The organism is Cutibacterium modestum (genome assembly GCF_008326345.1).
In the GTDB taxonomy this organism is placed as follows: Bacteria; Actinomycetota; Actinomycetes; order Propionibacteriales; family Propionibacteriaceae; genus Cutibacterium; species Cutibacterium modestum.
Genome location: NZ_BJEN01000003.1, coordinates 519043 through 634385, shown reverse-complemented (window position 1 = coordinate 634385; position 115343 = coordinate 519043). Strand labels below are relative to the sequence as shown.

Here is a 115343-nt window from a genome sequence, read left to right as displayed (position 1 = left end):
TCACAACCGCCAAGCCTCCCGTCGTCCACCTCACCATCGAATTCCTTATCACCATTAATACGTCACCTTTCCTCACGCGTGGCCGACTTCAAACACACATGCACCCACCGGGCGCATCACTCAAAAAGATCCGTACCAACCTCATCATCATCGTCGCCTTCTTGGCCGCGGCGCCTACCGCGGATCAGCCACCACACCAGCGCAGCGGCAGCAACCACCGCAACACCGCCAGCGCCCCAGGCCCAGCCAGGCACTCGACGGTGATCATCCAGGACAGCAGCGCTCTTCCGCTCACCACCCCACACCCGGCCACCACTGGCAGACGATGGAACCCGGCCAGCCGCCATACCCCGACCAGACGACAGCGGCGAGGCCGACTGGGACGAGGAAGCAGACGGGTGGGGCGTGCGCGGAGCCTTGCCCACCTTCGAGTTCACCCGGCCACCCGCATGAACATCCCGGCGAGCATCATTCCCACGCCGGACAGCATCCCGGCGAGCACCACCATGACCAGCACCGGTCGAACCACCATGATGCGAACCAGAACCACCACGCCCGGTCGAACCATTATGGTGCGGGTCAGGATGCGGCCTGACATGAGGAGTCGGCCTGCGATGATGCCGCGGCCTGTGCGGATGCGGCCTGTTCCCCGACGGGTCCCGTGTGGGACCACCCGTGGGAGCAGAAGGCCGCGGCCGAGGACCCCCACTCGGCGTGGGAACAGGCTTGGGCTTGTCATCAGCATACCGAGGAGTCAGTGTTCGTTCCGGATGTCTCGGATACATCCTCGGATACCGCGCCGCCTCACCCAGACACACAGAAGTGAGATGCCAAGCCTCTCGGGAAAAGCAGCTCTTGTGGACACCTTCCTTACTATCGTATTCGTCCTTCCCATATGCGATGTAGAGGACGGTGCCATCCACGACATCACTCTTCTCGACATCACCATTGGCATCCTGGAAAAGGATTCTGTTACCTGCACCAGCCGAGGGCCACGGGTCATTCGCCGAGGAACCATGCAGCGGCCACCCACCCGACAAGCCACCAGAGGCATCCGGACGAATCCACACGCCAGGGTTGAAGACATATTCTTCGATATATCCAGGAACACTGATGGGTTCTTCCACACCTCGCACATGCAAAAGCTCTTTCACCGCGGAATCGGAAACAGCCTCATTGGTATTCTCCGGGTCCGGGCGCTTGTAGTCCTGAGTCTTCTTGGTGAAGAGCCCCACCGAACTGAGCGCATCAGACCAATCCACTGCCGTGGACGACGACGTCACATTCGCCCCGTACGGACCCTCATGACAGCGCACGATCCAGCCATCGGCCACCGTGGGACCAAACTGGCGAATATGCGCAGAGGTAGGCGTCAAATCACCACGATAACCCTCCGGGGCATCGGAGAAATCGACGACCACCGCATACCCCTCACCCCTGCGGCACCAGCCATCACGCCATCGACCACCCTTGTCGAAGAACGTCTGCCGCGAGGGACCATAATCCGGATACACCCCCAACTCCCCATTCGAAGGCGGAAAATCCTCATCATCACCGGACGCCACCGCACCCGGCACACCAAGCCCACACAACGCGCCCATCACCGTGACAACAATTGTCGCCACCACTGCCCACCGCCGACTTAACAAATTCCACATAGCAAGAACAAAAGCCGAAAACTTCACCGGTGGTGGGGCAGCCAAAAAGCTTCCCCACCACCATCACTGAGAATGACTAAAACGTCACCTTGTCAGTCAACGGGCTCTTCCTGGGCCTGATGAGCACCTACATTGTCATAAGACTGCAAGCCCCGCAGCGCCGGAACTGCCTGCGTCGTCGCCATCATGGCTCCAACGGACGTCTTCACTGACCCCGGGAACGAGCCGTCAGACTGCTGCTGACCGGCAAGCCACGCCTGCCCCTTGACAGCCTGATCCTTGTGGTCCGCGTCACCAGCCCGGTACAAGCCTGGAGCCACCCACGCAGTCGTGTTCACGTTCCCCTCGCTACCTGAGGGAGTCCAAGCGTCACCCTGCTTGGCGGCATTCAACCGCCCCTCCAGGTTTGAGACAGCTTTGGACTTTTCCGCATCTGAACCCTTCACATGCGACAGAGCCGTAAGCATAAGACCATCAGTGTCCGGATCAGCCCACTTGGGAGTCTCCGAGGCATAGCCGGTGGCCGCTTTGAACAGCTTCTGCGGGATCGGTTTGCCCAACCGCTCCAACGCGATCATGTCTAAGGCCTGATTCGTTGCATACTCGGTGAAATCCGTGGCCGATGTTACGGGCTTGGCGTAATCGTGCCCGTCATAGGTGGTTGACTCGCCGGCCGCCAGCAAGGTGATTGTCACCTTCGCACACCCACCCACATTCTTCGGCTTGCAATAGGATGGCCCCTTGGCCTTGATGTCATTCTTGATCGCGGTGAACGTCGCCGCATCGGTCTTACCGGCAGAAATCAAAGCAGCGCCCCATCCAACTCCGGACCCAAATCACCCTTCGTCAGATCGCCACTGTGCCCGTTGATGTAGTCGGCTGCCTTACCGGCCTGGGCAGTGTAATCGGAAGGCCCAGCCGCCTGGGCTGCCTGAGCCGGGACCGCCATCACCCCCACCGTGCCGGCGGTCACCGCGGCCGCCACCAGCGAGCCCAACACTCGGCTACGCTTCGTTGCCAGTTTTACTGCCATGACTTCTCCATCTACTCGGAGCGTTCCGGGGGGAACCGCGGGCAGCACTGGCGTTGACGCGTCGGTGTCGACTCCGTAATCCACGACGGAACCTTAAACCTGCCCTGACGCTCCTGGTACTCCGGCTCCCACGCCTTGCAGCGTGGACACGGTTGCGGGTCAGTGCCGGATTCTCACCGGCTTCCCCAGGCCACTCGGGTATCAACCATTCCTTTGGGCTGACAGCGAGCACTATACACCTACTCCACCGGAAACTGTTAGCTTTTGCCCCCACCAACACACCCCAAAAAGACCCTCCTTGTCAGGTGGCCACACCACCCCGAAATGTAAAATTACTGACACAAACAGCTAATTATCAACGGGGGCATACAGTGGTGCTCGGGTCGTTGGACAACCAGATCACCCGCCACGGCTACGTTACGGAGGAGATGAACCGCATCTGGTCGGAGTGATTGACGGTTCAGAGCTGGTATGACGTCGAGGCTGCCCTGGTGTGGGTTCAGACCGCCCCGGAATGATCCCGGCCAGAACCGGTGCCGAATCACCACGCAGACCAAGGCCACCGACACCGTCATGGCGCAGGTCTTTAGCGGTGGAAGCGGCAATCCCTTCGCCGGGGCGTTGACGCTCTACGGTCGGCCCTCAACGGCACCCGCCCGTAAGCGTCCTCCTTGTCAGCGAGGGCATCGACGGAGTAATAAAAATCCCGAGCTCGTCGCACAGCCCCTGCATCGCCTCAACCCGGCAGCGTTCGACCTCGTGATCCTCCGGGGCCAGGGCAGCCACCAGCGATTCCAGCAGGATAAGGTAGCAGGCCCTGGACCGAAACGCCGTCGAGGATTCCGAGGCCACCAGCAGGACGTGGTCGGCATATCTGCGCATTGGGGTGGAGGAACGGTTCGTCAACAGCACCGTCGTCATGTTGCGCTCGTGAAAGAGCCGCAAGACCGATTCAACCATTCGGGAATGCCGGTCGAACACGGATGCCAACAAGACGGCGTCGTCAGGAAGGTCAATGAGCTGATGGGCCATCCGGTCGGTTGATTCCAGCAGGATGACGTCACGTCGGTAGTAGCGCGCTAACAACCCGAAATAGTCGAGCAGGGTGTGCCCGGGCGCGGCCGCGGCGAGGCACAGCGGACGGGAATCGTCGCGTAGCACCTCAACGACTCGATCAAATGCTTCTCCATCCAAGGAATTCAGGCCAATATCAATACTGCGTCGGGCAGCTTCCATTTTGGAACGCCACATAGCTCCCGGCCCATCAGTCGTAGGGCCGTTGGTGGTGCGATCATTAGAAAGGTCGAAGTTGGCGGCGACCTCCTCGCGAAGACTCCGCGAGAAGTCACGGAAGCTGGCATAGCCCAGCTTGCGCACGAAACGCGTCACCGACGCCGTGGAGGTACCCGTCGCGACACTAATCTCGTCCAAGTTCTCCAGAGCCAAGTGAGGAAAGGAATCCTCAAAGTACTGGGCGATGACCGCATCGGTCCGCGTCATCGTCTGTAACTCTCCCAACCGGGCGTACAGCCCCTCACACGCCGAGCCCATCGACTCAGCCATCGTCATCTCCTCCAAGATCAAGATGTGTGCCCGCCGCAACCATGCCGGCGGAGGGCACATATTTTACTCCCGCCTCAGATGAGGATCAGGCTCGAGGCGATCATGACGATGAATCCGACGAGCATTGGAAGCGAGGAGTTGACCGATGATATCGAACCGGACGCTGCCGGAACTTTCCGTGCCTTTCAGTATCGCCACCGACGGCCTGAGGATCATTTTGATGAGCACCTGATGGTATTGGGTGGATCAGTGGCGTATATCCCGATGTTCTGATCGGGGAGGATAACTCGCCTAGCCGGGTCATGGCCGGAGGCGCACGTCACGTGGACGGGACGTCCTCGGCAGGAGGATGCCATGCCAGCGGAAGAGGATGAGCCGGGTGAAGCGCCTCATCATCCTGACGAACCGACTTCACCCTTCCGATCTCACTTCCCCGGTACTCAAACCGACAGGTGACGATGCCGTGACCCGATCCCCACACCCAGCCACGTCCGTAGTCGTCATGGATGAGATCGGCCCCGGGAGGCCAATTCTGCTCGTCGAAGGCTCGGCGTCGTCCGAAGGGTCCAGGCTGGATGGGGGTGATCTCCTCAGTCGCCTCGGGTTCGTCGAGTAGCTTCCCCTCGTTGTCAATGACGAAAAGTTCTTCCTGAGCGGACGTGGCGAAATTCGACACCCCAACACCCAGCAGTCGCACTCCTTCGCGCAGGTCAAGGGAGTCCAGCATCCGCACCGCCAGCTGGGAGATCCTCTCCGGCGAGTCAGTGGCTCCACTCAGGGTCAGCGACCGCGACCACACGGTGAAGTCGGCCATTTTCGCTTTGAGGGTGACAGTGCGGGCGAACTGCCCGGACTTCGTCAACCGTCTACACACCAGACCCGCATGGCGTTCCACGATCTGGCGGCACTCCTCACGATCAGTGAGGTCGTGTTCGAAGGTATCTTCCACTGAGATCGATTTGGCGATTCGGCTGGCCACTACCGGTCGGTCATCCCACGCCCGTGATAAAGCGACGAGGCTCGCCCCAGCAGCATGGCCCACTTCGTGGACCAATTCGGACTCCCTCGCGGCTCGAACGTCGGCGATGGTGCGAAGCCCCAACTTCTCTAACCGTTCCGCCGTGACCGGCCCTACTCCTGGGATAGCCCGGGCAGGAAGAGGCGCGATCGTGTCAGCCTCAGTGCCGGGGGCGATGAGGGCGATCTGGTCGGTATGGCCACGCTGCGGCTTGGCCATCTCGGAGGCGACCTTGGCCATGAACTTGCTCGACCCGATACCCACCGAGCAGCTCAAGCCCTCGGTGCGCTCCGCCACCCGGGCGCGCAATTCAGCGGCAACCTGATGCACAGCGTCAGGGTCCTCGACGTCGATTCCTCCAGCTTCCAGATCAACGAAAGCCTCGTCGAGACTCAGCGGCTCAACGAGCGGCGACATCTCCCGCAGGGTCGCCATGACGGCCTTCGAGGACTCCCGATAGGCCTCAAACCGTCCAGACAAAAAAGCAGCATGTGGCGCCAATCGACGGGCCTGAGACCCGGCCATCGCCGAATGCACCCCGAATGTGCGGGCCTCGTAGGAGGCCGTCGCAACTACTCCCCTACCACCGACCCCGCCGACAATGACGGCTTTGCCAACTAGGGAGGGCTTATCCCGTTGCTCCACCGAGGCGAAGAAAGCGTCCATGTCCAGGTGGAGGATCGACGCCGTCGATCTCATGCCCGACGCCGGTACCCGACGAAATCGAAGCCGCCACGAGGTTCACGACGGGTCTCCACCCACACCGCAGGGTCGAGAGCGGGGAAACGCACCGCACCATTCGGACTCTGATGGACCTCAGTAATGTCGAGCTCGTCGCACAGTTCGAAAGCATCAGCGTAGATCTGTCCACCTCCGGCAATGAAACAAATCTCCTCGCCGGCCTCCCGCGCCATCTCGACGGCCTCGCGCGGGCTAGTTGCGACGTCCACCCCTTCCGCCGACCATTGCCGGTCGCGGGTACAGATGATGTGACGACGTCCAGAAAGTTTGCCGATCTGTTCAAAGGTACGACGCCCGAAAACCAACGTGTGGCCCATTGTCACGGTCTTAAAGCGACGGAAATCCTCACTAATGTGCCAGAGCATCTCCTGCCCTGACCCGATGACGCCGTTATCGGCGACGGCGGCGATCGCAACAACCTTCATCGATCCTCCTGCGGCTCCTAAGAAACCCGGCCCCGGCACCCGATCAGACCGCAATCGGGGCGGGCAGCGCCGGATACGGGTCATAGCCAGTCAGGGTGAGATCGGACAGCTCGAACCCGTCAATGTCACGGACATTCGGATTGACGGTGAGCGTTGGCAGATGCCGCGGCTCACGCTTCAACTGCTCATGGGCCTGGTCAAGGTGGTTGAGATACAGGTGGGCGTCGCCCAACGTGTGAACGAACCGCAACGGTTTGAGCCCGGTCACCGACGCCACCAGATAGGTGAGCAAGGCATACGAGGCGATATTGAACGGCACTCCAAGGAAGGTGTCACCGGAACGCTGGTACAACTGGCAGCTCAACCAAGTCGGCTCTCCCCGATCATCTGGGGTGACGTAAAACTGGAACAGGGTGTGGCACGGCGGCAGAGCCATCTCGTCGACCTCGGCCACATTCCACGCCGAGACGATGTGACGACGCGACCACGGATTGGTACGAATCTGCTCAATGACCTTGGCGATCTGATCAATCGTGCCACCGTCCCCATCGGGCCACGAACGCCACTGACGCCCGTAGATCGGCCCTAAATCACCATTCTCGTCAGCCCACTCGTCCCAAATATGGATGGCGTTGTCATGCAACCAGCCGACAGTGGTGTCCCCACGCAGAAACCACAACAACTCCCCGAACACGCTGCGGGTGTAGATCTTCTTCGTGGTCACCAGCGGAAATCCCTCGCGCAGATCGAAGATCATCTGGTGGCCGAAAACGCTGAGCGTCCCGGTCCCGGTGCGGTCCTCGCGGCGTACACCCTCGTCAAGAATCCGTTGCAGCAAGTCGAGGTAGATCTGCATTCAGCGGCCCTCCAGATGCGCGACGACCGCCGGGACAATCGCGCGAACAGCTTGTCCCCGATGGCTGATGGCGTCCTTAGCCTCTGGAGTCATCTCAGCACTCGTGAGGTCGCCGGGCTGGGCATCGGGGACGAACATCGGGTCATAGCCAAACCCGTTCTCTCCGCGGGCCTGCGAAATGATCCGCCCCTCCATCGTCGCCACCTTGGTGATCTCGGTGCCGTCTGAATCGACGAAAGCCATCGCGCATACAAACCTGCCATGACGGCGGTCGTGCGGAAGGTCGAAGGTCTGATCAAGCAGCAACTGAAGGTTGCGCGCGTCGGTGGCCTTAGGCCCCGACCAGCGTGCCGAACGGATGCCGGGCATCCGGTTGAGGGCGTCAACCTCTAATCCGGAATCGTCGGCCAAAGCAGGCAACCCGGTGTCGCAGGCTGCGGCACGCGCCTTAATGAGAGCATTCTCGACAAAGGTTCTACCGGTCTCTTCCGGGGCCGGGGCATCGCTGACCTCCGCCAGACTGACAATCTCGACGTCAGTGCCCGCTGCCTCGAAAGTACGACGCAACTCAACCAGTTTCTTCACATTATTCGACGCCAACACGATCCGGCTCACAGCGCCACCCCCAAAACTTCGGACTGGGCCTGCTTGAGGGTTACGCAGCCACCGGCAGCGAGGTCAAGCAACTCGTTAAGCAGGTCACGGTTGAAGGGGGCACCCTCCGCCGTTCCCTGGATCTCAACAAAGTCCCCACTGCCACTCATGACAACGTTCATGTCCGTGTCGGCACGCGAATCCTCCTCATAGGCCAGATCAAGCATCGGGACGCCGCCGACCACACCCACCGAGATAGCCTGCACCGACCCGGTGATGGGCTCGCCAACCAGTCCACCACGTTTACGCAGCCAGTTAACGGCGTCGACGAGAGCGACATAAGCACCAGTAATCGAGGCGGTACGAGTCCCGCCATCGGCCTGAAGCACGTCACAGTCAAGGATGATGGTGTTCTCGCCCAGCGCCTTGTCGTCAATAACGGCTCGCAGGGAGCGCCCTACCAGACGAGAAATCTCATGAGTACGACCTCCGATCTTGCCCCTGCGAGACTCGCGGCCGGACCGCTCATTGGTAGCGCGCGGAAGCATCTCGTATTCAGCGGTGACCCACCCCAGCCCGGACCCCTTGCGCCAACGCGGCACTCCCTCCGTAACCGAGGCATTACACAGCACAGTGGTGCGCCCAAAACTCACCAACACCGAACCCTCAGCCTGGGACAACCAGCCGCGTTCGATCCTGACGTCTCGCAACTGGTCCAGGCGGCGTCCGTCAATTCGAGAAGTCTCACTCACCCTGCCAAGGGTAGTGGGCTGCACTGACACCCAGCGGATGCAAAGACCCCGCGCCGGAGTCAGTCTCGAACAACCGCGCGATCACCGAAAGAGTGCGCCTCGGCATGCACCGACTTCACATCGTGAACAAATCCCTCCATAAGGCGTCGTCCCAGTCTCTCGAAACGCTCAGCATTCCCCGTGGTAAGAAAATAGCGGCTCGACTCACGAGGCCGGGAATGCAACAGCCCAGATTCAGCCGTCAAAGAGTACGAGGCGCGGGCACACTGATGAGACGAAGAAATAAGGGTGACGTCATCGCCCAAGACGTACGCAATAAGCCCAGCCAGAAGCGGGTAATGAGTACACCCCAGAATGAGGGTGTCGCAACCAGCCTCCTGGATAGGCGCCAGATATTGCCGAGCGATAGCCTCAAGCTCCGGTCCGCTCGTGATCCCCTCCTCGACAAAAGGAACAAACTTCGGGCACGCCTGAGTCGTCAAAGTGATGCCGGGCACCGCAGCTAAAGCGTCCTCATAGGACAGGGAACGAGCCGTCGCCTCAGTACAAATAACGCCGATTCGCCCGTTGCGGGTAGCAGAACTAGCCCGACGCGCGGCTGGCATGATGACGTCAATAACCGGCACCCCGTAACGCTCCCGGGCATCCCTCAACACCGCCGAGGATGCGGTATTACAGGCGATCAGCAAAGCTTTAACGCCATGAGCAACAAGCCGATCGAGGCACTGTAGGGCATAGTGCCGTACGTCCGCGATGGTCTTTTCACCATAGGGAGCGCGATCCGTGTCCCCCAGATAGACGATGTCTTCGTTCGGCATAAGGTCAACAACAGATCGAGCCACCGTCAGCCCCCCGAATCCGGAGTCGAAGATGCCGATCGGTGAGTCGACAACGTCGAAATCAGGTTCGGTCACGGCTCGACAGACTACCGCGCGAGTTCTCCAAGCGACCACTCGCGGGAAGTCACGACACCCCCATCTGGACGATACACTCCCATAGGGTCATTAAGGTAAGGCTTTGCTATCATCTAGTGATACGCCGGGTCCCGACGGCAGCATGGAATCACTTCATTGGGGGAGACAACATGACGAGGCATATACATCGCAACACCGCAGACAACCAAGGCGTCGTGCCACTCAGTTCACTGACGGCAGGGCAGAACGCGACCATTGAAGACATCACCATTGACTGTGCCGATTACATCCGTCGCCGTCTTCACATGCTCGGTTTCGGGCACGGTCGCGCCGTCACCAAGATTCGCCAGGCCCCCTTCGGCGGCCCCATGGTGTTTCACGTCTGCGACGTCCAGATGTGCCTTCGCCGCGCCCAGGCAGACATGATCATGGTCCGCCCGGCACCCCAGACCGCGCCGCAGCCGGTCGTCGAGCCGTGTGCCACCACTGCTCTCGCCTAATCAACCACCTTTCATCCTGCACAATCCACGTAGAACCCACACCCATTCGAGGTTTATTGATGCCCATACCCACCGCAGCGCCCTGTCACACCGTTCCTACGACGGAACCGAGGACGGATTCACCCAAACTGGCCCTGGTGGGCTCCCCTAACGGCGGTAAGACGTCGATCTTCAATCAACTCACCGGCTTGCACGCCAAGACCGGAAACTATCCCGGCGTCACCGTCTCCCGTAGTACCGGCGTCTGCCGGATCGGCAAAAATGAATACGGCATCGAAGACCTTCCCGGTACCTACTCCCTGACCCCCATCTCCCCCGATGAGGAAGTCGTCGTCCATGCCCTCGAAGGCACGATGAAGGGCATCCCTGCCCCCGACGGCGTCCTCGTCGTCGCCGACTCGACGGCACTACGTCGATCCCTTCTGCTGCTTGCAGAAACATTGGCACTCGGCCTGCCCACTGCCGTCATCGTCACCATGACCGACGAGCTACGCCGCCGCGGAGGCAGCCTCGACACCACCGCACTGTCCCAGGCCTTGGGCGTACCCGTGGTCTCGGTAGTCGCAAACCGTGGCATCGGCATCGGCGAGCTGCGTCACCTCATCACGGACTGGCAAACCTGGGACCGCCCCCCGGTGCCGCCGCCCACTGCCACCGAAGAACTTGCCGGGTGGGTGGATTCCGTGCTCGCCAGCGCTGGCTACCAGGACCCCCACCTCGACTCACGCACAGAACGAATCGACAAAGTGCTACTCCACCCAGTGTGGGGAACCATCGTCTTCTTCGTCGTAATGTTCCTGTTCTTCCAGGCGCTGTTCACATGGGCGGCACCGGCCCAAGACGCCATCGACAACTTCTTCGGCTGGTTAGGAAGCTGGGTCGACGACAACGTCTCCAACCAGATTCTGGCCGGTCTGCTGGGCGACGGAATCATCGGCGGTGTCGGCTCCGTGCTGACCTTCGTCCCACAGATCCTGCTGATGTACCTGCTGTTGGCTCTGCTAGACGCAGTGGGTTACATGTCACGTGCGGCATTCCTCATGGACAAAGTCATGAGCCGTGCCGGGTTGGAAGGGCGAGCCTTCGTCGCCATGCTCTCGTCCTTCGCCTGCGCCATCCCCGGCGTGATGGCCACCCGCACCATCCCCTCGGCCAAAGACCGCATCGCGACGATGCTTGGCGTTCCGCTAGCCACCTGTTCGGCGAGACTGCCCGTCTACGTATTGCTGGTGGGAATGCTCATACCCAACACCACGCAGATTGGGCCGTTCTCAGGCCGAGGCGTGGCAATGTTCCTGCTCTACCTGCTTGGTGCCGTCTCGGCGATGACCGCGGCATGGGTCGTCAAGAAGATCACCGACCGTTCCGGCATCCTGCTGCCCTTCTACATGGAAATGCCGCCGTATCGCATCCCCACCTTGCGTTCAGTGGGCATCGCGATGTGGGAGCCCACCAAGGCCTTCCTACACAAGGCCGGCACCATCATCATGCTGACAACCATCGTCATCTGGGCACTCACGACCTTCCCGATGCGTTCCAACGCCGAACTCACGAAGGCCGGCATCGACCCCAGCAATGACGTGGCCGTGGCGGCCTACACCATGGACCACTCCATCGCTGGAAGCATCGGCAAGGCCGTCGAGCCCGTCTTCGAGCCTCTCGGATTCGACTGGCGGATCGACGTTTCCCTCATCGGCTCCCTGGCCGCCCGCGAGGTCTCGGTGTCGACCTTGGGACAGATGGCCTCGGCTACCGATCCGGAAGATGACGTGGACGTCTCCCATCAACTTGACCATTGGACCTGGACCCATGGACCCGACAAAGGCAACAAGGTCTTCACCCCGGCCACCATCGTGGCACTCATCCTCTTCTTCGCCTACGCCTTGCAATGCATGTCGACCGTGGCGATCATGAAACGGGAGACCGGTGGATGGAAGTGGCCTGCCGTGGCCTTCGGATACATGTTCGTGCTGGCTTGGGCCATGGCCTTCATCGGACGTCTCGTGACAAACCTACTGATGTGATAAAGCTCGCCTGTCATCCATCCACCGCCGTTCATCCGGAAACAACCGCCGACCCTGCCACTCTGCGCTGGGTGGTCTCCGGGATCACACTGCCCTTCGCCGGGCTCTTGGTAAGCGCCCCCGGCCTCGACGAGTTCCTCAACCAGGTGCGCGTCGAAGCGACGGTCGGCGCCGTCATGGCGACTGTCCTCGAGGGCACATGGGGACGCATCGGTGCCGGATTCCGGACTGCCTTAACGACGGCCTTGGAGCGCACCGATGAATGGGTGGGCGGCCCTGACAGTCAGCCCCTTAATGAGGTCGAGACCTTGCGCCGCTGTACCGATGAACTTATCGCCGGGCCCGTCGGCGCGGTTGCCGCGATGCACGGTGGATCCATCGAATTAGTCGACGTGTCGGTCGACGGTCAGGAGCGCAGGGTTGACGTCGCTATGAAAGGAGCTTGCCGGGGATGCCCGGCAGCCGTCATGACCCTGCATCAGCGCCTGGAACGTCAGCTAAGTTTGCGATTACACGAACAGGTCACCGTTCATGAAGTCTGACACCTACTCCGACAGCTCCACCTCCACGAGCACCTCCACGACGAGACCGAGCCACTCGTAGACGCACTCCTCCTCGGCCTCTAATTCTTCTTGGGCCACCCGAGCGACTTCGTCGGCGGTGACCTGGTCGATAATCCCCAGTCTTGCGGCCATCATGCCTCGCAGCGCGTTGACGGTGCGAAGCCATCGTTGCGTCATCTCAGGGTTCATGGAGATACGGCCAGTTCGGCGCAACGTCTCCACGTCAATGCGCAAGGCCTGAGCGTCTTCCCATCGCGCCGCGACGTCCTCAGCGTCATGATCGGCATGGAAGTGGGCATCCGCTGAGTCGTCGTCACGGTAGGCGCTCGGTAGGATGGACCGGCGTACCCTGTCGTCCTCCTGGAGCCCAGAAAACTGGCTCTCCCAAAAAGCGAACGGGTCCCCGCCCAAACTGGGAGCAGTACGCAGACGCGACAAGGCCTCCACGTAGTGTCCTAGAGCATTCTCAATGCCAATGATTTCGACGTGTTCCAGGTACCAGACCCAGCGGGTTCGGGTGCCCTCAATCCTCATCCTTGACCGCCCTTTTCGACTGAGGCCTGCAGACCGTAGCCGTGCATGGCGTGCACAGCGATCTCCATCTCTTCCTTGCTGCCCTCTGCGACCGTCGCTCGTCCCTCGTTATGAACCTGGATCATGAGTTGGGTCGCGCGTTCGCGCGGATAACCGAAATACCTCATAAACACCATCGTCACGTAATCCATAAGGTTCACCGGGTCGTCCCAGACGACCGTCGTCCGCGTCGACTCCTGGTCGGCAAGACGGTGTGCAAGGGGTTCTGCGGTGGCTACAGGCATGGCCTTATTCTGTCACTCGGCTGGGACACTCAAACCTCACGCGCACAGAACGCATCCCTCAAACTATGGCCCATTAAACTATGGCCCATGTCGACCGCACTGTTCACCGACCACTACGAGTTTACCATGGTCGAAGCGGCCATGGCATCGGGGACCGCCGACCGGCGCTGCGTTTTTGAGTTGTTTCCCCGCCGTCTGCCTGAAGGGCGCCGCTACGGTGTCGTGGCCGGTACCGGACGCATCCTCGACGCCATTGAGAACTTCCGATTCACCGACGAGGACGTCTCCTTCTTAGAACGCACCAAGGTGGTCGGCCCGCAGATGGCCGAGTGGCTATCACGCTACCGATTCACCGGATCCATCCACGGTTACGCTGAAGGCGATCTTTACTTTCCTGGCTCCCCGCTGCTCACCGTTGAAGGCACCTTCGCAGAGGCCTGTGTGCTCGAAACGGTGCTGCTCAGCATCTACAACCATGACTCTGCTATCGCCTCCGCTGCATCCCGCATGGTCATGATGGCTGAAGGCCGCTCGATCATCGAAATGGGCTCGCGACGCACCCACGAAGAATCCGCAGTCGCTGCCGCCCGCGCCGCCTGGATCGCCGGTTTCGGCCCCACCTCTAACCTGGCTGCCGGGATTCGCTATGGCGTCCCCACCTCTGGTACCGCTGCCCATGCCTTCACCCTCCTCCATGACACCGAGGAAGACGCCTTCCGTGCCCAGCTGGCCGCCTACGGCGAAGAAACGACCTTACTCGTCGACACCTATGACATCGACAATGCGGTACGCACAGCCGTCCGCCTTACCGACGGACGTCTCGGTGCGGTTCGCATCGACTCTGGCGACCTATCTATCGTCGCCCGCCAAGTCCGCGACTTACTTGATGACCTCGGCGCCTCAAACACCCGCATCATCGTCACCAGCGACCTTGACGAGTGGCAAATCGCCGCCCTGCGTGGCGCGCCCGTCGATGGATTCGGCGTCGGAACCTCCCTGGTGACCGGCTCGGGAGCTCCGACCTGCTCCTTCGTCTACAAGCTGGTCGCCCGCGCCACCACAAACGGCCGTGACGCCGAGTTGCTGCCGGTGGCTAAGAAGTCGTCCCACAAAAACACCGTAGGCGGACGCAAGTATGCGGTGCGCCGCATTGGCTCAGGTGGGATCGCCACCGCAGAGGTCGTCGGGGTTGGTCAGCGACCAGCCGCCGATGCTGACGACCGCAGTCTCATCGTTCCACTCATCGTCGACGGCGAGGTTGTAGGCCGTGAACCGCTGGAGGCGGCGCGTAAACGTCACCGGGCTGCCATCGCCGAGCTGCCCATTTCCGGACGACGCATCTCGCGCGGCGACCAGGCCATCCCGACAGTCATGGTGAAGCAGGGCGACGATGGCGCTGACGCCGTTCTTGGAACAACCCTCTCCTGAGCCCCCACCACCAGGAAAGCCCCAGACACGTTGAAATATGTGACAAGCGGGTTATTCGTGCCCGAAACCTGCCCAAAAGCCTCGTCTTCTGCCTAAAAGCCCCCTAATGACGCGGTTTTCGGCTTGACTGAGAACCGACAGCCGCTAGTGTCATATTAGGGAACGGCAACAAGCCAAAACCGAACATAGTCCATTTGAGGAGACCCCCATGACCAAGTCCGAGCTCATCAAGGCCGTCGCCAAGCAGGCCTCGCTCACTGAGGCCCAAACCAACGAAGCCGTCAAGGCTCTCACCGACGTCATCACCGCCGCTCTAGCCGAGGGCGAGAAGGTGCAGCTTCCCGGTCTGTTCACCGCCGAGGCTGTTGAGCGTCCCGCTCGCAATGGCCGCAACCCCCGCACTGGCGAGTCCATGACCATCCCGGCTCACAAGGCCGTCAAGATCTCGGCTTCCAGCACCCTCAAGAAGGCCGTCGCTGACTGAGCGACAGTTCAGGGGCGTTGACCCAAACGCTTGGGGTCCGGTGCTACGAAGCACCGGACCCCAGTTTTTCGTGATTGTGCTCGCGCCAGCCGGTCACCTCTCGCAGATGACGGTCACTTTCGATTTATGACAGTCATTCAGTCATTCTTCGTTCATGACTTGGGACAGCCGCGCAGCCCGTTCGTCAATGAAGACCTCCTCCAGCCACATCGGGGAACCATCCGGATGGCTGAGAGGAACCCGCCAGTTCGGGTATTCATTCGCCGTACCCGGCAAGTTTTGGGTGCGACGATCTCCCACCGCGTCAGTCAGGGTGGCGCTGAGCACCTTTGACGGGGGGCAAGCGAGCATGCGGTGCATCGCTAACACGATGTCCTCCTCGCAGGGGCTATCCCCCACCAGGACGCCCCACTCGCGCAAGATGGCGATCCAGGTGGCAGTCTGACGGGCAGCCTTACCGCGCTCGTGGTCGAGAGATTCGGTGAGCAGCCCCAGTTCATTGCGGACTTCGACGTGATCACCAGCCAGATACCCAGTAGTGGGTGGCAAATCGTGAGTGGTGACCGAACTCATGGCGTACTCGCGCCACTGTTCAGGAGCCAGCGGATTGCCATCCTCCCCGTTCTCGAACCACAGTACCGAAGTGCCCATGATGCCGCGCTCACGCAAGTAGGCGCGCACCCATGGCTCTACCGTTCCAAGGTCCTCGCCCACAACGAGAGCACCCGCCCGGTAAGCTTCCAGCGCCACAATGCCGACCATGGCCTCGTGGTCGTAGCGGACGTAGGTGCCCATGCGCGGACCGAGACCGGCGGGAACCCACCACAGCCGGAACAAGCCAAGAATGTGGTCGATGCGGATACCCCCAGCGTGGCGCAAAGCAGCCCGTACCATGTCGCGGAAAGGCTGATATGCCAAATCGGCGAGAATCGGAGGCTGCCCCCACTCCTGTCCAGCCTGGTTGAAAGCGTCAGGAGGCGACCCGACGGAAACGCCGTCAGCAAAGAGTTCCCCGAGCATCAACGCATCTGCCCCGGCACCGGAAACGCCCACGGCCATATCGCAAACGAGCCCCAAAGACATCCCGGCGTCGCGACCGGCAGATTGGGCTGCCGAAAGCTGCTGGTCAGCGATCCACTGCAACCACATGAAAAAGTCGACGCGTTCCTCGTAGGCTCGCACGAACTCTGAAACGGCACGGCTACTGGGCGCTGGTACTCCTCGGGCCAGGTGTGCCAGTCGTTGCCGTAGACCTCCGTCAGCACACACCATGTCGCAAAATCGACGAGCCGAGTACCGCACAGCCTGCGGAATGCCTGATAGGACAATTCCCTCGATCCCTCCAGGCCAAGGGCATGAACGGCTTCTAACACTGGCAGCTTGGCGTTCCAGGAACGATCTCAATCGATGGCCTCGATATCGGCCGCTGCCTGGGCACGAGCCGACCGCGCCTCGGAACGCTCATAGGCGTCAAGATCGGCGAACTCCGGGATGATCTCGGGGCGCACATACAACAGGTTAAGGAAGAGGCGGCTGCAAGGCAAATACGGAGAGGGCTCAATCGGGGAGACAACCTGGCTGGCATGCAGCGGATTCACGAGCACGTAGCCGGCGCCCTGGGTGGCCGCCCAGGTAGACAGGTCTGCCAGATCGGCAAAGTCACCCATGCCCCAAGATGCACGGGAGCGAGTTGAATACAACTGCACGGCATGGCCCCAGACTCGAGACGAGCCCATCGAACGGGGAAGACCGAGCCAATTCGGGGACACAACAAGCGTGGCGGTTGCGCGATGGTCCGTGGTCGTCGCAACAATAGTGTGATAGCCCAACGACAGGTCACCGGGGATACCGAAGGTGGCCTCGCCGATCCAACGATCGTCCACCTGGCGATCAGGGTTCTAATTGTCGACCTGCCAACACTCGCGGCGTTGACCGTCCTCGCAGACGACGTGAACCTTCACCTGCTCCCCTGCGTTGACGTGGACGTCAACGCGACCCTCCTGGCCCTCGCGTAAGACGACGATTCCGGGCAGCATCCGACGCCACCCACGCCCGGTTAGCTACCTTGTGGCACGCGCGCTCGGCACGTTCCGGGGTTGAGGCGTCGATTCCCAAACCGTCAAGGACAGCGATGACAGTCACCTCCCCGACCTCGATGTACTGGCCCTTCCAGTCGTGATAATCACGAGCGATGCCGAAATAATCAGCCAGGGTCGCCAGGTGGGGATTCGTCAAGGACATGACGGCCTTTCGCTGCCCCAATCGCCGGAGCAGAAGTCGGGATCGGCAGATTACGCCAAGACGACAAATCGCCTCGGCACAATCGAAATTTACTCGACGTCAGACTCGCGGACCGGGCGAACCACCTGGGTGCCTGCCACTGCGTCGTGAATGGTTTGACGAGAACGCTGCCACAACGGCATGAGGTAGCTAAAGGGTGTCAGCAGCACGATGACTTGATTGCCCATCTCGACGCAGGCCCACGCGGCGGCGCGTATGAGAGCACGCCACCACACCAGGCGGCGATGCTCCTTGCCCTTGTTGACGGCGACGACTCGTAGCCCGCATACCAATTGGCCGACCGAACCCGCGCAAGCTGCCAACATAATGAATTGGTAAATCGCCTGCGAAATGATCACCGCACCGACGAGATTCGACAGGTCGTTGACGAATCCGGCTTCCATCAGGGCTCGCGTCGTAATGACGTCAGAAGGGCTAGCCCCAGCGCTGACCGCACGCATCGACTCGGCAAGGAACCTCTGGTAACTGTCGACGATGCTCGCGACCTTCTCGTGCATCGTCAGACCGACGACGACCCACACCAGGGTGGCGTCGATGATGGTGGACAAGGCTCGCCACCACCAGCCTGCCAGGGGAATTCCGTCAGCCGTCGATCCCCACCGGCTCTGCGACGTACTCTTCGATATATCGGCAGTGCCGCGACGCGAAACAGCTGCGCTAGGTCGTGGCGATGACGGAACCCGTGATACGGGCGCGAGTGTCTCGGGCACATGGTTCGCGCCATGCCGCGGCTGAGGGTCCGGCTGATTGCGCAGGTTCCGAGTCCAACGCTCGCCGTCCCAATACCGCTCCTGATCGCTTCCAGCAGGGTCGGGGTACCAGCCCATGGGGGGTGGAGTCGCATTTGTCACCGGTCTATTGTTCCACGAAGCCCCAACGATGCCAGCCACGTCCGCTGCCAGCAGGACCAGGGGCTGTCCGTGGCAACGCGGGATCGGCCACGTAGACTGGTGGACTATGAGCACACAGGTGGCACCAGGTTCCAACACAGCGGTCGAAGAAAAAACTCGTCCATCCTTCGATGACGGTGACGCCGAGCGTTTCTCGCACTACGTCCCCAAGGCGAAGCTCACCGACGCGATGGTCAACGGGACCCCCGTCGTCGCCCTGTGCGGAAAGGTATGGGTGCCCTCCCGCAATCCCGAGAAATTCCCTGTCTGCCCAGAGTGCAAAGAAATCTTCGAGTCGATGAACCGGTAGGCACACTCCTAGGTTCAGCCCGTGGCCAGCCACGACAGGGCCAGCTCGTACCCTTTCAATCCCAGCCCGGCGATCGTCCCGGTGACGTGCGCGGACACCACGCTGCGATGACGGAACTCCTCCCGGGTAGCGATATTGGTGATATGCACCTCGATGCAGGGTGCCTCTAACTGAGCGAGGGCATCTGCAATAGCAATGTTGTAGTGGCTCCAGGCCGCCGGATTAATGACGACCGGGGTACGGTCATCGGCGGCCTGGTGGATCCACCCAATCATCCGCTCCTCAGAGTCGGTCTGGCGCACCTCAACGTCCAGCCCCAGTTCACGACCGTATTCGACCAACCGGGCCGCCAGATCGTTATGGGTGGCCGTCCCATAAATCTGTGGCTCGCGTCGACCAAGCCGACCCAAATTCGGGCCGTTAAGGACCAGTACCTGTTCGCTCACGGCTGATCCTCCGATCTTTCCTCCCCATCAGTGATGCGATTGTCCCCATAACGGATATCGGGCTCAAGGAAGAGTGGACCAACTAGCGGCTCAGCGGCCCGCACTGACACCTCGGCGTTATCGATAATGCGTGCGACCTCAAGGGCGGAATCCGTCGGATCAACAGCGATCTTGGCAGCCAACAGGATCGTCTCAGGGCCCAAATGAACCGTCTTCATGTAGATCACCGAGTCAACGCCATCAGAATTCACCAAGGCATCGTGGATGGCCTTACGCGACTCTGGGGTTGCCGACTCCCCCTCCAAGAGGGATTTCATCTCGCGCGAGAGCACTCCGGCAACGACGACCAGCAAGATACCAATACAGGCCGAGCCGATGCCGTCAAAGATTGGGTTATGAGTGAGCAGGGTTAGGCCCACACCCACGAAAGCAAAAATCAGACCGAGAACGGCAGCAGAATCCTCCAGCATGACGACCGGCAGCTCCGGGGCCTTAGCCTTCCGGATGTATTGCAAGATCGTCATGCCTTCGCGGTCCTGGGTACTCTCCTTGAGGGCAATGCGCAGGCTAGCTCCCTCCGCGCAGATAGAGATCACGAGGACTGCCAGCGGCACCCACCACCACTGGGAATCGAGGAGCTCGTCGGGATGACCAACAAGTGTCGACTCGATCTTGCCGTAGGCCTCGTACAGGGCAAACAAACCACCGAGGGTGAAGATGACAATGGCGACAACGAAACCAGACAGGTACCGCGCCGTCTCGTAGCCGAAGGGGTGGTCCTCGTCCGCTTCCTGGTGGGACTTCTTACCACCCATTATGAGAATGACCTGGTTAGCGGTATCAGCCACCGAGTGGATGGCCTCTGCCAGCATCGACGAAGCCCCAGTGAGTGCCCATGCAATCGCCTTTGTCACCGCGATCGCGAGGTTGGCGAAGACAGCTGCAATGATCGCCTTGCGGCCACCCTGCTGTGCATCGGCTGGTTCCTTAACCTCGTCCGACCGCTGGACTGCATGTGCCTGGCTCATGTCATCTCCTCCAGACGATCCAGCCCGAGGGCCAAGTAGACGGCGGCGAAACTCCCCTGGAGCAGCAAGGCGACGTAACGGTCCATCGACGAGGACCGCTCATCAATGCCGAGCGGCAACGTAACGCTGCGCACCGTCACGTCATGGCTGGCACACAGGTGCTCTAGCTCGCGGTGGACAGCGGCATGCTCGGTCTCGGCATCATCCATGACGACAAGGACAGGGCGACGCGTCTCGCCGTCAAGATCGGGATCGGCAAAAGGATCCCGTCTAGGAGCAGATTCAATGATGGGACGCAGTGATGCTGAGTCGGCAGACAAGGCGATGCGACCCGTGGCTCGCCTCATCCACTGTGCGAGGCGTCGCGACGCCCGCGCTGCAAGCACCGACCCTCCCCACAAGAGGGGCTCCGCATCGGCTAACGCACACGCGAGGTCCTTAGCCTCATTGACGGCGAGGTTTCGGTGCGGTGAAGCCGACTCGGCCACCATATCCGCAACCCGAGCAACCTGTCCGGGGTCGACGACCGGCCCAAGACCCAAGTCACTCAGCACTGACAACGCCGCGACGGCGGCCGACATGGCACCCCCGGAGGCCATCAGGATGCGAGCAGTGCCGTGACTACCGGCAGCTTGCCAGGACTCGGTTTTCTCAGGGGCAGTTACGATGATGGCGCTGCCTCGACGTCGGGCCTCAGCCACCTGGGCCGCACAACATCCATCAGTATCGAGGGCGACGACAAGATCAAGGGGTCCGACCCACGCTGGCAGCCGCAGGAAAGGCCAGGCGACGAGCGGGACGGGACATATCGGCTCAAGGACAGACCGCACCAACCGGGCTTCGGGGCCGACAACGAGAACTCCTCTGGGCTGTCCCCACTCACCGACCGTTCGACGTACGTTGTCAAGATCAGCAGAGTCGCGACGGATGCGCGTGCCGGTGCTGGCCAAGTGACGCAACACCTCCTCGGCGAGTGGATTAAGAGGCGCGTCGAGGCGTGAGTCGTCGAAGGTCACTGCGGCCTCGTCTCATGACGATGAGTGGGCTCAAAAGCCTCAGTGTCCTCAGTATTGACCGCCTGGCAAGATTCTCGCTTACGTGCCGCGTCGAGGCGAAGATCGGGAACGCCGTCGCGCACAAGGAAAGCCAGCCCACATGATGGAGAAGAGCACACCAATTCCCCACTGTCGAAATCGAGGGCAAACCGGGAGTGACACGCCGGGCAAGCTGCCACCTCGAGGAACGCCGGAGACAGGTCGAGTGCCTCAAGGGCCAGCGGTAAATCAGGCATGACCGTCATCCTAGTGGCTTGGGGCGTCACGGCTGGCGTCCGTAATGACGGATAAATGGCCACGCCGGCCTAAGACGTGTACCGAGGCGGGGTCAGGCTCAGGTACGGCCTCGTCCGCGAGCATTCCCACCTCTCGTACCGCTGCCGCGAGTGCCATCAGGTCATCGGCTGGCGGGTCTGGAGTTGGATTGTCGATACCGGGCAGGCGGATGACTTCCCATCCCATCGGCGCCGAGAGCGTTTCGGCGTGTTCGGCGCACATGTCGTAGGCGCCGGGTTCACGGCTAGGCCCCAAAGGCCCGAGAACTGCAGTGCGCTCGGCATAGACGTAGGTCAGCGTCGCGACCGCTGGCCGGGAACATCCGGGGCGAATGCACTCTCTCACCCAGGGCACGGTACGCCACACACTGGTACTCACACAGTTGCCACGCGGACGCCACAAAGACACATGTTCCTGCGGTACACCGCAGAACCGCTCTTGATCGCACTCTGTTGCCAACCGCAATACAGTGGCGGCATGTCCAAGCGTCGTAACCGTCATGGCCGTGGCCAGCGTGGGCCAGTTGTCTTGCCTCGCTCCTACGGCGGACGCATCGACCGCATTGACCCCACCCACGCCGAATTCTTCACAGCCTGTCTGGCGCAGGCTGTTCAGCAAGTACAGATGTCATGGATGTCATGCCCAGGAATCCTCGATAACGTCGTCGTTGGGGCCGAAGACGTCCCGACCATGCCGGACTGGACGGAAGGGCGGGTACCGCTATCCTCTGCCGTCGATAGGAGCGACCAATCCCCCGCCAAGGTTGTTATCTATCGACGACCCCTCGAGTTGCGGACAGCCAGCAGGCGCGGGTTAGCCATCCTTGTTCATCGCACCCTGGTCGAACAGCTCTCAGCACTGACTGGCACCCCGGTAGAAACAATCGATCCCAGCATCGACGACTAAAACCGTCACCGCAGTTGAGGATCAACGTCAGCGCTGCGACCGTTCGTCGTAGTCGTCGCGACCTCCAATGGAAGGACAGCCAAACCGCTGGCAGATACTACCCCGCCAATAAGCGGAGCCGACCCAACAATGTGCAGGTGGCCAGCTGCTGGGACCTTCCCCGACCAGGTGGACCCAGCTGGAACCGTGCCCTCGATCACCGTCTTCTTCCCGCTAGTGCCTGTCAACTCGCCAGAAAAGGTGGCAGCCTCCCGTCCCGGGTTGGACAGTTCAAGGGTTCCAGCCGCCCCTACGGTTTGCTCCAGCACCTTGCTCGACCCTCCCGGGCTGACCATGGCGTAATCGGTGGTGCCAGGCTTGCCCTGAGCAAACAACCTGGCAATAACCGGGTCATCGGCAGACAAACGTAGCCCGACGCCTTCCCCTGCTAAGGCCTTCGACAGGTCCACCTGGATGGTGGATCGGGGATCGATATCGATCTCGTCGGCTCCGTCAGGGGTAAAGGACCCACGTCCGGCCAGCGCCGTCACTGACACACTCAACCGTTTTGTGCCGGGATTCGAAATGATGAGGGTTGCAGTCGATACCTTGGCGGGGACGGCTGGCAAAAAGAGGGTCTTAGCTGCTGGAGCCATCGCGATCGTCTCGCGGCCCTTATCGGCCCAGGTACGGGCGCCAACGACAACTCGTCCTTCGCGGGCGTTAACAAGGGCGGTCACCGGGGTAGTGTCGTTGTCCCATACCGACATCGGCAGCACCTTGGTCTGTCCCGGGGACACACGAATCCCTCGCATCCCGGCGGTGTCAATTTCTCCCTTTGAACCCAACATCGTGACGTCGACGGTGGCTGCCCGGGTGTCCGGGTTAACCACCACCAGGTCGGAGGTCGAAGGGTTCGTGACGCTGACTACTCCTCCCGTAGCCGCACCCACGCACGGCACCCACGTCGTCATGCCCGCTTCTGAAGATAGCGCCGAGCCAGAGGGCCGACGTTGCCCGGCTGTAGACCGGATATAACCCGCTGAGGTGTCGATCTTTGTGACTACCGGCACTGCGGTATCAAAGAGCTCTTCGATCGAGGTGCCAACTTGTAACTTTCCCGCCAAGGACCCCGCGGCAAGGCTGGCCTTCCCCTGGGAGGGAGGGCAGACGAGGGTGCGTCCCGAGGAGATGAGTTGGGCCTTCGGGGCAGAGCGCTGGGTATAAGGAATCGCTGAGGTGGCCAGGGAGATCGCGACCGCCGCGACGGCCAAGGCTAGTGCCCATACCGGACCCTTCCAGTGGTGCCCGGCCTTCTTATCGGACTTCGCCTCGGGTGTCGCATCGTGGTCGTCGGATTCAGGGCCCTGAGTCATGGCGCGGGCAACATGAACCGGCTGCTGGTCGCTGACATCATCGGAATCGACCGCGCGACGCGCTGGGATTGCGCTATCGCCGACGGGTCGAATCTCGGGAATCTCCTTGGGCTCCTCGTCATCTGCGAGGGCGCGGCGGGGGCGATCGCTCATGACTCCTCCTGACGACGGCGAGGCTTACGGTCAAGCACGGATCGGCGGGGAGCAGCGGTGCGGTTGTGCGGAGCGGCCTGAGGTCCGGCCAGCATCATCAAAAGGAGGAGGGCAACCAGTTCAATGGCACAGGCCCATCCCTGGGTCGGCATCGACCATGTCAGATCACCGCGGGCCGAGCCAACTTGGTAGGACTCCCCGATTCCGTGGCGCGACACCGGACTCAGTCGCGTGCCCCCTACCTCGATCTTCCACCGATCATCACGGGGCTCAAGGATTGTCACGGTTCCTGATTTAGACACCTTCTTGGCCACAGGAACTTGATCGCCACCACGGCTTCTAAACAGAGCCCGCGAGGGAGATCCATCGACGGTCCACACCGTCGTGGTGGAATCCGTATTCACGGCAGACAAACCTGCAGCATTACCCACCTGGGACACGACGTCGGCACCCGCACCACGAAGCCACAGATGACCGATTCCCAGACCGGACAGGCGATCAGCCAGATCGTCTGGGACAGCTCCGGTCGCCACGGCAAGGGCAAGGTCCGCAGCCGAATCAGCGATGCGGCTGTCCGCAGAGATTTCTGGACGCTCCCCGCTGCCCCAGCTCGGGTTATCGAAGTCAACGAGGTTCCACTGGGCGCCGTCACCATGCACATTCACCATGAGGGTGCGGGTGTGGCGAGCAGAGCTCTCGACTGCTGTGACATAGGCCGGGCGCATGGCATCAGTTGTGGACATCGGGCCACGAGCGCCCCCCACAAGCCACCAGACGCCGCTGGCAGCCACAGACACCGTTAACACCCATGGCAACCATCGGTTGCCCACCCCAACAAGCAGCTCGCCCAGTGTCGGGGATGCGTCGTCGGGCAGATGGTCCGCCTCGGCACGCTTCAACATGGCCGACTGGCGGGCAGCTGCGACAAGGATCAGGAGCACTCCGACGCCCACCAACTGCCACGGTTCGATAGCGGGATGCACCTGCGCATTCCAGACGGTGACTAAGGTGCGCGACGCCACACCAGCGAGAACCAGGCACAGCAGGTAGACGATGATGAGGGCCAGCACGCGGCCACGACGATGACCAGTCAAAGACCCGATGGACGCGGAGCGATCGATGACGAGGCGCCAGATCGCCCACAGCGCAGCAATCCACAACGGGACCATCGCTATCACGGTGAACGCGGTCGGAGCAGTCCCAGGAACAATCGCGCGACCCACCAATAGCCACAGCCCGGCACGGGTTTCAACAGCCGGGCTAAGCAGGGGCTCTGCCCCGGTCGCCATGCGGCCAGGATCGGCCACGAGCCGAGGAATCCACGGGAAGATGACCAGCAGCGGCCCCAGTACAACAATGGCACCGAGCAGCAGACGCCGAGGGCGGCCCAAAAGGACGCCGATGGCCACCACAACCGGGTATACCCACAAAGCCGGAACAAGACTAATAGCCAGGGCTGACCAGAGAGCCAGACCACCCGCCGAGGAGACTCCCCCGCCCTGGCGGTTGCCAATACTGGCACCATGCAACTCGGCAACGTCTACGGTGTCGGGATTGACCAACCGCCAGGTGTGCAGGGCCATATGAGGAAGGATCACCCCGAGTGCCAGCGCTGTCACCGAGCCTCGGGCCAGGCCACCAGTGAGGACAGGCAGCAAGCCCCAGAAGGTCGCGAGCAATACCGTCGTCGCACCAAGGCCGAGTACCCGACGAAACAGTCGATGTGCCGACATCGCCGCGAGCAACGGAGCCGCGACGAGCAGAATCCGGACCAGAACTTCCGGCTTTCCAATCGTCAACACTGAGCCGAAAGCTGGCCACGCCAGCCACAGTGCGTTTCCCCCAGACATGCCGGGAACAGCGGTCAACCAGCGATGCCATGCTCCAGCCAGCCCGTCTGGCGCTGGCGCGAGCCAGGTCGAGGTCGCTTTGCCTGACCCGTAAAGACCGCGGCAGGCAATGAGCCCGAACACCACCATGAGGCTGACCATCACGGTGTGCGGGTTAACGACAGAATGGTGGTCACGGACGGTGAAGTCGTCGCCAGTGAGATCATCGATCGTCGTCCCATCCTCATGGCGCCACGGGTGGATCCGGTCAGACAAGTCCCCGGCGTAACGGTCGACTGCCCGAGCCCAGACACTGCGTCGGCTTGGAATGAGACGGTTGGTGTTCTCGAGATCATCAGGATCGCATTGCGCATGGAAATCTTGCAGGCGCCTCGACATCTCGCGTGCAACCGAGCGTGACCGCCACAGCTGCCACCCGGCCCGCCACTCGTCGGCAGCACGCGCGGGGGCCTTGCCCACCATGAGGACGAGAAAACGCCACACGCTAACCAACAAGAGGGCCAGACTCGTGCGAGTGGGGTGACCGGTCCGGGCTGCAACCATTCGCATCCCTGCGAGACGGTCGGTGACGTCCGGACGGGGGGCTATATGCGACTCTCGCTGCCACCCTCGACCCGCTTGGCGGTGATGAATGGTGCAGCTCGGCGCAGTGCGGACGACCAGACCCGCCTCATTGGCGCGCCAGCCGAAGTCCACGCCGTCACGGAAAAGGGGAAGTGCTGGGTCGAAACCACTAAGGCGGCGCCACACGTCCAACCGGATGAACATGCCAGCCGTCGAGCCGCCCAGGATCGGGCCCGGATCAGCCTGTTTCTGGTCAATATCTCCGCGGTCGACGACCGGCAGAACACGAGTACCGCCGGTGCTGACACTTTGCCCCTGCTCATCAATGAACTCCGGGTAATTATGCCGAGCCGGTTTGAGCAATGTGGGGTACAAGACGTCAGGGTGAGGCTTGCGCGAAGCCTCCCGCAACATGCAAGTCAACGAATCACGACGCACCTCGACGTCGTCGTGCAGGATCCAGATATGGGTGACATCGTCAGGGAGTCGGTCGATCGCCAGGCTAATGCCATCACCGGGGGGGGTATCCGCGCTAGCCGTCACGCACTCTTCCAGCAACCCCTCGCCCACAGCTTCCAGGAGCAACTCGGAGGAACCATCCGTAGAGCCAAGATCGACGGCAATCTGTACTTCGGCGCGCTCACCACTACGTCGCAATGCGTTGAGGGTCCGCGGCAACCAACCCGCCGCTTGATGCACGAGAAGGATAGCCGCGACCTGGTCGGCCGTGATGTCAGGGTCTGCTGGTTTACGTCGCTCGTGAGCCCACGCCCAATCCTCCGGATCAGCGCGCACCGACGAGATGACAGGAATAGTCCAGTCAGTCAGTCCCTCCGCGGTGCGGGGAGCACCACCGCGGTCAGACTGGCGGCCCACGTCGGGCCCGGTCTCCGCAGAGTACGTCTCGTCACTCACCTAGCAGGCCACCTGTTCGTCGACGTCATGGAGCACGGGATGCACGCCACGTCTGCGATCATCGCATGCCGCATCATGCAGACAGATATCCCGGACAGACAGGGCATTCTACCGGGTTCTAATTCTACCGGGTCCTGCCGAAATAACCGCGGCCCGACACCAGGTCACGCCCGCTTGCGCAGTCGGCGCCTCTCCATCTCAGACAGTCCACCCCAGATTCCGAACCTCTCGTCATTCTCGAGGGCGTACTCCAAACACTCCTGGCGGACCTCACAGGACTCACAGATGCGCTTGGCCTCACGAGTGGACCCACCCTTTTCAGGGAAGAACGCCTCCGGATCGGTCTGGGCACATAATGCCTTGTCATGCCACTCCGGCTCATCGTCACCGCCTCCGGCAAGCAAGGTCAAAATCTCGTCCATGGGGGAAGCTCCTCGAGATCAGACGCGGCGGGTTCCGCGCCGATGCACAAACTACACGCGTGAGATTCACCGCGCGACTTTTTCTCGCAAAAACCCCGTAACGAGCGGCGTGTCGCGCCGCCAAATGTGATCGATTTATGGCCTCAGAGTGGACCGCACTCAAGCCAACCACAACTATGTCTGGTCACCCGTCGTCTCATGTGAGTCACTTCCCGACGCGTCATTGCTTGATGCCTCCGCCCTCCAGCTGCGGCCAGCGTCGTCCTGATCCCATGACGACGCCCCGACACCACTCGCAGCGTCCCCAGCCCTCGTCCACACCGCACCAACCCCCTCAGGCCAGCTGAATGCGTCGTCGCGAACCGGAACCTCAGAATCACCGGCGGAGACGAGTTGGCCAGCGGAGTCATCCTGCGCAACCTTCGGTTCTTCCCCGGGATCTTCGCCATCCTTAGCCGAGACGGCCTCGGGCCTCGTCAACACCAATAAGACCCAGGCAATGAGGACCTTGATCGCAATCGCCAAAAGATCCCCAAATAGCTCCAAGACAGCCCCAAATGTCCCACCGGGTCCATGGATTGGTGACAGCAAAGCGAGAACGAGGTCAAATCCAGCTGCCGTGGCGATAACAAGGGCAGATATCTTGCCGAGCAATTCAGCACGCGGCGTCGCCGGACGGATAAACCTGCACACCAAAACTGTCGCCAGCAGCAACAGAATCATGCCGATTCCCAGTGAGCTCCCAGACAAGCTCCGAGCCATACCGAAGAGCCCACTGTGATCGTGAGCCAGCATCATGACCACGCGCACAACAAAGGAAATGAGGAACCCAACACTGACGACAATGACTGTCCACGCGAGGGGTTCGCGAATTTCTCGGGCGTTCCTCACGCGTATCGCCCTCCTGCCCGGGTAGCAACCTCGGCTACCACATCCTTGACCTGCTGCGATTGAGATAACGGCACCACTAGGGTGGCACGATCGGTACTCACGACGGCCATGTCGTGCAAGCCTGCAACGACCAGGACGGCGTCAGAACGGTCGTTGATCAGCAGGTTTCTGGCTGAGTCAACTGATACCGTTAGTCCAGTCACATTGTTGCCCTTCCCATCGTCAGGTAGGTGCGGGGCCAGCGCCTCGTAAGAACCGACGTCGTACCACTGGATCTCCAACGGAATCGCTGCAACATGAACACCACATCCACCATGGGATGCCGGTTCCATGACCGCGATATCGACCGAGACCTTTTCCATAAGCGGGTAAACCTCAGCCAATCGGGACGGATCAGCGACCAACTTATCAACCTGCCGACGGGTCTGTGGTTTGAGTTGAGACAAGCAGTCCAACAAGGTCGCAGCTCGCCACACGAACATGCCGGAATTCCACCAATACTCGCCGGAATCTAGGTACTGGCGGGCCACCTCGATGCTGGGTTTCTCGACGAATTCGAGTACCTGGTAGGCACGCGGGTCCAGCCCCAGCGAATCACCTCGATGGAGGTAACCGAATCCGGTATTGGGCTCGGTGGGGACAACACCGAAAGTCACTAAAGCGGTGGGGTCAGCGTTGGCGAGGTTAAAACCGTGCTGCAAGGCCGCCCGGAAATCGTCGACAGGACGAATGACGTGGTCAGCAGTGACGACGGCCATGACGCCCTCGGGGTCACGGTCAGCGATGATGCCAGCCGACCACGCCACGGCATTGAGGGAGTCACGCCCCACCGGCTCGCCCAGAATGTTCTCAACGGGAACCTCCGGCAATAGCTTGGCGACGGCGTCGGCATACGAGGCGCCCGTGCATACCAAGATGTTGGCATCGGGCACCAACCCAGCAACCCGCTCATAAGCCATCCGAAGCAGGCTGACCCCGTTAATAAGTTCCAATAACTGCTTAGGCTCCCCCTGGCGAGACAACGGCCATAGGCGAGTACCGGATCCTCCGGCCAGGATGAGGACGTGTTGCATGTCGACAGAGTATCCATCCCCGACGACGTAACCGCGATAGACCCACCACAGCGTCTCATCCTTCACAATGGGTACCATGGTAACCCTTGCTCGACCGACCCCAACCCGCAGCCCTGACCCTCTAACCGGCCTATGGCGGCGCAGTCAGAACGCAGGAGCACTGCCACTACTGACGTGGTACCACGGCACAGACCGCGGTGAACTGTCAGCACGCACCCTGCTGACGTGGGTCACAAAATCGGTTCACCTACTCGATACCGAGGAAGTCGAGCCCGGTGATGTCGCCCGTCTTTCAGTATGTGATACCCGCCCCGGCCACTGGACAAGTTGCGTATGGCTTCTGGCCTCGTGGTGGGCCGGACTCCAAGTAGATCTGACTGGACAAAACGAGGCAGCAGTAGAGGTCATTGGCCCCGACGCCAACCCCGTCAACTCCCCCGATATCCTCATCCAGTGCAGTCTGGCACCCCTCGCTACCGCCTGCAGGACCCTGCTGCCAGGGGCCATCGACAATGCCGAGGTTCTCGCCGGCCCTGACAACTTTATTGCAGCGCGTCCTGCCGCTGCCGACGCTGTATGGCTCACGGGGCGCCAGAAATGGACCGGGGAACAGCTCTTCGGCCTGGTGCCACTGAGCCAGCCAGTTTTGCTCTCCCCTGACCGAATTCGTTTCGGTGGCGGCGAGCTCGTGGCCACGACCCTTACCAGTTGCCTCCTGGGTGGTGGGTCGTTAGTCCTCGTCGAGTCCGCCGACGATCTGACTACCATCGCAGCCCAGGAGGACGCTACCGAGGTATGAGGTCAGTCGTGTGAGCGATCGCCCAAACCGACGAGAAATCCAGCCCCCCAGCTCATGTGCATGATCGCCAATACGATAGGCAGACGGGCCCGGACCTCGGGATCCAACTCACGTTTCATGGCGGCTGACCCGACTCCGATGATGCTGGCATAGCCCAGGGGGGCTGCCCAGCCGACCAGCGGCCAGCGCTTCAGCGTTTTTCCCTTGGCCGCCTGAACGGCCCCAACGAGACCAAAGACGGTTCCCACCGTGATTCCCGTGACGGCGATAGGAGCAGCCAAATACCGCAGACTCACCGAATCGCGATGGCGACGCATGACCTCGCGACGCCACTGGCCTGTACGGAAAAACTGCCTCGCCAGGGCCTTGACGGTAGAGCGAGGCCGGTATGTCACTCGGAGATTAGGGCTAAACCACACTTCGCGTCCAGACTGACGCAACCGGTAGTTGAGCTCCCAATCCTGAGCCCGGTCGAACTCCGGGCTGAAACCACCGGCGGCCACAAGATCCGCCTTGCGGAAGACGCCAAGAAATACCGTTTCAACCGGGCCCTCCGGCGCATTTCCCTGGTGGAAAGCGCTGCTACCCAAACCCAACTTAGAGGTATAAGCCGTCGCCACAGCTCGCTCGAAGGGAGTACGCCCCTTCGCGTCCATAATCCCGCCGACATTAGCCGCGCCAGTACGCTCCAGCAGTTCAACGGCGGTTGCGATGTACTCCGGGCCAAGCTCACCATGAGCATCGACGCGCACGATGATGTCGTACTGAGATACGGCCACACCAAGGTTCAGGGCCTTGGGAGTGGTGCCGTCCGGATTGTCAATCACCCGAATGCGCTCATCTCGGGTGGTCAAACCTTGAGCTATTTCGGCGGTACGATCAGTGCTCGGCGCAATAGCGAGGATGATCTCCATCGGACCCGGATAGCCCTGGTTAAGAACCCCGGCAACCGATTCTTCGAGATACCGCTCCTCGTTCCTGACCGGTATGACAACACTGACCGGGGGCGCGAGGTATGACGACATGCACGCTATTGTGCCAGGTCTGAACAGCCTGTGAATCCTGCGGTCCACAGGACTCGCCCTATCATCATCGCAGATCTGGGCGGACCTGCGACTACGGTAGAGCTCATGTCTTATCGAGGCACTGGGCGCGGTCCCCGCGACGAGCGATCTCGTCAGTCCGATCTGGACTGGCTATACGAGGTTGACGAAAATGACGCCACCCGTATCGATCCGGTGAACCCATCGCGCCGCGCATCCGTGAGTGGGACCGGTCGTCCACGGGCCGACGGGCGTCCCCAGGCACGTCACCATAGATCTCGCGTCTCCTCCCAGCCGCCCTCACAACCGTGGCCCTCCCGGCGTCCTACTGCCGATCTGTACCGATCCGGTAGCCAACGACGCCCACGACGTCAGGCCCCACAGCGGCGGCAGGACGTGAGCCGCCCCCTTCGCCGGCGTCGGCACCCCTTCAGGGTCCTCATGGTGTTGTTATTGGCATGGCTGGTGTGGCTCGTCGCGGTGCCGTCATATGCCCTGAGCCATACCGGAACGGTTGACGCCACCCCGGACGGGCCGCGAGGCGCAGACCATCCGGGCACCCTCGTGTTACTGGTCGGCACCGATGAGCGGCAGAACCTCACGACCAGGCAACAAAAGCAGTTCGGCACCGGCACCGAAGCCGGTCTACGCACCGACACCATGCTGCTGCTTTACATGCCACCCGAAGGCATGAATGTCCTGATCTCCTTGCCGCGTGACACGTTCCTGCGCATTCCCGGACATGGTCACAACAAGCTCAATGCCGCCTACTCGATTGGCGGAGCAAAGTTGCTCGTTCAGACGATTGAGAAGGCCACTGATCTGCGCATTAACGGTTACGTCGAGATCGGATTCGGCGGGTTCGTCCAGATGGTCGACGCGGTCGGCGGGGTCCAAGTAACCCTCGACAAGCCGATGGTCGATAAGGACTCTCACACAAACCTTCCCGCCGGCACTCAGGACCTCGATGGGGTCCAGGCCCTCGGGTACGTGCGTATGCGTAAAGCCGACGCGCAGGGAGACCTAGGCCGCGTCAAGAGGCAGCAGAAGGTAGCCTCCCAGGTGGCTAAGAAGGCCCTCAGCCCGTGGACCTTCATCAACCCGGTGCGCTATTGGAAAGTAAATATGGCCGCCTCGGGAGCGGTAACGCTCGGCAGCGACACCTCGACCTTCACTGCCCTCAAGACGGCCCGGGGGCTCATGAAGGTCTCCGGAAACGACGGAATCAAGATGACCGTTCCGGTCTCGACGGCCTCGGCGTACACGTCAGCCGGATCGTCGGTGCTCTGGAACACCAAGAAGGCCGCTCAGCTGTGGGACGAACTGCGCAACGGCGACACCTCAAAGGTGACCGAACTGTCCTGATTCTTATCTCTATGCAGCCCTCTGGCTGGAAAGCCCACGGCAACCTCAGCGCCCCCAAGATGACGGGTCCGCCGCACTACTCGACCGCCCTTGAGGCTGGGGTCGCCGTCCTCACATCGGTTATAGTCGGGCGCTGCCAGCATCTGCGCTTTGCGAGCACGACGTACACGCTTTCATCATGGCGTTCTATTCATCACAGCGTTCTATGGTTAGTGCCATGGTTGCCAATGCCGACACCGCGTACGGCCTCGACAATGCCCTGACGAACCTCATCCCCTGGCACGGTCCGATAGCTCCCCAAGCTCATCTGCACACCGACGCCCCCACCCTCGACCTGTCTGGAATCTGGCGGTTTCAATTGGTCGACTCACCCTGCGACACACCAACCGGTTTCACCGATCCCCAGTTCGACGACAACGAATTCGTCGACCTCACCGTGCCGTCCTGCTGGCAGATGGTCGACCCAGCCGGAGACGCGCCCTTTGGCCGCCCGGCTTACCTCAACGTCAACTACCCCATCCCGATTCCCGCCTCAGACGAGGACGTCGTCGTTCCCGATGAGAACCCCACCGGGTGTTACCGCCACACCTTCGAAGTTGGAAAGGACTTCACCGACGCCGAGCGAGTGCTGCTGCGCTTCGAGGGAGTCGATTCCTTTGCCCGTGTCTGGCTCAACGGGACCGAATTGGGATGGACTAAGGGCTCGCGTCTGACCAGCGAATTCGACGTCACCGCGCAGTTGCACCCTGGCCGCAATGTGCTCGCTGCGGCCGTCAGCCAATGGTCCGACGGCACCTTCCTCGAAGACCAAGACATGTGGCGAATGTCAGGCATCTTCCGCGAAGTCACCCTCCTGGCTAGGCCTCATGGCGGCATTGACGACCTTTTCGTCCACGCCGCTTGGGAGGGTGACGCCAAACTCCTCATTGACGGACCAGACGGCGCGACTGTGACCATTCCCGAACTCGCCGTCACCACCACCTGCAATACCGAGGTGACGATTCCCGATGTGCAGCCGTGGACCGCCGAAACTCCCAGGCTCTACGACGCCACTGTCTCCACCGATACCGAGACCGTCACTGTGAAGATCGGATTCCGGACCGTCGCCATTGACGGGGACATCATCACCGTCAACGGGGGAAAAATCGTCTTCCGCGGGGTCAACCGCCACGAATGGCATCCGCGCACTGGGCGAACCCTCGACGAGGAGACGATGCGCGCTGACCTCGAGCTCATGAAGCGCCACGGTGTCAATGCCATTCGCACCTCGCATTACCCACCGAACGCTCGTTTCCTTGATCTGTGCGATGAATACGGCATGTGGGTGATCCTTGAGAACGACCTGGAGACCCACGGTTTTGAATGCAGCGGCTGGGACGGCAACCCGACCGACGACGACCGTTGTTACGACTGCCTACTCAACCGCATCCAGCGCACTGTTGAACGCGACAAGAATCATCCCGCCATCATCGGTTGGTCGATGGGCAATGAGTCCCACTGTGGTGAAGGTATTCGCCTCATGAACGAGTGGGTCAAGGATCGTGACCCGTCCCGTTTCACCCACTATGAGGGGGGGACGACGCCCACACCATCTGCGATGTGTGGACGGTCATGTATCCGTCCATGGAGTGGGTCGAAGCCGTGCGTGACCGCACCGTCATGCCCGGGGCTGAGCCTGCTCCACAGACCGGACGCGAGCTCGAGCTGCCGTTCCTCATGTGCGAGTTCGCCCACGCGATGGGCAACGGTCCCGGGGAGCTCGCCGACTACGAGGAGCGCTGTTTCGACCCGCACTTCCACCGCGACCGCATGCATGGCGGATTCATCTGGGAGTGGATCGATCACGGCATCGAAGCTGGACGTGGCTATGCCTACGGGGGCGATTTTGGCGAGGCCCTACACGATTCAAACTTCGTCTGTGATGGGCTCGTCACGCCCGATCGCGCGCCCTCCCCAGGACTGCGGGAATTTACAGCGACAATGGGAGCGGTACGCATCGAGGTCGACAGCAAGCAGCTGAGCGGTGGTACCGGCATCGATGTCATTAATCGACGTGATTTCGCAGATCTATCCGACCTGGAATTCAGGTGGCAGCTCCTTGACGACGGTGAGTGTGTCCAGGCGGGAGTCTTAGAAGTCGGTGCCCTGGCGGCCCACCGCGCCTGGACTGGGAGCGTGCCTCTTCCTGACGAGATCTCCGATCGGATGGTTGTCGTCGTAGAGGCAAGGTTGCTTGAGAACACTCTCTGGGCTCCGGCCGGTCACGTTGTAGCCCGGACATCGGCTCTGCTGGCTCCCAAACCACGCCTGCGCCCCACCTTCCGGCGTCATCACAGCCGCGCCGCGACGATCATGGTTGGGGTCTCGGGCCGGCACACTTCGACCACCGTGGTCGCCTCGTGACATGGGGTAGGGTCGGCCTGGTCGCTCCTGTCCTTGACCTCTTCCGTGCCCCCATCGACAACGACCGGGCTAGCTCACTGGCCCGCACCAATATTGGTGACGTGGCGCTCGCGGCTGGTCTCGACCGGCTCGTCCACACCACGATGTCGGTACGTGACGAAGGTGACGACCTGGTCGTCGTTACTCGTAGCGCTGCTGCCGCCACCAGCAATTCCATGACAACGACGTGGAGTTGGCGCGCAGTTCAAACCGACGATGGCTCCGAAGGGGTCCATCTTGACCTCCACGTCGATCCACACGGACACTGGCCGGCCATGCTCGGGCGTATTGGCGTGACGATGGGCCTACCCGCAGAGTGGACCCACGTCTCGTGGTTCGGACTCGGGCCGGCCGAGAATTACCCCGATTCTCAGCACGCCGCCATCTGGGGACGATGGAATGGGGAGGTAGCTGACCTGCAAACCCCTTATGTCATGCCCCAGGAGAACGGTCTTCGTCAGGGAATCCACGAATTGACGATCAGCGGTTCGAGCGGCGGTCTGCGGCTCACTGCGGACGGCAACTGGCCAGCTTTCGCGGCCCGACCGTGGACGTCACAGGCCTTGATGAATGCCGCCCACACCTGGGAGTTGGAGCCGGACGGGCACACCTGGCTTACCTTGGATGCCGTCTCGGCGCCGCTTGGATCGACGTCCTGCGGCCCGATGCCGATCATGTCTCATCGGCTGTACGCCCAGCCGGTTGGCCTGTCACTAACCCTGTCCTTAGTCTAACGGACGGGTCGTCGATGGCCCAGGATCACCGGTCTTGGGCCATCTCAGCAAGACATTCTCGACAACCGCTCAGGGACGGGAGTGGCGGCGTACGTTCTCGCCCTTACCCGCAGCCGCATCGCGCAAATCGGACTGATACTTGACCATGGCCTTGCACAGTTCGGGGGAGGATGCGGCAAGAATCCGCACCGCTAGCAGACCGGCGTTTTTCGCATTACCGACGCCGACCGTCGCCACCGGAACACCACCTGGCATCTGGACGATGGACAGCAGGGAATCCATACCGTCAAGGTGGGCTAGCGGCACGGGGACTCCGATAACCGGCAGCGGGGTCAGTGCAGCGACCATACCCGGCAAATGGGCAGCGCCACCGGCACCGGCGATGATCACCTTGATACCGCGCTCGTGCGCGCCTCGACCAAACTCGACCATGTCCTCAGGCATGCGGTGGGCCGACACGACGTCAGCCTCAAACCCCACATTGAAATCGGTGAGCATCTGCGCTGCGGCCTCCATCGTCGGCCAGTCAGAGTCCGAGCCCATGATGATCGACACCTGGGGGCCGCTGGCGTCGCCTGCTAGTCGACGTGCCGCCACGGCCGCTGTTTCGACCTTCTTGCCTCGGCGCGGCTTACGGCTGTTGGCGGTGGTCTCAGGCATCGTATTCTCCCATGAGGTAGGCGGCGGCATGGCGGGCCCGGCGACGAGTCGTCTCAACGTCATTACCAAGACAGGTGACGTGACCGACCTTGCGTCCGGGCCGGACGGACTTCCCGTACAGTTCGACGCGAAGTTCTGGGTCACGAGCGAAGCAATGTTGCAAAGCCCCGGTCAGGTCCTCTTCGGACCCACCGAGAACATTGGCCATGACGACGACGGGGGCGGTCAAGGCCGGTGAGCCGAGCGGCAGGTTAAGCACGGCTCGCATGTGGTTTTCAAACTGGCTTGTCTCAGTCCCGTCGATCGTCCAATGGGCAGTGTTGTGGGGGCGGGTCGCCAGCTCATTAACAACGACGGATCCGTCCTCGCGTTCCATCAACTCGACTGCCAGCACTCCGACGACGTCGAGGCGTCCAGCGATGTCGAGCGCCATGGTCTGGAGTTCAACTTGGCGGTCCGAGGACAGGTCAGGGGCTGGGCTGATGGTCTCGGCACATACTCCGTGACGCTGAATGGTTTCGGTAACCGGGTATGCGGCTCCTTGGCCCGACGGGGAGCGCACGACGACCGCGGAGAGTTCGCGTCGGAAATCAACGAATTCTTCGGCGAGAATGCGAATCGGCTGCTTGCCGTCGGCCAGACCCCCCGCGGCGTCGAAAGGCTCGCCAACACCATCGGGGCCGTCGATCTTGAATACTCCTTTGCCGTCATATCCGCCGCGGGACGTTTTCGCAATGGCGGGCCAGCCGTGGCCATTACCGAAAGAGACAAGGTCATCGGGGGTGTCGCACACCTTCCACGCGGGGTTCGGGAAACCCTCGCGCGCCATAAATTCGCGCATGACAACCTTGTCCTGGGCGTGGACCATGGCAGCCGACCCTGGGCGGACGGCGTAGCCGGCCTGTTCCATTTCCTCAACGAGGACGGTTGGTACGTGTTCGTGATCGAAGGTCACGACGTCGCACCCGGCAGCGAAGTTCATGACGGCGTCGTGGTCGAGGTGGGAGCCAACGACGACGTCAGACATCACCTGGGCCGCAGACTCGTCAGGGTCAGAAGCCAGCAGGCGGGTGCGTACCCCCAATCCGATCGCAGCCTGATGCATCATGCGGGCTAGCTGCCCGCCGCCAATGATTCCGATGGTGTAGGACGTCACGACGTTCATCGTAATGGTCACCGAACACCCGACGCCCACCGTGAGGGGCGGGACTCAGAGTCACCGTCGGCGGCCTGGCACACGCGATCACCTCACGGCACGGATCGTCCATACTGGAGACATGGTGCGAATCGGACAGCCGCTGAGGCGTAACCGTGACGAGACGGTACTCGTGCACACTCGTCGTCACGCCAAAAGTCTCTTCTGGCCCGTCGTCATGGGGTTTGTCGGAGTCGTCGGGGCGGCTGCTCTGCTTGGAATCATGCCGACCGATATGCGTACACAGTATTGGCCGATCGTTGCCGCTATCGCAGCCGTAATCATCATTGTCGGTACCCTCGCCCCCTGGCTGAAATGGTTCACGACGACGATGACGATCACCGACCGCCGTGTCATGCTGCGTCACGGTGTCGTCGTTCGACGCGGCCACGACGTCATGATCGATAGCCTCATCGATGTGTCGTGGCAAGCCGGGGTGTTTGACCGGATGATGGGGTGCGGAAAACTCATCCTCACCACCCCGTCCGGCCAGATGGTACTCAACGACGTCCCCGGGGTGCGTCGAGTCGCTGACCTTTTCACGGACCTGACAGACGGCGAATATGGCGGGTACAGCGCATACCTGAGCGACGACTACTGCGAGGAGTCGATCACAGCACGGTGACGTCGAGTTCCTCGCGCAGGACTCCCGACGACGTCGGCTCCTCGGATGCAGAGAACCTTGACACCTCGGCTCCTTCATGCTCGGCGACCGCCCCAGTGAACATTCCGTCGACGAAGTGCACCGCAACCCCATCATCAACCGCATACCCGCCAGGAAGCACCCCGTTAGCGACAGCCTGGGCGTAGATAGGCGCCCGCTCGGACTCACCGTCGAAGTGGGGACAGAACGACCCGTCCAGCAGACCCATACCGCCACGCCAGGCTCGCAGGTCCCCAAAAGCGTCGGTCAGGCACCCGGAGAACCAGCACGCTGCGCCAGCAGAGACACCGGCGAGAACAACGTCATTGTCAGCTGCGATCATGCGACGGATCACGTGGTCGACCCCGTGCATCTTCCACAGCGCCACAAGATTGGCGGCTGATCCACCACCAGAGATAACGACGTCAGCTTGCGAAAGACGCTCCACTGACTCCGCTGCCCCCTGCCACAGGGTCAGCACCATGCTGCGCACACCGAGGGCTGAATAGGCAGCCAGGAAGCGGTTAATGTAAACCGGATCGTCAGCAGCTGCGGTAGGTGCAAAGCACACCAGAGGGGAAGACTTTCCAGACAGGTCAAGGATGTGGCGGTCGAGGGCGGTGGGCTCACCGCGATTCGACATCGAGAAGCCGCCACCACCAAGAGCCAGGATGTGGGTCGTCATGGTCAGCCAGTCTAGATGGTGGGAACGCTCAGGGCGCGGTGGTAAAACTCACGTCGTCCGCAAATGATTGACGTCAGCCGCATTGAAGCTGCGACGCCCGTTAGAGGTTTCCACGACAATGGCGCCGTCTGTGTCAACGTCAACGCCGATACCGTCAACAGCCTTTTCACCGCCACCCACGATGTCCGGGTCGAAGGTCAGACGAACCGGAGTACCAATAGTGTCGCAGCGCGCCACATATTGATCTCGCACTGTTCCGGCGTCCAACCACACCGTCAGCAGCTCGCCAAGGTGTACGAGTAGGTTGGCCAGCAACCCATTCTTGTCGTGATTCAACCCGCACAGCGCCAAAGACGTCGCCGTCGGCACGGGCAACTCTTTGAGGTCCATGGAGACATTGATTCCAATCCCGATGACGGCGTGGGGTCCAGCGGGACCGTCGACGCGCTCCGAGAGAATTCCGCACACCTTGCCGCCATGGTCAGTGCCCAGGTCCACGAGCACATCATTGGGCCACTTCAACGTCACTCGGGAACGGTTGGCCCCGCCGACCTCCTCGATGACTTTGGCGACGGCAAGCCCCGCGACCATCGACAACCAGCCCCAGTCCTGCGGTGGACGATCATTGGGCACCAGCGCCGAAAGTGCCAGGCTCGTACCGGGGACATCCTGCCAGCTACGAGAGAACCGTCCACGCCCGCCTTCTTGGTGGTCAGCAACGAGCAGACGAAAGGAGGTTCCTCCTGCTCGGACGAAAGCAGCCATGTCGGCGTTGGTGGAGCCGGTGGAGTCAATACAGACAACTCCTCCCCCGCGAGGCTCCGTGAAAAGGGTGTTCCCCGCAAGCTCGACGATGCGTTCGGCATTGGCTGGAGGCGTGGCAGGCACCCGAGAAGACTATCCGAGGAGTTACGGCTGCCGATGTGTGGAACCGAATTCAGGTGTTTCGGAAATCGGTTCAGCACCACGTGCTTCACCCCAGACAGATAGTCTCGGCATATGGAGATCGACATCCACACCACGGCAGGGAAGATCGCCGACCTTGGTCGGAGGATCGACGAGGCCGTCAATGCCGCATCCCCCTCGGCCATTGAAAAGCAGCATGCCGCCGGAAAGATGACCGCTCGGGAGCGCATCTTGCGGCTGCTCGACGAGGATTCTTTTGCTGAGCTCGACGAGTTCGCTCGTCACCGTTCCACAAACTTCGGCATGGACCACAAACGTCCGTACACTGACGGCGTCATTACCGGCGTCGGCGCGATCCACGGCCGCCCGGTCTGCGTGTTCAGCCAGGACGTCACTATCTTCGGCGGATCTCTCGGCGAGGTCTACGGCGAGAAGATCTGCAAGATCATCGACTTCGCCGTCAAGACCGGCTGTCCGCTCATTGGCATCAACGAGGGTGGCGGTGCGCGTATCCAAGAAGGTGTGGCTTCCCTAGCCCGTTTCGGCGACATCTTTCGCCGCAACACCAGAGCCTCCGGTGTTATCCCCCAGATCTCCATCATTATGGGGGCGGCGGCCGGAGGCCACGTCTACTCCCCCGCCCTCACTGACTTCATCGTGATGGTCGACCAGACCTCACAGATGTTCATCACCGGCCCAGCCGTCGTCAAGCAAGTCACTGGTGAGGACGTCTCTTTGGAGGAACTGGGCGGCGCACGCACCCACTCCGTCAAGTCGGGCAATTCCCACTACCTGGCCACTGACGAGGACGATGCTCTTCAGTTCGTCCGCGATCTCATCAGCTACCTGCCGCAGAACAACCTTGAGGACCCGCCGTTCTACGACGACGGTGAGGCTGACCTGACGATCACCGATCACGACCGCAAGCTTGACGTCCTCATCCCGGACTCCTCGAATCAGCCCTACGACATGCACGAAGTCATCACGACCGTACTTGACGAGGACACCTTCCTGGAGATCCACGAACTCTTCGCCCCCAACGTCATCTGCGGATTCGGACGCATTGAGGGCCGCGTGATCGGCATCATCGCCAATCAACCGATGGTCAATGCCGGCACTCTCGACATTGACGCATCTGAGAAGGCCGCCCGGTTCGTACGCACTTGCGACTCCTTTAACATCCCGGTGCTCACCTTCGTTGATACCCCAGGCTTCCTGCCCGGTGTCGAGCAAGAGCACGACGGCATTATCCGACGCGGCGCCAAACTCATTTATGCCTATGCTGAGGCCACCGTGCCGTTATTGACTGTTGTCACTCGCAAGGCCTACGGCGGCGCCTACATCGTCATGGGGTCTAAGACGTTGGGCGCCGACGTCAACTTGGCCTGGCCAACCGCCCAGATCGCCGTCATGGGGGCTGAGGGGGCTGTGAGCATTCTGCATCGCCGCACTCTTGCCACCGATCCTGACCCGCAGGCCAAGCGTAAGGAGCTTATTGACGAATACGAGACGACGTTGTCGAACCCGTACCAGGCTGCCGAGCGAGGCTGGATCGACCAGGTCATTCATCCGCACGAGACCCGCGCCTCGGTCATTCGCACCTTACGTCTACTGCGCACCAAGCGTGAGGCCCTGCCTCCCAAGAAGCATGGGAACATCCCACTGTGAGTAAAAACAGGATGGACGACGCGATCACGGTGACGAAGGGGCATCTCACCGACGAAGAGCTCGGCGCCCTGGTGGCGGTACTGGCCGAGTTGACTCGCCCCGGCCCGAATGCCTACGTGCCTGACGACCGGCCGATCGCCTTCGGCTGGAAGTCGTATTGGCGCACCATCCGTGAGCCTTTTATGCCCGGCCAGGCGGCCTGGCGAGGATCTTTGCGGCGTTACTGACATGACGACTTGTTTCGTTCTCGCTTCAAAGTCCCCGGCCCGGCTGCGTATGTTGCGTTCTGCCGGTATCGAGCCCGTCGTCATCGCGTCGGGGGCTGATGAGAGGCGTCTGCACGGGGAAGATGCCATCACCATGACGGCGAGGCTGTGTCATCTCAAAGCTCACTCAGTCATCGAGTCCGGGGCCCTCGACACCCTGCCGATCGGACAATCGTGGTGGCCTGCGATTCCGTCCTCAATCTTGATGGGCGCATCTTCGGCAAACCTCACACTGCCGAACGTGCCCGGCAGTGGTGGCGTCGGATGCGCGGTCACCAGGGTGTGCTGGTGAGCGGCCATCACGTCACGGTCATTGCGGAGGGACAATTGCGCGAGCAGACCCGCGTCGGGCAGACAGTCGTCACCTTCGCCGACCTCACCGACGCTGAGATCGACGCCTACGTGAACAGTGGCGAACCCGCCAAGGTGGCAGGGGCGTTTACGATCGACGGTTTGGGCGGCGCCTTCATCACCCGTATCAACGGCGATCCGCATAACGTCACCGGGATCTCCCTGCCCCTGCTACGCCAGATGCTCATAGATCTCGACGTCGAGTGGTCCTCACTGTGGAACGGCCCGAAGGGTGGCCATCTGGGCTGACGGGCAGATAGCGCTCAGATGGTGTAGCCGGATGATCGACATCCGCCCCAACCCACAGGGGAGAGCCAGTGTGGGTGTATGGTGTTCGCTGCTGGCCCAATGGTTGGGTTGATGCCTGGGTGGTGTGGGGAAGCCGGTGGGAGTCCGGCACTGTCGCGCAGCCGTGTCCACGTTGGTGTGTGGGAGTCGGAGTACCAGATTAGCCCGGGGCGGGTTTGAGGTTCCGTCGCGGATTGCGGAGTCGACACCGACGTATGAGCGCCTGTGCTGTCTACAAGGGTCCCGGTCGGGGCGCTTCCTAGGAGGAAGCCATGACGATGTGTAGACGATGGACTGGCCCGCTGGTTGCGGTGGTGTTAGCAGCTGGCGCTGTAGCCGGGACGGGAACGGCCCAAGCGGCTGGGTCAGTCTCTGGTGCTCCGGGCTGGCACGAGGGGCCGTATGCCGCACATGAGGGGCAGACGGTCGTCGTGGACTTCAGCAAAGATCCGAAACATCCGACCCCAACGGAGAAGGATAACTGGCCAGGTAAGGCGGGGATCCTGGTGCGGTGCAATGTGGGTGGCAACTGGACTAACGATGCACTCAGGGATCCGCTCAAGGCCGTGGGAATCACGTATTCCCCGGAGGTAGGTTTTATTGACACCGTCAATGGTATCCACGACGATCGGGATTCAAATACCTACTGGATGTTCTCTTGGGCCACAAAGGCCAACAAAACCTGGGATCTATGGGCAAAACCAACAAAAGGCGTTGACACCTGGATGGGCGTAACCCTGGGCGGAAAAGAAGTTCCGTCAATCGATCCACCAGAGGGCTCCCCTGCGCCACCGCCCCGTAAGTTGATGACGATGACCGTGCTAGGGGATTCATACTCGGCAGGCAACGGGACACAGTTTTTTACCCCTAGCGATGGGTCATATCGCAGTCCGAAAAATTATGGCTCAGTACTGACCCGCCGGTTGAATCAGGAATTCGGGGCTGCTACGACGGTTCAGACGGATGTGCGGGCCTGGAGTGGCGCCCAAATCGCTGCCGGAGACCACAACATTGTCGGCCAAGCCGATCAGATGGATCCCCACACCAACGTGGTCCTCATGACCGCTGGAGGCAACGACCTGGACTTCGTTGACGTCGTCATGAACTGCTTTGCAGAAATAGGATGGTCAGCAGCTAAGTGTGGCGGCTCTGTTGACGCAGCACGTAAAAAGCTTGGCGCCACGATGGCGAACACGGTGACATTGTTGTCGCATATCCAGCATCGGCTGACTGACCCGGCTCACACTCGTGTCGTCCTGATCGGCTACCCCTACCTTGTCCCCGCAGACCGTGATGTCCCTTTGACTGACGTGCCATCAACTCAGGTCCGGGCCGCCGAGGATGAATTCCGCACCAGGCAGGCTGCCACGATCAAGACCTGGAACAACACCCACGCTCTCAAGGTGGCCTATGCCCCCACCACGGGCTTGTTCAATACCCACGAGCCCGAACCGTCCGTTATTGATGTTGATTTAAGCAATCCTTATCGCTGGATCAACGAGTTCTATGAGACTGCTGGCGATCAAGGGTGGACCGGGAAGACCTGGTCACTTCCAAATGGGGATAAGAATAATTGGTATCACCCGAATATTATTGGCCATGAGAAGATTGCTGGCCTGGTCCATGATGTTCTCCTGTCGAAGGCAACCAGGAGTGCGAATGGCGCGTCTGACAGCGTTGCACAGTTGGGGAGGGTTCCTGGGGTGCGGATGCGTGCTGCTGTGATCGGGCAAAGCCAGGCACGCAGCGGTAATCCGTTGAGCCTGGATGCTTCCTCGTCCTACACGTCGATCGGACACATCCGGCACTGGCAGTGGGACCTCAACGGTGACGGGCACTACGAACTGACCACTACCACACCCGAGATCACCCGTATCCTCACTCGGATCGGAAAATACCGGGCACACCTACGCATCACCGACCAAACCGGCACCAGTGACACGCTCACCTTCCCCATCCAAGTCACCCGAGACGGTGACGGTATCCCCGATACCCGGGATAACTGCCCCATCATCGCTAACCCAGACCAAACCGACACCGACCATGACGGTATCGGAGATGCCTGCGACCCCCACACCACCACGAGGGCACCACGATGACCACCCGCACCACTACAACCACCGACCAGTACCGCCGCGCACCCCTCAACGGCCTCATCATTGGTGTCATCGTCGGAGCACTCTGGGCGCTCGTGATCTTGGGATACCTCATAACCCCGCCCCTAGCAGGACAAGATATTAAATTCTGCCCGCCTGAATTCGGCATGTCATTTATTTTCCCTGTGACTGGGTGGCTCACCGGACTGTGGGAACGAGCCGCTGTCGACTGCGACGATGTAACGAAACAAAAGCGTAGAGTCAGGGCTATCACTGCGACTATGTTCACTCTTGCTGGCGTACTTATGGGTTCCATCGAGCGCTTCTTGTCAACTCTGAGGTTTATCAACGGCGAGGAAACCCTCATAAACTATCTCATTCTACTAGCGGTGTTCTCCCTGGCAGGATGGACTCTTGGCACGCTAAAGATTACCCTCAGAAGGGATGACCATCACTTTCTTGCCAAGATGATCGTAGCCACACTGATCGCTCTATTCATATCTGTGGTGATGTGGTTTTTCATATTCAGTTTCATAGAGGCGGCTTTTTTCTTTGAGTTTTAATGGTCTTCACTTTTCAGTGAAGATGTTGAGGAGTGTGAAGTTTCTCCCGTTATCTAATTAAAGGCAGACACGATGCTCCTGCCCCACACACCCGCATCACACTTGCCACAAAACCAAGCCTACTGACACCCCGACAACAAGAGGCAATCATGAACATCCACGAGAACATGACCGAGAAGCAATACCGTCGCGCACCCCTCAACGGCCTCATCATCGGCACCATTGTTGGTGTTGTCTGGCCTACGGTATTCGTGATACTTCATGTGCGAAAAACGCTAGTCCTCGCTCCCAAGGAATATCCCCCGTATTTACCATGTCGTTTATTTTCCCTCTGATTGGGTGACTCACAGACCCGTGGGAACGGAGGGTATACGCAATACGGTGACCCAAAGAAGCGGAGACTCAAAGCCCAAATCATAGGCGCTGCTATTGCGACCCTCGCTGGCGTGCTCATGTTTTTGATTGGATTTTTCCTGTTTACGGATCATATATCTTTTAGAAGCGCGAAAGTAGCAATATGCCCGCTCCCGCTTTCGTTAGCAGTGTTTCCTTTTGCTGGGCTAACCCTCAGCGATATCGGAATCAGACTCAAGAACAGTGAAGCCCCTTTTATTCTTATCATGAGTATTGCTTCAGTGGTCACGCTTTTCATAACCGCGGCAGCGTGGTTTCAATTATACTCAGTTATGATAATCCTTTTCTTTGGGCTCTAATGACCTGCGCTATTTTAGCGAGGTGCGCCGGAGAATGTAACCGTACGGACATAATCACCACCGAAGACACTGCTCTTGAGAAACTACTTCTAACATGGATGGCCACGGTGTTCCTATTACCTCAGCCGCCAGCGAGAGCCAGACTAAGACTGAGACACCGCCAACCCTTCTAGAAAGGCAACGATGAGCATCCACGACAACATGACCACCGATCAGTACCGCCGCGCACCCCTCAACGGCCTCATCATCGGCACCATCATCGGGGTTGCCTGGGTACTTGTGCTTTTGATTCCTGGTGTGTTTGTGGATGACCCTTCAAGGAAAGAAAAGATGAATCTTGTCGCGTTGGTGTTGCCTGCCCTCGGGTGGCTCACGGGCTTGTGAGAACGGGCCGTTATTTCCCGTGGAAATCCAACGAAAACAGAGCATAGAATTAAAGTAATCGGTGCTATTATGATGACTGTAATTGAAATTGTCATGGCCACCATTTTTTATGCACTAGTTGCGAGTCATGACACCATTCATGTGCCAGCCCATTCTACTTATAGCACTAAGGCATTTATTCTGTATCTGCTTCCGTTGATGATGTTTCCTTTTGCCGGATGGGCGCTCGGGAGTGTTCGGGTAAGTAATATCCATGATAACCGATGGATCATTTCTAAGATGAGTATCATGGTGGCTATAGTGCTGTTCTTGTCCGTGGCTTTCTGGTTTACGCTAAGCTTATTTTTAGAGACATTATTCTTTTTCGAGTTCTGAGTGTGCTCCCAATGACGTGAGCCAGTTCCGAATGACCATGAATGAGTCTAACCGCTGAATTTTCTCTTACGTGATGCGAATCATCATTCCCTGCCTCACTGGATGGATACTTGGTATTATCAGTGCGCACATCCGCCAAGAAAACCACTCAGTCATCCTTGGAATGAGCGTTGCAGCAGCCATTACACTGACTCTATCCTTTGTCACATATGAAAAATTATTGGGGCCCCTTACACTTCTTATATTCTTCTGATCCTTAGATATTACCACTTCAACTGTAACGCAAAGTCAGTCCCGCCGCCTCGTCGGAACTCGTGAAGGCCCCACTCCATCCCTTGGTGTCAACGCGATTCGAGACGAAGGTCAGGGACCCATCGGCATTTCCAGTCACCGTAAATCCCGACGCCGACAAATTATCGGCTAGAAAATCATGCACTTTACCCGACGTATCCGGCTCAGTAAGCAGGGTGACGTTGTTGACGTGATCGACCCGCAAGGTGACAACCAGCCCCTTAGGCAACCGGAAGTTCCGGGGGCCATACTTAAACCCCAGATCCGCGAGGGTTTCCGCACCAGCGGGAGCCGGGGTGGCAGATGCAGCAGCAGGGCCCGGTACGGCTCCCTCGTGTGAGGGAGCACACCCTGCCACAACGAGCAGAGCCGTCACCGCGACCACTACCCTGGCATTCATACCGGTGATGCTATCGCTGATAGTACCTTGCACATCATCACGCAGCGCCGGGCACAACATGCAGCGTGGACCGCCACGGCTCGATCCCAACTCCGAGCTCAGGATCATCAGCACCTCGATGCCGACAGCCTCCATACGGGCATTGATATTCATGTTGCGCTCGTAGGCCACCACCACGAGTGCCTCGACCAGTAACCTCGCTGGACGGCTCCGATAGATGCTGACGCAGGTAACTGCACAGTTCATCGCCAGGGCGACACAGGATGACGGCCCGCAACCACCCGATTTCGGATTTGGCATCGCACATGTTTTCTGCAGTGACAGCAACCAACCATAACCTGACAGTGCTCGTTGGAAAGACAAGTACGGTGGCGCCATGGAAACGCCTACAACGCCGGAACCTCACAGAACAGCCACAGCACCAAGAGAGTCCTCGTGACCGGGACCACCCGCGGCATCGGGCGAGCTAGCTATCGCCCGATGAGGTGCCGCGTCCCCACCTCAGCTGGCCACGAGCGAGTACAGCAAGCTCACAACAAGAGCCACCCCGACGCACACCGGCAGGCCAACGGCGAATTCCCAGTGGAACATGTCGTCCCTCTCCTGCGCGTCAGTAAATCCCAACACCATGGCCCCACCGGCCGAGAACGGCGAGATGCCAGTGGCCAGACCACCGATCGTCGTGCTCGTGTAAAGAAGTGCCGGGCTCATGCCGGTCGCCGTCGCAAGATTCGCCACAATTGGGAAGAGGGCCGGTGCGACAACGCCGACGAAGCTGCCGCCGAACATGTTTAGGACTGCCGCCAGGAGGCAAAGGACAACCGGTATGAACAGTCGCGGGGTGTGTCCGACCCATCCGGCAAGCAAGGAGATCGTGCCTGCTTTGACAGCAATCGAGACGAGCATGCCCATACCCCCGATCATGATAAGAGTCGACCACGGCACGTGTGACAACGATTCCTTCTCTGTACCAACCCTCATTAAGGCACAGACGACGGCGAAGAGGACAGCGAACAGCGAGACGTCAATCCGCGAGTTCACCCATGTCACGGCCGAACTTCCGGGCAGACAGAGATGGAGGATCGGTGGTACAAGAAGAACGACAACGAAGACTCCAATGAGACACACATTCGTGCGTTGGCGTCGGTCCAGTGGGATTGGCTCGGCGAAGGTCACTTCCTGGGCCGTCGTCCCAGCTCGTCTTCGTTGACGCGAGGAGCGGAGGAGCATGGCAAGGATGATGAGAAAGGTCATAGCCAGGTAGACGACGAAGATCGTCGTCGACACCACGAATGCCTCGTTCGAACTGAAGCCTTCACTGGTGATGAGGTTGCGGAAGATCACCCCGTTGAGACCAACCATGAAGTTCGACCCCACCTGGCCCCCGCAGTCGGCACACAATGCACCGATGAGCGGGGAGATCCCAACCTTGCGACACACGAGAAGAGCGATGGGTGCCATGAGCACCATGACGGCGTAGTAACCGGCGCCCAAGGCCGCGATGAGCACGGAGGCAAGGAAGATCATGATCGGGAGCATGGTCGGAGCCGCGCGGAATCTATGTAGCAGCCCGTTGGCGATCTCTGCAAGAGTGCCGTTGGCCATCGCGAATCCAAAGAACAGCGAGATTGCGAGGATGACGAAAAAGATGTGGGTCGGCCACAGCTCTACGACATCGGATGGCTTCATGTGCATAAAGAACGCGCCGATGACATAAGCGAACGGAATCGCGACAAGACCGATGTTGATCTTTCTGACACGACCGATGGCCACAGATACGGCAAGTGCCAGTCCCAGTCCAATGGCGAGACTGATCATCCTCACTCCTCTGCCTTGAAGGTGTAGGCCTCCGGGTATCACAGGCCCCGAGACGCCACACGTGTTCCAAACGAGCAGACAAGACACCTCTCGTCGTAGTGGATCCGTGCAACGCTTGGCGTGAGCCTTGCACCTTTGTCGCAAAGGTTCCATAGAATTCGCCTCATGGTACAAAACCCCAACGCTCTGTCCTCATGACCGGGGCCACCCGCGGCATCGGGCGGGCCATCGCCAACGAGCTGGGACACGACCACCACATCATCGTGGGCGGACGCCATCGAGAGGCCGTCGAAAAGGTGGTATCAGAGCTGCTCAGCGCCTCCCCCTTCGTCGTCGATTTGAACGACGGGGACGCCACCGCTGCAGCCGTCTCCCAGCTGGACCGCCTTGACGCCCTTGTTAACAGTGCAGGAGTGAGCGCGAGGTCACCGGGCAATATTGCCTCCCAGACGCGAGACGAATGGCGCCGAGTGCTGGAGATCAACGTCGTCGCCGTCGCCGACCTCACTCGCCTGGTACTTCCCCTGTTGCGAGCCAGCCACGGCGATGTCGTCATGATTAATTCCGGATCGGGATTCTTGCGGACCCCCGCCGGCGGTGGCGTATACGCGGCGTCAAAGTACGCTCTGCGTGCTCTCACCCACGCCCTACGCGAAGAGGAGCGCGGCGTAGTTCGGGTGACCTCCATTCACCCCGGCCGCGTGGACACTGACATGCAGGTGGAGCTCCAGGCCCAGGCCGGGCGCCTCTACGACGCGTCCGAGTATCTGCGACCGCAGTCAGTTGCCGCACCGTACGCGCAGCCCTGGAGGCTAGTCCTGAGGCCATGATCGAAGAGCTCTCAGTGCGTCCAGTGTGTCGAACCTGATCGACTCGGCAGCGCAATTCGGCCCCGGCGTTACTAAGCGCCGGGGCCGACCTCGTACGAACTCTATGATGACGTCACGCCTGGTAGTTGCCCTGGTAGACACAGTCGAATGGAGCGTTACCGTGCATCCGGTTCTCGATCGCCGAGACGACGACCTGCTTGGCAGTGCGAGCAGCGTCGAGAGCATTGGCGCCCTTGGCAATTTCCGCAGTGATCGCGGCAGCCAAGGTGCATCCAGCACCAGAGACGCGCTCCTGGCCAACGGCAGGAACTTCAAGAACCTCGCAATCATGGCCGTCGTAGTAGACGTCAAGAGCGGTACCGGTGCCCAGTAGGGTGCCGGCCTTGGCGATGACGACCGGAACTCCCTGGTCACCAATCTTCTTGGCAGCATCTTTAAGAGCCGTGACGGAGGTGATCTCATCGCTCCCGGCAAGGGTCTGAGTCTCGAAGAGGTTCGGAGTGATGACGTCAGCGTGCGGGAGGATCTTCTCGCGCAGGGCGTTGTCAGTGTCGAGGGCTGCACCGGGCTCCTGACCCTTGCAGATAAGAACGGGGTCAAGGATGACCTTGGGGAATTTGTAGGTCTCAAGAGCCTCGGCCACGACGTCGATCGTCGTCGGCGTGCCAAGCATGCCAATCTTCACGGCGTCAATCTGGCCATAGACGGCAACGGCAGCCTCGATCTGGTCATGGATGACCTGCGGATCCACCGGAACGAACCGGTGCCCCCAGTCGTTGTTGGGGTCGAAGGAGACGATGCAGGTCAACGACGTGCATCCGAACACCTTGAGCTGGTGAAAAGTCTTGAGGTCGGTCTGGGCTCCGGCGCCACCAGACGCCTCGGAGCCGGCAATGGCAAGTGCAATCGTGGTCACGTCGGCAAGTCTAAGAGGCTCGACGGTGCGAATGTGCGCATCCAGGAGAAACGACCAATGACCGCTCACCCCAGCTCCGGGCTATTCGGCTATCCCTCATGCCAACATGGAAACTTGCCAAGCCACTGCGATGCTGAGGCTCATACACGGTGTACCCAAGCTCGGTATCCCACCCACGTCCAATAAAGATCACCACCAAAGTCGCCTTGAGCACCGCCTATCGGTCTTGGGCTGAGGTGTAGTGGGGACCACTGATGATCGCGCAGCTAACCTGCCAAGCAGCATCCACGGTTACAGCCACTTGGCTGAAGCATCCACCCGCTCGAGGATACTTATTCGTTCGATATGACGGTGCATCCCCCGAAGCACCTTCAACCTAACCATCGCGCCTGCTGCGGAGGATGACATCGCGACCAGTGGGATCAGCTCGCCTCACGTGAGACTGAAAATCTTGCTACTTGGTTGCATAATACAAATTGCTTAGTTGAGACTATACATAATTTCTGATATACTTACGCGCTATTTTGAGTAGTTTCCAAGGAAAGAGGATAATGAAAGAAAACCCTTAACCAAAGTCGTTTCACATATTTTTAAAGAATTCATCTATGGTTACACAACCAAAAGCAAAAGGAACCTCTAAATCCACATGAAGCAAAGTTTTAAATCCCCCACGACCGCAGTATTGGCCGGAATGCTGATTGTTGGGTCTGCGCTTTTTAGTGCCCCCCCCCCCCCGCGAACGCTGACACAGTAAATGAAATTCACGCAAAAGCTGGAGATCAAGCTTCAGTGTCACTGACCGCACGCGCGGAATCCCCCTTCTACAAGAAACTCCCAAGTTACGTCAGCGACTCGATGGAGAACGGCCCCTTCTATTACACGGGATACTATCTCGCAGACGGCACAGCTGCAGGACTTGCTGATCTAACAGCGCTCCACCCGACGGACACAAACGACGATTCCTATACATTAGATGGTGATCCAGTACTGGCGTACTGCATTGAGAAGAATTCGTTTCAGGAACGGTACCGTCAGGACACAGGAACTCTCACCAAGTGGAGTGAGCTGAAGCCACACTACAACGATAATCTCCCCAATGCACTCCCTAAAATTGGGTGGGTTGCGAAAAACGGCTATCCTAGCGTAGCTCTTGATGAGTTAGAGAAGCAAGCTAACGCTGCCAATGGGAACGATGATGCAACAGGATCCGATCATAGGGATGCCGTGACCGCTACCCAGGCGGCAATATGGCACTTCAGTGATGATTTCACCCTGAAAAGTAATGATATCACCGAATATGTAAATGGTATCTTTATACCCGTCCCCGACAGCACAAAGAAGCACATAGCTAGTATTTATAATTATTTAATCAAAAAGGCCATTCCTGTCTCAGATCCGTTGGACTCAACGTCCGACGCACAGGGGACCTCAGAGTTCGCCGGGGCTGCTCTGAGCCTTGGAGCAGGGCAGAAGGGACATCAGGATCGCATCATTGTTCCCATCCAGCCAATCAAGCCAACCCCAACTCCGACACCAACTCCGACACCAACTCCAACTCCAACTCCGACACCAACTCCAACCCCAACACCGTCGAATCATGTGAAAGTGACCACCACCGCCGACCAGACCGCCGAGGTGGGTAAGCCCTTCGGCGACACCGCCCACATCACCGGCACGGTTCCCGAAGGCGCCCACATCACGTTCAAGCTGTCCCACAAAGGGCTACTACCGAACATGTGCGGCGACTCGATCATCACGACCAAGCCCGTCGCGGTTCCCGCCGGCGACCACACCCAGCCCATCGACATCGCCTCTCCGAAGGTGACCGTCGACCAGGCCGGCACCTACTACTGGGTGGAAACCCTCACCGACAACAACGGCAAGGTGCTCGCCCAGGGCAAGTGCGGTGAACACGCCGAAACCACCACAGTCACCACACCTGTGGTTCCGACACCAACCCAGACTACGGTTCCGGTCGGCCCCGCTCACCCAAGGCAAATGCCTCGCACGGGTGTGTGATCTCAGCGTGATGGCCCCATGATGGCCATCGCCCCATAACACGGCGGGGGGTGCCCACCATCACAGGTGGACACCCCCGCTGTTTCACACCTCGACCTTCGGCGCAACCGTGCACCAGCCGCGTCGGTCCATTACCCTTCCGTGGCGCACGTCCCGCCCTCGCAAGCACGCACAATCACCCGCGCTCATATCCAGTCCTCCCTACGGAACACCAAATACAGGAGAACACTCGACGCGACGACTAGCACCGCAGAGATCCACAGACCCAACGGTCGTCCATCTCCCCAAAAAGGCACATTCTGACCAAACCACCCGGTGACAAAGGTCGGTACCGCAATGATGGCCGCCCAACCCGCCAGTTTCTTCATGACGATATTGAGCTTGGCATCCTGGATGGAAAGATTCGTCTCGAAAATCGTCGCCACCAGGTCCCGCAGGGAATCAGACCACTCTGACACCCTCATGGAGTGATCGTAAAGATCATTGAAATAAGGCTCAAGGACACGCGGAACAGCAACAGCTTCTCTACTCGGACGACTGATCGTCGAGACGATCTCGCGCATCGGGAGCACGATCCGACGAAACTGCACCAGCTCCTTGCGCAACCGGTAAACCCGAAGTTGCACCTGCTGGGTATCGATAGAGTCGTCGAAGAGCTGATCCTCCACGTCTTCAACCACGTCGTCGAGATGCTGAACCGTGTCGAAATGGCCGTCAACAAGGACGTCGAGAATGGCGTGGACGATACCCATCGGCCCATTCGAGACGAGGTCGGGGTTCGCGTCGAGGCGGTTGAGTACCTCCGCGATCTCTGGCAGATCGTTGCGATGAACGCTGACGACGCCATGCTCAAAGACCCATACCGAGACTCGGGAGACGATGAGACCGCTATTAGGGTCACCAGTCTCACCGATCGCCGCGGTATAGGTCGTGAGGAAGAGGTGGTCCGGGTATCGCATAACCTTCGGGCGCTCGCCGGGAGCCTCGGCGTCCTCAACGGTGTGGAACTCCAGGTGAAGTTCATCAGCCAAGGTGTCGATGTCCTCGTAGTCAGGTGCAGTGAGGTCATACCAGCTCAAGGTCTGGTCGTTCGACAATTCCTCGCTGAGAGTTTCTAAAGGGACCGACTCGGCGACAAGCTTGCCGTGCTGCCATACCTGGGAAGAAAGCCGAGACAGGCTCATCGGACCTCCTCATCGGCATATTCCATGACACCGGTACCTGTGGCATCCGAGCTCATGATCACAATCTCTGACGGGTGAAGGGCCGTTTCAATACGACGACGGTGACGCGGTTCCATCTCCGGCAGGTCGTCAAGTTCAAAAAAGCCCGTGCGGGTGGACTCATCGTCACCAACTCGAGGCTCACCGCTCACCCACCGGCACAGGAAATCATGGTCAAGGAACTGGCAGCGATCCCCATTTGGATAGGTGATGGGAGCAGCGACGTTAAGCCGGACCAGTCGCACAATCTCTGCCACTATCCCAGTCTCTTCGTAGATCTCACGAAGGATGGCCTCATCGGGCCTCTCCCCCGGCTCTATGATTCCGCAGACCGGCGTCCATTGCCCGTCATCGGCCCGCTGCACCAACAGCACCTGAGGCCCCCGAGGGCCATCACGCACTACGACAGCACTACTGCCGGCCAACCATAATGGCGCATGACCAATACGACGTCTCAGGTCCAGGATGAACTGTGGTGTCGCCATGACGGTCAGGCTAGCGGCCTCATGCATCGTCCCCGGTTACCCACAACGGCTACCCCCTAATTTACGGCAAAGCTGGTCAGCAAGTCCTCCACTGCCACCCATGCAACCAGATTCTCCCGGACTCCCACACCAACCTCGCTACGGGGCCAGCGAGAGGTGGGAAGAGGTGGACAAATGACCGTGCGGCATCCGCTGACCCCTTAGACTCACCGTGAGAGCATCCCGTCCCCAAGAGCCGATCGGAGGAACCGTGGATAGGACTATCAAGCGGGTACTCATCGCGAACCGTGGCGAGATCGCGGTACGCGTCATCCGTGCCGCCAAGGACGCCGGCATCACGAGCGTGGCCGTCTACGCGGACTCTGACTCCGAGGGGTTGTTCGTCAAACTCGCCGATGAAGCCTTCGCTCTCAACGGCGTCACCCCCGCCCAGACTTACCTCGACGTCGACAAAATCCTCGACGTCGCGCGCCGCGCTGACGTTGACGCTATCCATCCTGGCTACGGGTTCCTCTCCGAAAACGCCGACTTCGCCCAGGCCGTCCTTGACGCCGGGTTCCTATGGATCGGCCCGCCGCCGCATGCCATCCGCGTCCTGGGCGACAAGGTGCAGGCCCGTCACATCGCCCAGAGAGTTGGCGCACCCCTCGTCCCGGGCACCGCTGATCCGGTCGATGGGCCCGACGAGGTCGTCGAATTCGCGAAGGAGCACGGCCTGCCACTCGCCATTAAGGCAGCCTTCGGCGGCGGGGGACGCGGGCTCAAAGTGGCCCACTCGATGGACGAAGTAGCACCCCTGTATGAATCGGCGGTCCGTGAAGCCGTCACCGCGTTTGGACGTGGGGAATGCTTCGTCGAACGTTACTTAGACAAGCCGCGTCACGTCGAGACCCAGTGCATCGCCGACCAGTACGGCACGGTGCAAATCATTTCGACCCGTGACTGTTCCCTGCAGCGTCGTCACCAGAAGCTCGTTGAAGAGGCCCCCGCGCCTTTCCTCAGCCATGAGCAGTCGACCCGTCTCTACGAGTCTTCCCGAGCCATCCTCAAAGAAGCCGGGTATGTCGGCGCCGCAACCTGCGAGTTCCTCGTGGGTCTGGACGGAACGATCAGCTTCCTGGAAGTTAATACCCGGCTGCAAGTAGAGCATCCTGTGTCTGAAGAAGTTGCTGGAGTCGACCTGGTGCAAATGATGTTCCATGTCGCCCAGGGCGGACACCTGGAGCCCGAGGACCCGCAGCTGCGCGGTCACTCTTTCGAATTCCGCATCAATGCTGAGGATCCCGGGATGGGCTTCATGCCAGCTCCCGGAACTCTGACCTCCTGGCAGCCGCCGTACGGCCCTGGCGTGCGCATGGACGAGGGCTACCACTCAGGCATGACCGTGCCCGGAGCCTTCGACTCCCTCATCGGCAAGCTCATCATCACTGGTGATAGCCGCGAGCAAGCCCTGGCTCGGGCTGTCCGTGCCCTTGACGAAACCGTCATCGACGGCATGCCGACAGTCATTCCTTTCCACCAGGCGGTGGTTCGCGACCCAGCTTTCACTGCCGCCGACGGCCACTTCGGCGTCTTTACCGACTGGATCGAAACCGAGTTCAACAACAAGATCGAGCCATATAACGGATCCCTGGGCGAGTCTGCCGAATCCGAACCTCCTCGTGAGGTCGTCGTCGAGGTCAACGGTAAGCGGGTTGAGGTGCGTATCCCCGCATCTTTGCATGGCGCTCGTCAGGTCCCCAGCACCAAGTCGCGCCGCCCCACCCGTCGCAATCGTGCCGGGCGTCGCGCCGCGGCGACCGGCAATTCAGTGGACTGCCCGATGCAGGGAACGATCGTCAAGGTCGATGTCGTGGAAGGAGAAGAGGTCAACGAAGGCGACCAGATTGTTGTCATGGAGGCTATGAAGATGGAGCAGCCCATCGCCGCCCACCGCGCGGGCATTGTTCGCAACCTCAACGCCACGGTCGGCTCGCCGGTCTCTTCGGGCGAAGTCATCTGTGAGATTGTTGATGAGTGAGGTTCAGAACATGGTCTTTCTTGTGAGTGTCGCTTCGAGACGGCATCCTGGTGATTATGTCCGGTGACCTCCTGCTGTTCGTTCTCTTCTTTGTGGGGCTTGTGGCGACGACAGCATCACTTATGCGTGCCCAGCGTCAGTCTCGTGAGATGCAGGCTGAGCGCACGAAAGCTATCGAGGCCAAGGTCTCCCAGATGCGGCAGGAAACGGAAGAAGACGTCACCACCTTCGGGGAGGCCTTGCGAGACCTCGACATGGAAATGATTGGCAAGGACATTTCAGCTGACGGCCGCAAAGACTGGAATATGGCCCTTGATTGCTATGACCGCGCCAAGACATTGATGGCCCAGGACAAGGGCACTCGCTCTATCCCGCTCGTGACGGAAACCCTCGAGGAGGGTCGTCACGCCATCGCCTGCGTGCAGGCTCGCGCTCACGGTGAGCCAATCCCCGAGGTACGTCCACCGTGTTTCTTTGATCCGGCCCACGGCCCGTCGACAACGGACGTTATGTACTCCCCCGATGGCGGGGTCGCGCGCAAGGTTCCCGCATGTGCCGCCGATGCCCAGCTCATTCAACAGGGTCGTTCCCCGTGGATCCGTACCGTTGATGTCAACGGCGCCCAGCTGCCTTACTGGCAGGCCGGCCCCGACTATGCCCCGTGGGTACAGGGGTACTACCGACGTTACGAATCTGACCCCGTCATCAGCGGCCTGGCCGTTGGCGGTCTCGGCCTAGTCGGGCTGGGCTTGTTCTCTGCCCTCTTCGACGATTTCTGATCTACGCGACCCCCTCGGGGGCCGTGAGTTCACGCGACGAAGGTTTGCAATCGACGTGCCGCCTCCGAGACTGACCCCGATAGGGATGGGTAGACAGTGAAGTCGTGTTGGAAAGCGTCAACGGGTATGCGTTCAGCCACTGCTACCGAAATGGGATGGATGAGCTCGCTGGCCCGCGGTGAAACGACCACTCCGCCGATGATATTGCCGGTCTCTGGACGGCAAAAGAGCTTGACGAAGCCGTCGTGAAGTCCCTGCATTTTGGCACGCGGGTTAGTCGACAGGTCCAGCCGAGTGGACCTTGCCTGCACCCTTCCGGAATCGACGTCAGTTTGCGTCACACCAACCGTGGCGATCTCGGGAGAAGTAAAGACATTGGAACACACCAAGGACAAATCCAGCGGTTGGAGTGCCTGACCTAGAGCATGCCACACCGCGATGCGTCCCTGCATAGCTGCCACAGACGCCAGGGCGAACACGCCGGTGCAGTCACCGGCAGCATAGATACCTGGAACGTTCGTGCGCGAGACCTTGTCGACGGCGATGTGGCCCCGCGGACCGACGGCCACACCGACTTCCTCCAAACCGAGATCGGCGCTGTTGGGGGTCGACCCGACGGCCACGAGGACGTGCGATCCATGCACGGTCCGGCCATCCTCCAGCCCGACGAGGACGCCGTCCCCGTCGCGAATCGCCGACACTGCGCGGGAACGCGACAAAACCTCCATCCCGCGAGACTCAAAGACCTGTTGCAAAACCCGGGCCGCATCGGGATCTTCGCCCGGAAGAACCTGGTCGCGTGAGGACACCAGCGTCACCCGGCATCCCAACGAATCGTAGGCTGAGGCGAACTCAGCACCGGTGACGCCCGACCCCACCACGATGAGGTGTTCAGGGGCCTCCCTCATTGAGTACACCTGCTTCCAGGTGAGGATGCGCTCCCCGTCGCAGCGGGCCGTGGGGAGCTCGCGCGGGGTAGTTCCGGTAGCCAACAGCACGATGTCGGCGTCGATGGTCTCATCGTCATTGATAACCACCCGATGCAGGTGACCAGGAGCACCCGTCGTCAGCCGTGCGCGCCCGCTGATTAACCGCACCCCCGCTTGCTCTAGCCCCCGGCCAATGTCGTCAGACTGGGCTTGGGCGAGCCGGCTCACCCGAGAGTTGACGGCATTAAGGTCAACCTCGAACGTCTCGGTGTGACGCAACCCAAGTTCAGCGGCGCGACGCAGCGTCGATGTGACCTCCGCGGTGGCGATGAGGGTTTTCGACGGAACGCAGTCAGTGAGGACGGCGGCTCCTCCAACACCGGTTTCCTCAACGACAGTGACATCAACACCTCCAGCTGCTGCAACGCTGGCAGCTTCATATCCTCCGGGCCCTGCCCCAATGATCACCATGGACGTCATGGCGGCATTCTTTCAGTCGCGACGGCTCATCTGTCGACATCGAGAGAAATTGCCCACATGAGGAAACCCTCGATTCGTCACACGTATCGACGCTGAGATCCCAGACGGCTATCCGAGATGATGAAAACCACAGCACATGGCCGGAGGTTTGCGCTCCTCGAAGCGACGAAAACCTCTAGGGTTAGCCCCATGACGTCACCGGAGTTCACCGATCCTCAGGCCATCGCATGCGATGCTGCCGATGCCATCCGTTTCCGCCTGTCCCTCACCAGCGTCGACATGGGCCTCGTCCTCGGTTCGGGATGGTCTGCTGGAGTTGATCGCCTAGGCGAAACGCTTGGGAGGATCCCATTGGGTGCGCTGCCCGGATTCTCCGCACCTGTTGTTGCCGGGCACGGCGGCGACCTCGTGGCCGTGGCCCTGCCCACCGGGAAAACCGCCGTTGTGCTCACTGGCCGCACTCACTTTTATGAGGGCCGCGGGGTCGAGCCTGTAGTCCACGGAGTGCGGGCTGTCGCGGCACTCGGCGCCAGCACGATGATCCTCACGAACGGCTGCGGCGGACTAGACCCGTCGTGGGGCCCTGGAACCGTCGTCGCCATTCGTGACCACATCAACCTCACCGGTACCACCCCACTGCGCGGTGCCACTTTCATTGATATGTCAACGGCGTGGACTCCGAGCCTACTGAAAGTCGTCGAGAAGGTTGCCCCAGGCACCCCCACCGGTGTCTACGCTCAGTTCCGCGGCCCCCAGTACGAGACCCCGGCCGAAGTTCGCATGGCCCGCACCATCGGAGCCGACCTCGTCGGAATGTCGACCGCCCTCGAAGCCATTGCCGTCCGCGAAGCCGGTCTCAACCTGCTCGGCCTATCTCTGGTCACCAATCATGCGGCCGGGGTCACTGATGCCCCGCTCGACCACGCCGAGGTCATCGCTGCCGGCAAGGAGGCCGCTCCTCGGCTAGCCGGCCTTCTCGCCGATATCACGGCTGCCATCTGATCCACTCCACACCCCATCGAGGAACCATGACCACCACCCGCTCTGAAGGGCCTCACCCCGAACTCGTCGCAGAAGTTCAATCCTGGCTCGACCAGGATCCCGACGAGGCCACTCGCGCCGAACTGTCGGATCTGCTCGCCCGCGCCCAGTCTGGTGACGATGAAGCCATCGCAGCCGTGGAGTCGGCCTTTGCCGGACCATTGACATTCGGCACCGCTGGCCTGCGTGCTGCGCTAGGCCCCGGCCCGTCGTGTATGAACCGGGTCGTCGTCCAGCGTGCCGCTGCCGGTTTTGCCGCCTGGTTGCACGCCCATGGCAACACTGGCGGATCAGTTGTTATCGGTTTTGATGCCCGACACAACTCTGACGTCTTCGCCCGCGATACCGCCGAGATCATGGCTGGGGCAGGCTTCCACGCCCTGCTGGCCGACTCCCCGATCCCGACCCCGGTGACGGCATTCGCTATCAAGCATTATGGGGCGGTCGCCGGTGTCATGGTGACGGCCTCCCACAACCCGCCCGCTGATAACGGATACAAGGTTTATTTGGGGGATGGTTCTCAGATCGTCCCGCCCACCGACACCGAGATCGCCCACGAAATCGAGGTCGTGTCCGAGGAGCCAGTGAGCGCCATTACTCGCGGCGACGACATCGAGCTCATCGGCGATGAGCTCATTGATGCCTACGTCTCTCGGGCCGCCGAGCTCACCAAGGCTAATCCCGGCGTCACCTGGGTCTATACCGCCATGCACGGAGTGGGGACGCGGGTCGTACGTCGTCTCGTTGAGAAGGCTGGCTTGCCCGAGTTTATCGGGGTGACCGAGCAGCTCGATCCGGACCCGGATTTCCCGACCGTAGTCTTCCCGAACCCCGAGGAACCCGGAGCTATTGACCTTGCCATCAAGCTGGCCCGCGACCACGATGCCGACGTCGTCATCGCCTCTGACCCTGACGCCGACCGCTGCGCCGTAGCGACCGTCATCGACGGGGACTGGCGGATGCTTACCGGCGATGAGCTGGGCATTCTTCTTGGTGATGACGCCTTGCGTCGTGGTCTCGATGGGGTGTACGCCAATTCAGTGGTTTCGTCGACGTGCCTCAACCGGATGGCTAAGGCTGCAGGGCGCGAGCACCGCATGACTTTGACCGGGTTCAAGTGGATTGGCCGTGTGCCTGGGCTCGTCTTTGGTTATGAGGAGGCCATCGGCTACTGCTGTGATCCCTCCTACGTGCCAGATAAGGACGGCATCACCGCTCTGGCCACAATCATGCGCCTGGTTGGGGAGCTCAAGGCATCCGGCACAACCATCGCGGAACGACTCGACGAGATCTGGGCCGCCCACGGCTTGCACCGCACTAGTCAGTTGGCGGTGCGCGTCACCGACATATCGATTATCTCCGACTCCATGGACCGCCTACGCAACCGGCCCCCCACGACTCTGCTAGATCGTCCCGTGGACGTTTGCGACCTCAACGACCCCAGCAATGGATCCAAGCTACCACAGCAGAACGCTATCGAGTTGACGGGACCTCGCATTCACGTCGTCGCCCGCCCGTCTGGCACCGAGCCTAAGCTCAAGTGCTACCTCGAGGTACGCGCTACCGCGGCGGAGTCGTCGGCAGATCTGACGGCCACCAAGGCTCGTCTTGACGCAGACATGGCTATCCTGCGTGAGGAGATGGCTCAGGCTCTCGGAATCTGAGCGTTCCTTTGACCCTGGCTCGCTCTGGAGGTTGATCTGCTCGTCCTCTTCGGAAGGGCACGTCGAACCCCAGACACCGCGAACGATGTTGACGTCGCATACTCATTCCGTCACGGAGCAAAGCCGACGAACTCGCCTCGGAATCTGCAACCGTTGACCCGATAAGCCCGCATGATCTGTCCGAGGCGCTCAAACTAAGTGTTGGGCTATGCAATATCCTCGTTCATGAGTACATCAACGGCGACCTGGATATCCTCGCGGCCGCAATTCCGCAGGCCCAGCAGTACACGGAATACGTCCGCCCAGTAGCATGGTGGTTGCAAACCCGGCGGCAGCCGTCGCACGTCTTGGATTTCCGGATGGCCAATGTAGTGACAAGCAATCGCAGGCGAGTTTATCAATAGGGGCAATTCTCGCCCTTGCCTCTATAATGCTGCCATGAGACACGCCCGGCTCATGGCCGTAATGACTTTGCTACTGTCTTATTTCCTCACCCTAGCCCCTGCCGGATTGGCTCATGCTGACGAGGGCACTAACGGCGAGCGCATCACACGCTACGACGCCAACGCTACGTTCAGCCGCAATGGCACCGCCCACGTTGTTCTCAACCTCACCTACGACTTCGCCACTCACCAAAAGCACGGACCATATCTCACCTTCGTTGCCGAGCAGAGCCTCACCGACGACCCCGACCACACTCGTCACGTCAGCTACCAGGACTTCCACGTTTCAAGTCCGTCGGGAGCTGATCCCACCATGGATCTTCAGAATGGCAGCGTGGTTCAGCTTCGTATCGGGTCGGAAGATCACACCTACACTGGCGAGCAGAAGTACCGGATCACCTACACCGTCCACGGTCTCATCGCGCGCGACAACAAGACATCCCATCTCGACGAAATCGACTGGCACATCTTCGACAACCTGAACGTTCCCGTCGATACCTCCACAGTCACCGTGACGGCACCAAACCCCATATCCCGTATCCATTGTGACGTCAATAACGAGAAACGCTGCGATTCCTCTGGGGAGGGAAGCACCACCGCTACCTTCTCTACCACCAGTGTTGCCGCCAACAGCACCTGGCGGATCGTCGCCGGTGTTCCGGTAGGGACCTTCACCTCTGCCGCCGACGCAAAGCTGACCAAGGTAGAGACGCACCCGACCTACGGACCATGGATCCAGTATGGACTCCTCACAGCATGCGTGATCACCATCGGCATAGCCGTACGGACCGGGTGGAGCCGAGACTTCGAATTCGTTGGCGAGGAGCCCGGCTACATCCCACCACCAGACCTCCAACGGGTGCGTCGTCGCTGGCACAAGCCCAAGAGCCCCGTCGTAGTCCAGCCCCCTACGGGGATTGAGCCAGCACAAGCAGGTGCCTTGCTCAAGGGGAAAGCCGACATCGAGTGCGTCACAGCCGGTTTACTCGACCTCGTGGTGCGTCGTCATCTGTCCATCACCCCGGAGGAGCCTTCCGGTCTGTTCCGCAAGAAACCAGTGTGGCGGTTGACCCGTCGCAAAGGGGACGATCGCTTGGTTAGATGGGAGAGTCGTCTTCTCAGTTCCCTGCTCGGCATAGAGGACACCGTGACCACCGAGGAGCTGCGGTATGAGAGAGACAACCAAGCATTACCCCATGCCAAGCACGAGATCGACGAACTCAACGATCAGATGGGACTTTTCGCCTCCTCGCATGGGAAGACGCAGTGGATATACCTCCTCGCGTTCCTGGTGGCCTCCTCACCGGGGCATCACTCATACTGCCTGATTTCTTGAACGTGGGACCCAACCGCGTGGTCCTGACGACCGCACCCATTTTCTTCGTTGCCAGCATCGCTCTGGCCATCCTGACGCGGTGGGCCCGCCCCGCTCGCAGCGCGTTCGGTACCGCCATGTGCGACCAGGTGCGCGGGTTCCGGGACTACCTGTCGACCATCGAGGCCAACCAACTCAAGGTTGAGGAGAATTTCGATATTTTCTCAGCATACTTACCCTGGGCTGCGGCATTCGGAATCACCGACAAATGGGTCTCGACATTTGCCAGTCTCGAGAAGTCCGGACAATGGACTCCGGGGCCATTGTGGATTCCCCTCACAGCGGACGGATTGTCTCATGACTTCACCTCAACCTTCAGCACCATGAGCCATTCCATGTCCTCGTCGATGTCGTCAGCAGCGTCACCGTCGTGGGGCGACACATCTAGCTCCGATTCCGGGTTCTCGTCCAGCTCCAGCGACAGCGGCTTCGGCGGCGGAGGTGGCGGCTCCTGGTAAGGCAAGTCGTATCGGCCAGAGGGCTGCACACCACACCGTAGCCGTCATACGCCCCGGGTCCCCGAACGTCCAGTTAGCTTACGAAATGCCCCCTGATGGTCAGGGTGCCAGCACGGCAGCTGATCACCCAAGGTTCGCTCTGTTTCCGATCAGCTACCGAAAATCATTACGCGTACACCGAATCGGCCGAAGTCCCGATCAAACGTCACCACTGTCGCGTCGAATTCCAAAGCCAGCGCAGCCAAGTGGGCATCGTTGGTGAGATTTCCAGCCGTGCCCGATTCCGCGAGCAGACCCGCAAGGAGCGAGCCGTGGCAAGGAGAGGGTTACAACACGAGGATAGGACAACCACGCGTTAACCACAGAAATCGCCTGCTCAGCCTCGAGCGGATTCGCGAAGATACGCGGATGCGTGCTGATGCGGACAAATCCCAGTAACGACGCCCACGGCATACCGATAACCCGGGTACTACCTCGCAACCCTTCCAAGAGCCAGACACGGCTAGCCTTGTGATACTGAGCGTCGGTATTGACGGCATATACCAGCACGTTGATATCAAGCAGCAGCCTCTCAACGCCCCTGAGGATGTGTCCTTGTCAGTGATGACATGGACGCACGAATTTCTGTACCTCTTGGTTTGCCTGGCCGGTGGCTTGAACATGCTTTTTCTTACCTGTCGGGGTCATCGGCAACTCGTCGACGAAGCAGTAGGCACGCGGTCTCTTGAACCGAGCCAGGTCTTCGCTGGCCAAGCAGTAAGCGTCAAGGTCGTCGGCAGTAACGTCCGTGCCGGCCTCGGGAACCACGTACGCGGCAACCTGCTGACCCCATTCCGGATCCGCCAGGCCGACGACAAGGGACTCCGCGACGCCAGGGTGGGACTCCAGGACCGACTCCACTTGGGCTGGGAAAACATTTTCCCCACCGCTGATAATCATCTCATCCTTGCGTCCGACAATGGTGACGAACTCGTGCTCGTCCCAGGTGGCGAGATCACCCGGGTAAAACCATCCACTGTGGAACTTCGGATCCTTCGACCCGTTCTCGCCCGAATACGACATCCCACACTTGGGGCTGCGCATGGCAACCTCACCGATCTCAACACCGTCCCTCGCGGCCATCTCGTCAGGCTCGGCAACCCGGTCATCGAAGACCCTCACAACCCGGACGTCGTCATCAGTGCTGGCACGTCCTGCTGTTCCAGCCATGCCTGGAAGGTCAAATGGACGTAAGAACGTGTTCCAGAAAGTCTCTGTCGTGCCGTAACCATTGGAAATATTCGGGGTCAGGACATCCATGTAACGTTGAGCTGAGCGAGCATCTATATGGGGCACCCATCGTGACGATCCCACGCAAGTTCGACAAGTCCCGTGGGTTCTTCTCTTGAGCGCGGGCCAGCCTCTCCAGCACAGTCGGAGCGCCGATGAGGAAGGTGATGTTGTACTCACCCACCCAGTTGAGCACCGTTTCCGGGTCGAATTCACGCATCGGAACGACGGATCCTCCGACGTAGAACGTCGGATTTAGGCCTCCAGAGTGAAGCCCGCCGCGATGGAACCAAGGAGTCATGTTGAGGGTGCGGTCCCAAGGGGTGAGCGGAAAATGCATGATGACGTCGTGGGCGCTCATGAGCTCGACAAAGGACGGAAGCGGAACGCCCTTGGGCAGGCCGGTGGTGCCCGAGGTGTATAGACGGATGACCTCGTCATAGGTGCTAAGACCTGAGGGGCGTTCCGGTGCCTTGCCGGAAACCTCAGCCATAGCAACATCAAAGTCGACAGCGCCCACAGGCAGGTCAGGAGAAGTACCCGCCGGAGCGACCTGGATGAGGAAAGGAGCCGGAACCTCCGCCTCGGAATCGACCTCTTCGATGGCAGGTAGTACCCGTGACATCACCTCGGCGTCATAGACGAGCACCTTAGGACGGGCGTCACGCAGGGCGTGGACGAGTTCCCCGGCGGCCAGACGGCAATTAAGAACCGTTCCGATAGCTCCCAGACGGTGTGCAGCGAGGTAACAGATAGCAAACTGCGGAGTGTTGAACAATTCGAAGGCAAACGTATCTCCCGGGCCAACCCCGTGCTCGGCAAGCACGACTGCGAAGCGCTCCACGTCGGCACCAAGCTCACGATAGGTCCAGGAACAGTCGGTCACGGGATCGATCATGGCGATCGAGTCACCGAATCGGTGCACGTTGCGTTCCAGCCCTGCAACCCAGGTGAAATTATGTTCGACGTAAGAGCGCAACGGCTCCGAATCAAAACCCATGGGAAACCTCCCTGCCAACATCAGATGCAATTCTCACCGTACGCTGGCACCGCGCCGGCTCTCAGCATGGGTACCCCGGGCACCCCCGAGAAAGAGCGCCATGGCCCTGACACGGACCTACCCAGTGCCTCCTGCAGAATGATCTTCGCCGGGGAGCGTCCCGACCGTAACACCCCGGCACGAACCATGTGCGATGCGATGCAGCAGATCCGCAACCACCGGGGCGTACCAACTGGTCAACGGTAAGCTTCTCCACCGTGGCGCGCACGATCATCCTGTTGGCAGGACCCTCTGGATCCGGGAAATCCCGTCTCACTCACATGGCGGATTTACCCGAGCTACGCCTCGACGATTTCTACCGTGATCACGATGAGCCTGGGCTGCCTGTAGTGCACGACATGGTGGATTGGGATAATATCGGCTCCTGGAACCTACCGACCGCTGTCAAGGCCCTCAACGAACTCGCCGTGACCGGGCGCACCGTCGCCCCGCACTACGACATCTCCCGCTCCCGGGCCGACGGCACCCACGTCGTCAATGTTGGGGATGCTCCGGCAGTCGTTGCGGAAGGGATTTTTGCCCTCGACTTGCTGGAACCATGTCTGCAAGCAGGCCTCAACGTTCTGCCGATCTGGTTGGACCGATCCCGCTGGTTGAATTTCGCCCGGCGTCTCGTCCGAGATTTGCGGCAGCATCGCAAATCCCCTCCCGTGCTAGTTCGCCGTGGCCTCGCGTTACGCCGGGCTGAGCCGGCCCTGCGGTCACGAGCTATTGTCATGGGATTTCAGCCCATGAGTATGAGGCGAGCAAGTGCCACTGTCGCAGACCTGATGGGCTGAGCGTAGGAGAGGTTTTCATCCTTTTGATCGATGCCGATGAACCATCACCTTCGTAAAGTCGACAGGGTCGAAAGGATTGTCGTGTCAGACGCCACCTCCGCCGCTACTACGGCCCAGCCCTTCCCCGGCCGCTGGAAGGCCCTCGCCGTCCTCGCCGCAGGGCTCTCCCTCATCATCTTAGATGGCACAATTGTTGGTGTTGCTTTACCGACGATGATTTCAGCTCTCAATCTGAATCTCACTGACGCCCAGTGGGTCAACGCCATATACAACGTCATCTTCGCTGCTCTCCTCCTCGGAGCTGGGCGCCTCGGCGACCGGATTGGGCGTCGCACCACATTCGCGGCTGGTGCGGTCCTCTTCGTCGGAGGGTCCCTTCTAGCCGCGACTGCAACAGGCCCTGGTTCCCTCATCTCTTCGCGTGCTGTCCAGGGTGTTGGGGGCGCGTTGGTGTTACCGTCCACCTTGTCGTCAGTGAACTCACTCTTTCAGGGCAAGGACCGCGCCGCCGCTTTCGGTATCTGGGGAGCCATCATGAGTGGCATGGCAGCCCTCGGCCCACTGCTGGGCGGAGTCTTGACCGAGTACGCGTCATGGCGCTGGATATTCTGGGTCAACCTTCCGCTGGGGCTGCTGGTGCTGGCTGGAATTGCCGCATGGGTGCCGCAGACTCGCGGTAAGTCTGCTGAAAAAGGTGTTGACGTCGACGGTGTACTCGCCTCAGCCATCGGTTTTGGCCTGCTCGTCTTTGGCCTCATCGAAGCAACCTCTCTGGGATGGTGGGATAAGAAAGTAACCTTCAAAATCTTCGGGTGGGAATGGCCGTCCAGATGGTCGATGTCCCCCGTGCCGTGGGCAATCGCTACTGGCCTGGTGTTCATCGCGCTATTTGTGGTGTGGGAGGGCCACCGTGCACGAGTTGGTCGCGACGCTGTGCTCGACCTCACACTATTTCGCGTGGGCACATTCTCGTGGGGAAATTTGACGGCTGCCACGGTAGCGATCGGCGAGTTTTCGCTGATGTTTGTCCTGCCGCTTTTCCTGGTGAACTCACTTGGCCTCTCAACGGTGCGCACTGGTGTTGTGCTCGCCGCAATGGCTTTAGGTGCCTTCTTATCCGGCGCGTCTGCTCGTCACCTGTCCGCCCAGATGGGGGCTGCCGGAGTTGTGGTACTCGGCTTGACCCTCGAGGTCGTCGGCGTCGGGCTGCTGGCCTGGGTTGTAGGTGCGCAGGGGTCCACCTGGCTGATTGTTTTTACCCTCGTTGTCTACGGTATTGGGCTCGGCCTGGCTTCGGCCCAGCTCACCTCGACGGTGTTGCACGACATTCCCACTAACCAGTCCGGGGCGGGTTCAGCCACCCAGTCGACGGTACGTCAGCTAGGCTCGGCTCTCGGTGCCACCATCGCCGGGTCGGCACTGGGATCGACCATGAACCACACTATTCCTGACGCTGTGGCCTCGGTCAGCGGAGCACCTGCCAAGGTTCTCAACAAACTCGTTTTCGCCACCGAAAACTCGGCGGGATCGGCCATTCCGGGGCTTCGCAATGCGTCTACTGATGCCCCTTTCATCCGACCACTCGGGGATTCCCGCGACGCCGTCATCCATAGCCTTGAAACTGGTTTCGCGCATGCAGCAGCGTGGTCGATCGGATTGTCGTCGCTGTTCCTGTTGATCGGTCTGCTAGGGGCAATCATGGTGAGGCGGGAGGCACGCAAGCAGGTTGGCTAGCGAGCATCCTTCGAGTGCGTAACTCTCTACCCCCTAAGCGCTACCACCATGTGCACGAGTCCTCGGTGTCGCAGGCGGGAACTATCGTGGCGCCAGTCGCATGAGGAGGCACAGATGCGGGAACATGAGGGTGTACGCAACACTGCAGGCTCAGCACCGACCCGCAGGACTCGGTGTCGGTCCTTGTTGGTCCCCTCTCCCACCCAGATTGCTGAAAGCGGTTTCGTCGCGGTGGATTTTGAGACGGCCAACCGCATGGGTGGTGTCTCGGCCTGCCAACTGGCCATGGTCAAAGTGCATGACGGACACATCGTCGACAGGTTGAACACTTTAATTCGTCCGCCTGAGGGGTGGGATTCTTTTGAATTCACCTATCTGCACGGCATTTCGGCAGCTGACGTCGTGGATGCCCCCCTTTGGGCCAATATTGCCGACGGAGTCTCTCAATTCGTGGATGGGGCGACCGTCTATGCCCATAACGCCGCCTTTGACTCTCGGGTGTGGCGGCAGCTCGACGAGTACTTCGGCACAACGACGCTGCCCTCGCCTTTCTTTTGCTCGTACCGGACAGCGCAACGTCTCATTCCTGGACTGCCGAACTACAAGCTACCCACGGTGCTCAACGCGTGTGCCCCGACCTATCGGCTCAATCACCACCGAGCTGATTCCGACGCCGAGGCCTGCGCCCTCATTGTCTGCCAGTTGCAGCGGCTGGCAGACGATGGCAGGTGGTTCTGACGGCGGGCGTTACTGAGGATTAACCGGGGCCCACTCCGGACCGGTCTCAGCGAGTTTAGCGTCGAGCTTCCGGAAGATCGGTGAAGGCTTGGACAGCGAGGTACCGACCGTAATATCGCGACGGCCCCACGAGGCCTGCTCGGTGGCGTAATCGCCCATGAGGATTGGTGCCCCGTCGGTCTCGACGAGCTCAGGCTGAGCCGCCCACACACCCTCACCGCCAAGAGCTTCGTAGATCTTCTGCGCCGAATGGGGCATGAACGGGGTTAGCATGGTGTTGACGTCACTGACGACTTGCAAAGCCACATGCAGCACGGTGTCACGGCGTTCAGGGTTGTCCTTGAGCTTCCAGGGTTCTTCGGCAGAAATGTAGGCATTCGCAAGCCCAACGATCCTCATCGCCTCAGTAATAGCCGCCTTGAACTTGGCGTGGGCGAGCAACTCCCCTACAACGTCGAACCCAGCCACGGAGGCATCCAGCAATTGACGGTCGGCGTCAGTCAGCTCGCCAGCAGCTGGAATCCCGTGGCAATTCTTGAAAGCCATCGAGATCAACCGATTAACGAGGTTGCCCCACTCGTTAGCCAGCTCAAAGTTTACTCGACGGACGAACTCTTCCCAGGTGAAGTCAGTGTCCTGGTTCTCCGGGCCAGCAATCGCGATAAAGTAACGCAGAGCGTCGGGGCCGAACTCACGCAGGAAATCCCCGACGAAAATGGTGGCGCCACGAGAGTTTGACACCTTAGAACCACTCATCGTCAGGAACTCGCTGGAAACAATCTCAGTGGGAAGGTCAAGGATTCCGAGTTTCTCGGAAGGTTCGCCGCCCTTGTCACCACGTCCATTTGTACCCAGCAGGATGCCAGGCCAAATGACCGAATGGAACACGATATTGTCCTTGCCCATGAAGTAATACGAGCGAGCATCCTCGTCATTCCAGAACTCGCGCCAAGCATCAGGCCTACCAATACGGCGTGCCCACTCGATCGAAGCAGACAGGTATCCGATAACGGCGTCAAACCACACGTAAATCGACTTCATTGGGTTGTCCCGCCAGCCTTCCACCGGCACGCGGATACCCCAGTCGAGATCGCGGGTGATAGCGCGCGGACGCAACTCCTCAAGCAAGTTGTGGGAGAACTTCAAGATGTTGGGACGCCAATCAGTGCGAGTATCAATCCATGACGTCAACGACTCAGCCACGGCGGGAAGGTCGAGAAAGAAGTGCTCGGTCTCGCGGAACTCGGGAGCGGCCCCCGTGGTTTTAGACTTGGGGTTGATGAGGTCGGCCGGGTCGAGCTGACGGCCACAGTTGTCGCACTGGTCACCCCGGGCGTCGTCGTAGCCACACACCGGACAGGTGCCCTCAATATAGCGGTCGGGAAGGGTACGCCCAGTTGACGGCTCGAATGCTCCCATCTCGGACTTCTTGACGACGTAGCCGTTCTCGTGGAGGCGAGTGAAGATCTCCTGGGTGACGTGGGCGTGATTGTCGGTCATCGTCGAGGTGTACAAGTCGTAGGACAACCCGAGCCCCTGCAAATCTGCCGCGATGACGCGGTGGTATTTTTCGGCGCACTCCTGAGCCGTTAGACCCTCTTGATCAGCCTTGACCGAAATAGCGGTGCCATGGCAATCCGAGCCAGAGACCATGAGGACTCGGTGGCCCGACATTCGCATGTACCGGGCAAAGACGTCAGAGGGGACACCGAATCCGGAAACATGGCCGATATGTCGAGGCCCATTGGCGTAGGGCCACGCGACGGCGGCAAGAATGTTGGCACACATGTAATTAACTCTATCGGCTGACGGCATCGAGGACGTCCAGCGGATCGAACCGGGGTGGGAGCCCAGTCAGGCGGATGTCAAGTATTGATCGAGGGCATCACGGATGCATGTCGGAACGTCGACGCCCCTGTCGTTCGGAAAGCGTCAACTTAGTTGCCGACGCCTCAACGACCCGAATGCGAGACGCGCGGGGGGCTAGTCGGTCTGGGCGCCCTGCGCGTCCTTTCACTTGGTCAGCCCACTGATCGGCGCGCTGGTTGGTGGCACGAGTGCCGTCAGCGGACCGGGGTGACCTGGTGGAACCTCAACTGCCAGCCTCTATCTGGGTCGCGGTGCCATAGCGAAACTCGCAGGCTTACCCGAGATCCAGCCCGAGCCCGCCACCGCAGCACAACATCCTGCGGACCGGTCCTCACCATTCCGAGAATCTCAATGCTGGCCCTCACCTCCGGGGCTGGCATATCAGCCAGGGCCCGGCCTCGCGTCCACAATCTGCCGTTCCCGTCATGCTCGATGAAGTCTGGGGCAGCAAGCTCCTCTAAAGCGCTACGGTGGGCGACCGCGTCGGTGTCCAGAAAGCGGCGCTCTTTGTCTATGAGAATGCCAATAAGCTCCTGGTCAGGGGTGGCAGGACGCTCCGGCAAATCAAACAGCCCCTCCTGCTCGTCACTATGACCAGGCACCGGCACAGCCTCTTCCGGCTCCGATTCGCGAGCAACCCCGTCAAACCCCGGCCCGTGATTGACCGGAGTGCAGTCGCGGAAGGCAGTGGCGGCAGCGCGAGCACGCTGGTCAGCGGCCTCGTTCATGGTATGGCCGGCGTGCCCTTTCACCCACTCGAAGGTAACGTCACGCCCGGCAAGCTCCTCGTCGATGGACTCCAACAGGTCCCGGTTAAGGACCGGCTTGCCGTCACGTTTACGCCAGCCCTTTCGCTTCCAGCCCGCAATCCACTTGGTGCAGCAGTTGATAGCGTATTGAGAGTCACACAGGATCGTCAGTGGCCCGTCGGCATTACGAGTAGCGCGCAACAGGTCGAGGACGGCTTTAAGCTCACCCATGTTATTCGTGCCGCGCGGCCATCCGCCGGCAGCCCAGGTGTCGTCGTCAATGTACCAGGCCCAGCCGGCTGGTCCCGGATTGTCGAGGGAGGACCCGTCGGCTGCGGCCACTATCATGACTTCTCCTGCTGGTTAGCGACACGATCGAGGTTGTCGACACCGAAGGCCTGCGGTAGCACCTCGGTCATCGTCTGCACCCCGGCTGGGGTGTCGATGAGCATCGTTGGACCACCATGTTCCCACAGCAGTTGGCGACAACGCCCGCACGGCATAATCGTCTCACCCATAGCGTCCACGCAGCAGAAGGCGACGAGGTGACCCCCTCCCCCAGCCACGAGGTCGCTAACGAGCCCGCACTCGGCGCACAAGGTGACGCCGTACCCAGCGTTTTCCACATTGCATCCGACGACGACACGGCCATCCTCGGCGAGTCCGGCCGCTCCCACCGGGAAGTGGGAGTACGGCACATACGCTCGCCTCGTCAACTCGCGAGCTCGACGGCGTAACGCATCCCAGTCGACGTTCACGTCACTCCTTGATGTACGGGGTCCCATCGGCTGCTGGTGATCTCACTTTGCCTACCAGACCGGCTACAGCGACGATCGTCGCAATGTACGGCAAGATGAGCAGGAACTGCGAAGGCATCGGCGCGCTAATCGTCGACAGCTCGGTGGACAGCTGAGTTACGAAACTGAAGAACAGCGCCATGACGGCAGCCAGCCCTGGACGCCACCGACCCATGATGAGGGCGGCAAGAGCGATGAAGCCGTTACCTACCGTGATGTCTTTCGAAAATGACCCCACAGTACCGATGGTGAAGTAAGCGCCACCCAGGCCCGCGAAAACGCCCCCCATGAGCACTGCAGACCACCGCACTCCGGCAACCGAGATACCCACAGTGTCAGCAGCCTCGGGATGCTCACCGACGGACCGGACCCGCAGCCCCCATTTAGTGCGCCACAGCAGGAACCACACCAGCGGGATGCAGAGGAATCCGATGTACACCAGCACAGTCTGGTCGAAGAAAATCGGGCCAACGAACGGAATCTTCGACAGCCCTGGGATCGCGACGGCTTCCATGATTGGCGCCGCGTTGTATTCCTCGGCATCTGGAGAAAGCAACTGGGCGTCGAAGAAACCCATGAGACCAGATGCAAAAAAGTTGACGACCACGCCCATAACAACTTGATCGACGAAATACTTGATGGTGAAAACAGCCAGCAACGCGGCGGTCAGCACGGATGCGATGATCGCCACAACGATGGCGGCGAAAATGGACTTCGTTATGGATCCGACGAGGGCTGCCGCAAAGGCTGCGGTGAGCATCTGGCCCTCAATGGCGACGTTGACGACACCAGCACGCTCACACATAACACCGCACAGAGCTCCGAGGACTAGCGGTGTTGCTACAGACAAGGTGCCCTGAAGCTGGCCTGCAACCTGGAATGGCAAGCCACGTCCGGCAGCCGCCCAGCTTAGGAAGCCGATGATGATGGCGATTCCAGCGACGACACCGGCAGTGATGGTAAGAGTGTGACGGTTACGCCCCATAAAGAAAGCTCCAGCCGCCAGCAAACACGCGATGGCACTGACGAGCACAACCGGGAATCCGGACACACTCAAGCTGCCTAATTCTTTACCGGCGAGGGCGTCAGTAAAGGCGAAGTGTGCCTCTCCTGACGTTTTAGTTAGCAGGAAAAACAACACCAATGCCATGATGCCGATGAGTACACCCGTGGACAGCCGATGGGTACGGGCTTCACGGGATTCCACCTGCTCAAACTCCAATTCTTTATCGAGGGCCTCGCTGGCGTCAGCGGGAAGCTCGATACCGGTCTTGGTGATGTCGGAGGTGGTAGGACGGGGAAAACGCGATGCCGGGCTCATGCCAGAGCTCCCTTCGTGGTGGTATCGGCCGGGACCGGCCCACGGTCACGTTTCTTGGTGCGATTCTCCTTGCGCGTTTTAAGAAAAGGCAGGATCGTCTTGACTAGCATCGGAGCGGCCACGAACATGACGATCACCGCCTGAATGACCCGAACCAAGTCTAGGGAGGTCTGGGTCATGGCCTGCATACGCAAGCCGCCCTGGTTCATAGCGCCCCAGAACAGGCCTGCAAGAACGATGCCGAGCGGCCTAGAACGACCCAGCAGGGCCACCGTGATGGCGTCGAAGCCGATGGTTCCCACCAGACCGATGGACAGCTGAGTCGGAGTGGCACCGGAGATCGGGCCCAGGGCCACCTCGACGCCGGCCATACCAGCCAGGCCACCAGAGATAATCATCGTCCACGCAATGATGGAGTTGGTGTTCACACCGGCAGTAGCCGAGGCATTCGGGTTAGAGCCCACCGCACGGATCCGGAAGCCCAGAACAGTACGGTCGAGTAGCCACCAGGTGCCAACTGCGAGCAGCAGAGCCAGGAAGAATCCAAGGTGCAGCTGAGATCCGACCATCCGCGGGAAGGTAGCGTTCCAGTCGACGATCGGGGCGATTGGATCGGTACGACCGGGCATCTGGAAGGCCTTAGTCGTCAGCAACCAGGCCAGCAGACCGCTAGCAATGTAGTTGAGCATGATTGTCACGATGACCTCATTGGCACCAGCACGGGCTTTGAGAACGCCAGCGATGCCACCCCAGACCGCTCCGCCAATGAATCCGGCAATTACGGCAAAGAGTAGGTGAACCGGCAGCGGCAAGGAGTGGAAATTAAATCCAACCCACGCGGCCAATGTTGCTCCGGCAATCGCCTGGCCCTGACCACCAATATTGAACAGGCCAGCCTTGAAGCCCAGGCCAATGGCAAGACCGCCACAAATGAGAGGGGCTGACTGGGCCGTTGTCGCAGTGAATGCCTGCCAGGATCCGAAAGCTCCCTGAAATAGGGCCGCGTAGGCCGACGAAATCTGAGCCCACGAGTCAGTCAAAGCGTCGGGACGAGAGAAAAGGTAGCTCCACTCCTTGTTGATCTCGGGATCAGCCGCCACCATCACAATGGCCGAGACGATGAAAGCCAGCACAAATGCAGCGACCGTCACCCACAGGTCATTCCAGGGGAAGGAACGGCGCGACTTCGCGGGAGCCGTGGAAGCTGCCGTCGATGAGGTGGTTTCCTTCGACACAGTAGGCTTCGGGGATTCTGCGCTCATTCCGAGACCTCCTTGTGTCCCTTAGCGACGCTGTCACATGCCTCGTCGTAACTGAATCCGGCCATCATGAGGCCAAGAACGTCGCGGGGGGTTCCCGCTGGGGCGATGCCGACGATACGACCGCGGTACATCACCGCAATACGGTCTGACAGCCCCTCAATTTCGTCGAGCTCGGTGGAGACGATGAGCACCGCCGTACCGTTGTCGCGCTCGTCAACCACACGCTTGTGCAAAAACTCGATAGCACCGACGTCGACACCGCGGGTGGGCTGAGAGGCCACCAGGACACTTAACGGACGCGAGAGTTCACGTGCCAGCACGACCTTCTGTTGGTTACCACCCGACAGCGAGGACACTGGTAACGAGGCCGACGGGGTACGGATGTCGAACTCCTCAACACGGTCACGCGCATTGTCGGCGATCCGCTTGAGCTGCAGGTTACCGTGCTTGGAGTAGGCACCAACCTGGTTCAGCACGAGGTTCTCAGCGATGGAGAACTCGCCAACAAAACCGTCCCGTTGACGGTCCTCGGGCACGAATCCGAGTCCGGCCTCAATGACCTTGGCGGGGGCCACACCAGTGGCGTCCTTGCCATCAATGTGGATTGTTCCCGACGTCGGCTTGATGAGCCCAAGCAGCGAGGAGGCGAGTTCCGTTTGACCATTGCCCTGCACTCCGGCGACGCTGAGAATCTCACCACCTGCGACGGTCAATGACACCCCGTCGACAACGACTGATCCGCGGTCATCGGCCACCGTGAGGTCCTTAATTTCCAGGCGAGGGACGGTCGGTTTAGCCTCGTTCTTATCGACGACAAGCTTGACGGCACGTCCCACCATCATCTCGGCGAGTTCGGCCTCAGACTGGTCGGCGCTGGCCTCACCTACGATGCGGCCTCGTCGAACCACAGTGATGTCGTCAGCAATGGCGCGGACCTCGCGCAGCTTGTGGGTAATGAAAACGATGGCTCGGCCCTCGTCACGCAGAGTCCTCATGACGGCCATGAGCTCGTCGATTTCCTGCGGGGTGAGCACCGCGGTTGGCTCATCGAAGATAAGGTATTTAGCGTCGTTGGCTAAGGATTTCAGGATCTCGACACGCTGTTGGACTCCAACCGGCAGATTCTCGACGACCGAGTCTGGGTTGACATCGAGGTGATATCGATCAGACAGTTCGCGCACCTTGGCGCGGGCTCGCCGCATCGACAGCACTCCTGCGGTCGATTCCTCTCGTCCCAACGCAATGTTTTCGGCCACCGTGAAGACGTTGACGAGCATAAAGTGCTGGTGAACCATCCCAATACCGGCCGTCATGGCCTGCCTGGAATTATCGAAGTGTTGCTTCACCCCGTCGATGTAGACCTGCCCTTCGTCAGAAGGCAGCAAGCCGTACAGAATGTTCATGAGGGTCGACTTGCCGGCACCGTTTTCGCCGAGCAAGCAGTGAATTCGACCGGGAACGATGTCGAGGTCGATGTGGTCGTTGGCCGTCAGGGTCCCGAATCTCTTCGTGACGCCTCGTAAACTCAACCCTTTTTTGAGGGGTGCATTGTCGCCAGGCGGGGCAACAGTAGTGTTGGTGGTCACGAAGTAGATCCTTCCACGTCTGGTCCCGGATGTCGTGTGCGCCGACGACGCGCCGACCCCCACAGGAGATCGGCGCGTCGTCGGCTCACGTATGGCCGCGCAGCGGCTGGCGAACCGAGTTCGCGCTCAGAGTCACTTACTAGGCTGGGCCTTTGAGGTGATCTTGATCTTGCCGGAGTTGATATCGTCCTTGATCGTCTTCAGTTCGCCCTTAACGTCCGCAGGGACCTTGGAGTCAAATTCGTGGAACGACGACAGACCAGTACCATCGTCCTTCAGGGAGCCAACGTAGGGCTTGTTATCGAATTTGCCGTCCTTAGCAGCCTTAATCGCGTCGAAGACAGCGACATCCATGCCTTTGAACACCGAAGTAATGATGTTAGAGCAGTAAGCGGGCTGGGTCTTGCAGCCATCACCGTCAACCCAGATGGCGTTGGCTTTTCCACTCGACGACTTCACAGCCTGTAGAGCACCATTTCCAGCATTGCCCGCCACCGGCAGGATAATGTCAGCGCCCTGGTTGAGCAGCGCCTGAGCAGTGGTCTTACCACCGGAGACATTCTGGAATGGATTAGGTTGCGGAACGAACTGGCCGTCTTGCTTCTGGGCATCCCAGCCAATGATCTGAACCGACTTGTTCTTCTGCTTGTTGTAGTAGTCAACGCCCTGGGCGAAGCCATCCATGAAGATAGTGACGGTCGGGATCTTCATACCGCCAAAGGTGGCAACCTTGCCAGTCTTAGTTAGTGCGGAAGCGAGGTAACCGGCCTCAAAAGAAGACTGGGCAGTGTTGAAGACCAGCGGCTTGAGGTTTTCAGGCGGATTTGCCGGGTTGTCGTCAACGATGGCGAATTTGACGTTCGGGTTTGCTCTCGCAATGGCGACGGTGGGCTTCTCGAGCAAGAACCCCACAGAGACGACGATCGAACACTTGGCGTCGACCATAGACTGCAGGTTGGTGGCGTAGTCCTTATCGTCCTTCGACTCAACCTTGGCAGTCTTCACACCAAGATCGCTAGCAGCCTTGTTGAGGCCCTGGAGAGAAGTCTCGTTGAAGGACTTGTCGTTGAAGCCAGCGGAGTCGGAGACCATGCAGGCCTTGAACTCACCGGAATTCGAGTTGTCGTTCCCAGCAGCGGAGGTGGAGGAGCTCGCCGAGGAACCCGTGGACGCGTCCGGAGCCTGCGCGCAGGCCGACAGCGACAGGGCCGCGGCGGCAAAAACAGCGAGGATAGCGAGGTGTGACTTCTTCACGGACTGCCTCCTGGAGCAGACGATGATCCAACAATTGGGAAGCCCGTGTGGCAGGTTTCGCCTATCGGGCCATAAAACTGTAACCCCTTCGTGATGGAACCGACACCTTAACGGTCAAACTAACCCCAGGAAGTGGGAAAACGCCACTTCCTTCGGTGGTACCGGCAATTCATAGGGCGAGCAGGGCGTCAAACTACCTGGTTGACGAGAGCCTCAGCCGCATCAACGATGGACAGGGTTTCGTCCTGCCAGTTGTCCTCTTGACTGCGATAGGGCCCGGTAGCCAGCGAAATCGCGACCGCCGCAGAGCGCAGCCTCAACTCGATCGGGTCGACCCGCGAATCGAAGACCGGAACCCACGCCGCCAAAATCTTCCGCATACGATCAGCCTGAGACGCGTTCATGCGCTGTACCGTCGACAAATGGGCGACCAGACAAGCGAGGTCATCAGCCCGACGTCCTGGCCCGATGGTGTCAACGTCAAGGATTCCGCACACCTGGCCGTTCCATACGTGAATCTGTCCCTCGTGAAAATCTCCATGAGTGGGTTCGTTTCCTGTCGGCACATCCGACAGCCCTTGGGTAATAATCTGGGCCATCCTTTCCAACCGTTCGCTCTGGTCCGGCAGAGCGGCGGCGACCATGCGGCAGTAGTGGTCGACCGATTCGCTCCACGGTGACCGGCGCGGAAGATCACACACCTGCGGGGGTAACTGGTCGAGCAGGTCAACAAGGTCCTCGGCGGTACACGGGTTTCTTGGTTCAAATAACGCCTTGCTGAGGGGGCACCCCGGCAGCTCGGTAAGAAAGAGCAGGTTGTCTTCGGTGAAGCCGGCTACCCTGGGGCTTGGCACCGACGCGCGGGTCAGCAAATCGTGCCGCGCTAGCGTCGCTTGGAAGATGCCGTCACGCAGTACCTTGACGTAAAAACGCCGATTGTCGACCTCAACGCATAACACCGCCCGACGTCGCGGCCGGTACCCGATCATGCGCAGATTGATCTGCTGGGCGGTCACTCGGGCCCCAACCAGGTTCAGGTCAGAGATGATGGCCGCCATCTGTTCGGGGTATGCCGCACGAGAGAGTCCCGGCAGGTCAGGGTCGTCGGGGTAACGCCAGACGGCGACCTCCCGGGACCCGTCGACGTAAATGTCAGCGCATGAATCGGTCACCGCAGGGCCACTCGCTCGGGCGCTCATGCCGAACAATTCTTGCCGCTCTCCGGCAGGCCACTGCACCCGAGCCTGATAAGTCGCCGTCGTGGACTGACCCGGATTCGCGTCAACGTGGTCGAGGTGCCAATCGATGAGACCCCCACCAGCGTGCTCAACGGCTGCTTGCAGCAACTCACCGGCCTCCGGGCCGGTAAGCAAGACCGCCCCGTCGACATCCTTTCCGGGACCGCCGAGCCACGCCGGTCGCCTCACGCGCTTGCCGCCTCCCGCTCAGGGCGCGGGGCTGTCGACGCCTCCGCCGATTCCGATTGCGCGCCGGGCGCATCCAAGCGACGAACCCTCAACCAGGCAGCACGCAGGCCATCAACCTCGGTAACCGTCAGTTCAACATTGGGATCGGGTTCAACGTCATCGTCATCCTCGTCGGCCACGTACCCGACTGGATCGAGGTGGACGGCGACCTGGGCGCCCTTAGCGGGCACTTCACCAGTCTGAGCCATGAAGTACCCTGCGACGGTGTCGTATGGTCCCTCAGGCAGCACCAGCCCTACCTTGTCAGAAAAGTCCTCAAGGGTGGTTAAGCCGTCGATATCGCGCTGCCTGACGTGGGCCAGGTCGGATGGTTCGACGGTGTCGTATTCATCGGTAATGTCGCCAACGATCTCCTCGACAAGGTCCTCCAAGGTGACGATGCCAGCCGTGCCGCCGTATTCGTCAAGCACGATAGCTAGGTGAGCGTTGGTGCGACGCATCTCCGTCAGCGCTTTGAGTGCCTTGACGGTATCGGGTAAAGAGACGACGGTACGTACCAGTTGGGCTACCCGACTGGTACGAATCTGAGGGTCGAGTTCGAGCAGATCGCGAACATGAACGAATCCGAGCACCCGATCCGCTGATCCGTCGATCACCGGATACCGAGAATGGGAACCATCGCGAACCACCTGAGCAGCTTGGACAGCCTTCATCGATCCCTGTAAGAAGTCGACCTCGGTGCGCGGAACCATCACTTCGCGCAGTGACTTCTCTCCCACGGCGAAGACTTCGTCAAGGATGGTGCGCTCTTCATCGCCCAGGGTGGCTGAGGAGACGACCATGGAACGAATCTCCTCGTCAGTCACCTCTTCGCGTGCCGCGGCCGGATCGCCGCCAAGGATCTTGACGACGAGGTCCGTCGACACCCCCAGGAACCAGATGATGGGCCGAAACAGGGTAGCGATGCCGTTCACCATCGGGCCGAGCGCCAGGGAGAAGCCCTCTGCACGCTGCATGGCTAAACGCTTAGCTACGAGCTCACCTAACACAATTGAAAAGTAGGAAATAATGATCGTGATCGTGACGAGGGCGACCGTTGCAGCCACCGATACCGACATTCCCCAGGACTCGAGTACTGGCGCGAGTTGACTGGCCAGCGTCGCGCCACCAAAAGCCGAGGCGAGGAAGCCTGACAAGGTGACACCGATCTGCACCGCCGAGAGGAAGCGATTGGGATCTGATTGCAGCTTTTGAATAGAACGACCGCGAGACCCCCGGGACGCCGCCAATTGCTTAATTTGGGAGTCGCGGAGGCTCACTAGCGCCATCTCGGCAGCCGAAAATACCCCGCCCACGAGGATGAACAGGAGAATGAGGGCGGCGTTCTTAAAGACCTCAGCCACGGGCCTTCACCATCCCTCTCCTCACAGAGGCAATAACGAAGATAGCGGGACTATCGCCCTCCCGGTCATCGTTGTGCATAAGACCAAGAATAAGGGTTCAGCCCGACGGAACTCCACAGCACGACATCTCACGGCGAGAGGTTGTGCCTTAAGACGTCGAGGCTCCACCACGTCGAGACTGCCGAGATGGCGAGGGTGAACACCACCTGAAACCATCTCGGACCCCGCTCAAGCAGCCTCGCCACCGGCAAAAAGGCCGGGAAAGCGGGCAGTAGGAACCGGGCTTTGGAGTTGAAGTACCCCTGCATGTGACCAACGAAGATCACGGTCACAAGCACGTACACCGTTAGCCACACCGGTTCGCGTCGAACTGCCATGACGATGCCCAAGCCTAGATAGACGCACCACGTCAGGGCAATCAACCCGACATATCGCCAATCAAACGGAGCGTGATTCATTCGCGTCTGAAAGTTTTCCCAGGTGTCAAGCAGGGTACCCATCTTGCTCCCCCACGCTTTCTGGACGAGCAGGTAACCATTCCATCTGCCCGTACGACGAGCGACGATGACGAACCAGGTCAGTAATCCCAGCGGGCTTAGCACCATCCCGATGAAACGACGCCATCGCTGCCCTGGCTCAGCCTTGAACAGGCTCGTCAGCCAGGCGATACCGAGAACAATGCATACCGGGACGACGGATGCCCGGAACAGACCGGCGACGCCGACGAATGCCCCGGCGAGGATCCACCGTCCAGACAGGATGGCGAGCAGCCCAAGCCCGACAAAGGCAATGAACCAGCCCTCGGTGTACCCCATCGACTCAACGACAGCGCGAGGGGCGGCGCCCCAGCAGGCCACCAACAGTACGGCTGCGGTCGGTCCTGCCACTTTGAGCCCGACCGCCGTGATGACCACAGCGGCTGCGAGGAAACCTATCTGCCCGGCGATGAGGATCGCGGAACGTGACGGCAAACCGGCTACCAGAATGATCATTCTGCCAAGAGCTGGCAGTCCCGGCAGGAAGGCCAGATCGGATATCCATGGATTAGTGTGGCCGAACATGGGGTTGGGCCAGTGATACCCCCCAGCCGCAACAACGGAATACCATTTTCCGTCCCACCGAGTCAGTCTCGGGATGACCGGTCCGTCGCAAGCCATGGCCACGATGAGGGCGAGACGCTGAGCCACCCACACGGCGAGACCGACGCCGATGGTGATGAACCACCGGCGTCGGCCCGCATCCTTACGATCGGTCGAAACCCGGGCTGTGCTCACAGGGATTCAATAATGGCGTTGAAGGTGGTGCTGGGGCGCATAGCCTCCTCAACGAGCTCTTTGTCAGGGTGGTAATATCCACCCAAATCGACCGGGTTACCCTGGACTCCGTTGAATTCCTTGAGAATCTGGGCTTCTCGAGCAGCCAGCTCGGTCGCGACATCGGAGAACCGGTCAGCAAGTTCGGCATCATCCTGCTGGGCAGCCAGTTCGGCGGCCCAGTAACGGGCCAGCCAGTAATGGGACCCTCGGTTGTCGATCTGACCGAGCTTGCGGGCCGGAGAGCGGTCGTTCTCCAGGAAGGCGCCGATAGCCTTATCAAGGGTCGCCGCAAGTACCCCCGCTTTGGTGCCCTCGCTGGTCTGGTCGATGTGCTCAAGGCATGCACCCAGAGCGCAGAACTCACCTAGGGAGTCCCACCGCAGGTAGTTCTCGGCTACGAACTGGGCGACGTGCTTGGGTGCCGAACCGCCGGCACCGGTTTCGAACAAACCACCACCGGCTAGCAATGGAACGATCGAGAGCATTTTGGCGCTGGTGCCAATCTCCAAGATCGGGAAGAGATCGGTGAGATAATCGCGTAGCACGTTGCCGGTCACCGAGATGGTGTCCGCCCCGCGACGGATGCGCGCCAGGGTGAACCTCATAGCGTCGGCAGGGGCCAGGATGCGGATATCCAACCCCTCGGTGTCGTACTCTGGCAGGTAGGCTTTGACCTTTTCAATAACGCGGGCGTCGTGGGCACGATTCTCGTCAAGCCAGAACACCGCCGGGGTATTGGTGACGCGTGCCCGCTCAACGGCCAGGCGCACCCAATCACGCACCGGGATGTCGCGCACCCGACTCATACGCCAAATGTCGCCAGCGTCGACGTGCTGGCTCGTCAGCACTTCATCACCGCAACGCACCTCAACGCGGCCCTCATGGGCGACGGTGAAGGTAGTCGGGTGAGAGCCGTATTCCTCCGCCTTCTGAGCCATCAGACCGACGTTCGGGACGTCACCCATCGTGGCCGGGTCGAGGGCGCCATGGTCGCGGCAGTCGTCCATGATCGCGGCGTACATGGTGGCGTAACTGCGATCGGGAATGCAGGCCAGGGTTTCCTGACGCTTACCTTCGGCGTTCCACATGCATCCGGAATCGCGGACGACGGTCGGCATGGAAGCGTCGATGATGACGAGGTTGCCGGCGTGCAAGTTGGTGATGCCGTTGTCAGAGTCGACCATGGCCAGGGCCGGGCGAGCCGCGAAAGCAGAATCGATGGCCGCCTTAATTGCAGTTGCGCGTTCTACAGGAAGCTTCTCAATACGAGCATAAAGGTCGCCCAGCCCAAGATCGGGGTTGACGCCTACCGAGTTGAGGTCGTCACCGTATTTATCGAAGACGTCGGTCAGGAAGGTGCGCACTGCGTGGCCGAACAGGACCGGGTCGGAGACCTTCATCATCGTCGCCTTGAGGTGAACCGACCACAGGAGATTCTCTTCCTTGGCCTGGGCGAGGGACGATGCGTAGAACTCGTCGAGAGCCGCGACAGACATGAAGGTGGCGTCAACGATCTCGCCGTCGACAGTCTTGATGCCGCTAGCCAAAGTCGTCTCGGAACCGTCGGAGCTGATGAGGACAACGTCGAGATCCTGCCCGTGAGAGACGAAGGACTCCTCATGGTCAAAGAAGCCGCCATGGTCCATATGGGCAACTCGCGCCTTGACCTGGTCGTTCCACTGCCCCATCCGGTGCGGGTGTGCCTTGGCATAGGTCTTGACCGCAGCCGGGGCGCGACGATCGGAGTTGCCTTGACGCAGCACGGGGTTCACCGCCGAGCCGAGCACAGTGGCGTACCGAGCGGCGATCTCCTTCTCTTCATCGGTGGAAGGCTTATCCGGGAAATCCGGAAGGTCGTAGCCCTGGGACTGCAATTCGGCAATAGCGGCCTTGAGCTGTGGAATCGATGCCGAAATATTAGGCAGCTTGATGATGTTGGCTTCCGGGAAGCCGGTGAGTTCACCCAGCTCAGCCAGATGGTCGGCAACCTTCTGATCTTCACTCAGGCGATCCGGGAACTGGGCTAAGATGCGCCCCACCAACGAAATATCCGAAGTCGTGACGTCAATACCGGACTCGTCTAGGAATCCCTCCACGATCGGCAGTAGGGAATATGACGCGAGGGCGGGGGCCTCGTCGATCTTGGTCCAGACGATGGTAGGCATGCACGAACTCCTGTGGTCGAGGGGAACGCCGCAGGGCAACCCGACAGGGCTTCTAGCGGCACTTCGTATTTAGGATAGTGGAGAAGGTGTTCCTTTCTGACTCACCAGAAAGGAACACCGCAGGACACCGGATTGCCGCAATCCGATTCGCGAGATCTCGCCCCCCGATGCGGCGAGGCCGACTACCGTACCGATCATGTCGGAACCCCACGAGCTCGTCGTCACCTGGACCAGTGCGGATCGTCCCGGACTCGTCCACGCCGTTACCGGGGCGTGTGCCCACGTGGGCGGAAACCTCACGGAGTGCCAGCAATTCACCAGCACCGACACCGGAAACTTCTTCATCCGGTTGCAAGTCGAGTCCGTGAGTAGCCGCGCCGACCTCGAGTCCGCCGTCAGTGAGCTCGCCGGAAAGTACGACGCAACGTTCCACGTCGACGTATTGGGACGTCCCGTCCGTACCCTCATCTTGGCTTCTAAGGCACCCCATTGTCTGTCCCACTTGCTGTTTAACCGCGACGCTGGTCGGCTGCCGATCGACGTCGTCCAGGTAATGGCAAATCATCCTGACCTCGCCGACTTGGTAGCCTTTTATGAGGTTCCGTTCCGGTGGCAGAAGGTCAACCGCGAATCCAAAGCCTCCTTTGAGCAGGAGGTACTGCACACCGTCAGCGACCTTGACGTCGAGCTCGTCGTATTAGCTCGGTATATGCAGATCCTTTCCCCTGAGCTGTGCGAACAGCTGTCAGGACGGTGCATCAACATTCACCATTCCTTCCTGCCTGGTTTCAAGGGCGCCAACCCGTATCGTCAGGCTCATTCACGCGGAGTCAAGCTCATTGGCGCGACAACTCACTTCGTCACCGTCGACCTTGACGAGGGCCCCATTATCGAGCAGCGGGTGCAACGGGTCGACCATTCTCAGACGGTGGCTCAACTCACCGCCGTTGGACAGGACACCGAGTCGGCAACTCTTGACGAGGCCGTCCGTCTGTTCGCTGAGCACCGCACCTTTCTGGATGGAAGGCGCACTGTCGTCTTGCGATAGCGGAACCTCCTGACGCCCCCGATTAGGTCCGTCGCCCAATCGGTTACGCAGCGCCTGATGTGAATGACTCCCCCGGCCGACCTCGCGTCGCCGCCGCGAGTAGGCTTTGAAATAGCCAAGTGTCATCGAGGACTTTCAAGGAGAGATCCATGACCCAGACCCCAGTCAAGATTGCCGTCACCGGAGCTGCTGGCCAAATTTGTTACAGCCTGTTGTTCCGCATTGCCTCCGGTTCGCTACTCGGAGACACTCCTATCGAGCTTCGCCTTCTCGAGATCACCCCGGCCCTCAAGGCCCTGGAGGGCGTCGTGATGGAGCTTGACGACTGCGCCTTCGGTAACCTCGTGAACATCGAGATCGGCGATGATCCAAAGAAGGTCTTTGACGGAGTTAACGCCGCCTTCCTCGTCGGCGCCATGCCTCGCAAGGCTGGTATGGAACGTTCCGACCTGCTCACCAAAAACGGTGCCATTTTTACCGACCAGGGCAAGGCCCTCAACGACGTCGCTGCCGACGACGTCCGCGTTCTCGTCACCGGTAACCCCGCCAACACCAACGCCCTCATCGCCGCTACCAACGCGGTCGACATCCCGAACAACCACTTCGCTGCCCTGACCCGCTTGGATCACAACCGCGCCAAGACGCAGCTTGCCCGCAAAACCGGCAAGACTGTCAACGACGTGCGTCACATGACCATCTGGGGCAACCACTCCTCCACCCAGTACCCTGACGCCTTTCACGCCGAGGTCGCTGGCCAGAAGGCCACCGACCTAGTGGACAAAGCTTGGATCGAGAACGAGTTCATCCCGACCGTCGCCAAGCGTGGCGCTGCCATCATTGACGCTCGCGGTGCCTCCTCAGCTGCCTCGGCTGCCAACGCCACCGTCGAATGCATGCGCGACTGGATGAGCACCACCCCCAAGGGTGACTGGGTGTCCATGGCGATCCCGTCCGACGGCTCCTACGGAGTGGCCGAAGGCCTCATCTCCTCCTTCCCGGTGACCGTCACCGATGGCAAGGTTGAGATCGTTCAGGGCCTCGAGATCGACGACTTCTCGCGCGCCAAGATCGACGCCTCCGCCAAGGAGCTCGCCGATGAGCGTGACGCCGTCAGGGAGCTCGGCCTTATCTGATTGACCTGAACCAGACGGGCCCGGAGACGGCAGTTTCCGGGCCCGCTTTGTACGTCGTGGCGTGAAACGTCACCTTTGCGGTCCGTGATCGAGCGTCGAGAAAGATGCACCACACTTGTGCACAAACGTGCAAGGCACCATGCTCCTAGCTTCATCGACGACAATGCCTATCATCCTGCTATATAAAAAGGTTTGAATCTCTTTTTAAGCTCTTGGCACGCAGTGGAAAATGCCACAATTAAGGCACTCGTTGAAATGCGCATTAGTGCAAGCTCAGGCCTGTCTCAACTGCACCTCGGACCCGTTCTCGTTTTTGCTCTAGACGAATGATTATGGCCATTCCTATGGTCAATGCATCAGATGTCCTGATGTCCACCGCAAGAAGGCGGATCTGCCCAGGACTCCACGCCTGAAGGAGCCAGCAGCCATGACCACCACCGCAGTCCCTGTCACTAGCACCCACCTCTCCGGAGTGTTCTGCGACGTTGACGCCGCAGTAGCCGCCGCCCGCGAGGCGTTTCTTGCCTTCTCTGACTGCTTCTTGGCGCAGCGCCGTACCTTCATCAAGGCCGTGCGTGAGGCAGCCAGCCAGCAGGAGCGTCTGGAATACATGGCTACAGCTGCCGTCGAGGAGACCAGGATGGGCAATGCCCATCACAAGGTTCTCAAGAATCTCTATGCGGCAACCCGCACCCCTGGTGTCGAGGATCTCGTCATGGAGGCACATCAAGGTGACGATGGCTTGACCACCCTCGAGTACTCCCCCTATGGGGTCATTGGCGCCATCACGCCGACGACGAATCCCACTGAGACGATCATCTGCAACACCGTCGGGATGTTGTCTGCCGGCAATACTGTCGTCTTCAGCCCTCACCCGCGAGCTCGTCGTCTGAGCGCATGGCTCGTTGACGTTCTCAATCGCGCGATGATCGAGGCAGGAGCTCCCGAAAACCTCATCACTCTCATCGCCGAGCCAACTCCGGCCACCACCACGGCTCTCATCAATCACCCCGACATCACGATGCTCGTAGCAACCGGTGGCCCGCAAATCGTCAACATGGTGCTGTCGAGCGGCAAGAAAGCGATCGGGGCCGGGTCAGGCAACCCTCCTGCTGTCGTCGATGAGACCGCTGATGTGGCTAAGGCCGCCAGCGACATCGTCCAGGGGGCCAGCTTCGATAACAATCTGCCGTGCACCGCCGAGAAGGAAGTTATTGTCGTCGCCGAAGTGCTGCCCCAGCTCATGACAGCCATGAGGGTCAATGGCGCTCAGGTCGTCAGCGATCCCGAAGAGCTCGCCAAGCTGCGGTCCTTACTGCTCGACCCGTCTGGCGTTCGACCGAATACCGCATGGGTTGGCCAGGACGCCCAGAAAATCCTGCGGGCTGCGGGAATTAAGCCTAACCAGGGCACCCGCTTAGTGACGATGGTTACTGACCCGTCGGATCCGTTCGTGCAGGTCGAGATGCTCATGCCAGTGGTGCCGGTGGTCCCCGTCACCGATTACCTCACCGCGATCGATTTGGCCGTCGAGCTGGAACATGGCAACCGTCACACTGCAATCATGCACTCCAAGGATGTTTCGCGATTGGACCTCATGGCCCGACGCATCCAGACGACGATCTTCGTCAAGAATGGGCCATCTTTCGCTGGCATTGGGATCAATGGGGAGGGGTTCGCCACCTTCACCATCGCTGGCCCCACCGGTGAAGGGCTGACCTCGCCTCGCAGCTTCGCTCGTCGGAGGCGTTGCGTCCTTGACGCACGTTGAGCCACGTGTCAACACGACCACAGATACTTGCGCCTTTGTCTCACCTGCACCAAAAATAGTGGCGCCGGTGAGACAAGGGCGCAGGTACGTTGTGGTAGGTGGGGTGACGTCACCTCGTGAGGATGACGACAACCATCACTGTCCCTAGTCCTAGCAGAAGCACCGCATCGATCCATCGCGCCCGGACCGCCAACAGCCCGGCCAGTTGATCGGGCAGTACTACCCGCAAAACCCCTGCCATGAGCACCGATGCCGCGAAGACCATCGCGCCACGACGCCAGTGCCCAGTGCTCATAACGATTGCCGAAGCAGCAACCCCGAGCAAGCAGACCGCGAGCGCCCACCAAGATTGGAGATGCTCCTTCGATTCAGCGCAGCGCTCGCTCCGTCGGGCATGTCGAGTGGCGGTGCTGGCGGGCGCCTTAGCGGCGTAGCTCGGTTGTCTCATGAAGGATCCGCAGCGAGCTGCTCAGCCCGGTCTACCACATTGGACAGCAACATGGCGCGAGTCATCGGGCCAACGCCGCCGGGGTTTGGCGAGACCCACGCGGCCTTTTCCCACACGTCGGCAGCAAAGTCGCCCTGGATCTTCCCCTCGGCAGACCGTGATACACCGACGTCAACAAGGATGGCCCCGTCACGAATCATGCTGGCATCAATAAGGCCCGGAGACCCAGCGGCACCGATGATGATGTCGGCCTGACTGGTGTGCCCGGCGAGGTTACGGGTACCGGTGTGACACAGGGTGACGGTGCAGTTCGCGGAACGACGGGTCAGCAGCAGCCCAAGCGGGCGGCCCACCGTCGTACCGCGTCCGACCACGCAGACGTTGGCACCCGGCAGCTCGATGCCATGGCGGGTCAGCAGCTCAACAATGCCACGCGGGGTACACGGCAGCGGGGCCGGCTCGTTGAGGACAAGACGCCCTAGTGATGCTGGCGTCAAGCCGTCGGCGTCCTTGTCAGGGTCGATGAGGTTAAGCGCCCAATTAGTGTCGATATGGCGTGGCAGCGGTAGCTGGACGATGTAACCGGTGCAATGTGGGTTGGCATTGAGTCCACGGATCTCCTGGGCGAGGTCCTCCTCGGTGACGTCGGCAGGCAAGTCAACACGAATCGATTCAATACCCACCTGCGCACAGTCGCGATGCTTGCCAGCGACGTATTGGTGCGAGGCCGGGTCGTCCCCGACGAGCACGGTGCCCAGTCCCGGTACGACGCCCTTACCGCGCAGGGCTGCTACACGTTCGGCTAGCTCGGACTTGATCGCGGCGGCAGTGGCCTTGCCGTCGAGTTTCTGGGCGGTCATGGATCCTCCTTGTGTCACGACCTCAACAGGTCACCATTTTTCCACGAGACTCGCGTTCCCTCGACCACCGTCGTGACGAGGTCAATAACCCGATCAATCGTTGTTTCATCCATCACCGCGGGCAAACTGACGAGGTCCTCGGGCCAATCGACGTCCAGATGCTGTGGCCGATCCCAATGCAATGACCCGACCACGCCAACTCTACGCAGCCGGTCTGCCAGCTCATCGGCGCCCGGGTGACGAAGCACCATCGCACAGCAGGCCGCGGGATTGACGACCCTGGTCGCATCCAAGCCTCTTAAAAGAGCATCGCGGGTCTGCCCCACCCGGCGAGCGAACTCAGCAAGGTTAAACCTTTCAAACTCAGCACGGGCGTTGTCGTCGGGAGGAACGGGAGCCCAGCAGTCGTCGGCCAGGTCTTCGGTTTCTTCAAAGGTGTCAAGGCCCCGATGCTTCAAAAACCGACGACGGGCCGCCGTAAGAAGCTCGTCCTTGTCGCCTCGCCTCCCAACAAACCGCGAGAGGTCCTCGTTTGCGTCTACCCATGCCACCTCGGTCAGGGGAAGAAGCTTGCGAGTACTGACCACTTCGATGTCAGCAGGGGTAAACGACGGACCGAGAAAAGAATGAGTGCGATCGACGACGACCGACACACCGTCATGACAGGCCTGTTCTAGCACCTCGATGAGCTTCGCGCCTGGCTGGATTCCGAATGTTTCGCTGGTCAACACTGTCGGGTGTTCACCGTGCTGTCGGCAGGCGGCGACGGCATCGGCAAGAGCATCCGCGTCGAGCTGGAAGTCGTCGTCGACCGGCAGCCGGTGCACCCGGTACCCCTCTAACTGCCATGGAGTGATCATCGTCTGACAGGAGAACCAGGGCACCACTAGGGTGTTCGATCGATGTCTCTTACCACTACAGCCGTCGTCACGAAGCCATCTGGCGGTTACTGCGAGGGCCTGCCGTCCGAGCGCCGTCATCGTCGTCACTGTCACACCACCACACAATTCATCAGCAATTCTCATACCATTAACCAGCTACTCTCCCAGCCTCCGACTGCCATCGGTAGACCAGTGTCATGCACACATCGCATCCTCGCCTTACCCGTTTGGTGAGCGCGTCAGTTGCCGCCGGCATGGCTGTTTGTGGGTTCGCCGCACCCCTCGTAAGCCATGCTCAGCCCAACAGCAAGCCCACCTTTGACGCGTCCAGCATCCCGAAGAAACACACCACCGTCAGCTCGACGAATACTGCCAGCGGCAAGATCAAGCACGTCTGGCTCATCATTTTGGAAAATAAATCCTACGACGCTACGTTTTCGGGACTCAACCAGAACTCCTACCTGTGGAAAGAGCTACCAAAGCAGGGCGCTCTGCTACCCCACTACTTCGGCACCGGCCACTACTCTCAGGACAATTACACCTCGATGGTTTCCGGACAGTCCGCTGAAATGGACCTCCAGTCCGACTGTGACGTCGCAAATACTAACTTCGGCTCGAACTCTTCTATCATTGACCGTCACGCTGGCCCGCAGTTCGGTCGTGACGACAATTACGGCCAAGTCCTTTCCCTCGCCGGCCCAAACGCCAACGACGGTAAGAATGGCTGTACCTACCCTAAGGATATTCCTACCCTCTTTAACCAGTTCGATGCCGCTGGGGTCACCTGGAAGGGATATGCCCAGGATTTGCGCAACCATCCCGGCCGCGAGGACGGCCTAGCTGGTTCCCCGGGCACCCGGGAGAACACCCCGGATAAGAACCCTAAAGCTATGAAGCCAACCAGGGAGGACAAGGCCAGGGGCATCACCTCTTTCACCGGGGCGCAGCCTGACGACCAGTACGTCGCCAAGCATTTCCCTTTCCCGTGGTTCCACTCGATTGTCGGTAATGACGGCACCGGCAAAGACTCCCTAACCAAGCCGGTCGACGGTGGCACCCCGTCAGACTCTAAACACATTGCGAACGCCGACGACCCGTCGCACGGACTTCTCGCCGATTTAGCCAAGCCCGCCGATCAGGTACCGTCCTTCAACTGGATCACGCCGAACAACTGTTCCGACGCCCACGACGCCATCTGTAAGGGCAACAACCTGTCTGGCCTGTTCGACACTGTCGGCAAACCCGACTACTCCAAGCCGCTAACCACCCCGCCGAAAAACCACACCGGTGGTCTCTACGCCGCCGACCTGTGGCTGCGCTACTACATCCCACTCATTGAAAAGTCAGCAGCCTTTAAGGACGGCGGCCTCATCGACGTCACCTTTGACGAAGCCAACCCACCATTCACCGACATGTCGTTCAATAACGCGACCGACGAGTCAGACGTCGCTAATGTCGCTCGCAAAGATGAGTTGTACAACTACTCCTCACAGACCATCAAGAATCTCGACGAGGGGTACAAGAAGTACGCGGCCAACACCTTCCCGAAGCCGTCTACGATGTCGAAGAACTACATCAAGGCCGACCTTGCTGGCCAGAACATCAACGGCAAAGACGTCGACTGGGAGCCAACTGGCCCGAATTCAACCCTCGATACCGACGAGCATGGCAACCAGCTATTCCCTGGGCCTGGTAATAACGGCTACATCACCCGCCCGCCCTCCTGCACACAGGACACCGACCTGGTCAACGCCGACAAGTCCAACTGCGTGCATGGGGCTAAAAACACCGGCGCTGGCTGGGGCTATTCTAAGGCCAAGACGATCGGCGTCACCAACACCGCTGGTACGTCTAAACTAATCGGTAAGATCACTGTCACCGATCTCGGTCGCAAGGTCAGCGGTGAGGGCATTCCTGCGGGCGCCTACGTCGGTAAGGTCACTAGCCAAGGACCGAAGATGATCACTGATCCGAAAGACGCGGTGACGAGTTCTTCCTTCACCATCGTCGATGCCCATGACAAGCCGCTCAACACCACCGCTAACGTCACGTCAGTGACCCTGTCGGCGACTGGAATTCCCGGTCACCTAGCCGATGATCAGTCCCCTCTGGCTACCTTTAACGCCCAGGACGCCACCCCGGGAGGCGGGGCCACCGGCTCGGTTCTCATCTCCCCGTACATCAAGCCGGGGACCATCTCAAACACTTACTACAACCACTTCTCGTGGCTGCGCACCATGGAGGATCTCTTCGAGGTTTCCAAGGGCAAGGACACTCGTCAGCTTGAAGCCGGCACTGTATCCACCGGTCTCGATGGGGCCGGCCATCTCGGCTTCGCCGCCCAGGCCGGCCTGGGAACCTTCGGAACGGATGTTTTCAACAACCTTCCGGCCGACCCGGCCCCCTCGACCATTCCGAGCACTCCACCGTCGTCAACCTCATCGGTAGCCCCCTCTGAAACTGCGTCAGTGGTTCCGTCGAGCAATGCCTCCGTGCCGGCAGCTCCCACTGCCACCACTACCACGAGCACTGCACCCGATGCCCCTGGTAACGGATCGCACGCCAGTTTGCCGCGTACTGGTAGTGACAAAGTTTCCGACCCTGCTGCCACAGAATCGGGCGCTGCCGGTCTGATCGTCGTCGGCGTCGCTGTCTCGGCCTGGGCCATCCGTCGCAACCGCCACTGAAGAGGTAAGGAATGAACAGCCTCACACTCGCCACGAGCCTCCGCAAGGCTGCCGTCGTTGGTATGTGCGCTGGGGTCACCCTGGTCTCGGGATGTTCCGCATCCTCCCAAGGCACTGCCTCATCCACACCGTCAGCCTCGGCCAAGGTTGGCGATCCTGCTGAGCAGCTCGCTGCCCAATCGATACCCTCTTGGTTGCCCTCGCAGAGCGCCCCCGCAACCGTCGTCGGAACCCTCCAGAAGCCGGCCCTCTCCTACCAGGGGGTCAAGGTCAAGGTAAACCTTGATCGCGGCAACTCTGTAGTGATGAACATCAACGGTCCGATGGCTCCTCCTGGGACCAAGGTCGGCGCCGAGGAAGCAGATCTCACCTGGACAGTGATGGTCTCCGAGGCGACCGGGACGGTCCCACTGTCGGTTAAACAGTTCAACGTCCAAGACGAGACCGGTGAATATCACTGGGCTCAGCCGGTCACGGGATCCACGATCCCGGCCAAGATCAGCAAAGGTCAGAAGGTAACTTTTACGACCCACACTATCGCCTCTGCGGGCGAGGGCATGGTTCGATGGGCCCCTGACGGCGAGCATGTCATCGCTCTGTGGGACTACATCGCCGAGCTTGACTGACACCTCGTGAAGAATTGTCAGAGGGCCCGAACCGCACAAGGCTCGGGCCCTCTGATGCGCTCCACGGATCCCACTCCAGAAATCCCCTACCAGGAGCGTGGAATCAGTGGAAGAAGTGCCTGGTCCCGGTGAGGTAAAGGGCAATCCCAGCCTTACGGCAGGCCTCAATGGTCTCATCATCGCGGATCGATCCGCCCGGCTCAACGATCGCCTTAACTTTGGCGTCAAGGAGCACCTGAGGACCGTCGGCGAAGGGGAAGAAGGCGTCAGAGGCAGCCACCGATCCGGCAGCTCGGCCTCCAGCCCGCTCCACCGCAAGACGGCAGGAATCGACGCGGTTGACCTGGCCCATACCAACGCCAACTGAGGCGCCGTCGTGGGCCAGCAGGATAGCGTTAGACTTCACCGAACGGCACGCTTTCCACGCGAAGAGGAGGTCGGCCAAGGTGGCATCGTCAACGGGGTCGCCGGCGGCCAGGGTCCATTGGGTTGGGTCATCACCCTCAGCTTGAAAGACATCGGCCTCCATAGCCAGCAGGCCACCGTCAATCTGGCGCAGTTCCCAGCCAGCCGCCTTCGGGGCCGGGGCCTCCAGCAGACGGATGTTCTTCTTACGAGACAGAATCTCGACGGCGCCGTCCTCGTAACCGGGAGCGACGACAACCTCGGTGAAGATTTCAGCGACTTGTTCGGCCATCGTGACGCTGACTGGTCGGTTGGTGGCGATGACACCGCCGAAAGCGCTCAGGGAGTCACAGGCGTGAGCCTTGCGATGGGCTTCGGCGATGTCGGAGCCGATGGCAATGCCGCACGGATTGGAGTGCTTAATGACGGCAACACACGGCTCGGCGAAGTCAAAAGCGGCACGACGGGCCGAGTTGGTGTCGACGTAGTTGTTATAACTCATGGCCTTGCCGTGGAGCTGACGAGCACCGGCCAGACCAGGTTCTCCAGGGCTCTGATATACTGCAGCCGCTTGGTGGGAGTTCTCGCCATAGCGCAGCGGGTGAATGAGCTCGCCAGTCATACCGACGAAGCTCGGCACCCCGTCGACGCAGACACCGTCGCGGGCGGCAAACCAAGTGGCCACAGCAACGTCATAGGCAGCTGTGTGGGCGAAGGCGCGGGCGGCCAGGATGCGGCGCTCCTCAGTGGTGTACCCACCCTCGGACAGAGCGCGAGCAAGGTCCTCGTACTGGTCCGGGTTCGTCAGGACAGCGACGCTGGCGTGGTTCTTAGCGGCTGCCCGCACCATCGAAGGACCGCCAATATCAATCTTCTCGATGCACTCGTCGAAATCTCCCCCGCGTGCCACGGTCTCCGAGAAGGGATAAAGATTACACACGACGAGATCAAAGGGCTTCACCTCTAAAGCAGCCAGCTGGTCGCGATGAGATTCCAGGCGACGGTCAGCGAGGATCCCGGCGTGCACCTTCGGGTGCAGAGTCTTGACGCGTCCGTCAAGGCACTCCGGGAACCCCGTCACCTCACTCACCTCCGTCACCGTCACTCCGTGAGATGCCAACTCTTTGGCGGTCGTCCCCGTCGAGACCACCTCGACCTGAGCGTCGATGAGGGCCGTAGCCAACCGGTCAAGACCGGACTTGTCGTAGACGGAAACGAGGGCGCGACGGATGGGTTGACGTTCGCTCACTGGGGATCCTTCCGGGACGATTCGGTGTCGAGTTCTTTTATGCCGGGACGAACCCCGGCAAGTTCTGTAACAACCTCGACGAGCATCTCACGTTCCTCCACCTTGATGCGTTCGTGAAGCGACTCGACGGTGTCGTCGGCTAAGACAGGCACAGCCCGCTGGGCGAGGATTCGGCCGGTGTCGACTCCGGCGTCAACCATGAAAACGGTAGCCCCGGTAATTTTGACCCCGTATTCCAAAGCATCACGGGGACCATGGATTCCGGGAAAGGACGGCAGCAAGGCTGGGTGGGAGTTAATGGTGCGTCCGCCAAACCGATCCAAGAAGGCTTGTCCGAGCAACTTCATGAACCCGGCACAGACGACCAAGTCAGGGTCGTAGCGAGCGACGTCATCAGTCAGACGGGCATCCCAAGCCGCGCGCATAGCGGTTTGCACATCACTGCGCGATAGCGGCTCAGCAAAGGTCGGGATGCCGGCTGTTTGGGCCCGATGCAAGGCGACAGCGTCGGGTTGATCGGAACCGACGGCGACGACGCTCACCTGCTCGGGCAGGGTGTCGATGAGGGACTGCAACAGAGTTCCGGTGCCCGACACGAGGACAACGACGCGAAAAGCCACGACCCTACTCTAGGCCCTCTGAGTCTACGACGGGCGTGACGCGAGGACAGTTGACAACGCGGTGAGGGTGGCTATGGCCGCTTGGGCAGCCACATAACCCTTGTCCCCGTGGGAGCCCTTGAGCCCAGCACGGTCGAGAGCTTGGGCCTCATCGTTACAGGTCAGAAGGCCAAACCCAATAGGGGTTTTGGTGTGTACTGCGACGTCCGTGATGCCGCGGGTAGCGGCGTCGCAGACATAGTCGAAGTGCGAGGTTCCTCCCCGAATGACCACTCCCAGGGCAACGAGAGCGTCAAAGTGGTCGGCCAGGGAAGCGCAGGCCACCGGCAGTTCGAAGGATCCTGGCACCCGGACGACGGCTGGGTCACGCACTCCACAATCAGCCAGTCCGCGCAGGGCACCGTCGAGTAGCCCAGCCATGACTGTGTCGTGCCACTGAGATGCAACGACGGCAATCCTGAGACCGCTGCCGTCGAGGCCGTTGAGGTCGGGGGCTGCGGGGCCGAGGGTGGTGCGTGAACTCATGAACGGTCTCCTTTGATACTAGGGGCGGGTGTAATGGGAGTCGCGTGGGTACCGGTGAGAGGCTGCGTGGAGATCTTGCTGAGGTCGTCGCCGAGTGTCAGCACATGTCCCATTCGGTCACGTTTGGTGCGGAGGTACCGTTCGTCCTCAGGACGGGCTGGGGTCCCGAGCGGAGACATTGTCACCTCGAGTCCCCTCTCGCGCAATGCCTCAGCCTTGGCTGGGTTGTTCGTAAGGAGCCGGACGTTCGTGATGCCGATATCGGCCAGGATTGCGACGGCTGCCCCGTACTCGCGAGCGTCGACGGGTAAACCGAGGTCGGTCTGGGCGTCAACGGTGTCTAGACCGCCATCCTGGGCACAGTAGGCCGCAATCTTGTTGAGCAGGCCAGTAGCGCGCCCTTCATGGCCGCGCAGTAAAATAATTGCCCCGCCATGACGGCAGACGTGTTGCTGGACGGCCACCAGCTGATCGCCGCAGTCACAGCGCAGTGACCCCAGGGAATCCCCGGTGAGGCACTCCGAGTGCACCCTCACCCAGGCCGGACCACCGTCGTCAGCGTCTATTCCTTTCTCGCCTGTCAGCAGAACGTGCTCGGCCCCAGTGAGGTTGTCTCGGTAACCAGTTATCGTGAACTGACCGTAACGGGTTGGCAATTGGGCGCTGGCCAAGGCCAACACTCGCTGGATCGGGGCGACCGAGAGCGGGTCATGAGTCTGACGCCACAGGGCAAGCTGGTCGATCGTGATGAAGGCCAAGCCCTCGGTGCGGGCCAGATCAGCAATGGCATCGGCGCGCAGACACATGCCGTCATCTCCGACGAGTTCACCGATGAGACCGACCGGTTCTAGGCCCGCCAGCCGCGCCAGATCGACGGCAGCCTCGGTGTGACCGCGTCTGTCCAGCACTCCCCCAGCTCGGGCCCGAAGAGGCAACACGTGGCCAGGACGGACGAGGTCTGTCGGCGTCGAAGCGGCGTCAGCGAGCACCCGGGCTGTGCGGGCACGCTGGGCGGCGTCAATGCCTGTGGTGATGCCGCGGGCCGCATCGACGGCAACGGTGTAGCGGGTACGCAGTGGATCCTGGCTGGTCGGCCACATGAGAGGCAGGCCAAGCTGGTCAGCTCTCTCCTCGGTCATGGGTGCGCACAAATAGCCGGAGGTGTGACGCACCATCCATCCGACCCAGCACGGTTCAGCGAGTTCTGCGGCCAGGATGGCGTCGCCCTCGTTCTCCCGATCGGCATCGTCAGTGACGAGCACCGGCCGTCCAGCACGCAGCTCGGTCAGGGCTTCCTCGATGGTGTTCAGCATGACCTCTCCTTGTTCGTCAGAGCTTCCAAATACTTTGCGATGACGTCGACCTCGACGTTGACCTCATCACCGAGCGTCAGCGCTCCCAGCACGGTTCCGGTGAGGGTCGCCGGGATGAGGCTCACCTCAAACCACTCCGGGGTCACCGCGCAGACCGTCAACGATGTGCCGTTGATCGCAATTGATCCCTTCTCGGTGATGTAGCGCGACAAGATAGTGGGGACGGTAAATCGGAATACCTCCCAGTGATCCCCGGGAGTGCGGGAGACGAGCTCGGCAGTCCCGTCGACATGGCCCTGGACGATGTGCCCGCCAAGTCGATCCCCTACTGACACCGGGCGCTCCAGATTAACCCTGATACCCGCGGCTAGGTGTCCCAGCGCGGTCCGGTTAAGGGTCTCGGCCATGACGTCACAGCCGAAGAAGTCCTCGTCAAGCTCGGTGATTGTCAGGCAGGTACCGTTGACGGCGATAGACGACCCAAGCCGAGCGTCCGAGCAGACCAGTGGTCCGCGGATGGCGAGTCGGGCGGAGTCCCGTCCCCTTTCGATGGCGAGAACCTCGCCAATTTCCTCGATGATTCCGGTGAACATGGTCTCCTCACTCATGATGTGCGTGGATCTGAATGTCGGGGCCCAATCGGGTCACGTCGTCGATGACGAAGTGGTGCGCTTGGGACAGGGAGGTAACGGTGGGGTCGATGACGGCCGCCCGACCGTCCCCCAACACCATCGGAGCTAGATGGGCGATGACCTCGTCGACCAGGTCGGCAGCAAGAAAGGCCCCGGCCAGCCGTGGTCCGCCCTCTAGCCACACCCGGTGGATGCCCCGATGCCACAGTTGGTCGAGCACCTCGACGGGATCGTGGCTGCGAATGTGCAGGGTTGGAGCTGAGTCGTCGCGCAAATGACAATCAGCGGGGAGGTCTCGTAGCCCCACGACGACTCGTAACGGCTGGCGGGTCACTCCGGGAAGGCGAACGACGAGTCGCGGGTCGTCAGCCAGGGCGGTTCCAGTGCCGATGACAATAGCCCCGCACCGGGAGCGGCCGAGCTGCACCTGGTGACGGGCTTCTTTCCCGGTAATCCACTGACTGGTTCCGTCGGGGGCAGCGCTGCGTCCGTCGAGGCTCGCGGCGTACTTCCAGCACACGCGGGGGCGCCGGTGGATTTGGCTGAAGGTCCAGTCGGCGTTGAGGGTCGTCGCTTTCTCGCCAAGAACCCCGGTGACAGCCTCGACGCCGTGGGCACGCAGCCACTGTTCTCCCCCGGATGCCGCCGGGTTAGGATCCGGCTGGGCGATGACGACGCGGGTAATTCCGGCGTCGAGAAGGGCATGGCTGCATGGACCGGTACGTCCGGTGTGGTTGCACGGCTCCAAGGTGACGACAGCGGTGGCTCCCCTGGCACCATCGCCAGCCTGGCGTAGTGCTTCGATTTCAGCGTGCGGTGTTCCCGCTCCGCGATGCCATCCCTGACCTATCACCCGCTCATCGGCGACGATGACGCAGCCGACACGCGGGTTCGGATCCGGGCATGGTGATTTTCCCGCCATATTCAGGGCGAGCGTCATGGCGGCGTCCCACCGCTGGTCCATGTGTCCTCCCGAGCCGTTGCGGCTCCGGGGGTGCGCAAGAACGACACACAGGGCTGACGATGACGCCAGCCACTTACCGTGCTACCTCCCATCCGGACTGTAACCGTCGGTACCGGAATTTCACCGGTTCAACCTCACCGCCACGAAGGCGGCTCGGGTCGCGGACTATCACCGCCGGTTCGGACTTTCACCGACCCCGGAGCACGTGTGCTTGTAGTCAAGTATGCACCCGTTCGCCATGGCGTGCGGCATCACCTCACAGGTTTGTTACCACAGACGGTCCGAAACAGCTCAAGGTCGGTCAGTGGTGTCCTCATCGTCAAGGGCGTCCTGGTTGTTTTGAATAGAGTCGTAGATATCGTGACCGATTGCCTTATCGTCAACCGGCTCTGCGGTGGCATTCTCGGGGGTACCCTTGTCCTGCTTAGCTTCAGCTTCTCGCTTGACGGCCGCCATTTTCTCGGCCTTCTGCTCAGCTTTTATCTTCTTCTTAGCGGCCCGGTTGCGAGCCTTCCTCTCGGCTTTGACGGCGTGGTTCGTCTTGCGCTCCTGACGGCGCTCCACGCGTCCTTGACGCGACTCTTCTGATCTCAAGCGTCGCGACAAGCCGATGACGAAACCGCACAGCATCGTCACGAAGGTCAAGACGCCGACGGCGCACCCAGCGGTAGCCGGCATAATCGTGCCTACCTCACTGAGTCGCTCGTCCCCCAGGCTTCCACTACTGAGCAATCCCAAGACGCCGAGCACAAGTCCCGATGCCAGACCAGTCAGGGCGCCAAGCCCAGACCCGATCTCAAATTCGGCTTCCGGTAGGGACCTCATAACGAGGATTCCACCGATGATCGCAGCAACGACCGGTACGGCAAACCACGCGCAGGCAGCCGGGCTCAGCGGACTGTTAGAGGGTAGGGCGCCAAGCACCGGGAGGGCCGGGAGGATGCCGAGGTGAGTTCCCAGTGGGGATACAAAGGTTCCGGTACCAAAGGCGAAACCTGAACCCATCGTCCATGCGGTGCCCCACAGCGCCATGGTCGGCAACCATGCCAACTGCACGAGGATGAGGCAAAACCCGCCCCAACCGGTGGCACCCGTCTGCTGGTGCAGATGAATCACCCGATTTGCATGAACCAATAGCGCCACGGCCAGCGCCGCTGATCCGCCTGCCAGACAGACGGCGACGGTTGACCCGATGGCTCTCGGCAGTCCTCGGGCCCAGTGTGGTAACCGGCTCAACGGATTGATGTGGGCGCCACGGCATGCCCCGACGAACCCTGAACACAGTCCGATGAGCAATGCCCCAACCATGGCGGTGAGCCAATGGGGGGTCGCTACACCAGCCGCCATCATGACGGCCGCTAGCAACTCGACCGTAGTGTGGAGAGCTATTGCCTCACCGACGTGTCGACGTGTCGGTTTTTTGTCGTGCCGGTGCCATAGCACGCGAGCACCGTACCGGCAGGCTTCTTCGCCCAGCAGCAGGCTCACGCACGTGAGACCGAGCGGAATGAGGCCAATGTGCACCCCAATGATGTCAACAGGCGCCCCATGGCCGCTCAGCCACAGACTCGACGCTGCTGTCAGAATGCTAGGAAATGAGCGTCCGTTATTGGCCAGCCATTCGGGAACGATGATTCCGGCGACAGCGAGCCATTGTGCCAGGATTGCGGCCGCTGCGGCTACCAGGACGACGACTGGCCACGGCCATGGCAAGCGCGGCTCTCGGGGCTCGTTGGCCTTGGAGGACTCGATGACGAACCTCGCCGAGGTCGATGTCGAGCCTGATCTGACCATGTGGGGATCCTGTTCAGTTCGGGGAAGGAAGGTATAGCGAACCCTACCGTCCACCACCAACTATTTCGGTTACCGCGCCAGAGGCTCCACAGCGCAAGAGCCCAGTCCCCATGGGACCGGGCTCTTGCGTTCAGACGATTAAGGCGTCACTTCTTGAGGGAATCCATCGCCTCGTGAGCCAGCCGAGCGGTCTCGGTCGGGGTCTTGCCGACGCGGACGCCGACAGCCTCAAGAGCTTCCTTCTTGGCCGCCGCAGTACCCGAGGACCCAGACACGATGGCACCGGCGTGGCCCATCGTCTTGCCCTCCGGAGCGGTGAATCCAGCCACGTAAGCAACAACCGGCTTGGTGATGTGCTCGGAGATGTACTTGGCGGCACGCTCCTCCGCGTCGCCACCGATCTCACCAATCATGACGATGATGTCCGTCTCCGGATCATCCTGGAAGGCCTGTAGGGCATCGATGTGGGTGGTGCCAATGATCGGGTCACCACCGATGCCGATGGCGGTCGAGATACCCAGGTCACGCACCTCGTACATGAGCTGGTAGGTCAGGGTGCCCGACTTCGAGACCAGGCCCACGCGACCGGGGCCAGTAATGTCGGCCGGGACAATGCCGGCGTTGGACTTCCCAGGGCTGATGATGCCCGGGCAGTTTGGGCCGATGATGCGAGTCTTGCCGGAGCGCTGGGCAGCGGTGAAGAACTCCGAAGTGTCCTTGACCGGTACGCCCTCGGTAATGCAAACCACCAATGGCATCTCGGCCTCGACGGCCTCCATGACAGCTGACTTGGTGAACTTCGCCGGGACAAAGATCACCGACACATTAGCGCCGGTGGCCTCGACGGTCTCCTTGACGCTGCCATAGACCGGGACGGTAGTGCCACCGTTGAAGTCGACGGTCGTACCGGCCTTACGAGGATTGACGCCACCGACGACGGCGGTACCGGAGTCGAGCATGCGCTGAGTGTGCTTCATGCCCTCCGAACCGGTCATGCCCTGGACGATGATCTTGGAGTTCTGGTCGAGAATGATCGCCATGTCTCAGGCCTCCTTGGATGCGAGCTCGGCGGCCTTGCTGGCGGCCTCGTCCATGGTCGGGACCATGGTCACGAGCGGGTGGTTGAATTCCTCGAGGATCGTGCGGCCTTCGGCCACAGCGTTACCGTCCAGACGGACGACGAGCGGCTTGGTGGCTTTGTCGCCCAGCTTCTCGAGGGCGCCCTTAATGCCAAGCGCCACCTGGTCACAGGCGGTGATACCGCCGAAGACGTTGACGAACACGGAATGCACCTGCTCGTCACTCATGATGAGATCGAGGCCGTTGGCCATGATCTCTGCCGAGGCGCCGCCACCGATATCGAGGAAGTTGGCAGGGGCGGGGGATCCCGGGAAGTTCTCGCCAGCGTAGGCAACGCAGTCGAGGGTGCTCATAACGAGGCCGGCACCGTTTCCGATGACGCCGACGTTGCCGTCAAGTTTGACGTAATTGAGACCGAGCTCACCGGCACGCAATTCGAGCGGGTCGGTGGTGGCGCGGTCCACCAAGGCCGCATGGTCAGGCTGACGGAACGACGCGTTGTTGTCGACGGTCATCTTGCCGTCGATAGCAAGGATGCGTCCGTCACCGGTCTTGATCATCGGGTTGACCTCAACGAGGGTGGCGTCCTCATCACGGTAGGTCTCCCACAACTTGATGACAGCCGGGGCGATGGCGTCCTGCTCACTCTCTGGGAAACCGGCCTGGGTGAGGATCTCGCGGGCCTTGGCGTCGTCAATGCCGTCAATCGGATCGACCGGCACCTTGGCGAGGGCCTCGGGGCGCTCCTTAGCGAGAGTCTCGATGTCCATGCCGCCCTCACGCGAGCACATCGCCAGGTAGCGTCGCTCCCCACGGTCAAGCAGGATCGAGAAGTAGTACTCCTCAGCAATGTCAGCACCTTCAGCGATCATCACCTTGTGAACGGTGTGACCCTTGATGTCCATACCCAGGATGGCTTTGGCGTGCTCGGCTGCCTCCTGAGGGGACTTGGCGATCTTCACGCCGCCAGCTTTGCCACGGCCACCCACCTTAACCTGTGCCTTGACGGCGACAACGGGGGTACCCAACTTCGCTGCGGCCTCGGACGCCTGCTCGGGAGTCTCCGCGACGACGCCCCGAAGCACGGGAACACCGTGCTTCTCGAACAGGTCGCGGGCTTGGTATTCGTACAGGTCCACAATCTCTCCACTCTGCGAGTCAACCGGCCGTAGACGGGCCGGGGACGGAGCTGACGCCAACCCGCCACCTCGAACAAGAATGTTCACGTTGGGGTGGAAACGGTTGGTCGTTTGCCCACCGGGAACAGGTTAACAACCTCGACGGCCCACTGCCCACTCGGTGTTACGACGCCGAGCAATCTAGCCGCTCGTAGCAGCCGACGATTAGCATCTCCTCACAGTTTCTCCAACGGCGCGAATCGCAGCGCCAGCCTTTTGAGCCCAGCCGATCCGAAGTCGACGTCAGCCTTCGCGTTGTCGCTTTTGCCGGACGTGGCCTTGACGGTTCCCAGCCCGAAGGTGGAGTGAAGTACCTTGTCCCCTACCGACAGCGCGAGGGCACGTCCTTTGGGCGCGCTTGCTAGCCCTCGCCCAGAACCAAAAGCCGGAATGTCGTCGCGTAGGGACCCGCGTGCTGATTGAGAGCGGTCACTCGCCGACGTTGACCATCCCACCGAGGCCTGACCGATTCTCTCCCAATCAATGAGGCGTGGGGGGATCTCGTCAACGAATCGGCTCGGCGGGTTGTACTGGGCCTCGCCCCACATGGTGCGCACCGAAGCCCGCGACAAAAACAGCTGTTTGCGGGCGCGAGTGATACCGACGTAGGCCAATCGCCTCTCCTCGGACAGTTCGGTGGCGTCGGCAAGGGACCTCATGTGAGGGAAGACACCGTCCTCAAACCCAGTGATGAAGACCGTATCGAATTCCAGACCTTTTGCAGTGTGCAGGGTCATAAGGGTGACGACTCCGTCAGAGTCGGCAGGAACCTGGTCGGAATCGGCCACCAAAGCGATCTGCTCCAGGAAGGCCGGCAGGGAGTCGTCGCCAGACAGCTCAAGGTCTTCGACGGTATCCTGCTCAGCCTCCTCAATGTCGACAGTATGGACTCTGGCGACGAATTCCTGGGCCACCGAGGCGAGCTCGATGAGGTTTTCCAGTCTCGTCTCATCCTGTGGGTCCTTGGAGTTCTCTAATTCGGCGATGTAGCCGGATTCTTTCAGGATCGAGCTGGCGATCTCGTCAGCGCGTTTCCCCTGCTCCACCATCGCGATGTGGTCGTCCATGAGACTAACGAAGGCTCGGATCTGATTGACCGACCTGGTTGCCAGAGCGTCGATCTCGTCGATCCGTTTCAGGGCCTCCCAGAAGCTAATCCGGCGAGCTGTAGCAAACATCTCGACGGCCGCCTCGGCTCGCGTCCCAATGCCGCGACGCGGTGTATTGAGAATGCGACGCAGGGAAACATCATCGGAGGGGTTCGCGATGGCGCGTAGGTAACTGACGGCGTCCCGGACTTCTTTGCGCTCATAGAACCTCACACCGCCGACGACGCGATAGGGCAGGCCGGTGCGGATGAAGACATCCTCGAAGGCCCTCGACTGAGCGTTGGTGCGGTAAAAGACGGCCACCTGTCCGTAGCTGGTGCGCCCCTCATCGACGAGTTCGTCAATCCGTCGGGCTACCCAAGCGGCCTCGTCATGTTCGGTATCGGCGACATATCCGACGATCTTGTCGCCGTCTCCCTGGTCGGTCCACAGATTCTTGACAGGACGACTCGGATTCATCTTGATGAGATTATTTGCAGCGGAAAGAATCGTCTGAGTAGAGCGATAATTCTGCTCCAACAGAATCGTCCTAGCCCCTGGGAAATCCTTCTCGAAGTCAAGGATGTTTCGGATTGTCGCGCCCCGGAATGCGTAAATCGACTGATCCGAGTCACCAACCACCATGAGCTCTGGCGGATCGACACTGCGAGCACCGTCATCTAATTCGACCGGGTCATCCCCACACAGCTCACGAATGAACTGATATTGGGCGGTGTTAGTGTCCTGGTACTCATCGACGAGGACGTGCCTAAAACGGCGTCGGTACTGTTCGCGAACCTCAGGGAACTGCCTCAACAGAGTGACGGTACACATGATGAGATCATCGAAATCTAAGGCGTTTGCGGCACGAAGTCTACGTTGGTATTCGGCGTAGACTTCACCATTGGTGCGGTCATTGCCGGTACTTGCAGCCGCGCGCGCTTCATCCGGAGAAATAAGCTCGTTTTTTTGATTTGAGATCCAGTTCATAATAGCACGCTGCTGAAACTTCTTAGGATCCAAATTATGATCGCGGGTAACCAGAGTGACGAGTCTTTTGGCATCGGTATCGTCATAGATTGAGAAATTGCGGGAAATACCCAGGCGATCAATGTCGGTGCGTAGCATCCTCACCGCGGCAGAATGGAAGGTTGACACCCACATCGGTTTAGCGCGATTTCCTACCAGGTCTACGACGCGCGCCTTCATCTCAGCCGCCGCCTTATTGGTGAAGGTAATGGCCAAAATCGAACCAGGATGAACGCCCCGCTCCCCCACCAGATGCGCGATACGTCGCGTTAGAACTCTCGTCTTTCCCGAGCCTGCACCCGCGACGACGAGGACCGGCGATCCGGCGTGCAGCACAGCCTCGCGCTGGGGCTCGTTGAGGTCGGCCAGCAGGTCAGCAGGGGCGGCCGTCCCGGCCCTCGCTGGAGCATAGGCCGGCAAGACCCCGGGTTCAACGGGGCTGCGTCTCTCATTGGCCGATTCGAAAAACGAAAACAGATTCGGTGTCGTCATGGCGACTCACAGCCTACCGGCCCATAGCTGCCTCCGGCGTGGCATAGAGGGCATAGCCTCAAACGTTCACAGCGAATCGCATTCAAGAGCCCTGGACGTACCTCAACTTCATCCCCTGAGTTAGCGCGACAGGCTAGGAAGCACGCCCACCTGAATTGTTGGATGCCCCGGCCTAATCGGCTGAGGGGCTCGCGCATAATTCTCCTACCTTCTGGGATGGGGACGCAGTGCAGGCAAAGTGGTGCTGGCTGGTGGCCGACATGTTGGCGACCCGCCAGATGGGGCCTGCCCGAATGGCGCTAGATACCCCCGGTGAACAGATCTGGGCGCGTAACCAGACCGATTTTTTCAAGGGGAGCTCCTAACGGTGGGATCGCCCCACAATGGGCCAGGTGGCCATGCCAGAACCTGCCGACCAAGTTGATGAACACACAACGGCAATCGGATCTCCTCTGCGTCCTCACCCGGATGTGGTGCTAGTGGACTCGGGTTCTCGGACTTTTACCCATTGCCGGCCGCAATAGTGGCCAACGCTACGACCCGATGGGCCACGCCCGTGTTATAACTGGCACCGACGGCAAAAACGCACCGGGCCTTGGTTTCACAAACACGGCGGAACCCATGTTCTCTGTCACGTCCTATGGCGCAGCGATCGCCGTCTGCATCGACGGCGACCCTCTGGACTGTGGTGCTTTGACGGCCACAACTGCCGCTATCACATGCACGAGCTGAGGGCGAGTGGCGTGGCGCTCGGGATCGTCACGTGGCCAATCTGGCAGGTTGGCTGAGTCTGGTACACGATCGACGACATGGCAAACTCCCTGTGTACCGGTACACACGACCAGATCCTCCGCTGAGTCTGCTGCCGTGAATGCGCACGCACCTGAACGCGACCACGCTGCCAGACGTGATGAGCGTCATCACAGAGTTGACATATGCCGCGACTACCGCCTACGTTCTTGACAGACTCTCGAGTGAGGTCTTTATCTAATCCAGGAGCACTACCATGACTGCGGCCTTCAGCCACACCGTCGACGCCGACCTTCGCGCGGCTTCGATGATGATGTGCCGCCCGTGCTGCCTGCGAATGCTCGGCACCTGCTGACGGCGGGTTTATCTCCGCCGGCAGGACTTCCGTACCTCTCCCACTGAATTTGAGCCAGTGGTCGACCTATACCCATATCTGTGTCGTGACGCATACCGGCATGCCACCCCGGACGACCCCAGGATAGGTGAGTCGTTCGCCACACCTATCTGCGACATTTCCAGGAGACTTATCATGAGCACACCTGCATCTTCGGCGTCCACCCCCGAGGCGCTTCCCGAAAAGCCCGGAGGACGCCACACCGGCCTCATCATTGGAGTCATCATCGTCGCGCTCGCAATCATCGCGGGCATCACTGTTGCAGTAGCCAAGAACAAGGAAGAAAACTCTGCCGCTGGCAAGACGACCGTCAAGATCGGGACGACTGAGGCTGCCGACGATTACTGGAACGTCATCAAGGAAAAGGCCGCTGCTGAGGGCATCAATATTCAGGTTGTCAGCTTCAACGATTACACCCAGCCTAACGTGGCGCTGTCCCAGGGGCAGGTCGACCTCAACGCCTTCCAGCACCTGCTTTTCCTAGCTGATTACAACGTCAAAAACCACGACAACATCACTCCACTAAGCGCGACCTACATCGTCCCGCTGAATGTCTACTCGAAGAAGTACCAGCAACTCTCCCAGCTGCCAGCCGGGGCCACCATCGCCATCCCGAACGATGCCACCAACCAGGGACGCGCCCTGTTGGTGTTGCAGAAGGCTGGCCTGGTGAAACTACGTGGCAGCGGCTCGGCGCTATCGACCCCCGCCGACGTCATCGCCAACCAGTCCAAGGTGAAGATTAAGGCGATCGATGCAGCTCAGACTGCCGCCTCCCTCGACGGCGTCGATGGTGCCGTCGTCAATAACAACTTCGCCGCGGATGCCGGACTGGACCGCAACAAGGCTATCTACACCGACGACGCTACCGGAAAGACGGCCGATCCGTACCTCAACATCATCGCGGTCAAGGACGCTGACAAGAACGACCCGACCTACCAGAAGGTCGCCAAGCTGTGGTCCGATCCCGACGTCGAGAAAGCCATTATCAAACAGTCTGGTGGCACCGCCAAGATCGCCTCCGGCCGTTCCAAGGCCGATCTGGACAAAATCCTCAGCGACCTAACTACCAGCATCAAAAAGTCAAACTCGTGACCCACATCCGATTTCCAGCGAGGCCTTCCACATGGCAACAGACATCGCGCCTTCCTCGGCGCCGCAGTGTCCTGACCACATCGTCTTCGATCACGTCACTAAGGAGTTTCGTACCCGCTCCGGCACAGTACGAGCCCTTGACGATGTGAGCTTGGCTATCAAGAGAGGTTCCATCTCAGCCGTCATCGGGCACTCCGGGGCTGGCAAATCCACTCTGGTGCGCCTCACCAACGGGTTAGAGACACCCACAAGGGGCCGCGTCCTGGTAGACGGCACCGATGTCGCCCAGCTCTCGGACAAGGCGATGCGACCGCTGCGCGCAGACATCGGGATGATCTTCCAGCAGTTCAACCTGTTCGGGTCAAGGACCATCTACGACAACGTTGCCTATCCGCTCAAGCTAGCTCGCTGGAAGAAGGTGGAGGAGAAAAAGCGCGTCACCGAGTTGCTGAGCTTCGTCGGGTTGACGAGCAAAGCCTGGGACCACCCAGACCAGCTCTCGGGTGGGCAGAAGCAGCGGGTTGGCATCGCGCGAGCTCTCGCAACGAAACCGTCGATTCTGTTGGCTGATGAATCCACCTCAGCCCTTGATCCAGAAACGACGGCCGATGTCTTATCGTTGCTCAAACGAGTCAATGCAGAACTTGGGGTGACGGTTGTCGTCATCACCCACGAGATGGAGGTCGTCCGCTCGATCGCCCAGCAGGTCTCAGTGCTAGAAGCTGGCCATCTCGTCGAGTCTGGGAGCGCCCGGCAGGTCTTTGCTCACCCACAGTCTGAGACCACCCAGCGCTTCCTGGCGACGATTATCGGCCAGCACCCTAACGGGGAGGAGCAGGCACGGTTGCAGTCAGAAAACCCTGATGCCCGACTCGTCGACGTCAGTTCGGTCGCCAGCGACTCTTTCGGGACCGCGTTAGCTCGCATAAGCCACACTGGGGCGACCTTCCAGATCGTCCACGGTGGTGTCATTGAGGTACATGACGGCTCGCTGGGCAATTACACCGTGGCCTTGTCTGGTCCGGCTCAGGCTGTCGAGCAGGCTGCTCGCATCCTCGACGAGGTATCCGACTCGGCGGCACCGGCCGTTCCTGCAATCGTCTCGACGACCGGCGAGGAGGCCCACTGATGAACGACTATTTGCGCCCTATCTATCTTCAGTCAATTTGGGAAACCCTCTTCATGGCCCTTATCACCCTCGTCATTGGAGGAATCTGTGGCCTAGTGCTAGGAAACTTGTTGTATGCCGCCCGGCGTGGTGGTCTACTGGCCAACAAGGCCGTTCACACCATCCTCAACATCATCGTCAACATCATTAGGCCGATTCCGTTTATCATCTTTATGACGGCTATCGCTCCCCTCACCCTCAAGGTCATCGGCACCACGATCGGAGTACGGGCGGCCACCTTCCCACTGTGCATCGCGGCGACCTTCGCCATCTCTCGGATTGTTGAGCAGAATCTCGTCACCGTTGATCCTGGTGTTATTGAGGCCGCCCGTGCTATGGGGGCCGGGCCGTGGCGAATCCTTTTTGACGTCGTTGCCCGGGAGGCGCTGGGGCCGCTGATTCTCGGTTACACCTACATCCTCATTGCGATTGTCGATATGACGGCCATCGCTGGCGCCCTGGGTGGCGGCGGTCTAGGTCAATTCGCCATTACCTACGGTTACCAGCGTTACAATTGGGCAGTCACAGCCATCGCAGTGGTAACGATCATCATCGTCGTGCAGTTGGCGCAGTTCTTAGGCAACTGGCTGGCCCGCCGCGCACTGCGGCGGTAAGCATTGCGGCGATATAGCGCACCCAGCGTATAATTCTTGACGACAACACCCATTCATTCCGGGTCCCCGACGCCGATTACCTCACAGCCGGTGCACGGGGGCCCGGTACTCTGTGCACATGACCCGGATCCCTCGCCAAAGATTCACTGTTCGCCGCGCACTGCACTGGACAGCGGGCGGGGTGGTTGCCGCCCAGATAGCCACGATGGCAGGACTAGTCGCCTTTAACGGCATCAAACGACGAGGCCGGCGCCCATACCGTTTCCCCACTGCACCAGTGGAACCCCTCGAAGTGTCCGGCCATCAGGTCGAGATTTTCACATTCGGACGCGATCTTTATGCGGCGATGATCTCCGATGTCGAGTCAGCTCAACACACCGTCTACCTTGAGACTTTCATCTGGAAGAACGACAATGTTGGGCGCCGTTTCCGGCAGTCACTCGTGGAAGCGGCCGCCCGCGGGGTCAAGGTTTATGCGATGTGGGACACCTTCGCCAACCTCGTTGTAGGCCCACGGTTCTTTCGGCAACTCGAGGGGGTGCAGGTACGGGCCCAGCCTCTCGTCACCCCCTCATGGATGCCGACGCTGCGCAATCTGGGGCGAGACCACCGCAAGCTCCTCATCGTCGATTCCAAAGTCGCCTACATCGGCGGTTACAACATCGGCGCCCTCTACGCCGACCGCTGGCGCGACACCCATGCTCGTATTACCGGCCCCGCCGTCGGGGAACTCGAAAATGCCTTTGTCGATATGTGGAATCAGCGTCCCAAGGGAGCTCTGGCCCCCCGACGCAACCAACCCGTATTGCCATCCCCCGACGTGCGTTATTGGGATACCCCTTTCGCTGTGCATCGCAACTCCCCCCGAATGGCGGTCTATCCCATCCGGAACATGTACCTAGAGGCCATCGATCGCGCAAGTGAACGGATCTGGATGACCCAGGGTTACCTCATCCCCGATGACGATGTCATCGCGGCCCTCCACCAAGCTGCATCCCGCGGGGTTGACGTCAGGATCGTCATTCCGGCTGAATCGAACCATATCATCGCCGACTGGCTGAGCCGGGGTTACTACGAACGTCTTCTCCACCAGGGCGTGCGCCTATTCCTTTACCAGGGAGCCATGGTCCACGCGAAGACCTGCACTATTGACGGCATTTGGTCGACGATTGGCACGGCGAATCTCGACCGGTTATCCCTCCAAGGCAACTATGAGGTAAACGTCGCTATCACTGACCCCACCGTCGCCCAACGAATGGCCGAAATTTTCGAGATCGACGTGGCTAACTGCGTGGAACTGACTCTAGACGAATGGCAGTCACGCTCTCACGTAGCAAAACTCACTGAAGCTCTACTGTCGCCTTGGCGACCGTTTTTCTAAAATTCCGTCGGCAGCGTAACAAAATACATAACCCCTTGCCAAAGTACAGTTAACAATAGTCACATGTGTCCGTTTGTACAGAGTTTTCATCAGTTTCAGCGGTAACTGCTGGACGCGCTAGCCTTCCGTGATGAACAATAAATCCATGGGATTTATTGCATGGATTGTCCTCGGCCTCATCGCAGGCGCCATCGCTAAGGCCATCATGCCGGGTAAACAGGGCGGCGGTTTCCTCGTCACCCTTCTCCTCGGCGTTATTGGCGCGGTTCTCGGCGGCTGGCTCGGTTCCGTTATTTTCAACAAGCCACTCGGTAGCTTCTGGAGCCCCTGGACCTGGCTCATTTCGATCGTTGGCGCCCTCATTGTCCTGTGGATCTGGGGCATCATCACCAAAAAGAAGGCATAGTAGCCACCTGACCTACGCCCACTCCAGCGAGGCCTCATCATTGAGGGGGTCTCACTGCGCATCACGTGTACCGCCTCCCAGCGGTCGACGTCATCGTCAAGGACAGCGGGGGACGCTGGGGACTGCCTGCACCCCCAAATAAGTCCGCGGTAACCACGCCAATGCGCGTCGCCACTGCCACTACGAATTGCACCGCCCGGTCCTTCATACCGGACAATCACGCCCGGGGAGGCAGAAGCGACCGCGACGGACGTAGGCTTTTTTATTACCATGATCGACATCTCAGGGCTGGAGAACAGCCTTGGCGTGGCATCATGGATGAAAACCCACCAGTTGGGGAATCGACATAGCCGCGATCGCGCACGCCCCTTAGGAGGAATGACATGTCTAAGCTCACGCGCCCCAAAGAAGGCCGCATCATTGGCGGCGTCTGTCAGGGCATCGCCAACTCCCTTGATCTCGACCCCACCATCGTCCGCATCGTCGCAGCCCTCCTCATTCTCATAGCAGGTTCTGGACCACTCATCTACCTCGTCCTATGGGCAATCATCCCCGACGAGGGCAGCGGATCGAGTGTCGTTGCGGACTTGGTCAACAAGACTCATTCTCCGCGCAAGCCTGAAGGCACGCAAGGTTCCACCCCCAACGCTCCATTCGATCCCTACAAGGATTGACGGCCGCCACCAGCACGATCCCTGTCTAATCGGCACCCACCTCGCCACCCAACTACCTCCAGACACTTTTAACGTGTCGCGTAGGTCGTAGACGCAGGAAACAGATGTGTTGTCGCTAGCTATTCGGCGGGGCGAACTATGGTCGACAGCTTCCGTCTTATGCATCAAGAAGGCAGCGACGTAGCATATGGTGCTCTGAGACGCTGGCCCCGGCATGAGAAAACACACCTGCACGACTGCTCACGCTTGCGCAATGATCCCCGATCGCCCTTCCCGCAAGACAGCGCGCATCGGAGGGTGCCCGGAACCCCACCAGCACCGTCCGGGGTACACCGGACGGCCGGGGCTACAACGACCTCTGCAACCTCGCTCGGAAACATCAACGTGGCCGTACCGCCCTCGCGAACGACGCAACCTATTTGCAATGGAGCCCAGAGCTGTAACCGTGGATTCAACTAACACACCCGTCAACCCCGACGCTCCCAGACGACAGGGCCCGCACCGAAGACGGTGCGGGCCCTGCCACATTACATTCACAGCATGTCGGGGCTCACTCCCACTCGATGGTGGCCGGTGGCTTAGACGTGATATCAAGTACCACCCGGTTGATCTGCGGGCAGGCATTCGTAATACGGGTTGAGATCTTTTCCAGCACGTCAAAAGGAACACGCGCCCAGTCAGCGGTCATGGCGTCCTCGCTAGTCACCGGGCGAAGCACAATGGGCGAACCATAAGTGCGCCCGTCGCCCTGCACGCCCACCGAGTGAACGTCGCTGAGGAGGACAACCGGACACTGCCATACCTTACGGTCCAGGCCTGCGGCTCCCATTTCCTCGCGCGCAATGGCATCAGCGGTACGTAACACCTCCAGACGCTCTGCAGTAACTTCACCAACGATGCGGATGGCCAGCCCCGGGCCGGGGAAAGGCTGACGCCAGACGATGTCGTTGGGAAGGCCAAGTTCAAGGCCGACAGCTCGCACCTCATCCTTAAAGAGAGTGCGCAGCGGTTCAACGAGACTGAACTGCAAGTCATCGGGGAGCCCACCAACGTTGTGGTGGCTCTTGATATTGGCAGCACCCTCGCCGCCACCAGACTCAACGACATCCGGATACAAGGTTCCCTGCACTAGGAAGTCGATCGGCTGGTCAGCGTTGAGACGCTTGGCAACGTCCTCAAAGGTGCGGATGAACTCGCGTCCGATGATCTTGCGCTTGGCCTCAGGGTCGCTGATCCCCGTGAGGACGTCCAGGAAGCGCTGGGACTCGTCAGCCACCACCAAATCAGCGCCCGTGGCAGCGACGAAGTCATCCTTGACCTGCTCGGCCTCCCCCTTACGCAGCAATCCGTGATCGACGAATACACAAGTGAGCTGGTCACCCACAGCACGCTGCACCAGAGCCGCGGCGACAGCGGAATCAACACCACCCGACAGCCCACAGATGACGCGACGGTCACCAACCTGACCGCGAATTTGCGCGATCTGGTCGCCAACGATCGAGCTGGCTTTCCAGTCCGGACGACATCCGGCAACGTCAAAGAGGAAGTGCTCAAGCACCGTCTGCCCGGACTCCGTGTGGTGCACTTCAGGGTGCCACTGCACGCCAACAAGCTTGCGCTCCACGTCTTCAAACGCCGCCACCGGGGCGCCGGCGGTGCGGGCCAGCGTCGAGAACCCCTCCGGGGCACGGGAAACGGAATCGCCGTGGCTCATCCACACGCTAATGGTGTGGGGAATACGGGACAAAAGCTGACCCGAAGATGTAATGCACAGGCTGGTGCGTCCATACTCCGATGCTCCGGTGTGAGCCACCTGACCGCCAAGAGCCTGGGCCATCGCCTGAAATCCGTAACAAATGCCCATCACCGGCACACCAGCGTTAAACAGGGCAGGATCGACGCTCGGAGCGCCCTGTGCGTAAACCGAGGCCGGACCACCCGAAAGAATGATGGCGGCGGGTTCCTTAGCGAGCATGTCGCGCACTGGCATGTTGTGCGGGACGATCTCGGAGTAAACATTCGCCTCACGCACCCGACGGGCAATGAGCTGGGCGTACTGCGCGCCAAAGTCGACCACCAGAACGACGTCGTGGAGTTGTTCCATGAGGGCGAGTCTATGGCCCAAGACCCCACCCGGCGCCACTCACGGTACCCAT

The 115343-nt window shown here is 60.4% G+C and carries 98 protein-coding genes, 11 pseudogenes and 1 riboswitch (1 of these 110 running past the window's edge); of the genes and pseudogenes, 45 read left to right on the top strand and 64 right to left on the bottom strand.

Annotated features, from left to right (window positions below; genetic code table 11):
* From F1563_RS11440 to F1563_RS11420, 4 genes and pseudogenes are all read right to left on the bottom strand, one after another.
* On the bottom strand, positions 1 to 55 hold the 5' end (the start) of the coding sequence (locus F1563_RS11440) for a hypothetical protein (RefSeq protein WP_002528538.1). 485 nt of this gene lie to the left of the window's left edge; only the first 55 of its 540 coding nucleotides appear in the window; its start codon is at positions 53 to 55; its stop codon lies off the left edge, out of view.
* 61 nt (positions 56 to 116) lie between these two features.
* A complete protein-coding gene (locus F1563_RS11435) occupies positions 117 to 437 on the bottom strand; it encodes a hypothetical protein (protein ID WP_227431932.1) in 321 nt (106 codons plus the stop codon).
* Positions 434 to 598, bottom strand: a complete 165-nt coding sequence (locus F1563_RS14415) for a hypothetical protein (protein WP_227431933.1) — start codon at positions 596 to 598, stop codon at positions 434 to 436. The genes F1563_RS11435 and F1563_RS14415 overlap by 4 nt, the downstream gene beginning before the upstream one ends.
* 1155 nt (positions 599 to 1753) lie before the next feature.
* Positions 1754 to 2607 (bottom strand): annotated as a pseudogene (locus F1563_RS11420) (prenyltransferase/squalene oxidase repeat-containing protein); the annotation flags it as partial.
* A 455-nt stretch (positions 2608 to 3062) separates the two neighbouring features.
* On the opposite strand from F1563_RS11420, the pseudogene F1563_RS11410 reads away from it, so the two are divergent.
* Positions 3063 to 3264 (top strand): annotated as a pseudogene (locus F1563_RS11410) (lyase family protein); the annotation flags it as partial.
* 69 nt (positions 3265 to 3333) lie between these two features.
* Here F1563_RS11410 and F1563_RS11405 read toward each other — a convergent pair.
* Positions 3334 to 4269: a MurR/RpiR family transcriptional regulator gene (locus F1563_RS11405; RefSeq protein ID WP_172623706.1), complete on the bottom strand. Its 936-nt coding sequence runs from the start codon at positions 4267 to 4269 to the stop codon at positions 3334 to 3336.
* Positions 4270 to 4332: 63 nt separating this feature from the next.
* On the opposite strand from F1563_RS11405, the gene F1563_RS11400 reads away from it, so the two are divergent.
* Positions 4333 to 4527 carry a hypothetical protein gene (locus tag F1563_RS11400; RefSeq protein ID WP_002528545.1) on the top strand — a complete coding sequence of 65 codons (195 nt, stop codon included), beginning with the start codon at positions 4333 to 4335 and terminating at the stop codon, positions 4525 to 4527.
* A 46-nt stretch (positions 4528 to 4573) separates the two neighbouring features.
* On the opposite strand, the gene F1563_RS11395 is transcribed toward F1563_RS11400, so the two are convergent.
* Genes F1563_RS11395 through murI form a run of 6 tightly spaced genes read right to left on the bottom strand, consistent with a single transcriptional unit; the run spans position 4574 to position 9554 of the window.
* Positions 4574 to 5971 (bottom strand): DNA polymerase IV, encoded by a 1398-nt coding sequence (locus F1563_RS11395; protein ID WP_002528546.1) that lies wholly within the window; start codon positions 5969 to 5971, stop codon positions 4574 to 4576.
* Complete coding sequence (locus F1563_RS11390) at positions 5968 to 6438, bottom strand: dihydrofolate reductase (protein WP_002528547.1); 471 nt, start codon at positions 6436 to 6438, stop codon at positions 5968 to 5970. The genes F1563_RS11395 and F1563_RS11390 overlap by 4 nt, the downstream gene beginning before the upstream one ends.
* Before the next feature lie 43 nt (positions 6439 to 6481).
* A complete protein-coding gene (locus F1563_RS11385; RefSeq protein WP_002528548.1) occupies positions 6482 to 7294 on the bottom strand; it encodes a thymidylate synthase in 813 nt (270 codons plus the stop codon).
* Positions 7295 to 7909, bottom strand: a complete 615-nt coding sequence (gene rdgB, locus F1563_RS11380; protein ID WP_002528549.1) for an RdgB/HAM1 family non-canonical purine NTP pyrophosphatase — start codon at positions 7907 to 7909, stop codon at positions 7295 to 7297. It lies immediately after the preceding gene.
* Entirely contained in the window at positions 7906 to 8670 is a 765-nt protein-coding gene (gene rph, locus F1563_RS11375; protein WP_166806742.1) for a ribonuclease PH, read from the bottom strand. The genes rdgB and rph overlap by 4 nt, the downstream gene beginning before the upstream one ends.
* Positions 8671 to 8699: 29 nt before the next feature.
* The gene (gene murI, locus F1563_RS11370; RefSeq protein ID WP_002528551.1) at positions 8700 to 9554 is read right to left on the bottom strand and encodes a glutamate racemase; all 855 of its coding nucleotides are present in this window, start codon (positions 9552 to 9554) and stop codon (positions 8700 to 8702) included.
* 182 nt (positions 9555 to 9736) lie between these two features.
* Here murI and F1563_RS11365 point away from each other — a divergent pair, with 182 nt between their 5' ends.
* The 3 genes from F1563_RS11365 (at position 9737) to F1563_RS11355 (ending at position 12620) form a co-directional block, all read left to right on the top strand.
* Positions 9737 to 10054, top strand: coding sequence for a FeoA family protein (locus F1563_RS11365; protein WP_036958446.1), 318 nt, complete (start codon positions 9737 to 9739; stop codon positions 10052 to 10054).
* Positions 10055 to 10191: 137 nt separating this feature from the next.
* On the top strand, positions 10192 to 12078 hold the full coding sequence (feoB, locus tag F1563_RS11360; RefSeq protein ID WP_036958426.1) for a ferrous iron transporter B: 1887 nt from the start codon (positions 10192 to 10194) through the stop codon (positions 12076 to 12078).
* The gene (locus F1563_RS11355; protein WP_036958447.1) at positions 12078 to 12620 is read left to right on the top strand and encodes a NifU family protein; all 543 of its coding nucleotides are present in this window, start codon (positions 12078 to 12080) and stop codon (positions 12618 to 12620) included. Before feoB ends, F1563_RS11355 begins: the two co-directional genes overlap by 1 nt.
* 3 nt (positions 12621 to 12623) lie before the next feature.
* Here F1563_RS11355 and F1563_RS11350 read toward each other — a convergent pair whose 3' ends face one another.
* Both F1563_RS11350 and clpS read right to left on the bottom strand, forming a co-directional pair.
* On the bottom strand, positions 12624 to 13175 hold the full coding sequence (locus F1563_RS11350) for a DUF2017 family protein (protein WP_002528556.1): 552 nt from the start codon (positions 13173 to 13175) through the stop codon (positions 12624 to 12626).
* A complete protein-coding gene (gene clpS, locus F1563_RS11345) occupies positions 13172 to 13459 on the bottom strand; it encodes an ATP-dependent Clp protease adapter ClpS (protein ID WP_002528557.1) in 288 nt (95 codons plus the stop codon). Before clpS ends, F1563_RS11350 begins: the two co-directional genes overlap by 4 nt.
* An 87-nt stretch (positions 13460 to 13546) precedes the next feature.
* On the opposite strand from clpS, the gene F1563_RS11340 reads away from it, so the two are divergent.
* Positions 13547 to 14887, top strand: a complete 1341-nt coding sequence (locus F1563_RS11340; RefSeq protein ID WP_002528558.1) for a nicotinate phosphoribosyltransferase — start codon at positions 13547 to 13549, stop codon at positions 14885 to 14887.
* Positions 14888 to 15041: 154 nt separating this feature from the next.
* Entirely contained in the window at positions 15042 to 15371 is a 330-nt protein-coding gene (locus tag F1563_RS11335) for an HU family DNA-binding protein (protein ID WP_227431948.1), read from the top strand.
* Between the two features lie 141 nt (positions 15372 to 15512).
* Here F1563_RS11335 and malQ read toward each other — a convergent pair.
* Together malQ and F1563_RS11310 are read right to left on the bottom strand one after the other, a co-directional pair.
* Positions 15513 to 17612: pseudogene (malQ, locus tag F1563_RS14410) on the bottom strand (4-alpha-glucanotransferase).
* An 89-nt stretch (positions 17613 to 17701) separates the two neighbouring features.
* Positions 17702 to 18523: an RDD family protein gene (locus F1563_RS11310; protein ID WP_081414905.1), complete on the bottom strand. Its 822-nt coding sequence runs from the start codon at positions 18521 to 18523 to the stop codon at positions 17702 to 17704.
* A gap of 106 nt (positions 18524 to 18629) precedes the next feature.
* Here F1563_RS11310 and F1563_RS11305 point away from each other — a divergent pair, with 106 nt between their 5' ends.
* A complete protein-coding gene (locus F1563_RS11305; protein ID WP_007433997.1) occupies positions 18630 to 18872 on the top strand; it encodes a DUF3039 domain-containing protein in 243 nt (80 codons plus the stop codon).
* 14 nt (positions 18873 to 18886) lie between these two features.
* On the opposite strand, the gene aroQ is transcribed toward F1563_RS11305, so the two are convergent.
* The 5 genes from aroQ to F1563_RS11280 are packed head-to-tail and all read right to left on the bottom strand — an operon-like array spanning position 18887 to position 22031.
* Positions 18887 to 19318, bottom strand: a complete 432-nt coding sequence (aroQ, locus tag F1563_RS11300) for a type II 3-dehydroquinate dehydratase (protein ID WP_002528566.1) — start codon at positions 19316 to 19318, stop codon at positions 18887 to 18889.
* On the bottom strand, positions 19315 to 20346 hold the full coding sequence (locus F1563_RS11295; protein WP_002528567.1) for a cation diffusion facilitator family transporter: 1032 nt from the start codon (positions 20344 to 20346) through the stop codon (positions 19315 to 19317). Before F1563_RS11295 ends, aroQ begins: the two co-directional genes overlap by 4 nt.
* Entirely contained in the window at positions 20343 to 21362 is a 1020-nt protein-coding gene (locus F1563_RS11290; protein ID WP_007433998.1) for an SIS domain-containing protein, read from the bottom strand. Before F1563_RS11290 ends, F1563_RS11295 begins: the two co-directional genes overlap by 4 nt.
* A complete protein-coding gene (locus F1563_RS11285; RefSeq protein WP_007433999.1) occupies positions 21359 to 21637 on the bottom strand; it encodes a Trm112 family protein in 279 nt (92 codons plus the stop codon). The genes F1563_RS11290 and F1563_RS11285 overlap by 4 nt, the downstream gene beginning before the upstream one ends.
* 10 nt (positions 21638 to 21647) lie before the next feature.
* Positions 21648 to 22031 carry a DUF3499 domain-containing protein gene (locus F1563_RS11280; protein ID WP_227431949.1) on the bottom strand — a complete coding sequence of 128 codons (384 nt, stop codon included), beginning with the start codon at positions 22029 to 22031 and terminating at the stop codon, positions 21648 to 21650.
* A gap of 123 nt (positions 22032 to 22154) precedes the next feature.
* On the opposite strand from F1563_RS11280, the gene F1563_RS11275 reads away from it, so the two are divergent.
* Positions 22155 to 22583, top strand: a complete 429-nt coding sequence (locus F1563_RS11275) for a metallopeptidase family protein (RefSeq protein ID WP_007434001.1) — start codon at positions 22155 to 22157, stop codon at positions 22581 to 22583.
* Between the two features lie 5 nt (positions 22584 to 22588).
* Here F1563_RS11275 and F1563_RS11270 read toward each other — a convergent pair whose 3' ends face one another.
* From F1563_RS11270 to F1563_RS11250, 5 genes are all read right to left on the bottom strand, one after another.
* Positions 22589 to 24091 carry a DUF5719 family protein gene (locus tag F1563_RS11270; RefSeq protein WP_002528573.1) on the bottom strand — a complete coding sequence of 501 codons (1503 nt, stop codon included), beginning with the start codon at positions 24089 to 24091 and terminating at the stop codon, positions 22589 to 22591.
* A complete protein-coding gene (locus tag F1563_RS11265) occupies positions 24088 to 27420 on the bottom strand; it encodes a glycosyltransferase family 2 protein (protein WP_002528574.1) in 3333 nt (1110 codons plus the stop codon). The genes F1563_RS11270 and F1563_RS11265 overlap by 4 nt, the downstream gene beginning before the upstream one ends.
* Before the next feature lie 164 nt (positions 27421 to 27584).
* Entirely contained in the window at positions 27585 to 27842 is a 258-nt protein-coding gene (locus F1563_RS11260; RefSeq protein WP_002528575.1) for a WhiB family transcriptional regulator, read from the bottom strand.
* 174 nt (positions 27843 to 28016) lie between these two features.
* On the bottom strand, positions 28017 to 28733 hold the full coding sequence (locus tag F1563_RS11255; RefSeq protein WP_002528577.1) for a hypothetical protein: 717 nt from the start codon (positions 28731 to 28733) through the stop codon (positions 28017 to 28019).
* The gene (locus F1563_RS11250) at positions 28730 to 29806 is read right to left on the bottom strand and encodes a mannose-1-phosphate guanylyltransferase (RefSeq protein WP_036958449.1); all 1077 of its coding nucleotides are present in this window, start codon (positions 29804 to 29806) and stop codon (positions 28730 to 28732) included. The genes F1563_RS11255 and F1563_RS11250 overlap by 4 nt, the downstream gene beginning before the upstream one ends.
* A gap of 76 nt (positions 29807 to 29882) precedes the next feature.
* Here F1563_RS11250 and F1563_RS11245 point away from each other — a divergent pair, with 76 nt between their 5' ends.
* Positions 29883 to 30605: a TIGR03089 family protein gene (locus tag F1563_RS11245; protein WP_002528579.1), complete on the top strand. Its 723-nt coding sequence runs from the start codon at positions 29883 to 29885 to the stop codon at positions 30603 to 30605.
* A 2-nt stretch (positions 30606 to 30607) separates the two neighbouring features.
* Here the strand turns inward: F1563_RS11245 and F1563_RS11240 are convergent, their stop codons facing one another.
* A complete protein-coding gene (locus tag F1563_RS11240) occupies positions 30608 to 31630 on the bottom strand; it encodes a glycosyltransferase family 2 protein (protein WP_002528580.1) in 1023 nt (340 codons plus the stop codon).
* 105 nt (positions 31631 to 31735) lie between these two features.
* Between F1563_RS11240 and F1563_RS11230 the strand changes: the two genes are divergently transcribed.
* The 4 genes and pseudogenes from F1563_RS11230 (at position 31736) to F1563_RS14925 (ending at position 36189) form a co-directional block, all read left to right on the top strand.
* Positions 31736 to 33013 (top strand): LCP family protein, encoded by a 1278-nt coding sequence (locus F1563_RS11230; protein WP_443090029.1) that lies wholly within the window; start codon positions 31736 to 31738, stop codon positions 33011 to 33013.
* Positions 33014 to 33191: 178 nt separating this feature from the next.
* A pseudogene (locus F1563_RS14935) lies at positions 33192 to 34945 on the top strand (glycoside hydrolase family 2 TIM barrel-domain containing protein); the annotation flags it as partial.
* A 48-nt stretch (positions 34946 to 34993) separates the two neighbouring features.
* On the top strand, positions 34994 to 35416 hold the full coding sequence (locus F1563_RS14930; protein WP_002528583.1) for a DUF4981 domain-containing protein: 423 nt from the start codon (positions 34994 to 34996) through the stop codon (positions 35414 to 35416).
* Entirely contained in the window at positions 35413 to 36189 is a 777-nt protein-coding gene (locus F1563_RS14925) for a beta-galactosidase small subunit (RefSeq protein ID WP_002528584.1), read from the top strand. Before F1563_RS14930 ends, F1563_RS14925 begins: the two co-directional genes overlap by 4 nt.
* Positions 36190 to 36258: 69 nt before the next feature.
* Here F1563_RS14925 and purE read toward each other — a convergent pair whose 3' ends face one another.
* Both purE and F1563_RS11215 read right to left on the bottom strand, forming a co-directional pair.
* Complete coding sequence (gene purE / locus F1563_RS11220) at positions 36259 to 36849, bottom strand: 5-(carboxyamino)imidazole ribonucleotide mutase (protein ID WP_002528585.1); 591 nt, start codon at positions 36847 to 36849, stop codon at positions 36259 to 36261.
* Positions 36842 to 38014, bottom strand: a complete 1173-nt coding sequence (locus F1563_RS11215) for a 5-(carboxyamino)imidazole ribonucleotide synthase (RefSeq protein ID WP_002528586.1) — start codon at positions 38012 to 38014, stop codon at positions 36842 to 36844. Before F1563_RS11215 ends, purE begins: the two co-directional genes overlap by 8 nt.
* Positions 38015 to 38126: 112 nt before the next feature.
* On the opposite strand from F1563_RS11215, the gene F1563_RS11210 reads away from it, so the two are divergent.
* Positions 38127 to 38669 (top strand): PH domain-containing protein, encoded by a 543-nt coding sequence (locus F1563_RS11210; protein WP_002528587.1) that lies wholly within the window; start codon positions 38127 to 38129, stop codon positions 38667 to 38669.
* Here the strand turns inward: F1563_RS11210 and F1563_RS11205 are convergent.
* Positions 38656 to 39372 carry a Type 1 glutamine amidotransferase-like domain-containing protein gene (locus F1563_RS11205; RefSeq protein WP_002528588.1) on the bottom strand — a complete coding sequence of 239 codons (717 nt, stop codon included), beginning with the start codon at positions 39370 to 39372 and terminating at the stop codon, positions 38656 to 38658. The two genes, F1563_RS11210 and F1563_RS11205, sit on opposite strands and share 14 nt — an antisense overlap.
* A gap of 48 nt (positions 39373 to 39420) precedes the next feature.
* The gene (locus F1563_RS11200) at positions 39421 to 40260 is read right to left on the bottom strand and encodes a biotin--[acetyl-CoA-carboxylase] ligase (protein WP_002533883.1); all 840 of its coding nucleotides are present in this window, start codon (positions 40258 to 40260) and stop codon (positions 39421 to 39423) included.
* Between the two features lie 111 nt (positions 40261 to 40371).
* On the opposite strand from F1563_RS11200, the gene F1563_RS11195 reads away from it, so the two are divergent.
* The 7 genes and pseudogenes from F1563_RS11195 to F1563_RS11160 all read left to right on the top strand — a co-directional run bounded on the left by F1563_RS11195 (position 40372) and on the right by F1563_RS11160 (position 46607).
* The gene (locus tag F1563_RS11195) at positions 40372 to 41946 is read left to right on the top strand and encodes an acyl-CoA carboxylase subunit beta (RefSeq protein ID WP_002528590.1); all 1575 of its coding nucleotides are present in this window, start codon (positions 40372 to 40374) and stop codon (positions 41944 to 41946) included.
* Between the two features lie 11 nt (positions 41947 to 41957).
* Positions 41958 to 42173, top strand: coding sequence for an acyl-CoA carboxylase subunit epsilon (locus F1563_RS11190; RefSeq protein WP_002528591.1), 216 nt, complete (start codon positions 41958 to 41960; stop codon positions 42171 to 42173).
* A 49-nt stretch (positions 42174 to 42222) separates the two neighbouring features.
* Positions 42223 to 42812: pseudogene (locus tag F1563_RS11185) on the top strand (Maf family protein).
* 311 nt (positions 42813 to 43123) lie between these two features.
* Entirely contained in the window at positions 43124 to 44950 is a 1827-nt protein-coding gene (locus F1563_RS11180; protein ID WP_002528595.1) for a PKD domain-containing protein, read from the top strand.
* The gene (locus F1563_RS11175) at positions 44947 to 45510 is read left to right on the top strand and encodes a hypothetical protein (protein WP_002528596.1); all 564 of its coding nucleotides are present in this window, start codon (positions 44947 to 44949) and stop codon (positions 45508 to 45510) included. Before F1563_RS11180 ends, F1563_RS11175 begins: the two co-directional genes overlap by 4 nt.
* A gap of 413 nt (positions 45511 to 45923) precedes the next feature.
* Positions 45924 to 46115, top strand: a pseudogene (locus F1563_RS14405) (hypothetical protein); the annotation flags it as partial.
* A 291-nt stretch (positions 46116 to 46406) separates the two neighbouring features.
* Entirely contained in the window at positions 46407 to 46607 is a 201-nt protein-coding gene (locus tag F1563_RS11160; protein WP_002528599.1) for a hypothetical protein, read from the top strand.
* A 646-nt stretch (positions 46608 to 47253) separates the two neighbouring features.
* Here the strand turns inward: F1563_RS11160 and F1563_RS14400 are convergent.
* From F1563_RS14400 to F1563_RS11145, 3 genes and pseudogenes are all read right to left on the bottom strand, one after another.
* Complete coding sequence (locus tag F1563_RS14400; protein WP_036958451.1) at positions 47254 to 47673, bottom strand: hypothetical protein; 420 nt, start codon at positions 47671 to 47673, stop codon at positions 47254 to 47256.
* Positions 47674 to 47724: 51 nt separating this feature from the next.
* Positions 47725 to 47919, bottom strand: a pseudogene (locus F1563_RS14710) (arginine deiminase family protein); the annotation flags it as partial.
* Between the two features lie 255 nt (positions 47920 to 48174).
* Positions 48175 to 49491, bottom strand: a complete 1317-nt coding sequence (locus F1563_RS11145) for an SLC13 family permease (protein ID WP_002528602.1) — start codon at positions 49489 to 49491, stop codon at positions 48175 to 48177.
* A 194-nt stretch (positions 49492 to 49685) separates the two neighbouring features.
* Here F1563_RS11145 and F1563_RS11140 point away from each other — a divergent pair.
* Positions 49686 to 50359: pseudogene (locus F1563_RS11140) on the top strand (SDR family oxidoreductase).
* Between the two features lie 74 nt (positions 50360 to 50433).
* Here F1563_RS11140 and F1563_RS11135 read toward each other — a convergent pair.
* Entirely contained in the window at positions 50434 to 51237 is an 804-nt protein-coding gene (locus F1563_RS11135) for a hydroxymethylpyrimidine/phosphomethylpyrimidine kinase (protein WP_149302692.1), read from the bottom strand.
* 646 nt (positions 51238 to 51883) lie between these two features.
* Between F1563_RS11135 and F1563_RS11130 the strand changes: the two are divergent.
* Positions 51884 to 53256, top strand: a pseudogene (locus F1563_RS11130) (PPA1715 family sortase-dependent PT-repeat surface protein).
* 185 nt (positions 53257 to 53441) lie between these two features.
* On the opposite strand, the gene F1563_RS11125 reads toward F1563_RS11130, so the two are convergent.
* Together F1563_RS11125 and F1563_RS11120 are read right to left on the bottom strand one after the other, a co-directional pair.
* Positions 53442 to 54440 (bottom strand): magnesium transporter CorA family protein, encoded by a 999-nt coding sequence (locus F1563_RS11125; RefSeq protein WP_002528607.1) that lies wholly within the window; start codon positions 54438 to 54440, stop codon positions 53442 to 53444.
* Positions 54437 to 54964 (bottom strand): NUDIX hydrolase, encoded by a 528-nt coding sequence (locus F1563_RS11120; RefSeq protein WP_050748899.1) that lies wholly within the window; start codon positions 54962 to 54964, stop codon positions 54437 to 54439. The genes F1563_RS11125 and F1563_RS11120 overlap by 4 nt, the downstream gene beginning before the upstream one ends.
* On the opposite strand from F1563_RS11120, the pseudogene F1563_RS14390 reads away from it, so the two are divergent.
* The 3 genes and pseudogenes from F1563_RS14390 (at position 54917) to F1563_RS11105 (ending at position 57763) form a co-directional block, all read left to right on the top strand.
* A pseudogene (locus F1563_RS14390) lies at positions 54917 to 55179 on the top strand (hypothetical protein). The gene F1563_RS11120 and the pseudogene F1563_RS14390 overlap by 48 nt on opposite strands.
* Positions 55180 to 55214: 35 nt before the next feature.
* On the top strand, positions 55215 to 56984 hold the full coding sequence (locus F1563_RS11110) for an acetyl/propionyl/methylcrotonyl-CoA carboxylase subunit alpha (protein ID WP_002528609.1): 1770 nt from the start codon (positions 55215 to 55217) through the stop codon (positions 56982 to 56984).
* A 56-nt stretch (positions 56985 to 57040) separates the two neighbouring features.
* The gene (locus F1563_RS11105; protein ID WP_172623670.1) at positions 57041 to 57763 is read left to right on the top strand and encodes a hypothetical protein; all 723 of its coding nucleotides are present in this window, start codon (positions 57041 to 57043) and stop codon (positions 57761 to 57763) included.
* A gap of 29 nt (positions 57764 to 57792) precedes the next feature.
* Here F1563_RS11105 and F1563_RS11100 read toward each other — a convergent pair whose 3' ends face one another.
* Positions 57793 to 59172, bottom strand: coding sequence for an NAD(P)H-quinone dehydrogenase (locus F1563_RS11100; protein ID WP_002528611.1), 1380 nt, complete (start codon positions 59170 to 59172; stop codon positions 57793 to 57795).
* Positions 59173 to 59361: 189 nt separating this feature from the next.
* On the opposite strand from F1563_RS11100, the gene F1563_RS11095 reads away from it, so the two are divergent.
* From F1563_RS11095 to F1563_RS14705, 4 genes are all read left to right on the top strand, one after another.
* On the top strand, positions 59362 to 60174 hold the full coding sequence (locus F1563_RS11095; RefSeq protein ID WP_036958429.1) for a purine-nucleoside phosphorylase: 813 nt from the start codon (positions 59362 to 59364) through the stop codon (positions 60172 to 60174).
* 26 nt (positions 60175 to 60200) lie between these two features.
* Positions 60201 to 61877, top strand: a complete 1677-nt coding sequence (locus tag F1563_RS11090; protein ID WP_002528613.1) for a phospho-sugar mutase — start codon at positions 60201 to 60203, stop codon at positions 61875 to 61877.
* A gap of 438 nt (positions 61878 to 62315) precedes the next feature.
* Positions 62316 to 63656, top strand: coding sequence for a DUF2207 domain-containing protein (locus F1563_RS11085; RefSeq protein WP_002528614.1), 1341 nt, complete (start codon positions 62316 to 62318; stop codon positions 63654 to 63656).
* A gap of 17 nt (positions 63657 to 63673) precedes the next feature.
* The gene (locus tag F1563_RS14705; RefSeq protein ID WP_007434014.1) at positions 63674 to 64153 is read left to right on the top strand and encodes a DUF2207 family protein; all 480 of its coding nucleotides are present in this window, start codon (positions 63674 to 63676) and stop codon (positions 64151 to 64153) included.
* Positions 64154 to 64302: 149 nt separating this feature from the next.
* Here F1563_RS14705 and F1563_RS14920 read toward each other — a convergent pair whose 3' ends face one another.
* Positions 64303 to 64446 (bottom strand): PIN domain-containing protein, encoded by a 144-nt coding sequence (locus F1563_RS14920; protein ID WP_227431950.1) that lies wholly within the window; start codon positions 64444 to 64446, stop codon positions 64303 to 64305.
* Positions 64447 to 64750: 304 nt separating this feature from the next.
* Positions 64751 to 66459 (bottom strand): annotated as a pseudogene (locus F1563_RS14385) (class I adenylate-forming enzyme family protein).
* A 283-nt stretch (positions 66460 to 66742) separates the two neighbouring features.
* On the opposite strand from F1563_RS14385, the gene F1563_RS11060 reads away from it, so the two are divergent.
* The 3 genes from F1563_RS11060 to F1563_RS11050 all read left to right on the top strand — a co-directional run bounded on the left by F1563_RS11060 (position 66743) and on the right by F1563_RS11050 (position 69733).
* The gene (locus F1563_RS11060) at positions 66743 to 67261 is read left to right on the top strand and encodes a hypothetical protein (RefSeq protein ID WP_002528619.1); all 519 of its coding nucleotides are present in this window, start codon (positions 66743 to 66745) and stop codon (positions 67259 to 67261) included.
* 81 nt (positions 67262 to 67342) lie between these two features.
* Positions 67343 to 68995 carry an MFS transporter gene (locus F1563_RS11055; RefSeq protein WP_172623669.1) on the top strand — a complete coding sequence of 551 codons (1653 nt, stop codon included), beginning with the start codon at positions 67343 to 67345 and terminating at the stop codon, positions 68993 to 68995.
* Positions 68996 to 69109: 114 nt separating this feature from the next.
* On the top strand, positions 69110 to 69733 hold the full coding sequence (locus tag F1563_RS11050) for a 3'-5' exonuclease (RefSeq protein WP_007434018.1): 624 nt from the start codon (positions 69110 to 69112) through the stop codon (positions 69731 to 69733).
* A gap of 9 nt (positions 69734 to 69742) precedes the next feature.
* Here the strand turns inward: F1563_RS11050 and metG are convergent, their stop codons facing one another.
* The 11 genes from metG to F1563_RS10990 all read right to left on the bottom strand — a co-directional run bounded on the left by metG (position 69743) and on the right by F1563_RS10990 (position 84882).
* A complete protein-coding gene (gene metG, locus F1563_RS11045; RefSeq protein WP_172623668.1) occupies positions 69743 to 71548 on the bottom strand; it encodes a methionine--tRNA ligase in 1806 nt (601 codons plus the stop codon).
* A 248-nt stretch (positions 71549 to 71796) separates the two neighbouring features.
* Positions 71797 to 72699 carry an RNase H family protein gene (locus F1563_RS11040; protein WP_002528623.1) on the bottom strand — a complete coding sequence of 301 codons (903 nt, stop codon included), beginning with the start codon at positions 72697 to 72699 and terminating at the stop codon, positions 71797 to 71799.
* Complete coding sequence (locus tag F1563_RS11035; RefSeq protein WP_002528624.1) at positions 72696 to 73109, bottom strand: cytidine deaminase; 414 nt, start codon at positions 73107 to 73109, stop codon at positions 72696 to 72698. Before F1563_RS11035 ends, F1563_RS11040 begins: the two co-directional genes overlap by 4 nt.
* 1 nt (position 73110) lies before the next feature.
* The gene (locus tag F1563_RS11030; RefSeq protein WP_069181752.1) at positions 73111 to 74469 is read right to left on the bottom strand and encodes an ABC transporter permease; all 1359 of its coding nucleotides are present in this window, start codon (positions 74467 to 74469) and stop codon (positions 73111 to 73113) included.
* Positions 74466 to 75731, bottom strand: coding sequence for an ABC transporter permease (locus F1563_RS11025; protein WP_002528626.1), 1266 nt, complete (start codon positions 75729 to 75731; stop codon positions 74466 to 74468). The genes F1563_RS11030 and F1563_RS11025 overlap by 4 nt, the downstream gene beginning before the upstream one ends.
* On the bottom strand, positions 75728 to 77317 hold the full coding sequence (locus F1563_RS11020) for an ABC transporter ATP-binding protein (RefSeq protein ID WP_002528627.1): 1590 nt from the start codon (positions 77315 to 77317) through the stop codon (positions 75728 to 75730). Before F1563_RS11020 ends, F1563_RS11025 begins: the two co-directional genes overlap by 4 nt.
* Positions 77318 to 77449: 132 nt before the next feature.
* Positions 77450 to 78571, bottom strand: a complete 1122-nt coding sequence (locus F1563_RS11015) for a BMP family lipoprotein (RefSeq protein ID WP_007434021.1) — start codon at positions 78569 to 78571, stop codon at positions 77450 to 77452.
* Positions 78572 to 78759: 188 nt separating this feature from the next.
* Positions 78760 to 79998 carry an aminoglycoside phosphotransferase family protein gene (locus tag F1563_RS11005; RefSeq protein ID WP_002528630.1) on the bottom strand — a complete coding sequence of 413 codons (1239 nt, stop codon included), beginning with the start codon at positions 79996 to 79998 and terminating at the stop codon, positions 78760 to 78762.
* Complete coding sequence (locus tag F1563_RS11000; RefSeq protein ID WP_002528631.1) at positions 79995 to 81401, bottom strand: hemolysin family protein; 1407 nt, start codon at positions 81399 to 81401, stop codon at positions 79995 to 79997. Before F1563_RS11000 ends, F1563_RS11005 begins: the two co-directional genes overlap by 4 nt.
* A gap of 128 nt (positions 81402 to 81529) precedes the next feature.
* Positions 81530 to 82675, bottom strand: a complete 1146-nt coding sequence (locus F1563_RS10995; protein WP_002528632.1) for a hypothetical protein — start codon at positions 82673 to 82675, stop codon at positions 81530 to 81532.
* Positions 82672 to 84882 carry an NADP-dependent isocitrate dehydrogenase gene (locus tag F1563_RS10990; RefSeq protein WP_149302689.1) on the bottom strand — a complete coding sequence of 737 codons (2211 nt, stop codon included), beginning with the start codon at positions 84880 to 84882 and terminating at the stop codon, positions 82672 to 82674. Before F1563_RS10990 ends, F1563_RS10995 begins: the two co-directional genes overlap by 4 nt.
* A gap of 196 nt (positions 84883 to 85078) precedes the next feature.
* Between F1563_RS10990 and F1563_RS10985 the strand changes: the two genes are divergently transcribed.
* The 3 genes from F1563_RS10985 to F1563_RS10975 all read left to right on the top strand — a co-directional run bounded on the left by F1563_RS10985 (position 85079) and on the right by F1563_RS10975 (position 88834).
* Positions 85079 to 85930: a formyltetrahydrofolate deformylase gene (locus tag F1563_RS10985; RefSeq protein WP_149302686.1), complete on the top strand. Its 852-nt coding sequence runs from the start codon at positions 85079 to 85081 to the stop codon at positions 85928 to 85930.
* Between the two features lie 149 nt (positions 85931 to 86079).
* The gene (locus F1563_RS10980; RefSeq protein ID WP_002528635.1) at positions 86080 to 87063 is read left to right on the top strand and encodes a malate dehydrogenase; all 984 of its coding nucleotides are present in this window, start codon (positions 86080 to 86082) and stop codon (positions 87061 to 87063) included.
* A 427-nt stretch (positions 87064 to 87490) separates the two neighbouring features.
* On the top strand, positions 87491 to 88834 hold the full coding sequence (locus F1563_RS10975; RefSeq protein ID WP_002528636.1) for an aldehyde dehydrogenase family protein: 1344 nt from the start codon (positions 87491 to 87493) through the stop codon (positions 88832 to 88834).
* A gap of 109 nt (positions 88835 to 88943) precedes the next feature.
* On the opposite strand, the gene F1563_RS14700 is transcribed toward F1563_RS10975, so the two are convergent.
* From F1563_RS14700 to F1563_RS10960, 3 genes are read right to left on the bottom strand one after another with little or no spacing between them, the layout of a single operon-like run.
* Positions 88944 to 89282, bottom strand: a complete 339-nt coding sequence (locus tag F1563_RS14700; RefSeq protein ID WP_002528637.1) for a DUF3017 domain-containing protein — start codon at positions 89280 to 89282, stop codon at positions 88944 to 88946.
* Positions 89279 to 90142: a bifunctional methylenetetrahydrofolate dehydrogenase/methenyltetrahydrofolate cyclohydrolase gene (locus F1563_RS10965; protein ID WP_002528638.1), complete on the bottom strand. Its 864-nt coding sequence runs from the start codon at positions 90140 to 90142 to the stop codon at positions 89279 to 89281. The genes F1563_RS14700 and F1563_RS10965 overlap by 4 nt, the downstream gene beginning before the upstream one ends.
* Before the next feature lie 14 nt (positions 90143 to 90156).
* Positions 90157 to 91122 (bottom strand): hypothetical protein, encoded by a 966-nt coding sequence (locus tag F1563_RS10960; protein WP_172623704.1) that lies wholly within the window; start codon positions 91120 to 91122, stop codon positions 90157 to 90159.
* A 98-nt stretch (positions 91123 to 91220) separates the two neighbouring features.
* Here F1563_RS10960 and F1563_RS10955 point away from each other — a divergent pair, with 98 nt between their 5' ends.
* Together F1563_RS10955 and F1563_RS13720 are read left to right on the top strand one after the other, a co-directional pair.
* Entirely contained in the window at positions 91221 to 93710 is a 2490-nt protein-coding gene (locus tag F1563_RS10955; protein WP_036974308.1) for an alkaline phosphatase family protein, read from the top strand.
* Positions 93711 to 94015: 305 nt separating this feature from the next.
* Positions 94016 to 94336 (top strand): hypothetical protein, encoded by a 321-nt coding sequence (locus F1563_RS13720; protein WP_172623703.1) that lies wholly within the window; start codon positions 94016 to 94018, stop codon positions 94334 to 94336.
* A gap of 103 nt (positions 94337 to 94439) precedes the next feature.
* On the opposite strand, the gene purH is transcribed toward F1563_RS13720, so the two are convergent.
* From purH to pcrA, 10 genes are all read right to left on the bottom strand, one after another.
* Entirely contained in the window at positions 94440 to 95990 is a 1551-nt protein-coding gene (gene purH / locus F1563_RS10945; RefSeq protein ID WP_002528642.1) for a bifunctional phosphoribosylaminoimidazolecarboxamide formyltransferase/IMP cyclohydrolase, read from the bottom strand.
* On the bottom strand, positions 95987 to 96610 hold the full coding sequence (purN, locus tag F1563_RS10940) for a phosphoribosylglycinamide formyltransferase (RefSeq protein WP_002528643.1): 624 nt from the start codon (positions 96608 to 96610) through the stop codon (positions 95987 to 95989). The genes purH and purN overlap by 4 nt, the downstream gene beginning before the upstream one ends.
* A 24-nt stretch (positions 96611 to 96634) precedes the next feature.
* Positions 96635 to 97135, bottom strand: coding sequence for a 6,7-dimethyl-8-ribityllumazine synthase (ribH, locus tag F1563_RS10935; protein WP_002528644.1), 501 nt, complete (start codon positions 97133 to 97135; stop codon positions 96635 to 96637).
* A complete protein-coding gene (gene ribB, locus F1563_RS10930; protein ID WP_002528645.1) occupies positions 97132 to 98448 on the bottom strand; it encodes a 3,4-dihydroxy-2-butanone-4-phosphate synthase in 1317 nt (438 codons plus the stop codon). Before ribB ends, ribH begins: the two co-directional genes overlap by 4 nt.
* Positions 98442 to 99056 carry a riboflavin synthase gene (locus tag F1563_RS10925; RefSeq protein ID WP_002528646.1) on the bottom strand — a complete coding sequence of 205 codons (615 nt, stop codon included), beginning with the start codon at positions 99054 to 99056 and terminating at the stop codon, positions 98442 to 98444. Before F1563_RS10925 ends, ribB begins: the two co-directional genes overlap by 7 nt.
* On the bottom strand, positions 99049 to 100044 hold the full coding sequence (ribD, locus tag F1563_RS10920; RefSeq protein WP_002528647.1) for a bifunctional diaminohydroxyphosphoribosylaminopyrimidine deaminase/5-amino-6-(5-phosphoribosylamino)uracil reductase RibD: 996 nt from the start codon (positions 100042 to 100044) through the stop codon (positions 99049 to 99051). The genes F1563_RS10925 and ribD overlap by 8 nt, the downstream gene beginning before the upstream one ends.
* 74 nt (positions 100045 to 100118) lie before the next feature.
* A riboswitch (FMN riboswitch) is annotated at positions 100119 to 100253 on the bottom strand.
* 82 nt (positions 100254 to 100335) lie between these two features.
* The gene (locus F1563_RS10915; protein ID WP_002528648.1) at positions 100336 to 101838 is read right to left on the bottom strand and encodes a cell division protein PerM; all 1503 of its coding nucleotides are present in this window, start codon (positions 101836 to 101838) and stop codon (positions 100336 to 100338) included.
* A gap of 146 nt (positions 101839 to 101984) precedes the next feature.
* Complete coding sequence (sucD, locus tag F1563_RS10910) at positions 101985 to 102878, bottom strand: succinate--CoA ligase subunit alpha (RefSeq protein WP_002528649.1); 894 nt, start codon at positions 102876 to 102878, stop codon at positions 101985 to 101987.
* A gap of 3 nt (positions 102879 to 102881) precedes the next feature.
* On the bottom strand, positions 102882 to 104057 hold the full coding sequence (gene sucC / locus F1563_RS10905) for an ADP-forming succinate--CoA ligase subunit beta (RefSeq protein WP_002533877.1): 1176 nt from the start codon (positions 104055 to 104057) through the stop codon (positions 102882 to 102884).
* Between the two features lie 215 nt (positions 104058 to 104272).
* A complete protein-coding gene (pcrA, locus tag F1563_RS10900; RefSeq protein ID WP_002528651.1) occupies positions 104273 to 106705 on the bottom strand; it encodes a DNA helicase PcrA in 2433 nt (810 codons plus the stop codon).
* 1279 nt (positions 106706 to 107984) lie between these two features.
* Between pcrA and F1563_RS10895 the strand changes: the two genes are divergently transcribed.
* The 6 genes from F1563_RS10895 to F1563_RS10870 all read left to right on the top strand — a co-directional run bounded on the left by F1563_RS10895 (position 107985) and on the right by F1563_RS10870 (position 113187).
* Entirely contained in the window at positions 107985 to 108944 is a 960-nt protein-coding gene (locus tag F1563_RS10895; RefSeq protein WP_002528655.1) for a MetQ/NlpA family ABC transporter substrate-binding protein, read from the top strand.
* 31 nt (positions 108945 to 108975) lie between these two features.
* Entirely contained in the window at positions 108976 to 110073 is a 1098-nt protein-coding gene (locus tag F1563_RS10890; protein WP_002528656.1) for a methionine ABC transporter ATP-binding protein, read from the top strand.
* Positions 110073 to 110726, top strand: a complete 654-nt coding sequence (locus F1563_RS10885) for a methionine ABC transporter permease (RefSeq protein WP_002528657.1) — start codon at positions 110073 to 110075, stop codon at positions 110724 to 110726. The genes F1563_RS10890 and F1563_RS10885 overlap by 1 nt, the downstream gene beginning before the upstream one ends.
* A 118-nt stretch (positions 110727 to 110844) precedes the next feature.
* A complete protein-coding gene (locus F1563_RS10880; RefSeq protein WP_002528658.1) occupies positions 110845 to 112107 on the top strand; it encodes a phospholipase D-like domain-containing protein in 1263 nt (420 codons plus the stop codon).
* 130 nt (positions 112108 to 112237) lie between these two features.
* Positions 112238 to 112513: a GlsB/YeaQ/YmgE family stress response membrane protein gene (locus F1563_RS10875; protein ID WP_002528659.1), complete on the top strand. Its 276-nt coding sequence runs from the start codon at positions 112238 to 112240 to the stop codon at positions 112511 to 112513.
* Positions 112514 to 112896: 383 nt separating this feature from the next.
* Positions 112897 to 113187 (top strand): PspC domain-containing protein, encoded by a 291-nt coding sequence (locus F1563_RS10870; RefSeq protein WP_002528660.1) that lies wholly within the window; start codon positions 112897 to 112899, stop codon positions 113185 to 113187.
* A 550-nt stretch (positions 113188 to 113737) separates the two neighbouring features.
* On the opposite strand, the gene guaA is transcribed toward F1563_RS10870, so the two are convergent.
* Positions 113738 to 115291: a glutamine-hydrolyzing GMP synthase gene (gene guaA, locus F1563_RS10865; RefSeq protein WP_002528661.1), complete on the bottom strand. Its 1554-nt coding sequence runs from the start codon at positions 115289 to 115291 to the stop codon at positions 113738 to 113740.
* Positions 115292 to 115343: the final 52 nt, after the last annotated feature.

Coding starts and splice junctions, on each gene's coding strand:
- F1563_RS11030 (WP_069181752.1), bottom strand. CDS start 74,469: ATGAGCCCGGCATCGCGTTTTCCCCGTCCTACCACCTCCGACATCACC.
- F1563_RS11270 (WP_002528573.1), bottom strand. CDS start 24,091: ATGAGCGATCGCCCCCGCCGCGCCCTCGCAGATGACGAGGAGCCCAAG.
- F1563_RS11395 (WP_002528546.1), bottom strand. CDS start 5,971: ATGAGATCGACGGCGTCGATCCTCCACCTGGACATGGACGCTTTCTTC.
- sucD (WP_002528649.1), bottom strand. CDS start 102,878: ATGGCGATCATTCTCGACCAGAACTCCAAGATCATCGTCCAGGGCATG.
- F1563_RS10955 (WP_036974308.1), top strand. CDS start 91,221: ATGCACACATCGCATCCTCGCCTTACCCGTTTGGTGAGCGCGTCAGTT.
- F1563_RS11305 (WP_007433997.1), top strand. CDS start 18,630: ATGAGCACACAGGTGGCACCAGGTTCCAACACAGCGGTCGAAGAAAAA.
- F1563_RS11085 (WP_002528614.1), top strand. CDS start 62,316: ATGAGACACGCCCGGCTCATGGCCGTAATGACTTTGCTACTGTCTTAT.
- F1563_RS10915 (WP_002528648.1), bottom strand. CDS start 101,838: ATGGTCAGATCAGGCTCGACATCGACCTCGGCGAGGTTCGTCATCGAG.
- F1563_RS10990 (WP_149302689.1), bottom strand. CDS start 84,882: ATGCCTACCATCGTCTGGACCAAGATCGACGAGGCCCCCGCCCTCGCG.
- F1563_RS11195 (WP_002528590.1), top strand. CDS start 40,372: ATGGAGATCGACATCCACACCACGGCAGGGAAGATCGCCGACCTTGGT.
- F1563_RS11245 (WP_002528579.1), top strand. CDS start 29,883: ATGGTAACCCTTGCTCGACCGACCCCAACCCGCAGCCCTGACCCTCTA.
- F1563_RS14700 (WP_002528637.1), bottom strand. CDS start 89,282: ATGAGACAACCGAGCTACGCCGCTAAGGCGCCCGCCAGCACCGCCACT.
- F1563_RS10895 (WP_002528655.1), top strand. CDS start 107,985: ATGAGCACACCTGCATCTTCGGCGTCCACCCCCGAGGCGCTTCCCGAA.
- F1563_RS14415 (WP_227431933.1), bottom strand. CDS start 598: ATGTCAGGCCGCATCCTGACCCGCACCATAATGGTTCGACCGGGCGTG.
- F1563_RS11100 (WP_002528611.1), bottom strand. CDS start 59,172: ATGACGTCCATGGTGATCATTGGGGCAGGGCCCGGAGGATATGAAGCT.
- F1563_RS14400 (WP_036958451.1), bottom strand. CDS start 47,673: ATGAATGCCAGGGTAGTGGTCGCGGTGACGGCTCTGCTCGTTGTGGCA.
- F1563_RS14930 (WP_002528583.1), top strand. CDS start 34,994: ATGGGAGCGGTACGCATCGAGGTCGACAGCAAGCAGCTGAGCGGTGGT.
- pcrA (WP_002528651.1), bottom strand. CDS start 106,705: ATGACGACACCGAATCTGTTTTCGTTTTTCGAATCGGCCAATGAGAGA.
- F1563_RS11060 (WP_002528619.1), top strand. CDS start 66,743: ATGGCGGATTTACCCGAGCTACGCCTCGACGATTTCTACCGTGATCAC.
- F1563_RS11040 (WP_002528623.1), bottom strand. CDS start 72,699: ATGATAGTGGCCGCAGCCGACGGGTCCTCCCTCGACAATCCGGGACCA.
- F1563_RS10880 (WP_002528658.1), top strand. CDS start 110,845: ATGACCCGGATCCCTCGCCAAAGATTCACTGTTCGCCGCGCACTGCAC.
- F1563_RS11175 (WP_002528596.1), top strand. CDS start 44,947: ATGACCACCCGCACCACTACAACCACCGACCAGTACCGCCGCGCACCC.
- F1563_RS10975 (WP_002528636.1), top strand. CDS start 87,491: ATGACCACCACCGCAGTCCCTGTCACTAGCACCCACCTCTCCGGAGTG.
- purE (WP_002528585.1), bottom strand. CDS start 36,849: ATGCCTGAGACCACCGCCAACAGCCGTAAGCCGCGCCGAGGCAAGAAG.
- F1563_RS10980 (WP_002528635.1), top strand. CDS start 86,080: ATGACCCAGACCCCAGTCAAGATTGCCGTCACCGGAGCTGCTGGCCAA.
- clpS (WP_002528557.1), bottom strand. CDS start 13,459: ATGCCTGTAGCCACCGCAGAACCCCTTGCACACCGTCTTGCCGACCAG.
- F1563_RS10925 (WP_002528646.1), bottom strand. CDS start 99,056: ATGAGTGAGGAGACCATGTTCACCGGAATCATCGAGGAAATTGGCGAG.
- F1563_RS11160 (WP_002528599.1), top strand. CDS start 46,407: ATGAGCATCCACGACAACATGACCACCGATCAGTACCGCCGCGCACCC.
- ribB (WP_002528645.1), bottom strand. CDS start 98,448: ATGCTGAACACCATCGAGGAAGCCCTGACCGAGCTGCGTGCTGGACGG.
- F1563_RS11095 (WP_036958429.1), top strand. CDS start 59,362: ATGACGTCACCGGAGTTCACCGATCCTCAGGCCATCGCATGCGATGCT.
- F1563_RS10885 (WP_002528657.1), top strand. CDS start 110,073: ATGAACGACTATTTGCGCCCTATCTATCTTCAGTCAATTTGGGAAACC.
- F1563_RS11385 (WP_002528548.1), bottom strand. CDS start 7,294: ATGCAGATCTACCTCGACTTGCTGCAACGGATTCTTGACGAGGGTGTA.
- F1563_RS10875 (WP_002528659.1), top strand. CDS start 112,238: ATGAACAATAAATCCATGGGATTTATTGCATGGATTGTCCTCGGCCTC.
- F1563_RS11190 (WP_002528591.1), top strand. CDS start 41,958: ATGGACGACGCGATCACGGTGACGAAGGGGCATCTCACCGACGAAGAG.
- F1563_RS11210 (WP_002528587.1), top strand. CDS start 38,127: ATGGTGCGAATCGGACAGCCGCTGAGGCGTAACCGTGACGAGACGGTA.
- F1563_RS10960 (WP_172623704.1), bottom strand. CDS start 91,122: ATGACGGCGCTCGGACGGCAGGCCCTCGCAGTAACCGCCAGATGGCTT.
- F1563_RS11295 (WP_002528567.1), bottom strand. CDS start 20,346: ATGAGCCAGGCACATGCAGTCCAGCGGTCGGACGAGGTTAAGGAACCA.
- F1563_RS11180 (WP_002528595.1), top strand. CDS start 43,124: ATGACGATGTGTAGACGATGGACTGGCCCGCTGGTTGCGGTGGTGTTA.
- F1563_RS11350 (WP_002528556.1), bottom strand. CDS start 13,175: ATGAGGATTGAGGGCACCCGAACCCGCTGGGTCTGGTACCTGGAACAC.
- F1563_RS11340 (WP_002528558.1), top strand. CDS start 13,547: ATGTCGACCGCACTGTTCACCGACCACTACGAGTTTACCATGGTCGAA.
- F1563_RS11285 (WP_007433999.1), bottom strand. CDS start 21,637: ATGCCTGATTTACCGCTGGCCCTTGAGGCACTCGACCTGTCTCCGGCG.
- F1563_RS11025 (WP_002528626.1), bottom strand. CDS start 75,731: ATGAGCGCAGAATCCCCGAAGCCTACTGTGTCGAAGGAAACCACCTCA.
- F1563_RS10870 (WP_002528660.1), top strand. CDS start 112,897: ATGTCTAAGCTCACGCGCCCCAAAGAAGGCCGCATCATTGGCGGCGTC.
- F1563_RS11400 (WP_002528545.1), top strand. CDS start 4,333: ATGAGGATCAGGCTCGAGGCGATCATGACGATGAATCCGACGAGCATT.
- F1563_RS11145 (WP_002528602.1), bottom strand. CDS start 49,491: ATGATCAGTCTCGCCATTGGACTGGGACTGGCACTTGCCGTATCTGTG.
- ribH (WP_002528644.1), bottom strand. CDS start 97,135: ATGAGTTCACGCACCACCCTCGGCCCCGCAGCCCCCGACCTCAACGGC.
- F1563_RS10985 (WP_149302686.1), top strand. CDS start 85,079: ATGTCGGAACCCCACGAGCTCGTCGTCACCTGGACCAGTGCGGATCGT.
- F1563_RS10965 (WP_002528638.1), bottom strand. CDS start 90,142: ATGACCGCCCAGAAACTCGACGGCAAGGCCACTGCCGCCGCGATCAAG.
- F1563_RS11050 (WP_007434018.1), top strand. CDS start 69,110: ATGCGGGAACATGAGGGTGTACGCAACACTGCAGGCTCAGCACCGACC.
- guaA (WP_002528661.1), bottom strand. CDS start 115,291: ATGGAACAACTCCACGACGTCGTTCTGGTGGTCGACTTTGGCGCGCAG.
- F1563_RS11240 (WP_002528580.1), bottom strand. CDS start 31,630: ATGTCGTCATACCTCGCGCCCCCGGTCAGTGTTGTCATACCGGTCAGG.
- F1563_RS11390 (WP_002528547.1), bottom strand. CDS start 6,438: ATGAAGGTTGTTGCGATCGCCGCCGTCGCCGATAACGGCGTCATCGGG.
- F1563_RS11120 (WP_050748899.1), bottom strand. CDS start 54,964: ATGGCGACACCACAGTTCATCCTGGACCTGAGACGTCGTATTGGTCAT.
- F1563_RS11125 (WP_002528607.1), bottom strand. CDS start 54,440: ATGAGCCTGTCTCGGCTTTCTTCCCAGGTATGGCAGCACGGCAAGCTT.
- metG (WP_172623668.1), bottom strand. CDS start 71,548: ATGCCGTCAGCCGATAGAGTTAATTACATGTGTGCCAACATTCTTGCC.
- F1563_RS11090 (WP_002528613.1), top strand. CDS start 60,201: ATGACCACCACCCGCTCTGAAGGGCCTCACCCCGAACTCGTCGCAGAA.
- F1563_RS11275 (WP_007434001.1), top strand. CDS start 22,155: ATGTCCAAGCGTCGTAACCGTCATGGCCGTGGCCAGCGTGGGCCAGTT.
- F1563_RS10890 (WP_002528656.1), top strand. CDS start 108,976: ATGGCAACAGACATCGCGCCTTCCTCGGCGCCGCAGTGTCCTGACCAC.
- F1563_RS11105 (WP_172623670.1), top strand. CDS start 57,041: ATGTCCGGTGACCTCCTGCTGTTCGTTCTCTTCTTTGTGGGGCTTGTG.
- F1563_RS11250 (WP_036958449.1), bottom strand. CDS start 29,806: ATGCAACACGTCCTCATCCTGGCCGGAGGATCCGGTACTCGCCTATGG.
- ribD (WP_002528647.1), bottom strand. CDS start 100,044: ATGGACCAGCGGTGGGACGCCGCCATGACGCTCGCCCTGAATATGGCG.
- F1563_RS11205 (WP_002528588.1), bottom strand. CDS start 39,372: ATGACGACCCACATCCTGGCTCTTGGTGGTGGCGGCTTCTCGATGTCG.
- F1563_RS11260 (WP_002528575.1), bottom strand. CDS start 27,842: ATGGACGAGATTTTGACCTTGCTTGCCGGAGGCGGTGACGATGAGCCG.
- F1563_RS11215 (WP_002528586.1), bottom strand. CDS start 38,014: ATGAACGTCGTGACGTCCTACACCATCGGAATCATTGGCGGCGGGCAG.
- F1563_RS11230 (WP_443090029.1), top strand. CDS start 31,736: ATGTCTTATCGAGGCACTGGGCGCGGTCCCCGCGACGAGCGATCTCGT.
- F1563_RS13720 (WP_172623703.1), top strand. CDS start 94,016: ATGAACATCAACGGTCCGATGGCTCCTCCTGGGACCAAGGTCGGCGCC.